At 69.1% G+C, this 113,775-nt stretch carries 99 protein-coding genes and 1 pseudogene (2 of these 100 only partly in view); 52 read left to right on the top strand and 48 right to left on the bottom strand.

Going from position 1 to position 113,775, the window contains the following annotated elements; all coding sequences use genetic code 11:
- The 3 genes from uvrA to FS845_RS14835 form a co-directional block, all read left to right on the top strand.
- Positions 1–1,751, top strand: partial view of an excinuclease ABC subunit UvrA gene (uvrA, locus tag FS845_RS14845; RefSeq protein WP_144636614.1) — the final stretch only. 4,051 nt of this gene lie to the left of the window's left edge; only the last 1,751 of its 5,802 coding nucleotides appear in the window; its start codon lies off the left edge, out of view; its stop codon occupies positions 1,749–1,751.
- Positions 1,752–1,859: 108 nt separating this feature from the next.
- The gene (locus tag FS845_RS14840) at positions 1,860–3,071 is read left to right on the top strand and encodes an aminodeoxychorismate synthase component I (protein ID WP_144636612.1); all 1,212 of its coding nucleotides are present in this window, start codon (positions 1,860–1,862) and stop codon (positions 3,069–3,071) included.
- Positions 3,072–3,198: 127 nt separating this feature from the next.
- Entirely contained in the window at positions 3,199–3,858 is a 660-nt protein-coding gene (locus FS845_RS14835) for an aminotransferase class IV family protein (RefSeq protein WP_144636611.1), read from the top strand.
- Positions 3,859–4,101: 243 nt separating this feature from the next.
- Here FS845_RS14835 and FS845_RS14830 read toward each other — a convergent pair whose 3' ends face one another.
- The 4 genes from FS845_RS14830 to FS845_RS14815 all read right to left on the bottom strand — a co-directional run bounded on the left by FS845_RS14830 (position 4,102) and on the right by FS845_RS14815 (position 9,768).
- Positions 4,102–4,956 (bottom strand): ThiF family adenylyltransferase, encoded by an 855-nt coding sequence (locus tag FS845_RS14830; protein ID WP_144636609.1) that lies wholly within the window; start codon positions 4,954–4,956, stop codon positions 4,102–4,104.
- A gap of 105 nt (positions 4,957–5,061) precedes the next feature.
- Complete coding sequence (locus FS845_RS14825) at positions 5,062–6,459, bottom strand: efflux transporter outer membrane subunit (RefSeq protein ID WP_144636607.1); 1,398 nt, start codon at positions 6,457–6,459, stop codon at positions 5,062–5,064.
- Between the two features lie 140 nt (positions 6,460–6,599).
- Complete coding sequence (locus FS845_RS14820; protein ID WP_144636605.1) at positions 6,600–8,579, bottom strand: MacB family efflux pump subunit; 1,980 nt, start codon at positions 8,577–8,579, stop codon at positions 6,600–6,602.
- A 1-nt stretch (position 8,580) separates the two neighbouring features.
- A complete protein-coding gene (locus FS845_RS14815; RefSeq protein ID WP_144636603.1) occupies positions 8,581–9,768 on the bottom strand; it encodes an efflux RND transporter periplasmic adaptor subunit in 1,188 nt (395 codons plus the stop codon).
- A gap of 254 nt (positions 9,769–10,022) precedes the next feature.
- Here FS845_RS14815 and FS845_RS14810 point away from each other — a divergent pair, with 254 nt between their 5' ends.
- The 6 genes from FS845_RS14810 to purU all read left to right on the top strand — a co-directional run bounded on the left by FS845_RS14810 (position 10,023) and on the right by purU (position 15,230).
- On the top strand, positions 10,023–11,264 hold the full coding sequence (locus tag FS845_RS14810; protein ID WP_144636601.1) for an MFS transporter: 1,242 nt from the start codon (positions 10,023–10,025) through the stop codon (positions 11,262–11,264).
- Positions 11,261–11,929, top strand: coding sequence for a gamma-glutamylcyclotransferase (locus tag FS845_RS14805; RefSeq protein WP_144636599.1), 669 nt, complete (start codon positions 11,261–11,263; stop codon positions 11,927–11,929). The genes FS845_RS14810 and FS845_RS14805 overlap by 4 nt, the downstream gene beginning before the upstream one ends.
- Before the next feature lie 80 nt (positions 11,930–12,009).
- Positions 12,010–12,642, top strand: a complete 633-nt coding sequence (pdxH, locus tag FS845_RS14800; protein WP_144636597.1) for a pyridoxamine 5'-phosphate oxidase — start codon at positions 12,010–12,012, stop codon at positions 12,640–12,642.
- Positions 12,643–12,670: 28 nt separating this feature from the next.
- On the top strand, positions 12,671–13,183 hold the full coding sequence (locus tag FS845_RS14795) for a flavin reductase family protein (protein ID WP_144636595.1): 513 nt from the start codon (positions 12,671–12,673) through the stop codon (positions 13,181–13,183).
- A gap of 60 nt (positions 13,184–13,243) precedes the next feature.
- Positions 13,244–14,359, top strand: coding sequence for an NAD(P)/FAD-dependent oxidoreductase (locus FS845_RS14790; RefSeq protein WP_144636593.1), 1,116 nt, complete (start codon positions 13,244–13,246; stop codon positions 14,357–14,359).
- Between the two features lie 16 nt (positions 14,360–14,375).
- Positions 14,376–15,230, top strand: coding sequence for a formyltetrahydrofolate deformylase (gene purU / locus FS845_RS14785; protein WP_144636591.1), 855 nt, complete (start codon positions 14,376–14,378; stop codon positions 15,228–15,230).
- An 81-nt stretch (positions 15,231–15,311) separates the two neighbouring features.
- On the opposite strand, the gene FS845_RS14780 is transcribed toward purU, so the two are convergent.
- Together FS845_RS14780 and FS845_RS14775 are read right to left on the bottom strand one after the other, a co-directional pair.
- Complete coding sequence (locus FS845_RS14780; RefSeq protein WP_144636589.1) at positions 15,312–17,132, bottom strand: glycoside hydrolase family 15 protein; 1,821 nt, start codon at positions 17,130–17,132, stop codon at positions 15,312–15,314.
- 174 nt (positions 17,133–17,306) lie between these two features.
- Positions 17,307–18,128 carry a glucose 1-dehydrogenase gene (locus FS845_RS14775; protein WP_144636587.1) on the bottom strand — a complete coding sequence of 274 codons (822 nt, stop codon included), beginning with the start codon at positions 18,126–18,128 and terminating at the stop codon, positions 17,307–17,309.
- A 241-nt stretch (positions 18,129–18,369) separates the two neighbouring features.
- Here FS845_RS14775 and FS845_RS14770 point away from each other — a divergent pair, with 241 nt between their 5' ends.
- The 6 genes from FS845_RS14770 (at position 18,370) to FS845_RS14745 (ending at position 24,889) form a co-directional block, all read left to right on the top strand.
- A complete protein-coding gene (locus FS845_RS14770) occupies positions 18,370–19,470 on the top strand; it encodes an alpha/beta hydrolase family esterase (RefSeq protein ID WP_260986288.1) in 1,101 nt (366 codons plus the stop codon).
- Between the two features lie 135 nt (positions 19,471–19,605).
- Entirely contained in the window at positions 19,606–21,123 is a 1,518-nt protein-coding gene (locus FS845_RS14765) for an amidohydrolase family protein (protein ID WP_144636585.1), read from the top strand.
- Between the two features lie 32 nt (positions 21,124–21,155).
- The gene (locus tag FS845_RS14760) at positions 21,156–22,253 is read left to right on the top strand and encodes an ABC transporter substrate-binding protein (RefSeq protein ID WP_144636583.1); all 1,098 of its coding nucleotides are present in this window, start codon (positions 21,156–21,158) and stop codon (positions 22,251–22,253) included.
- Between the two features lie 133 nt (positions 22,254–22,386).
- The gene (locus FS845_RS14755; RefSeq protein WP_144636769.1) at positions 22,387–23,169 is read left to right on the top strand and encodes an ABC transporter permease; all 783 of its coding nucleotides are present in this window, start codon (positions 22,387–22,389) and stop codon (positions 23,167–23,169) included.
- A gap of 53 nt (positions 23,170–23,222) precedes the next feature.
- Positions 23,223–24,002, top strand: a complete 780-nt coding sequence (locus FS845_RS14750; RefSeq protein WP_144636767.1) for an ABC transporter permease — start codon at positions 23,223–23,225, stop codon at positions 24,000–24,002.
- Between the two features lie 80 nt (positions 24,003–24,082).
- On the top strand, positions 24,083–24,889 hold the full coding sequence (locus tag FS845_RS14745; RefSeq protein ID WP_144636581.1) for an ABC transporter ATP-binding protein: 807 nt from the start codon (positions 24,083–24,085) through the stop codon (positions 24,887–24,889).
- 687 nt (positions 24,890–25,576) lie between these two features.
- Here FS845_RS14745 and FS845_RS26835 read toward each other — a convergent pair.
- A pseudogene (locus FS845_RS26835) lies at positions 25,577–25,828 on the bottom strand (gamma-glutamyltransferase); the annotation flags it as partial.
- Positions 25,829–25,957: 129 nt separating this feature from the next.
- Between FS845_RS26835 and FS845_RS14735 the strand changes: the two are divergent.
- Both FS845_RS14735 and FS845_RS14730 read left to right on the top strand, forming a co-directional pair.
- A complete protein-coding gene (locus FS845_RS14735) occupies positions 25,958–26,659 on the top strand; it encodes a DUF1963 domain-containing protein (protein WP_144636579.1) in 702 nt (233 codons plus the stop codon).
- An 89-nt stretch (positions 26,660–26,748) separates the two neighbouring features.
- A complete protein-coding gene (locus FS845_RS14730) occupies positions 26,749–28,308 on the top strand; it encodes a hypothetical protein (protein WP_144636577.1) in 1,560 nt (519 codons plus the stop codon).
- A gap of 15 nt (positions 28,309–28,323) precedes the next feature.
- Here the strand turns inward: FS845_RS14730 and FS845_RS14725 are convergent, their stop codons facing one another.
- The 3 genes from FS845_RS14725 to FS845_RS14715 form a co-directional block, all read right to left on the bottom strand.
- Entirely contained in the window at positions 28,324–29,475 is a 1,152-nt protein-coding gene (locus tag FS845_RS14725; protein ID WP_144636575.1) for a GGDEF domain-containing protein, read from the bottom strand.
- Between the two features lie 161 nt (positions 29,476–29,636).
- Positions 29,637–31,022, bottom strand: a complete 1,386-nt coding sequence (locus tag FS845_RS14720) for a 3-deoxy-D-arabino-heptulosonate 7-phosphate synthase (protein WP_144636763.1) — start codon at positions 31,020–31,022, stop codon at positions 29,637–29,639.
- Between the two features lie 100 nt (positions 31,023–31,122).
- Positions 31,123–31,704 (bottom strand): hypothetical protein, encoded by a 582-nt coding sequence (locus FS845_RS14715; RefSeq protein WP_144636573.1) that lies wholly within the window; start codon positions 31,702–31,704, stop codon positions 31,123–31,125.
- 68 nt (positions 31,705–31,772) lie between these two features.
- Between FS845_RS14715 and FS845_RS14710 the strand changes: the two genes are divergently transcribed.
- Entirely contained in the window at positions 31,773–32,561 is a 789-nt protein-coding gene (locus FS845_RS14710; protein ID WP_144636571.1) for an SDR family NAD(P)-dependent oxidoreductase, read from the top strand.
- A gap of 53 nt (positions 32,562–32,614) precedes the next feature.
- On the opposite strand, the gene FS845_RS14705 is transcribed toward FS845_RS14710, so the two are convergent.
- Positions 32,615–33,490 carry a LysR family transcriptional regulator gene (locus FS845_RS14705; RefSeq protein ID WP_144636569.1) on the bottom strand — a complete coding sequence of 292 codons (876 nt, stop codon included), beginning with the start codon at positions 33,488–33,490 and terminating at the stop codon, positions 32,615–32,617.
- 156 nt (positions 33,491–33,646) lie between these two features.
- Here FS845_RS14705 and FS845_RS14700 point away from each other — a divergent pair, with 156 nt between their 5' ends.
- Together FS845_RS14700 and FS845_RS14695 are read left to right on the top strand one after the other, a co-directional pair.
- Positions 33,647–34,639 carry a Bug family tripartite tricarboxylate transporter substrate binding protein gene (locus FS845_RS14700; RefSeq protein WP_144636567.1) on the top strand — a complete coding sequence of 331 codons (993 nt, stop codon included), beginning with the start codon at positions 33,647–33,649 and terminating at the stop codon, positions 34,637–34,639.
- 22 nt (positions 34,640–34,661) lie between these two features.
- Positions 34,662–35,906, top strand: coding sequence for an alpha-hydroxy acid oxidase (locus tag FS845_RS14695; protein ID WP_144636565.1), 1,245 nt, complete (start codon positions 34,662–34,664; stop codon positions 35,904–35,906).
- 113 nt (positions 35,907–36,019) lie between these two features.
- On the opposite strand, the gene FS845_RS14690 is transcribed toward FS845_RS14695, so the two are convergent.
- A complete protein-coding gene (locus tag FS845_RS14690) occupies positions 36,020–37,009 on the bottom strand; it encodes a tripartite tricarboxylate transporter substrate binding protein BugE (protein ID WP_144636563.1) in 990 nt (329 codons plus the stop codon).
- 186 nt (positions 37,010–37,195) lie between these two features.
- Here FS845_RS14690 and FS845_RS14685 point away from each other — a divergent pair, with 186 nt between their 5' ends.
- A complete protein-coding gene (locus FS845_RS14685) occupies positions 37,196–38,089 on the top strand; it encodes an AEC family transporter (RefSeq protein ID WP_144636561.1) in 894 nt (297 codons plus the stop codon).
- A gap of 134 nt (positions 38,090–38,223) precedes the next feature.
- On the opposite strand, the gene fumC is transcribed toward FS845_RS14685, so the two are convergent.
- Entirely contained in the window at positions 38,224–39,615 is a 1,392-nt protein-coding gene (gene fumC / locus FS845_RS14680) for a class II fumarate hydratase (RefSeq protein ID WP_144636559.1), read from the bottom strand.
- 141 nt (positions 39,616–39,756) lie between these two features.
- Here fumC and tsaE point away from each other — a divergent pair, with 141 nt between their 5' ends.
- On the top strand, positions 39,757–40,287 hold the full coding sequence (tsaE, locus tag FS845_RS14675) for a tRNA (adenosine(37)-N6)-threonylcarbamoyltransferase complex ATPase subunit type 1 TsaE (protein WP_144636556.1): 531 nt from the start codon (positions 39,757–39,759) through the stop codon (positions 40,285–40,287).
- Positions 40,227–41,639, top strand: a complete 1,413-nt coding sequence (locus tag FS845_RS14670) for an N-acetylmuramoyl-L-alanine amidase (protein WP_144636555.1) — start codon at positions 40,227–40,229, stop codon at positions 41,637–41,639. The genes tsaE and FS845_RS14670 overlap by 61 nt, the downstream gene beginning before the upstream one ends.
- A gap of 60 nt (positions 41,640–41,699) precedes the next feature.
- Here FS845_RS14670 and FS845_RS14665 read toward each other — a convergent pair whose 3' ends face one another.
- Genes FS845_RS14665 through FS845_RS14650 form a run of 4 tightly spaced genes read right to left on the bottom strand, consistent with a single transcriptional unit; the run spans position 41,700 to position 46,205 of the window.
- Positions 41,700–43,415: a GMC family oxidoreductase gene (locus FS845_RS14665; protein ID WP_144636553.1), complete on the bottom strand. Its 1,716-nt coding sequence runs from the start codon at positions 43,413–43,415 to the stop codon at positions 41,700–41,702.
- A gap of 10 nt (positions 43,416–43,425) precedes the next feature.
- Positions 43,426–44,349: a shikimate dehydrogenase family protein gene (locus tag FS845_RS14660; RefSeq protein WP_144636551.1), complete on the bottom strand. Its 924-nt coding sequence runs from the start codon at positions 44,347–44,349 to the stop codon at positions 43,426–43,428.
- Between the two features lie 7 nt (positions 44,350–44,356).
- Positions 44,357–45,346, bottom strand: coding sequence for a transketolase family protein (locus FS845_RS14655; RefSeq protein ID WP_144636549.1), 990 nt, complete (start codon positions 45,344–45,346; stop codon positions 44,357–44,359).
- Between the two features lies 1 nt (position 45,347).
- On the bottom strand, positions 45,348–46,205 hold the full coding sequence (locus FS845_RS14650; protein WP_144636547.1) for a transketolase: 858 nt from the start codon (positions 46,203–46,205) through the stop codon (positions 45,348–45,350).
- 122 nt (positions 46,206–46,327) lie between these two features.
- Between FS845_RS14650 and FS845_RS14645 the strand changes: the two genes are divergently transcribed.
- On the top strand, positions 46,328–47,053 hold the full coding sequence (locus FS845_RS14645; RefSeq protein WP_144636545.1) for a GntR family transcriptional regulator: 726 nt from the start codon (positions 46,328–46,330) through the stop codon (positions 47,051–47,053).
- A gap of 12 nt (positions 47,054–47,065) precedes the next feature.
- A complete protein-coding gene (locus FS845_RS14640) occupies positions 47,066–48,136 on the top strand; it encodes a glycerol dehydrogenase (protein WP_144636543.1) in 1,071 nt (356 codons plus the stop codon).
- A 78-nt stretch (positions 48,137–48,214) separates the two neighbouring features.
- On the opposite strand, the gene FS845_RS14635 is transcribed toward FS845_RS14640, so the two are convergent.
- The 13 genes from FS845_RS14635 to FS845_RS14575 all read right to left on the bottom strand — a co-directional run bounded on the left by FS845_RS14635 (position 48,215) and on the right by FS845_RS14575 (position 63,712).
- On the bottom strand, positions 48,215–49,150 hold the full coding sequence (locus FS845_RS14635; RefSeq protein WP_144636541.1) for a 3-keto-5-aminohexanoate cleavage protein: 936 nt from the start codon (positions 49,148–49,150) through the stop codon (positions 48,215–48,217).
- Positions 49,150–50,079: a 3-hydroxyacyl-CoA dehydrogenase gene (locus tag FS845_RS14630; protein WP_144636539.1), complete on the bottom strand. Its 930-nt coding sequence runs from the start codon at positions 50,077–50,079 to the stop codon at positions 49,150–49,152. The genes FS845_RS14635 and FS845_RS14630 overlap by 1 nt, the downstream gene beginning before the upstream one ends.
- A gap of 11 nt (positions 50,080–50,090) precedes the next feature.
- A complete protein-coding gene (locus tag FS845_RS14625; RefSeq protein WP_144636537.1) occupies positions 50,091–50,873 on the bottom strand; it encodes an SDR family oxidoreductase in 783 nt (260 codons plus the stop codon).
- 130 nt (positions 50,874–51,003) lie between these two features.
- A complete protein-coding gene (locus FS845_RS14620) occupies positions 51,004–51,786 on the bottom strand; it encodes an SDR family oxidoreductase (protein WP_144636535.1) in 783 nt (260 codons plus the stop codon).
- A 22-nt stretch (positions 51,787–51,808) separates the two neighbouring features.
- The gene (locus FS845_RS14615; protein ID WP_144636533.1) at positions 51,809–52,804 is read right to left on the bottom strand and encodes an NAD(P)H-quinone oxidoreductase; all 996 of its coding nucleotides are present in this window, start codon (positions 52,802–52,804) and stop codon (positions 51,809–51,811) included.
- A 27-nt stretch (positions 52,805–52,831) separates the two neighbouring features.
- Positions 52,832–53,536 (bottom strand): ABC transporter ATP-binding protein, encoded by a 705-nt coding sequence (locus tag FS845_RS14610; RefSeq protein WP_144636531.1) that lies wholly within the window; start codon positions 53,534–53,536, stop codon positions 52,832–52,834.
- The gene (locus tag FS845_RS14605) at positions 53,529–55,310 is read right to left on the bottom strand and encodes an ABC transporter permease subunit (RefSeq protein WP_144636529.1); all 1,782 of its coding nucleotides are present in this window, start codon (positions 55,308–55,310) and stop codon (positions 53,529–53,531) included. Before FS845_RS14605 ends, FS845_RS14610 begins: the two co-directional genes overlap by 8 nt.
- Before the next feature lie 10 nt (positions 55,311–55,320).
- Positions 55,321–56,187, bottom strand: a complete 867-nt coding sequence (locus FS845_RS14600; RefSeq protein ID WP_144636527.1) for a branched-chain amino acid ABC transporter permease — start codon at positions 56,185–56,187, stop codon at positions 55,321–55,323.
- A gap of 71 nt (positions 56,188–56,258) precedes the next feature.
- Entirely contained in the window at positions 56,259–57,458 is a 1,200-nt protein-coding gene (locus FS845_RS14595) for an ABC transporter substrate-binding protein (protein WP_144636525.1), read from the bottom strand.
- Positions 57,459–57,636: 178 nt separating this feature from the next.
- A complete protein-coding gene (locus FS845_RS14590; RefSeq protein ID WP_144636523.1) occupies positions 57,637–59,133 on the bottom strand; it encodes a dihydrolipoyl dehydrogenase in 1,497 nt (498 codons plus the stop codon).
- Entirely contained in the window at positions 59,130–60,662 is a 1,533-nt protein-coding gene (locus tag FS845_RS14585; protein ID WP_144636521.1) for a 2-oxo acid dehydrogenase subunit E2, read from the bottom strand. The genes FS845_RS14590 and FS845_RS14585 overlap by 4 nt, the downstream gene beginning before the upstream one ends.
- Entirely contained in the window at positions 60,655–62,868 is a 2,214-nt protein-coding gene (locus FS845_RS14580; RefSeq protein WP_144636519.1) for a thiamine pyrophosphate-dependent enzyme, read from the bottom strand. Before FS845_RS14580 ends, FS845_RS14585 begins: the two co-directional genes overlap by 8 nt.
- 58 nt (positions 62,869–62,926) lie before the next feature.
- A complete protein-coding gene (locus tag FS845_RS14575) occupies positions 62,927–63,712 on the bottom strand; it encodes an SDR family NAD(P)-dependent oxidoreductase (RefSeq protein ID WP_144636517.1) in 786 nt (261 codons plus the stop codon).
- Between the two features lie 171 nt (positions 63,713–63,883).
- Between FS845_RS14575 and FS845_RS14570 the strand changes: the two genes are divergently transcribed.
- Complete coding sequence (locus FS845_RS14570; protein ID WP_144636515.1) at positions 63,884–64,621, top strand: SDR family NAD(P)-dependent oxidoreductase; 738 nt, start codon at positions 63,884–63,886, stop codon at positions 64,619–64,621.
- A 17-nt stretch (positions 64,622–64,638) separates the two neighbouring features.
- Positions 64,639–65,379, top strand: coding sequence for a FadR/GntR family transcriptional regulator (locus FS845_RS14565; protein ID WP_144636513.1), 741 nt, complete (start codon positions 64,639–64,641; stop codon positions 65,377–65,379).
- 102 nt (positions 65,380–65,481) lie between these two features.
- Here the strand turns inward: FS845_RS14565 and FS845_RS14560 are convergent, their stop codons facing one another.
- Positions 65,482–66,126, bottom strand: coding sequence for a VTT domain-containing protein (locus tag FS845_RS14560; protein WP_260986287.1), 645 nt, complete (start codon positions 66,124–66,126; stop codon positions 65,482–65,484).
- 296 nt (positions 66,127–66,422) lie between these two features.
- On the opposite strand from FS845_RS14560, the gene mutL reads away from it, so the two are divergent.
- Together mutL and miaA are read left to right on the top strand one after the other, a co-directional pair.
- Positions 66,423–68,696: a DNA mismatch repair endonuclease MutL gene (gene mutL, locus FS845_RS14555; protein ID WP_144636511.1), complete on the top strand. Its 2,274-nt coding sequence runs from the start codon at positions 66,423–66,425 to the stop codon at positions 68,694–68,696.
- Positions 68,697–68,793: 97 nt separating this feature from the next.
- Positions 68,794–69,747: a tRNA (adenosine(37)-N6)-dimethylallyltransferase MiaA gene (miaA, locus tag FS845_RS14550; RefSeq protein WP_144636509.1), complete on the top strand. Its 954-nt coding sequence runs from the start codon at positions 68,794–68,796 to the stop codon at positions 69,745–69,747.
- Between the two features lie 206 nt (positions 69,748–69,953).
- Here miaA and purM read toward each other — a convergent pair whose 3' ends face one another.
- Positions 69,954–71,003: a phosphoribosylformylglycinamidine cyclo-ligase gene (gene purM / locus FS845_RS14545; RefSeq protein WP_144636507.1), complete on the bottom strand. Its 1,050-nt coding sequence runs from the start codon at positions 71,001–71,003 to the stop codon at positions 69,954–69,956.
- A 172-nt stretch (positions 71,004–71,175) separates the two neighbouring features.
- Between purM and hda the strand changes: the two genes are divergently transcribed.
- The 4 genes from hda (at position 71,176) to FS845_RS14525 (ending at position 74,765) form a co-directional block, all read left to right on the top strand.
- Complete coding sequence (gene hda / locus FS845_RS14540) at positions 71,176–71,868, top strand: DnaA regulatory inactivator Hda (protein WP_144636505.1); 693 nt, start codon at positions 71,176–71,178, stop codon at positions 71,866–71,868.
- Positions 71,865–72,566, top strand: coding sequence for an HAD family hydrolase (locus tag FS845_RS14535; protein WP_144636503.1), 702 nt, complete (start codon positions 71,865–71,867; stop codon positions 72,564–72,566). The genes hda and FS845_RS14535 overlap by 4 nt, the downstream gene beginning before the upstream one ends.
- Positions 72,567–72,570: 4 nt before the next feature.
- Complete coding sequence (gene pcnB / locus FS845_RS14530; RefSeq protein WP_144636501.1) at positions 72,571–74,037, top strand: polynucleotide adenylyltransferase PcnB; 1,467 nt, start codon at positions 72,571–72,573, stop codon at positions 74,035–74,037.
- A 236-nt stretch (positions 74,038–74,273) separates the two neighbouring features.
- Positions 74,274–74,765, top strand: coding sequence for a 2-amino-4-hydroxy-6-hydroxymethyldihydropteridine diphosphokinase (locus tag FS845_RS14525; protein WP_144636499.1), 492 nt, complete (start codon positions 74,274–74,276; stop codon positions 74,763–74,765).
- Between the two features lie 212 nt (positions 74,766–74,977).
- Here FS845_RS14525 and FS845_RS14520 read toward each other — a convergent pair whose 3' ends face one another.
- From FS845_RS14520 to FS845_RS14495, 6 genes are all read right to left on the bottom strand, one after another.
- Positions 74,978–75,811: an HpcH/HpaI aldolase/citrate lyase family protein gene (locus tag FS845_RS14520; protein WP_144636497.1), complete on the bottom strand. Its 834-nt coding sequence runs from the start codon at positions 75,809–75,811 to the stop codon at positions 74,978–74,980.
- On the bottom strand, positions 75,811–77,007 hold the full coding sequence (locus tag FS845_RS14515) for a CaiB/BaiF CoA transferase family protein (RefSeq protein ID WP_144636495.1): 1,197 nt from the start codon (positions 77,005–77,007) through the stop codon (positions 75,811–75,813). The genes FS845_RS14520 and FS845_RS14515 overlap by 1 nt, the downstream gene beginning before the upstream one ends.
- On the bottom strand, positions 77,004–77,834 hold the full coding sequence (locus FS845_RS14510; protein ID WP_144636493.1) for a MaoC family dehydratase N-terminal domain-containing protein: 831 nt from the start codon (positions 77,832–77,834) through the stop codon (positions 77,004–77,006). Before FS845_RS14510 ends, FS845_RS14515 begins: the two co-directional genes overlap by 4 nt.
- A gap of 198 nt (positions 77,835–78,032) precedes the next feature.
- Positions 78,033–78,845: an enoyl-CoA hydratase-related protein gene (locus FS845_RS14505; RefSeq protein ID WP_144636491.1), complete on the bottom strand. Its 813-nt coding sequence runs from the start codon at positions 78,843–78,845 to the stop codon at positions 78,033–78,035.
- Between the two features lie 64 nt (positions 78,846–78,909).
- A complete protein-coding gene (locus tag FS845_RS14500; protein WP_144636489.1) occupies positions 78,910–80,022 on the bottom strand; it encodes an acyl-CoA dehydrogenase family protein in 1,113 nt (370 codons plus the stop codon).
- Positions 80,023–80,033: 11 nt separating this feature from the next.
- A complete protein-coding gene (locus tag FS845_RS14495) occupies positions 80,034–81,224 on the bottom strand; it encodes an acyl-CoA dehydrogenase family protein (protein WP_144636487.1) in 1,191 nt (396 codons plus the stop codon).
- Positions 81,225–81,441: 217 nt separating this feature from the next.
- Between FS845_RS14495 and FS845_RS14490 the strand changes: the two genes are divergently transcribed.
- The 3 genes from FS845_RS14490 to FS845_RS14480 are packed head-to-tail and all read left to right on the top strand — an operon-like array spanning position 81,442 to position 85,040.
- Positions 81,442–83,019, top strand: coding sequence for a class I adenylate-forming enzyme family protein (locus FS845_RS14490; protein WP_144636485.1), 1,578 nt, complete (start codon positions 81,442–81,444; stop codon positions 83,017–83,019).
- A 50-nt stretch (positions 83,020–83,069) separates the two neighbouring features.
- Positions 83,070–84,053: a tripartite tricarboxylate transporter substrate binding protein gene (locus tag FS845_RS14485; RefSeq protein ID WP_186332289.1), complete on the top strand. Its 984-nt coding sequence runs from the start codon at positions 83,070–83,072 to the stop codon at positions 84,051–84,053.
- Between the two features lie 18 nt (positions 84,054–84,071).
- On the top strand, positions 84,072–85,040 hold the full coding sequence (locus FS845_RS14480; RefSeq protein ID WP_144636481.1) for an NAD(P)H-dependent flavin oxidoreductase: 969 nt from the start codon (positions 84,072–84,074) through the stop codon (positions 85,038–85,040).
- Between the two features lie 124 nt (positions 85,041–85,164).
- On the opposite strand, the gene FS845_RS14475 is transcribed toward FS845_RS14480, so the two are convergent.
- Complete coding sequence (locus FS845_RS14475) at positions 85,165–86,151, bottom strand: Bug family tripartite tricarboxylate transporter substrate binding protein (RefSeq protein WP_144636479.1); 987 nt, start codon at positions 86,149–86,151, stop codon at positions 85,165–85,167.
- 137 nt (positions 86,152–86,288) lie between these two features.
- The gene (locus FS845_RS14470) at positions 86,289–87,185 is read right to left on the bottom strand and encodes a LysR family transcriptional regulator (protein ID WP_144636477.1); all 897 of its coding nucleotides are present in this window, start codon (positions 87,183–87,185) and stop codon (positions 86,289–86,291) included.
- Between the two features lie 158 nt (positions 87,186–87,343).
- On the opposite strand from FS845_RS14470, the gene FS845_RS14465 reads away from it, so the two are divergent.
- The 10 genes from FS845_RS14465 (at position 87,344) to FS845_RS14420 (ending at position 97,197) form a co-directional block, all read left to right on the top strand.
- Entirely contained in the window at positions 87,344–88,258 is a 915-nt protein-coding gene (locus tag FS845_RS14465) for an SDR family NAD(P)-dependent oxidoreductase (protein ID WP_144636475.1), read from the top strand.
- A 13-nt stretch (positions 88,259–88,271) separates the two neighbouring features.
- Entirely contained in the window at positions 88,272–89,129 is an 858-nt protein-coding gene (locus tag FS845_RS14460) for a MaoC/PaaZ C-terminal domain-containing protein (protein WP_144636473.1), read from the top strand.
- A complete protein-coding gene (locus FS845_RS14455) occupies positions 89,126–90,343 on the top strand; it encodes a CaiB/BaiF CoA transferase family protein (protein WP_144636471.1) in 1,218 nt (405 codons plus the stop codon). The genes FS845_RS14460 and FS845_RS14455 overlap by 4 nt, the downstream gene beginning before the upstream one ends.
- Before the next feature lie 88 nt (positions 90,344–90,431).
- Positions 90,432–91,556 (top strand): ABC transporter substrate-binding protein, encoded by a 1,125-nt coding sequence (locus tag FS845_RS14450; RefSeq protein ID WP_144636469.1) that lies wholly within the window; start codon positions 90,432–90,434, stop codon positions 91,554–91,556.
- A 13-nt stretch (positions 91,557–91,569) separates the two neighbouring features.
- A complete protein-coding gene (locus FS845_RS14445; RefSeq protein WP_144636467.1) occupies positions 91,570–92,442 on the top strand; it encodes a branched-chain amino acid ABC transporter permease in 873 nt (290 codons plus the stop codon).
- A gap of 30 nt (positions 92,443–92,472) precedes the next feature.
- Positions 92,473–93,357: a branched-chain amino acid ABC transporter permease gene (locus tag FS845_RS14440; protein ID WP_144636465.1), complete on the top strand. Its 885-nt coding sequence runs from the start codon at positions 92,473–92,475 to the stop codon at positions 93,355–93,357.
- Between the two features lie 20 nt (positions 93,358–93,377).
- The gene (locus FS845_RS14435; RefSeq protein ID WP_186332288.1) at positions 93,378–94,154 is read left to right on the top strand and encodes an ABC transporter ATP-binding protein; all 777 of its coding nucleotides are present in this window, start codon (positions 93,378–93,380) and stop codon (positions 94,152–94,154) included.
- Positions 94,151–95,041, top strand: coding sequence for an ABC transporter ATP-binding protein (locus FS845_RS14430; protein ID WP_144636461.1), 891 nt, complete (start codon positions 94,151–94,153; stop codon positions 95,039–95,041). Before FS845_RS14435 ends, FS845_RS14430 begins: the two co-directional genes overlap by 4 nt.
- Complete coding sequence (locus FS845_RS14425) at positions 95,041–96,684, top strand: AMP-binding protein (RefSeq protein ID WP_144636459.1); 1,644 nt, start codon at positions 95,041–95,043, stop codon at positions 96,682–96,684. The genes FS845_RS14430 and FS845_RS14425 overlap by 1 nt, the downstream gene beginning before the upstream one ends.
- 9 nt (positions 96,685–96,693) lie before the next feature.
- Positions 96,694–97,197 (top strand): MaoC/PaaZ C-terminal domain-containing protein, encoded by a 504-nt coding sequence (locus FS845_RS14420; protein ID WP_313960321.1) that lies wholly within the window; start codon positions 96,694–96,696, stop codon positions 97,195–97,197.
- Between the two features lie 78 nt (positions 97,198–97,275).
- Here the strand turns inward: FS845_RS14420 and FS845_RS14415 are convergent, their stop codons facing one another.
- The 5 genes from FS845_RS14415 to FS845_RS14395 all read right to left on the bottom strand — a co-directional run bounded on the left by FS845_RS14415 (position 97,276) and on the right by FS845_RS14395 (position 101,717).
- Positions 97,276–98,265: a tripartite tricarboxylate transporter substrate binding protein gene (locus FS845_RS14415; RefSeq protein ID WP_144636457.1), complete on the bottom strand. Its 990-nt coding sequence runs from the start codon at positions 98,263–98,265 to the stop codon at positions 97,276–97,278.
- Positions 98,266–98,361: 96 nt separating this feature from the next.
- Complete coding sequence (locus FS845_RS14410; RefSeq protein WP_144636455.1) at positions 98,362–99,063, bottom strand: 3-oxoacid CoA-transferase subunit B; 702 nt, start codon at positions 99,061–99,063, stop codon at positions 98,362–98,364.
- 1 nt (position 99,064) lies between these two features.
- Entirely contained in the window at positions 99,065–99,730 is a 666-nt protein-coding gene (locus FS845_RS14405; protein WP_144636453.1) for a 3-oxoacid CoA-transferase subunit A, read from the bottom strand.
- On the bottom strand, positions 99,727–100,695 hold the full coding sequence (locus tag FS845_RS14400; RefSeq protein ID WP_144636451.1) for a Bug family tripartite tricarboxylate transporter substrate binding protein: 969 nt from the start codon (positions 100,693–100,695) through the stop codon (positions 99,727–99,729). The genes FS845_RS14405 and FS845_RS14400 overlap by 4 nt, the downstream gene beginning before the upstream one ends.
- Before the next feature lie 134 nt (positions 100,696–100,829).
- Entirely contained in the window at positions 100,830–101,717 is an 888-nt protein-coding gene (locus FS845_RS14395; protein WP_186332287.1) for a LysR family transcriptional regulator, read from the bottom strand.
- A gap of 99 nt (positions 101,718–101,816) precedes the next feature.
- Here FS845_RS14395 and FS845_RS14390 point away from each other — a divergent pair, with 99 nt between their 5' ends.
- A complete protein-coding gene (locus FS845_RS14390) occupies positions 101,817–102,839 on the top strand; it encodes a Bug family tripartite tricarboxylate transporter substrate binding protein (RefSeq protein WP_144636447.1) in 1,023 nt (340 codons plus the stop codon).
- Positions 102,836–104,065, top strand: a complete 1,230-nt coding sequence (locus FS845_RS14385) for an amidase (protein ID WP_144636445.1) — start codon at positions 102,836–102,838, stop codon at positions 104,063–104,065. Before FS845_RS14390 ends, FS845_RS14385 begins: the two co-directional genes overlap by 4 nt.
- 7 nt (positions 104,066–104,072) lie before the next feature.
- On the opposite strand, the gene FS845_RS14380 is transcribed toward FS845_RS14385, so the two are convergent.
- From FS845_RS14380 to FS845_RS14370, 3 genes are all read right to left on the bottom strand, one after another.
- Positions 104,073–105,218, bottom strand: a complete 1,146-nt coding sequence (locus tag FS845_RS14380) for a sensor domain-containing diguanylate cyclase (protein WP_144636443.1) — start codon at positions 105,216–105,218, stop codon at positions 104,073–104,075.
- Between the two features lie 75 nt (positions 105,219–105,293).
- On the bottom strand, positions 105,294–106,817 hold the full coding sequence (locus tag FS845_RS14375) for a fumarate hydratase (RefSeq protein WP_144636441.1): 1,524 nt from the start codon (positions 106,815–106,817) through the stop codon (positions 105,294–105,296).
- Positions 106,818–107,034: 217 nt separating this feature from the next.
- Positions 107,035–107,802, bottom strand: coding sequence for a crotonase/enoyl-CoA hydratase family protein (locus FS845_RS14370; RefSeq protein ID WP_144636439.1), 768 nt, complete (start codon positions 107,800–107,802; stop codon positions 107,035–107,037).
- 500 nt (positions 107,803–108,302) lie between these two features.
- Here FS845_RS14370 and cas3 point away from each other — a divergent pair, with 500 nt between their 5' ends.
- The 4 genes in view from cas3 to cas7e are tightly spaced (at most 34 nt apart) and all read left to right on the top strand, a layout consistent with a single transcriptional unit that may run on beyond the window.
- Positions 108,303–110,960, top strand: coding sequence for a CRISPR-associated helicase Cas3' (gene cas3 / locus FS845_RS14365; RefSeq protein WP_144636437.1), 2,658 nt, complete (start codon positions 108,303–108,305; stop codon positions 110,958–110,960).
- On the top strand, positions 110,957–112,564 hold the full coding sequence (locus tag FS845_RS14360; protein WP_144636435.1) for a type I-E CRISPR-associated protein Cse1/CasA: 1,608 nt from the start codon (positions 110,957–110,959) through the stop codon (positions 112,562–112,564). The genes cas3 and FS845_RS14360 overlap by 4 nt, the downstream gene beginning before the upstream one ends.
- The gene (locus FS845_RS14355) at positions 112,561–113,145 is read left to right on the top strand and encodes a type I-E CRISPR-associated protein Cse2/CasB (RefSeq protein WP_144636433.1); all 585 of its coding nucleotides are present in this window, start codon (positions 112,561–112,563) and stop codon (positions 113,143–113,145) included. The genes FS845_RS14360 and FS845_RS14355 overlap by 4 nt, the downstream gene beginning before the upstream one ends.
- Positions 113,146–113,179: 34 nt before the next feature.
- Positions 113,180–113,775, top strand: the 5' portion of a protein-coding gene (gene cas7e, locus FS845_RS14350) for a type I-E CRISPR-associated protein Cas7/Cse4/CasC (RefSeq protein ID WP_144636431.1). Its footprint extends 586 nt past the window's final position; 596 of the gene's 1,182 nt are visible here — the first part of the coding sequence; the start codon lies at positions 113,180–113,182; the stop codon falls past the right edge of the window.

Here is a 113,775-nt window from a genome sequence, read left to right as displayed (position 1 = left end):
GCCTGCAACTGCAGGGCTTCGACGAAGAGCAGACGGGCGAGGAAACCGCCTGGAACGCCTGGTTCGAAGGCGAGGCCAAGCCCTGCAACGTGTGCCACGGACAGCGCCTGAATCGCGTGGCGCTGGCCGTGCAGTGGCGCGACCGCTCCATCGCGGAACTGGCTTCGCTGCCGGTCAGCGATGCGCACACCTTCTTCACGGGCCTGGTGGCGCGCGGCCGCGAGGGAGAGATCGCGCGCGACATCCTGGCCGAGATCCGCGGCCGCCTGACCTTCATGCAAGAGGTGGGCCTGGGCTACCTGGCGCTGGACCGCGCCGCGCCCACGCTGTCGGGCGGCGAGGCGCAGCGCATCCGCCTGGCGGCGCAGCTGGGCTCGAACCTGCAGGGCGTGTGCTACGTGCTGGACGAGCCCACCATCGGCCTGCATCCGCGCGACAACCGCATCCTGCTGGACGCGCTGGCGCGCCTGGAGGGCAACGGCAACACGCTGGTGGTGGTCGAGCACGACGACGACACCATCCGCCGCGCCTCGCACATCATCGACATCGGTCCCGGCGCGGGCATCCGCGGCGGCCGCGTGGTGGCGCAGGGCACGGCCGAGGACCTGGTGGCCTCGTCCGAATCCATCACGGGCCGCTACCTGGCCCGCCCGCTGGCCCACCCGCTGAACGGCCGCCGCGCCATCGAGGCCGACACGCCGATGATCCAGATCCAGGGCGCGCGGCTGCACAACCTGCGCGGCGTGGACGCGCGCATTCCGGTGGGCCGCCTGACCGTGGTCACCGGCGTGTCCGGCTCGGGCAAGTCCACGCTGGCGCGCGAGGTGCTGCTGGACAACCTGACGCAGGCCGTGTCGCAGCGCAAGGCGCCCGCGTGGGGCGGCTGCGAGCGCATCACCGGCTGGGAAGTGCTGGACCGCGTGCTGGAAGTGGACCAGACGCCCATCGGCAAGACGCCGCGCTCGTGCCCGGCCACGTACGTGGGCTTCTGGGACGACGTGCGCAAGCTGTTCGCCGACATGCGCGAATCGCGCGTGCGCGGCTGGACGGGCGCGCGCTTCTCGTTCAACACCGGCGACGGCCGCTGCCCGGTCTGCGAGGGCCAGGGCATGCGCACCATCGAGATGAGCTTCCTGCCCGACGTGAAGGTGCCCTGCGATGCGTGCAACGGCGCGCGCTTCAACAGCGACACGCTCAGCGTGAAGATGCGCGACAAGAACGCCGGCGAAGTGCTGTCCATGGAAGTGGACGACGCCATCGGCTACTTCGCGTCGCATCCGAAGATCCTGCGGCCCCTGCAGCTGATGCAGGACGTGGGCCTGGGCTACCTGACGCTGGGCCAGCCCTCTCCCACCCTGTCGGGCGGCGAGGCGCAACGCATCAAGCTGGTGACCGAGCTGTCCAAGGCGCGCCTGACCGAGGGCGTGTTCAAGACGGGGCGCGCCTCGCGCGCGCCGCACACGCTGTATGTGCTGGACGAGCCCACGGTGGGCCTGTCCATGGCCGACGTCGAAAAGCTGGTGCACGTGCTGCACCGGCTGGTCGAGGCCGGCAACACGGTGGTGGTGATCGAGCACAACCTGGACGTGATCGCGGAAGCCGACTGGCTGCTGGACCTGGGCCCCGAAGGCGGTACGGGCGGCGGCCAGCTGGTGGCCGAGGGCTCGCCCGAGGACGTGATGGCGGCAAAGGATGCCTCGCATACGGGCCGCATCCTGCGCGAGTTCATGGCGCAGACGCAGCAGGCCTGAGTGCGCTACGCTCACGCCCGCGGCGTTCCGGCGGGATGCGGTGCAGCTGCCGCATCCCCGCCTGGACCCGCCTGTATCCAACCCTGATGGCAGCCCGGCAAGACTGACATGAAGTGCCGTTTCGAAGACCGCCTGGCCGGCCGGGCGCTGGAGCTGCTCGATCCCCGCGAGCGCATCGTCGCGCGCAGCCGGGACGAAATGTCCGGCGCACTGCGGGCCATCGAGGCCGCGCGCGCAGCGGGCCGCTGGGTGGCCCTGCTGCTGGACTACGAGCTGGGCGAATGGCTGCTGCCGGAAGCCACGCTGCCGCCGCCCGACGAGCCGGGCGGCGCGCCCGTGCCTGGCTTGCGGGCCGAGGACCGCAGTCCGCGGCTGACCGCGCTGGTGTTCGACCGGGTGCGGACCGAGGCGCCATGGCCGGCGCCCGCGTCGGATGCGTCCGGGAGCGCGGCGCCGGGCGATGCGGCAGATGACGACGCGGCGCCCGTCGATGCGGCGCATATCCGCGCCGTCGTCCCCCGCATGGCGCGCGAGGATTACGTCCAGCGCATCGCCCGCATACGCGACCTGATCGCGCAGGGCGAGCTGTACCAGGTCAACTACACCCTGCCGCTGGACGTGGCCGTCGAGGGCGACCCGCAGGCGCTGTATCGGCGGATCGCCGCGCGCCATCCGGTGGCCCATGCGGCCTATGTGGACGACGGCCTGCGCACCGTGCTGTCCTTCTCGCCCGAACTGTTCGTGGCCCGCCAGGGCACGCGGCTGGTGACGCGGCCCATGAAGGGCACGGCGCCGCGCCATGCCGATCCGGCCGAGGACCAGCGGCTGGGCCAGGCCCTGCGGGCCAGCCCGAAGGATCGCGCCGAGAACCTGATGATCGTCGACCTGCTGCGCAACGACCTGGGCCGCCTGGCCCGGCCAGGCTCGGTGCGGGTGGACGCGCTGTTCTCGCTGGAGAAGTACCCCAGCGTCTGGACGCTGACCTCGACCATCTCGGCCGAGGCGCCCGACGCCACGCTGGCGCAGGTGCTGGCCGCGCTGTTTCCGTGCGGCTCCATCACCGGCGCCCCCAAGGTCACCGCCATGCGCCGCATCCGCCGCATGGAGGTCGCGCCGCGCGGCCTGTATTGCGGCAGCATCGGCTGGCTGGCGCCCAATGGCGACTTCTCGCTGAACGTGGCGATCCGCACCCTGGTGCTGCCCTCCGGCGACGCTCCGGCGCGGCACGGCGTGTACCATGTGGGCGGCGGCATCGTGCACGACTCCGACTCGGAACGGGAATGGCAGGAATGCCATTGGAAGGCGCGCATCCTGGGCTGACGCCCGCGGCGGCCCGGCGCCATCGGCCGCTTTTGCGCCCCGGCGCCGGACCGCTTCCGGAACAGCGCCGCACGCCGCGAGCGGCACCGCGGCACAAGGCCATGTCGAAATCCACACAGGAGCATGCATGCGGCCCGAACTGATTGAAACCATGCTGGTCACGTCGGGCCGACGCATTCCCCTGCTGCATCGCCACCTGACACGGCTGCGCACCTCGGCGCAGGCGCTGCAATACCCGTGCGAGCCCGAGGCCATCGAGGCCGACGTGCGCGCCGCCGCCAGCATGGCCCTGGCCCCCGGGCCGCACCGCCTGCGCCTGCTGCTGAACAGCGCCGGCGACCGCACCGTGCAGGCCTCGCCGCTGCCCGAGCTCGGGTCGGCCCAGGCCGTCATGCTGTCGTCCGATCCGCTGGACCCCGCCGAACCCCTGCTGCGCCACAAGACCACCCACCGTCCCTGGTACGAGGCCTCGACGGCGTGGTTGGCGCGGCATCCGGACGTGTTCGACGTGCTTTACCTGAACACGCGCGGCGAGCTGTGCGAAGGCACGCGTAGCAACGTCTACCTGAAGCTGGGCGGCCAATGGTTCACGCCAGCGGCCGGCAGCGGCTGCCTGCCTGGCGTGCAGCGCGCGGAACTGCTCGACCAGGGCACGGTCCAGGAACGCACCCTGACCGCCGCCATGCTACGCCAGGCCGAAGCCATCCGCGTCTCGAACGCGCTGCGCGGCTGGTTCGACGTGACCTTGCTGGACACCGTCACCCAGCCCGAGACCGCTTCCACGTAGACCAGGCCGCGCACGCGCCACACTGCAGGGCACCCTCTCCACCCACGGCTTGAATCGCGCCTCGCCGGGCCGACTCCGATGTAGCCGCTGCGCGGGGCCACCGGCCGGGCTGGCCAATTGGAGGAGGGGAAGCCGCGTAGCGGCCGAGGGCGCCTGGGGGCGCGCCCGAGCCCGACGACTTGGCCGGCCCGGCCGGTGGCCCCGCGCAGCGGCGGCCTCAAGAACCCACCGTCCAGGAAAGAATCAAGCCAGCGCCAGCCGCAGGGCCTCGTTGGCGGCTGCCAGGCCCATCGCGGCGGTCACGGTCACCACCGACCCGTAGCCCGCGCAGGACAGCCCCTGCGGCGCGGCCGCGGCCTCGGCCTGCGCCCCCATGTCGTCTTCCATCTCGGCTGCCTGCGCCCATGCCTGCGGCAGGATCGCGGGCTGGTCGAACCACAGCGCCCGCACGCCCATGCGCGGCACGCGCTTGAGCGCCCGCCCCTGGGCATCCGACGCGCGCGGAAAGCCGTGCTCGCGGCGCAGCTTGTTGCGCAGCTTCGACAACAGCGCATCGTTCGCGGCCTCGGACAGGTCGCCCGCGCGCAAGGACAGCGGATCGGTCTTGCCGCCCGCCCCGCCGCACAGCAGCAGGGGCACGGCGCGGGCCCGCGCGTGCAGGATCATCGCGATCTTGGCCGCGGCCTGGTCCGTGCAATCGACGATGGCCGCGTAATGGCCCGCCAGCAGCTGGCCCACGTTGTCGGGGTCGACGAACTCGTCCACCCGCGTCACCACGCAGCCGGGATTGATGTCGCGGATGCGCGCGGCCATGGCCTCGATCTTGGCCTGCCCCAGCGTGGGCGTCAGCGCGTGGATCTGCCGGTTGACGTTGGATTCGGCGATGTGGTCCAGGTCGATCAGCGTCAGCGCGCCCACGCCGCAGCGCGCCAGCGCCTCGGCCGTCCAGGAGCCCACGCCACCCAGGCCCACCACCGCCACGTGCGCGCCGTACAGGCGCGCGGGCGCGCCCGGGCCGTACAACCGGGCCAGGCCGCCGAAACGGCGTTCGGCATCGATGTCGCAGGAGGGAGTGAGGTCGGGCGGGGCGATCGTCATGATGGGCGCTATTTTCCCACGTTCCCGGCGCGGCCCGCCGCCGCGGCGCCGCCGCAACGGCCGGAACCGCGGACGGGCGGCCTCTCGTGCGGCGGGCCCGCCGCGCTACGGCGCCAGCATCGGCTGGACCGTCGGCGCATCGCCGCCGCCCAGCGCCTGGTACAGCGACACCTGGTTCACCAGCCGGTTCAGGCCGTTCTCGGCCACCGCGATCTCGGCATTGCGGCGCTGCTGCTGCGCGTCCAGCCAGAAGCGCAGCGACACCGCGCCCGAGCGGTAGCGCACCTCGTACAGCCGCTCGGCGCGCCGCGCCGATTCCAGCGACTGCGCCAGCAGCCGCGCGCGCTCATTCAATTGCGTGCGCGCCGACAGCGCGTTCTCGACGTCGGCCATGGCCTGGTACAGGGCCTGCCGGAAACCGATCACGCGCTCTTCGAAGTCCGTGCGCGAGATGTCGATGTTCAGCTGCATCTGGTTGACCTGCAGGAACGGCAGGCTCAGCCCCGCGCCCAGCGTGGCCACGGGGTTCTGCAGCAGGTTGCCCAGCGCCGTGCTGGCCGAGCCCAGCGCGCCGGTCAGCGTGATGGGTGGGTAGTAGCTGTAGCGCGTGGCGTCCACGTTGGCCAGCGCGCCGCGCAGGCGCAGCTCGGCCGCGCGCAGGTCGGGACGGCGGCCCAGCAGGTCGGCCGGCAGGCCGGCGCGCACCGGCGGCGGTTCGGTCCGCGGCAGCGTCTGCGGATCGGTCACGATGCGGCCGGGCGGACCGTCGAACAGGATGGCCAGCGCATTGCGGTACTCCACGCGCTGCTGCAGCAGGTCGGTATGCGCGGCCTGCTGGTTGGCCAGGTTCTGCTCGGCCTCGGCCACTTCCAGCGCCGAGGCGCCGCCGGCCGCGTACTGCGCGCGCACCAGGTCCAGCGTGCGCTGCGCATACGTGATGCTTTCCGTGCTGGTGGCCAGGCGCTGGTTGATGAAGCCGATCTGCCAGTACAGCTGCGCGGTGGTGCCGGTCAGGCTCAGCGCGGTGCTCTGGCGGTCCTCTTCGGTGGCCTCGGCTTCCCACTGCGCCGCGTCGTGGGCGCGCGACAGACGGCCCCACAGGTCCAGCTCGTAGCTGACGCTCAGTTGCGCCTGGTTGCTGCGCGTGATGAACCGGTCGCCGTACAGGTTGCGCGTGCGGCTCACGTCCACGTTGCCGCCGAACAGTGGAAACTGGTCGGCGCGCGCCAGGCCGGCGGTCAGCTGCGCGCGGCGCACCCGCACGCCCGCAGCGGCCAGGTCGTTGTTGCGGGCCAGGGCCTGCTCGATCAACTGGTTCAGTGCGGCGTCTTCGAACGCCTGCCACCATGGTCCCGACAAGGCGGTGGCGTCGGCCGGCTGGCCCTGCGTCCACTGCAGCGGCACCTGCACGGCGGGCCGCTCGTAGCGGCTGTCCAGCAGGCCGCAGCCGCCCAGCAGCACGGCCGTCGCCAGCGCGGCGCTGGAGGGGCGCAGGGCACGCATCCACGCTCCGGGCGATCGTTGCGGGCAGCCGGGGAACGCCCACGCTGCGCCGTCGGCTTGCTGCCCCCCGAGGGGGCGATTTCTGCCCTGGGAGCGGCCCGGCGGCAAAAATGGGCGCGACAACCGTGATGGCATTTTCTTCATTCCCGGGCCAAGGATTCGATGGGGTCCAGCCGCGCCGCGTTGCGCGCCGGCAGATAGCCGAAGGCCACCCCGATCAGCGTTGAACATACGAAGGCGGCCACCATCGAGTTGGCCGAATACACCATCTGGAACGAGCCGCCGGTGGCCTTGGACACCAGCACGCCCAGCCCCAGCGACAGCGCGATGCCGGCCACGCCGCCGATCAGGCAGACCAGCACCGCCTCGATCAGGAACTGCTGCATGATGTCCGCGCGGCGCGCGCCCACGGCCATGCGCACGCCGATCTCGCGAGTGCGCTCGGTCACGGACACCAGCATGATGTTCATCACGCCGATGCCGCCCACCACCAGCGAGATCAACGCGATCATCGACACCAGCAGCGTCATGGTGGCCGTGGTGCGCTCGATGGTCTGGCGCACCGAGTCGGTGTTGAAGACGAAGAAATCCTTGGTGCCGTGGCGCTGCGTCAACAGCTTCACGATGGCCGCCTCGGCCGACTTGGTCGGCGTGTCGTCCGCCACCCGCACCGTGATGCTGCGCAGGTGCTGCTGGCCCAGCACGCGGCTCAGCGCCGTGGTGTACGGGATGTAGACGTTGAGCGTATCGGCGGCGCCGAACAGCGCCTCCTGCTTCTGCGTCACGCCCACCACGCGGCTGGGCACGCTGCCCAGCAGGATCACCTGGCCGATGGGATCGACGCCGGCGCCGAACAGGCGGTTGCGCGTGTTCTCGTCGATCACCACGTCCTGGCTGCGGCGCGTCACGGCGGTGGCGTCGAAGAACTGGCCCTGCGCCAGCTTCAGCCCGCGCACGCGGAAGAACTGCTCGCCCACGCCCTGCACGCTGCCGTTCACCGACACGTTGCGATAGCGCAGCGACACGCTGGTCGACACCTGCGGCGTGACGCTGTCGGCGTAGTGCTGGCGCGCCAGCGCATCGGCATCGGCGGGCACCAGCGTGCGGATGCGCGCGGCCTTCTCGTCGCCGAAGTTCTCGCCGGGATACACGTCCACCGTGTTGGTGCCCATCTGGCTGATGTCGTTCAGGATCTTCCGCCGCGAGCCCTCGCCCAGCGCCACCACCGACACCACGGCGGCGATGCCGATCACGATGCCCAGCATGGTCAGCGCGGTGCGCAGGCGGTGCGCGTTCATGGCCACCAGCGCCATGCGCAGCGCCTCGCCGGTGCGTTCGACGGCGCCCTGCCAGCGGGGCCGGCGGCGCGCCTGCTCGGGTTCGACCTCGGCCGGCGCGGCCGCGGCGGCTGCGGCGCTCGCGGCGGGCAGCTCGGTATTGAGGCGGTCAGCCACGATCTCGCCGTCGCGGATCTCGATGATGCGGCGCGCGTGCCGCGCCACTTCCATGTCATGGGTGACGATGACGATGGTGTGGCCGGCGGCGTTCAATTCTTCGAGGATGCGCAGCACCTCCTGGCCGGTGTGCGTGTCCAGCGCGCCGGTGGGTTCGTCGGCCAGGATCACCTCGCCGCCGTTCATCAGGGCACGCGCGATGCTGACGCGCTGCTGCTGCCCGCCCGACAGCTGGCTGGGCCGGTGATCGACGCGCTCGCCCAGGCCCAGGCGCCGCAGCAGCGCCTCGGCGCGCTCGCGTCGCGGCCCGCTGGCGCGGCCGGCATACACGGCAGGCATCTCGACGTTGCCGCGCGCCGTCAGGTCGCCCATCAGGTGGTAGCGCTGGAAGATGAAGCCGAAGTGCTCGCGCCGCAGTTCGGCCAGTTCGTCGGGCGACAGCTCTCCCGTGGCGCGTCCGCCGATGCGGTAGGCGCCGCGCGACGGGCGATCCAGGCAGCCCAGGATGTTCATCAGCGTGGACTTGCCGGAACCGGACGCGCCCACGATGGCCACCATCTCGCCGGCGGCGATCTCCAGGTTCACGTCCTTGAGCACCGCGATGGTCTGCTCGCCGGACACGAACTCGCGCCGCACGCCCTCCAGCCGGATCAATGCCTCGGCCACGTCAGCCCCTGGCAGCGGCGGCGGCCGGCGCCGCACCGGGCGCGTCGCCCGTGATGACCTTGTCGCCCTCCTGCAGGCCTTCCAGGATCTGCGCGTCGACGTTGTTGTTCAGGCCGACCTTGACCTGGCGCTCGACGGCGCGGCCGTCGGCGCCCAGCACGCGCACCGTGCGGGTGCCGTCCGGATGAGTCTTGCCCAGCGCCGCGGACGGCGCCACCAACGCCCCCTTGGCCTCGCCCAGCACGATGAACACCTGCGCCGTCATCGAGATGCGCAGCTTGCCATCCGGATTCGGCACATCGAACAGGCCGTTGTAGTACACCGCCGACGAGGTGCTGCTGGAGGAAGAGGAACTGCTCAGCAGCGAACTGGAATCGTCCTTCTGGATGGAGTCCGGCGCCGGTTCGATGGCCCGCAGCGTGCCGTAGTGGCGCGCGTCGGGCTCGCCCAGGATGATGAAGTAGGCCTTCTGGCCCGGCTTGACGCGCGTGACGTCGGCCTCGGAAATCTGCGCCTTCACCGTCATCGTCTCGACCTGCGCCACCTTGATGACGGTGGGCGCCGACTGGAACGAATTGATGGTCTGGCCTTCCTTGGTCACCACCGCGACGACGGTGCCGTCGATGGGCGACACGATGCGCGTGTAGCCCAGGTTGACCTTGGCCGTGTCCACTTCCACCTCGGCCTGCACGATCTGGGCCTGTAGCGAGGCGATCTCGGCGCGGGTCACGTTCAGGGTGGCCTCGGCGGTCTCGTAGTCCTCGCGCGAACTGGCGTCGGCGGCCAGCATCTCGCGCTGGCGGCGGAAGGCCAGCTCGGCCTGCCGCAGGCTGGCCTGCTTGGCGCTGAGGTCCGCGCGGCGGGCGTTGAGGGTGGCCTGCGCCGTGCGCAGGTCGTTCTGCTGGGTCAGGTCGTCGATCTCGGCCACCAACTGGCCGCGCTTGACGCGGTCGCCCAACTGCACCTTCAGCGACTTCAGCTGGCCGGTCGCCTGGGCGCCCACGCTGACCTGCCGCACGGCTTCCAGCGTGCCGCTGGCCAGCACGCTGTCTTCCAGGTCGGCGCGGCGCACCTCGGCCGTCGGGTAGGCGGGCGCGGGCGGCGTGGAGAAGAATGCCCATCTAACGGCGATCGCCGCCAGCAGCAGCACCACGGCAATCCAGAGCAAGCGCTTGGTCTTGGGTTTCATGGGGTACGAGTGGAAAGCAATAACGTTGCATTCTACGTGGGGCACGAGGCGGGCGTTCGGGAGGCCCGCGTTGCGTGGATGCCACAACGGTTGTCGATGAAATCGTTGATGCAGCAAATGACGGTTGCCGCGATCTGTCGCGAACCGGCGGCAAATGCGTCGACAGCTGGCCAGCATCATGCCTGCATCTTTCAACCGGCTGTCACGGGGTGCGCGCCGCCACAGCCTCGACTTGGGAGCACGTTAGGCACAGAATGAGCGCAGAAGACCACGCCGTGCCCGACACCCCCCGCCCACCTCCCTCGCGTTCCTCCCATGGCCCCGAATTCTCGGGGACGGCATGCCTGTGCCTGCTGACCACGTTGAACCACGTGGCGCTGACCGGGGGACGCATCACCGTGTCGCTGACCGCACTGAAGCTGGGTTTGTCCACCTTGCAGGTCGGCATGCTGGTCGCGGTGTTCGCCGTGCTGCCCATGCTGGCCTCGGTGCACGCGGGCCGCTGGGTGGACAAGGTCGGCGTGGCGCGGCCGCTGGCCATCGGCACCGGCCTGACCTGTATCGGCTCTTTCCTGCCCTTTGCGTGGCAGAACCAGACCTCGCTGCTGGTGGCCGCCTGCTGCATCGGCATCGGCTTCATGCTGCACCAGGTCACCACGCAGGACATCCTGGGCCATGCCGCCCCGGAGCGCCGGCTGCGCAATTTCTCCGTGCTGGCCCTGACCTTGGCCGTCTCGGGCTTCAGCGGCCCGCTGATCGCGGGGCTGGCCATCGACCACCTGGGTTCGCGCATGGCTTTCGGCATCCTGGCGCTGTGCCCGCTGGTGTCGGCGGTGGGACTCTACCTGATGCGGCGCCCCGTGCGCGAATTCAGCGGCGCCCTGCTGGCCAGCCACCGCCCGCCGGAAACCCGCCCGCGCCTGGGCGAGATCCTGGCGGTGCCGGCGCTGCGGCGCGTCATGCTGGTCAACACCATCCTGTCGGGCGCCTGGGACACGCACCTGTTCGTCGTTCCCATCTACGGCACCCGCATCGGCCTGTCGGCCACTACCATCGGGTTGGTGCTGGCGGCGTTCTCGGCGGCAACCTTCGTCATCCGCATCTTTCTGCCCCTCATCCAGCGGCGCGTGCGCGCCTGGACGATGGCGCGCGCCGCCATGGCCACGGCGGCCGCGGATTTCATGATTTACCCGCTGTTCGAAGACGTAGGCGTGCTGGTCGGCCTGTCTTTCGTACTGGGACTGGCGCTGGGCGCCTGCCAGCCCAGCATGCTGGCGCTGATGCACCAGCACAGCCCGCCGGGCCGCGCGGCCGAGGCCATGGGCCTGCGCATGGCGCTGATCAACGGATCGCAGGTCTCCCTGCCGTTGACCTTCGGCGCGCTCGGTGCCTTAATTGGGGTGGCGCCGCTTTTCTGGGCCTATGCCGCCGCGCTGGCGCTCGGGGGCTGGTTCAATCGCCATCCTCCGCAAGAATCCGCAGATCCCCCGCCGTGAAACCCGCAGCCTCTCCTCCCGCCTCGGACATCAGCAACCCCGCCGCCCTGCCGTTCCGCCTCTGGACGGCTGACGAGAAACAGGCCTCCATCCGGGACTCCCTGAAAGACTGGCAGCCCGGCCAGGACGTCTGGATCTATGGCTACGGCTCGCTGATCTGGCGCCCCGAGTTCGCCTATCAAGAGCGCCGCCTGGCCACGCTGCGCGGCCACCACCGGGCCCTGTGCCTGTGGTCGCGGGTCAACCGCGGCACGCCGGAATGCCCCGGCCTGGTGTTCGGCCTGGACCGCGGCGGCTCCTGCCGCGGCGTGGTCTACCGCCTGGCCGGCAGCGCAGTGCCCGATTTCTTTCCCGCCCTGTGGGACCGCGAGATGTCCACGGGAGCCTACCTGCCCCGCTGGCTGAACTGCAGTACCGACCAGGGCGACGTCAAAGCGCTGGTATTCGTCATGAACCGCGCCAATCCCGCCTACATCAGCGCGCTTCCCGAGGAAGAGCTGATCGCCATCGTGCGGCGCGCCTCGGGCCGCTACGGTCCCTGCACCGACTACGTCCTGGAAACCGTGCGCGCGCTGCGCGACTCGGGCATCCGCGACGCGCGCCTGGAAAGCGTGGCCGCGCGGCTGGAAGCCGCCATGCAGGCCGACGCGCCGACCGCAAAGTAGTCCCGCGTCCATGGGCATCGCCGGGCCCGCGGGGCCGAGGCGGTACACTCGAACATTCCCGTCCACCCGGTATTTCCCTCATGTCCGTCTCCGATCTACGCCAGAGCTACGACAAAGGCGTGCTGCTGGAGGACGAGGCCGCCGCCTCGCCGTTCGACCAATTCAGCCACTGGTTCGACCAGGCGCTGGACGCCCGCGTCCCCGAGCCCAATGCCATGACGCTGGCCACGGTCGACGCCGACGGGCAGCCCTCCGCGCGCACCGTGCTGATCAAGGGCTACGACGCGCGCGGCTTCGTGTTCTTCACCAACTACGACTCTCGCAAGGGGCATGACATCGCCGCCAACCCGCGCGCCGCGCTGCTGTTCTTCTGGCAGCCGCTGGAGCGCCAGGTGCGCATCGAGGGACGCATGGAATTCACCTCGCCGGAAGAGTCGGACGCCTATTACGCCAGCCGTCCGGTCGGATCGCGCCTGGGCGCCTGGGCGTCCGAGCAAAGCCGTCCGGTGACGCGCGAGGTGCTGGAAGCGCGCGAGCGCGAATACCGCGAACGCTATGGCGACCAGCCGCCGCGCCCGCCGCACTGGGGCGGCTACCGGCTGGTGCCGACCGCCTTCGAATTCTGGCAGGGCCGCCCGTCGCGGCTGCACGACCGCCTGCGCTACCTGCCCGACGGCAAGGCCGGCTGGCGCATCGACCGACTCGCCCCCTGAGCCCGCCACGACGCCGCCCGCCGCACCGATGTCCTCCGCTTCCCTATCCGGCTTCGACGCCCGCTATTTCCGCAACGCCCTGGGCCGCTTCGCCACGGGCGTTACCGTGGTCAGCGCCGCGCTGCCCGACGGCACGCCCGTCGGCCTGACGGTCAGCTCGTTCAATTCGGTCTCGCTCGATCCGCCGCTGGTGCTCTGGAGCCTGTCGCAGGGCTCGTCGTCGCTGGCGCTGTTCCGCGAATGCGAGCGCTACGTCGTCAACGTGCTGTCTTCCGAGCAGATCGCGCTGGCGCGGCGCTTCGCCACCGGCAAGAGCACCGAACGCTTCCAGGGCCTGCCCATGATGCGCGCGCCCGGCGGCACCCCCATGCTGACCGGTTGCGCCGCCTGGTTCGAATGCGGCAACCGCAGCCAGTATCCCGAGGGCGACCACCTCATCATGGTGGGCAGCGTGCTGCATTGCGGTCACACCGACGCGGCGCCGCTGGTGTTCCATGCGGGCGGCTTCGACCTGACCCCCGTCGCGCAGCGCCAGGAATGAAACGGCCGCCAAACATACCGCGCCCGTCCAGGGCGCCTGGGCCCGTCCCGCGGAATTGACATGGACAAAGACATCGACTGCATCGTCATCGGCGCCGGCGTCGTGGGCCTGGCGGTGGCCCGCGCCCTGGCCCTGCAGGGCCGCGAAGTGCTGCTGGCCGAGGCTGCCGAAGGCATCGGCACCGGCACCAGCTCGCGCAATTCCGAAGTGATCCACGCCGGCATCTATTACGCCGCCGACAGCCTGAAGGCGCGGCTGTGCGTGCGCGGCAAGCACCTGCTGTACGACTACTGCGAAGCGCGCGGCGTGCCGCACAAGCGCCTGGGCAAACTGATCGTGGCCACCACCGACGACGAGGCGAGCCAGTTGGACGGCATCGCGGCGCGCGCCCTGGCCAATGGCGTGGACGACATGCGCCGGATCGATGCCGCAGAAGCGTGCAGGCTCGAGCCCGCGCTGCGCTGCACGGCGGCGCTGTTGTCGCCGTCCACCGGCATCGTCGACAGCCACGCGTTGATGCTGGCCTACCAGGGCGACGCCGAGAATGCCGGCGCGCAGTGCGTGTTCCATACGCCCATGCAATCGGCCCGCGCGCTGTCCGGCGGCGGCTTCGAGGTTCGGTTCGGCGGCGCCGAGGCGATGACGCTCACCTGCAACGTGCTGGTCAACGCGGCCGGCCTGCAGGCGCCCGCGCTGGCGCGCCGCATCGAGGGCCTGCCGGCCGGCTCCGTGCCGCGCGAGTACCTGTGCAAGGGCAGCTATTTCACGCTGGCGGGCCGCGCGCCGTTCTCGCGCCTGATCTATCCCGCCCCCGCGCCCAACCACGCCGGCCTGGGCGTGCATCTGACGCTGGACATGGGCGGCCAGGCCAAGTTCGGCCCCGACACCGAATGGATCGAGGCCGAGGACTACACGCTGGACCCGCGGCGCGCCGACGTGTTCTACGATGCGGTACGCCGCTATTGGCCCGGCCTGCCAGACGGCGCGCTGGCGCCGGGCTACACGGGCATCCGGCCCAAGATCTCGGGCCCGCACGATCCCGCCGCCGATTTCGTCATCGCCGGCCCCGGCGCGCACGGCGTGCCCGGCCTGGTCAATCTGTACGGCATCGAATCCCCCGGCCTGACCGCCAGCCTGGCGGTGGCCGAAGAAACCCTGCAACGTCTCAATCCCTGAACCACGTCCTTTCGCCATGCAGCACAACGACTACATCCTGACCCTGTCCTGCCCCGACCGCACGGGCATCGTCTATCGCGTCAGCGGCCTGCTGTTCGAACTGGGCTGCAACATCCTGGATTCGCAGCAGTTCGGCGACGACGAGACGGGCCGCTTCTTCCTGCGCGTGCACTTCGACCTGCCGCAGGCCGTGTCGCACGACGCGCTGCGCGAGCGCTTCGCCGCCGTGGCCGATGGCTACTCGATGGACTGGCAGATCCACGACGCGCGCCACAAGCCGCGCCTGCTCATCATGGTCAGCAAGCAGGGCCACTGCCTGAACGACCTGCTGTTCCGCGTCCAGAGCGGACAGCTGCACGCCGAGATCGCGGCCATCGTGTCGAACCACAACGACTACGCCGCGCTGGCCGCGTCGTACGGCATCCCGTTCCATCACCTGCCGGTCACGGCCGACACGAAGGACGAGCAAGAGCGCCAGGTGCTGGCGCTGGTCGAGCGCGAGCGCATCGACCTGGTGGTGCTGGCGCGCTACATGCAGATCCTGTCGGCCGACCTGTGCCGCGCCCTGGAAGGCCGCGCCATCAACATCCACCACAGCTTCCTGCCCAGCTTCAAGGGCGCGCGGCCCTACCACCAGGCCCACGCGCGCGGCGTGAAGATCATCGGCGCCACCGCCCACTACGTCACGTCCGACCTGGACGAAGGCCCGATCATCGAACAGGACATCGAGCGCGTGGACCACGGCATGACGGCGCAGCAGCTCACCCAGGTGGGCAGCGACGTCGAGTCGCTGGTGCTGTCGCGCGCCGTGCGCAGCCACGTCGAGCATCGCATTTTGTTGAATCGGAACAAGACTGTGGTGTTTCGCTAGGCTGGCGCGACGCGGCGACCGGGGCCGCGGCAGGCGCGGGGTACGAGGCCCCGGGGCGCCTTTCATGTCATGGCTGGTTTCTTACTGCTTCGGCGCGTTGCGCGAGGACCGCTGCTTCGCGGGCCCGTTCGCGCGGCTCAGGTTGTACGCGGTGTTCACCAGCCCGATGTGCGAGAAGCCCTGCGGGAAGTTGCCGACCAGGCGGCGCCGCGCCACGTCGTATTCCTCGGCCAGCAGGCCCAGGTCGTTGCGCATGCCCAGCAGGCGCTCGAACAGGCGGTCGGCATCGTCCAGGCGGCCCTGCAGCACGTAGGTATCGGCCAGCCAGAAGCTGCACGCCAGGAACACGCCCTCCTCGCCTGGCAGTCCATCGTCCGTGTGCTCGGTCGAATAGCGCAGCAGCAGCCCGTCGCGCAGCAACTCCTGCTCGACCGCGCGTATGGTGCCCTGCACGCGCGGATCGTCGGCCGGCAGGAAGCCCACCTGAGGGATCAGCAGCAGGCTGGCGTCCAGCGCCTGGCCGCCGTAGTACTGAACGAAAGTGTTGCGCCGCGCGTCGTAGCCGTTGGCGCAGATGTCGTCGCGGATCTCGTCGCGTACGCGCGTCCATCGTTCCACCGGCCCCTGCAGGCCGAACTGCTCGCACGACTTGATGGCGCGGTCGAAGGCCACCCAGCACATCAGGCGCGAATGCGTGAAGGCGCGCTTGGGGCCGCGCACTTCCCAGATGCCGTGGTCCAGGCTCTTCCACAGCGTTTCCAGCGGCTGGATCAGCACGTTCTGCAGGCGCCAGGCTTCGGCCAGCGGCGCGAGATCGGCGGCGCGCGCCGCATGCAGCGTCTCGACCAGCTCGCCGTACACGTCCAGCTGCAGTTGTCCGGCCGCGCCATTACCCACGCGCACCGGCTTGCTGCCTTCGTAGCCGGGCAGCCATTCGACGTCGTGCTCGGGCAGCCAGCGGTCGCCCGCGATACCGTACATGATCTGCATCTGGTTGGGATGGCCCGCCACCGCGCGCAGCAGCCACTGGCGCCATGCCTCGGCCTCTTCGCGGTACCCGGCGTTCAGCAGCGCATACAGCGTCAGCGCCGAGTCGCGCAGCCAGCAATAGCGGTAGTCCCAGTTGCGGCTGCCGCCCAGTTCCTCGGGCAGGCCCATGGTAGGCGCGGCGATGATGCCGCCGGTGGGCTCGAAGGTCAGCAGCTTCAGCGTGATCAGCGAACGCACCACGGCCTCGCGGCGTTCTTCCGAACCCTCCCAGTGACAGCGCCGCGACCACTGCTGCCACCACGCAACGGTGCGGTCCTTGCTCTCCAGCCGGTCCGGCACGAAGTGCGGCGTCTTGTGCGACTTGTGGTACGACAGCGTGAACGGCACCGTCTGGCCTACGTGCACGGTGAAATGCGCCACGCTGCGCATGTCCTCGCCCTTCAGGTCCACCGACGTGTGCAGCTCGACCGCGTCGGGGCCTGAAATGGCGCTCAGGCCGTAGTCGCGGCGACGCACCCACGGCACCGCCTGGCCATAGTTGAAGCGCAGCACCAGTTCCATGTCCATGTCGACCTTGCCCTGTACGCCGCACACGATGCGCACCACGTCCACGCGCGACTCGTCGTCGCTGATCGGCATGAAGTCGCACACCGTGGCCGTGCCGGTGGCCGTTTCGTAGCGCGTCTCCAGCACCGCGGTGTCGGGAAGGTAGCGGCGGGTGATGCGGCACTCGCCGCAGCGGGCCGGCGCCAGCTGCCAGCGCCCGTGGCGCTCGTCGCCCAGCAGCGCGGCGAAGCAGGCCGGCGAATCGAAATGCGGCAGGCACAGCCAGTCGATGGAGCCATCGCGCGACACCAGCGCCGCGGACAGCATGTTGCCGATCAGGCCGTAGTCTTCCAGGGGTTTGGACATGGACGGTCGGCCCTCCTCTGGCCGTAATCGGGAATAGCGGGATGTGATGGGCAGCGGCGCGGCGGGCAGGCGGCGGCGGCTCGCCGGCCTTCGGGCAAGCTCATCCGCGCGGTTGCGGCCACGCGGGCGCATGCGCGCTGCGGCGGCGGCATGCGCCGGGATGTCCGGCGGCCATCAACCCGCGCCGCGGAACTCCGGATACAGCGTCATGCCGCCGTCCACGAACAGCGTGGCGCCCGTCACGTAATCCGAGGCGTCGGAGGCCAGCCACACCGCCGCGCGGCCGATGTCCTCGGGCTCGCCGATGCGGCCGTACGGAATCAGCTTCAGCAGGCCCGCCATGGCCTCGTCCGTGCCCCAGGCCTCGTGATTGATGGGCGTGCGGATGGCGCCCGGGGCGATGCTGTTCACGCGGATCTTGCGCGGCGCCAGCTCTTGCGCCAGCGAGCGCATCAGCAGGTTCACGCCGCCCTTGGACGCCGCGTAGTTGGCCTGGAAGGCCCACGGGATGACCTCGTGCACCGAACTGATGAACAGGATCTTGCCCGCCGACGCGCCCTTGGGCGGCGGCTCGGGCCAACGCGCCAGGTAGGCGCGCGCCGCGGCGCGCGCGCACAGGAACTGGCCGGTGAGATTGACGTCGATGACGCCCTGCCATTGCGCCAGCGTCATGTCCTGGATGGGCGCGGGCTGCTCGATGCCGGCGTTGTTGACCAGGATGTCGAGCTCGCCCAATCCGGCCCGCACGTCGGCGAACATCCGGTCGACCTCGTCCTCGCGGCTGACGTCGCCCAGTACGGGCCGCGCCTTGCCGCCCGCCTTGGCGATCTCGGCCACGACCTCGTCGGCGCGCTGCCGGCCGTCCTTGGAATCGCGATAATTGACGGCCACGTGCGCGCCCGCGCCAGCCAGCGCGATGGCCACCGCGCGGCCGATGCCGGACGTGGCGCCGGTGACCAGGGCCACGCGGCCCGCAAGTTCCTGCGTCTGGGACATGCTGTCTCCTTTGCGTGCCATACCTGCACGACATGCCGCTGGCCGCGAAGCGGGTGGCGCGGCATGCCGTCCCTAGATGAGACCATGGCCGCGCATTAAGTTTCCCATCGGTTGTTTGCCGTGTGATTCGATTGTTTTCCGTTGGCGTATTCCGGGCCGGTTTGCTGCACTGCAGCGTACACTGGTCCTGTACAGGCTCCCTGGAAGCACCATCGATGCGGCACAGCAACGCTTTCGTTCATTGCCTTTCCCGCGCATGGCGGTGAAGCGCGGGTTTGCCAGCCTGTTCTTCAAGGCCGCGCGCAACCTCTCGCGGCTGCAGGGCACCCTGGTGCGCGCCGGCACGCGCACGCTGGCGGCGCAGGCCAGGGCCGGCGCCAAGCGCGCCAAGGCCCCGGCGCGCAAGAGCGCGGCGCGGCCGGCCTCGGCGCGGCAGGCCTCGTCCCATCCTTCCATCGTGCCCGGCCTGGGCACGTGGCAGCCCTCCCTGCAATACGCAGCGCCCGGCGGACGCCGGCTGGCCTACGCGCGCTACCTGCCCGCCGGGCGGCCGAAAGGCCTGCCGCTGCTGGTCATGCTGCATGGCTGCCGCCAGACCGCCGCCGACTTCGCGCGCGGCACGCGCATGAACCTGCAGGCCGACCGCGCGGGCTTCGCCGTGCTGTATCCGCAGCAGGCGCAGGCCCGCCAGTCGCAGCGCTGCTGGCGCTGGTTCGAGCCCGACCGCGGCGGCCGGGACGATGCCGACGCCATCGCCGCGCTGATCCGCGCCGAGATCGCGCGCCACGACCTCGACACACGCCACGTGTACGTCGCGGGCCTGTCGGCCGGCGCGGGCATGGCCGCGCTGGTCGCGCTGCGCCATCCCGACCTGATCGCCGCGGTGGCGCTGCATTCCGGCGTGGTGGTGGGCAGCGCGCGCAACGCCGTGGACGGCCTGAGCGTGATGCGGCGTGGCACCCTGCGCAATCCGGACGCCGCCGTGGACGGCATCGCGCATCCCGACGCGGCCCGGCTGGGCATGCCCGCGCTGATCCTGCACGGCCTGCGCGACAACGCGGTCTCGGCGCGCAATGCGCAGCAACTGGCCGACCAGTTCCTCCACGTCAACCGCCTGCCGCGGGACGCCGCCGTGTCGCGCGTGCTGGCCGAGGGCACGCGGCGCGAGTACCGCCGCGTCGACGTGCTGCGCGGCCGCACGCCGGTGGTGCGGCTGTGCGAGGTCCCGCGGCTGGCGCATGCCTGGAGCGGCGGCGACGGCACGGTCGAATACCACGCCGACACGGGGCCCGATGCCTCGGTGCTGCTGTGGCAGTTCTTCCGGCGGCATGCGCGGCTGTAGGCGGGCGGCCTTTCCTGCTTCCAGTCATACGCTAATGGCGCATTAAAAAATGCCCAAGTAAGTAATACCGAATCGTTCGTTTGCGGCGCGCCGGCCCTGCCGTAGCGTATCCGGACCCCCTACCGGAGAACCGCCATGAATGATCGCCTCGGCCGTGTGCAAGCGTCCCGATCGGCCGCCGTAAAGGCCACGCTGGACTATCCCGTGATCGACACCGACGTGCACGTCAACGATTACGCCCCCGTGCTGGAAGACTATGTGCAGCACTACGGCGGATCGGCGCTCGTGGACGCGCTGCGCCGCGCACTGGGCTCGCGCTTCGCCGCGCGCGGCGCCGGCAAGGACTGGTACCAGCAGACGCCCGAGGAACGCCAGCATCACCGCACGCTGCGCTCGCCGTGGTGGGCGCGCGTCACGCGCAACACGCTGGACCTGGCCACCTACACGCTGCCCGAGCTGCTGTACGAGCGCCTGGCCGAACAGGGCGCCGACTATTCCATCCTGTTCCCCAACGACGTGCTGGCCCCGCTGGCCGCGCGCGACGGCGAACGCCAGGCGCTGCACCGCGCCATCAACCATTTCCATGCCGACCAGTACCGCAAGTACAGCGAGCGCCTGACGCCCGTGGCCGGCATCCCGATGAATACGCCGCAGGAGGCCATCGAGGAGCTGGAGTTCGCGGTGAAGACGCTGGGGCTGAAGGTCATCAACATCCCAGGCGGCGTGCGCCGGCCCATCAAGGCCATCGCGCAGAAGTATCCCGCCGAGCAATTCCCCGAGATCGCCAAGTACGCCTCGTACGTCGATTTCTACGGCATCGACAGCGAGTACGACTACGACCCGTTCTGGGCCAGGGTGGTCGAACTGGGCGTGCCCGTCACCACCCACTACGGCAGCCAGGGCTGGACCGGCCGCCAGTCCATCAGCAACTACATGTACAACCACATCGGCCACTTCGCCGATGGCTCGCAGGCCTTCGCCAAGGCGCTGTTCTTCGGCGGCGTGACGCGCCGCTTTCCCAACCTGCGCGTGGCCCTGCTGGAAGGCGGCGCCGACTGGGGAGCGCACGTCTATGCCCACCTGGTGGACCGCTGGGAGAAGCGCAACCGCCACGCGGTGCAGAACTACAACCCCGAACTGGCCGACACGGCCCTGCTGCAGGACCTGTTCCAGCGCTACGCGCCCGAGTTCCTGAAGGCGCCCGGCGCCGATCCGGCGCGCCTGGTGCAGGACAGCCTGGGCATCTCGGCGCTGCCGCACAGCCGCGATCCGCGGGGCGACGAACTGGACGACTTCGCCGCGGCCGGCATCGAGAACGTCGAGGACATCCGCAAGCGCTGGGTCGACAGCTTCTACTTCGGCGCGGAAGCCGACGACCGCACGGTCTCGGCCGCCTTCAACACCCGCGTCAATCCGCTGGGCACGCCCATCAACGCCATCTGGTCGTCGGACATCGGCCACTGGGACGTGCCCGACCTGACCGAACCCCTGGCCGAGAGCTGGGACCTGGTCGAACAGGGCGTGCTGAGCGAGGCCGAGTTCAAGGCTCTGGTGTTCGGCAACCCCTTCCGCCTGTACACCGAGGCGAATCCCGACTTCTTCAAGGGCACGGCCATCGAGCACAAGCTGGCCGACCGCCGAGCCGCCGCCTGAGCCCCGCGTACGCAACGACAAGGAACCGCATCATGACGCTACTGAACGCCGCCCGCCGCCTGCTGGCGCTGCCGGCCATCGCCCTGGCGCTGGGCGCCCTCGGCACGAACGCCGCGGCCGCGCCGCCCGAGGTCATACGCATCGGGGTGGCCACGGCCGGCGGCGGCGATCCCATCACCTGGGGCGGTTCGCCCGGCAGCGTGGCGCGCGCCAACAACTGGCTGGAAGAGGCCTTCAAGCCGGCCGGCGTGCGCGTCGAATGGCTGTTCTTCAAGGGCGCGGGCCCCGCCGTCAACGAGGCGCTGTCCAACAAGCAGATCGACTTCGCCTACCAGGGCGACCTGCCCTCGGTGGTGGGCCGCGCCAACGGGCTGAAGACGCGGCTGCTGCTGACCAGCGGCGCGCGCAACAACCTGTACGTGGTCACGCCGGCCGACTCCACGCTGACGTCCATCGATGCGCTGAAGGACCAGCGCGTGTCGCTGTTCCGCGGCACCAACGGCCATCTGGTGGCGATCAACGTGCTGGCCTCGCGAGGGCTGGCCGAGCGCGACATCAAGGGCGTGAACCTCGACACCGGCAGCGCGCAGGCCGCGCTGGTCTCGCACGGCGTCGACGCGGCGTTCGGCGGCTACGAATGGTTCAAGGTGCGAGACCAGGGGCTGGCCAAGGTCATCTACTCGACGCAGGGGCAGGATCCGTCCTTCACGCGCCAGGCCTCGCTGCTGGTGCGGGACGACTTCGCGAAGGACCATCCCGCCGAGGTGCAGCAGGTGGTGGACGTGTTCGTGCGCGCCGCGCACTGGTCCTCGGACGAGAAGAACCGCGAGGCACTGTTCCGCATCTGGGAAAAGAGCGGCACGCCGTACGCTTCCTGGCAGGCCGAGTTCCAGGGCCAGGACCTGCGCACGCGCAATTCGCCGCTGGCCGACGCCTTCATCGTGGGACGCTACCAGGCCGTGGCGTCCGACGCCCTGAAGGCCAAACTGGTGCGCCGCGAGGTGAGCACGGACGGCTGGTTCGACACCAGTTTCCTGCAGGCCGCGCTGAAGAAGCAGGGCCTGGAGCACTACTGGACCGCCTACGACGCCAATGGCCGCGAGGCGCCCGCCGCGCACGCGGCGCGATGAGGGAGCGGACATGACTCCTCCCTCGGCACTCGCTCCCGTCCTGCCCGCCACCGGTGCGCGTACACCCGTCGCCGCGCCTGCTGCCAAAGCGGCCGCCGCCCCCATCGGCGCGCAATCCGCCGCGCATTCGGCAATGGCCGCCGCGCTGCGCCGCGCCGGCCTGCGCCTGCTGCCCTGGCTGTTGCCGCTGGCCCTGCTGGCCCTGTGGCAGGCCGGCGCCGACGGCGGCTGGATCTCGCCGCAGGTGCTGCCGCCGCCCGCCTTCGTCTGGCAGACCCTGACGGACCTGGCCGCCAGCGGCGAACTATGGATGAACCTGCAGGCCAGTCTGCTGCGGGTGGTCACGGGCTTCGCCATCGGCAGCCTGCTGGGCCTGGCGCTGGGCTCGGCCATGGGCCTGTCGCCGCGCCTGCAGGCCTACGTGCTGCCCACCTTCAACGCGCTGGTGCAGATTCCCGTGCTGGCCTGGCTGCCCTTCGTGCTGCTGCTGGTGGGCATCGGCGAACCGCTGAAGTACATCCTGATCGCCAAGGCGGCGCTGGTGCCCGTCACGCTGAACACGCTGCAAGGCTTTCGCCAGACGCCCGAGACGCTGCGCGAGGTCGGCCGCGTCTACGGCTACACGCGCCGGCAGGAGGTGCTGGAAATCGTGCTGCCGCACGCCGTGCCCACGCTGTTCACGGGCCTGCGGCTGGGCTTCACCAAGGCCTGGCTGTCGCTGGTGGTGGTCGAGCTGGTGGCGTCCAGCGAGGGCATAGGCTACCTGATCGTATATGGCCGCCAACTGTTCCAGCTGGACCTGGTGATGGCCGCCGTCATCGTGGTCGGCGCCATCGGCTACCTGATCGACCGCGTGCTGGACATGTCCGAGCGGCGCCTGCTGCGGGATCGGCCTGCACAAGGAGCGCGGCCGTGAGCGCACAGACATCCGCAAGCGCCGTGCAGAGTGGGCCAAGTCCGGACGCGACAGTGCCGGCGCGCGCGGTATCACCCTCGCCGCGCCGCTGGCGCGGCCTGGCGCTGCCCGCGGCGGCCATCGCCGTGTGGTGGCTGCTGGCCACGCTGGAGGCCGCCAATCCCGCGCTGCTGGTGTCGCCGGGCAAGGTGCTGGCCACCGCCGCCGAGTACGTCGCCGGCGGCAAACTGTGGCGGGCGCTGTCGTCCAGCCTGGCGCGCGAGCTGGCGGGCTTCGCCATCGGCACGGCGCTGGGCCTGGCGCTGGGCGCGCTGCTGGGCCTGTCCAGGCTGTTCGACCGCATCGTCGGCCCCAGCTTCAACACCTTCAAGCAGATCTCGCTGTTCGCGTGGATCCCGCTGATCTCGGTGTGGTTCGGCCTGGGCGACACCGCCAAGGTGGTGTTCCTGTCGCTGGCCGCGCTGGTGCCGGTGGTGGTGAACACCTGCGACGGCATCCGCAATGTGCCCACCAGCCTGCTGGAGGTCGCGCGCGTCTACCGCTACACGCGCTGGCAGACGATCCGGCTGGTGGTGCTGCCCTCGGCCATTCCCTCCATCTTCACGGGCGTGTACCTGGCGCTGATCTACTCGTGGCTGGCCACCATCGGCGCCGAATACCTGCTGGTTTCCGGCCTGGGCATGGGCAACCTGCTGATCGAGGGCAGCGAGCATTTCCAGATGGACCTGGTGATCTTCGCCATGTTCGTGGTCGGCCTGGTGGGCTGGGCCATGAACGCCTCGGCGCGCGCGCTGGAACGCCGCCTGGGCCGCTGGCGCGGTACGCAGGCCTGACCTTCCGCACGGCCCTCGCCTGGCGCAGAGCCCTGCGAGAGTCCCATCGACACCGCACCACATCGAAAGGAACGACCTCCATGACCCAGACGCTTACCGAAACCCCGGCGCACACGGCCCAGCGGCACCGCCTGCAGATCCAGGGCCTGGGCAAGCGCTACGCCAGCACGCAGGCGCAGGGCGGCACGCTGCAGGTGCTGCAGGACATCGACCTCGACGTGCCCGCCGGCCAGTTCGTCAGCATCGTCGGGGCCAGCGGCTGCGGCAAGTCCACGCTGCTGCGCCTGATCCTCGGCCTGGACACCGAGTACGACGGCCGCATCCAGTTCGACGGCGCCCCCATCCGCGGCACCGGCCTGGACCGCGGCATCGTGTTCCAGGACCATCGGCTGTTTCCGTGGCTGAACGTCGAGCAGAACATCGAGGTGGGCCTGCGCAACGCCGGCCTCTCCCAGGCCGAGAAGCGCGAGCTGGTGGCCGACCACGTGGCGCTGGTCGGCCTGCAGGGCTTCGAGCATTCCCATCCGCACCAGATCTCGGGCGGCATGGCGCAACGCGTGGCCATCGCGCGCGGCCTGGTCAACCGGCCACGCGTGCTGCTGCTGGACGAGCCCTTCGGCGCACTGGACGCCCTGACGCGCTCGCGCCTGCAGAACGAGCTGCAGCGCATCTGGCAGAAGGAGCGCATCACCATGCTGCTGGTCACGCACGACGTGGACGAGGCCGTGTTCCTGGGCGACCGCGTGGTGGTCATGCAGCCGCACCCGGGCCGCATCCGCCGCACGCTGGAGGTGGACCTGCCGCGTCCGCGCAGCCGCAGCGATCCGGCGTTCATCAGGCTGCGCGACGACGTGCTGCGGGATTTCAGCGAACCCGGCGGGCACTGAGCGCCACGCCTGCGAGGCGCGCGCCCCCGGCGACGCGGGCCGCCCTTGCGCGGCGGCCACGCCACGCGCAGCAAGCCGCTTCACCCTGGCTTCACAAACTTCGTCCGATCCTCACGGCGCGCCCGCAGACTGCGGGCATCACTACAGGAGGATCGGACCATGAAAAAGCGCTTCAAGACCTTCGTCATCGCCAGCGGCTCACGGCCCGGGTACGGCCTCTGCTGATGCCTGCCCATCCAGCCTGTCCAGCCACGCTGCCACGCGTCCCCACTTGCGCCCGGACGCGTGGCAAGAATCGAGACGACATCTCATGCACACGACGCATCGGCCCCTGTCTTCATCCCATCCTCATAAGTCCTTGGCAGACTACGCCGGCACGCACTTTGAGGAGCGGACCATGATGAAACGCGCCCTGGCGATGATGCCCTGGGGCCTGGTGGCCGGCCTGGCCGCGGCGGCGTTGATGTGGATGGCGGCCGCGGCCACCGGCGCCGGCTCGCCCGCCGCCGGCTTGACGGGGCAGGACGCCCAGCCGCAGGCCGGCGCCTACGCCGCGCCCTCGGCCATCGTCGCCGCCGCCCGCCAGGCCGCGGGGCTCGACCCCGTCACGCCACTGCTGGGCGACGGCCCGCGCCGCACCCGCCCCATGCTGGCGCTGGCGGACCCGGCAGCGGGGCCGGACGGCGTTCAGTCGCCCAGCGCCACGCCTTCCCTGCGCGGGTACGCGCCGCCGGCCAATCCCGATGGCCCGATCACGATTCCGTGCAATCCGCTGGGAAATTCCTCTTCGCTGACCTCGTGCCCCAGCTTCTTCAGCGCGGGCGCCAGCTTCGCCACCGACGTGCCGCGTTCCAGCTCGGTGGCCCGGTTGCGGCTGCCCATGTCGGGCAGCGCGATGGCCTCCTGAATGTCCAGGCTCCAGTCCAGCACGCCCACCACCCCGCAGATGCAGCGTGCCGGCCAGCAGCACGGCCAGGCCGATGAAAGCGCGCATGGGGTCCGCCTTATGGAAATCTCGATCACCGGGTAGCATGAACGCCGCCGATCCACGCCACGCAGGGAACCCGCATGACGCCCGAGATTGAAGCCATCCGCCGCAAGCTGAACCGCCCTCTCACCAGGCTGACCGCGGGCGGTTTCCGCCCTACCCACCAGGACGACGAGAGCTGGCTGGGCAAGGTCTTCCTGTTCCGCCCCGACGAGGACATCCCGCGCAACGCCAGCGGCCAGCCGCTGCTGCCCTATGCGCAGTTCCACATCCCCAGCCTGCCGGTACGCAGCTCCCTGCTGGATGGCGTGAGGATCCTTACACTGTTCCTGCACGAGCCCTTGCCCGAGCAGCTCGAGCCCATGGGCGACAACTGGGTCATCCGCGAGTACGGTTTCGACGACGTGCTGGTGCGCAAGGATTTGGCGCCGCCGGACCACTTCCTCAGGCCCTTTCCGCTGAAGATGGAGGCGGTGCCGGACGACCACCCGCTGTGGGACGGCGGCGGCGTACCGTACGAGCTGGAAGAGGAAATCCTGCAGCTGGAGCGACTGGGCGTGATCGACAGCTACTACGACATCGTCACCCACACCTACGACCACAAGTTCGGCGGCTGGCCCTCGTACTGCCAGTCGGGCGTCCACCCGGGCGGGGACTACGAGTTCATCTTCCAGATCTCCACCGACGACAAGATCAACCTGAACGTCATCGACAACGGCAGCCTGATGTTCTGGAAAAGCCGGACCGACGGGCGGTGGGCGATCTACTACGATTTCCACTGAGCACGATTTCCGCTGGAAGCTTTACTGCGCGGGTAAGACAGGCCGGGCTATGCTGCCGCCCCGATACCGACAGGAAAAGCGAGACAGGCATGGCGGTCACCGATACGGCCCTGGATTTGTGGGACAGGCTTTGCGTGGAAGCCGGCCTGGAACCGAGGTCGACCCGCGGCAGGCCGGGCCGCGACGCCGACCTGGAAGACGCCCTGCTGGCGCTGTTCCAGGCCGACGCGGCGGCCCCGCCCAAGGCCTGTCGGCGGCTACGCGACCTGCTGCAATGGGATGGCCGCTCGGCAACGCCGCGCATCGCGGCCGCGCATTTCCTGCGCACCGTCCTGGCGTCCCAGCGCGACTTCGCCGTGATGATGGAAGACATCCTGGACGCGCTGGATCGGGGGCACGCCGGGCGCGACCCGCGCATCGCGTTCCGGTTCGGGCCCGGCGATGCCCCCATGAACCTCAGCCTGGCACAGCTACGCGCCCAGGTGCGGGAGATCCGGCAGGTGCTGGAAATACGCGCCATGCCGCCATGGCAGGCGGCGGACACGCCAGACCCGGAAGTCGCCGACACCTACGCCGGCCTGCTCGGCATCCTGATCCTGCCGATCTGGCGGAAACGCCACGCGATGTACTCGGTCTGGGCCGGCGCGATGCTGCTGCGCACGGCGCAACGGCACGCCGACTCCTTTCACTTCCATGCCACGGCGGGCACGTTGACGTTCGCCGCCGGCGGCTACCGCCTGGCCACCTACGAATATGGCCAGGACCAGTTCGACATCTGGGCCGAGTTGCGGTCCGCCGCCGCCGGGGGCCGGCGAAAGCGCGGCATCCAGCCCGATTTTCGCGTGGTGCGCGCGCGGCTGGACGGCAGGGACGAGGCCGCCACGCGCCTGGCGCTGGAATGCCGGCATCACCTGACGGGCAATGCCTCGAACGTCGCGCACGCGGCCGAGGGCTACGCGCGCAGTTGCCCGGATGCCGACACCTTCCTGGTGGACCGGGAACCGGCCGACCGTGTCTGTCCCATCACCAAGGCGGCGGCCACGACGGCGGCGCGCATCCGCTTCATCGGCCATGCGACGCCCAGCCGGGAACGCCAGCATCCCATGCTGCAGGCCGCCCTGCGCGACGCGCTGTTCGAGGGCGCGGCGCATGAGGCCGTACCCCTGCGGGCCGCCCGGTCGCGGGCCGCTAGGTCCGCCGCCGCGGACCTTCAGGACGCCCCACGCAGCGGCATCGCCGCCACCGTGGTGCTGGAGTGGACCGAGGCCCTGCAGGACGTCGACCTGCGGCTGGCGCTGATCCATGGCGACCGCAACGAGCACACCGTCGCCTTCGACCACACCGGCAGCCTGGCCGAGGCGCCGTACGCGCAGCTCGTGCAGGACGTGGTCACCGGCCCGGGCCGGGAAGTGATCGAGATCTCGCGCTGGGGCAACGCCAGCTACCTGATCAGCGTGCGCAATTTCTCGCAGACCGGCGCGCTGGCCCCGGACAACGTGGCCTGCCGCGTGCAGATCCACGGCGGCCCCACGTGGCTGCTCAAGCCCAGCCACGCGCGCGACTACGAATGGACCGTCGGCACCATCACGGTCGTCGGCGCCGACATCCACATGGTGCCGTACGCCGGCGAGACCGTGCTCAGTTCCTGACGGCGTCCGGGCGCGTCAGGGCGCCTCTTCCAGGCGATTGCCGCCCGCGGCCTTCGCGCGATACAGCGCCTGGTCGGCCGCCGACAGGCCTTCCGGCAAGGTGGGCAGCGCGCCCTCGTACAGCGCCAGCCCGATGCTGACCGTGGTCGTGACGTCGATGCCGTCGATGCGCTGCGCGATGGTTTCGGGCAGGCGCCTGGCGATCGTCTCGCCCAGCTCCCGGGCGCGCCGCGCGTCGTCGCCCGCCAGCAGCGCGGCGAACTCCTCGCCGCCGATGCGGGCCAGGATCGCCCGCGGGCCCAGCACGTCGCGCGCCACCTCGGCGAACGCCTTGAGCACGCTGTCGCCCATCGGATGGCCGTACACGTCGTTGATGGCCTTGAACTGGTCCAGGTCGAAGGCCAGCAGGGCCACGGGCCCGCGCCCGCCGCGCGCATGGATGACGCGTGGCCCCTCTTCGAAGAACCAGCGGCGGTTGCCAAGGCGGGTCAGGTAGTCGGTCAGGGATTCGCGCAGCAGCTGGCCATGGGTCTCGTCCCGGATCAGCTTCAACAGCGCCATCGGCAGCACCACCGAGTACAGCACGCCCTCGTACACGGTGATCTTGCTGACCAGCGCCTGCATGGCCGGCCCGTGCTGCGCGACGAGGATCGGCAGCAACGTCGGCCGGGCCGCATAGATCAGCGCGTGCAGCGCGGCCACGGCCACGACGATGTGGCGCGACGGCACGGTTTTCATCGCAGGGTACTGGTACATCGACCACGCCGTCATTGCCGCGATCGCGGCAATGGAGATGGAGCTGAGGTAGTTCCATCCCAGCGCCTCGCCCTCGGCCCCCACCAACGCCCACATGATGGCGGTGCAGACCAGCACGGCCACGCAGAACATCCGGTAGCGCCGCCCGCTGAACGAGCCCACGCCGACCAGCACCAGCAGGTAGCCCGACAGGATGACGAGGTTGCTGATGGCCGACCCAAGCGGACTGGGCAAAGCGCCGCGATACAGCACGGCCACACAGCCCAGCGCCAGCGTGCCGAAGCCGGCGGCCAGCGTCTTCAGCGTCGTGGCGCGCTTGGGATTGGCCCGCTGCTCCCAGAAAAGCAGGCCCGCGCTGACGGCCAGCGTTCCAGTGGCAAGGAGGTAGAGGGTCAGAAGGTCCAAGAACATCCCTGACGTGGTGGTGTTGCGGCGGAGCCTGGCAGCGGCAGCAAAATTCTACGTTGAAAGCTTGTCAACAAAATAAAGCGAATTATTACAGTGAAACCGACGTCACGCCCATGCCGGATCCATACTTTTGCTGCGTTTTTTGCGCGGCCTATTGTGACAGCTTAATGACCTGTAGAGCGCGCAGACACGGCTGCCAGGGCGCCCTGCAGGTCATCGGGACGCACCATCAAGTTTCGTACCTGACGCTGCGCGGGATACTGATGCAGCACGGCGCCCCACCGGGCGGATTGCGCCAGTTGATCCCATACCGCCCCCAATGGTGCGGGGTCGGCCTGGCCGCGTGCCAGGGCGGCCGCATAGTCCAGGCTGGGCGGCGCGCAGAGCAGCTGCATGCGGCTGGCGGCGCCGAGCAGGCGCGGCGCCGCTTCGGCCGGCGCCTCGCAACAATAAAGCACCGAGCGGACCAGCGCCGCTTCGTCCGTACGAAGCGCGGCCAGCGACGCGCCGCGCAGGCGCACCGGGCCCTCGCGGGTCTCGAAGGCATAGGCCGCGCCAGCCTCGGCATGGGCCAGCAGCCGCAGGCCGCGCAGCAGGCGCGGCAGGTCGGTGGTGGCGGCATCCGCCGACGCCTTGGCCTCGGCCAGCAGGCAGATGTCCCACAACGCCGTGCCGCCTTCCCCGCCGACATGCCGCAGCAGCACCGCGTCCCATTCGGTCTTGGCGCGGTCGTGGCTGGCGGGAATGGCGGCGGGCACACGCATCGAGGTCACGACGCGGTACCGGGCCCGCGCGCGCTCCTCGTGGTTCAAGCATTGCGCCACGGCCCGCAGCGCCCGCGCGGTGGATGCCTCGACGGCCTCGCCACGCTGGCGGGAAGCCTGGCCCTGCACGGCCGCGGCGGCGCTGCCCGGCGCCGGACCGCGGCGCGCGGCCAACGCCAGATAATCCCGCACTGCGGCGTCCGCCGCCAGCGCATCGAGGCGCTCCAGGCGGTCCAGCGCGGCCGACCGCAGCAGCCGGTCCACGCCGCGCGCGGCCTCATCCGGCAGGGCCGGCAGCGCGCTCAGGCGCCGCGCGGCGTCCCGTCCCCGCGGCCAGTGCCCCGCCGCCGTGGCTGCCTGCAGGGCATGCAGCCCGCCCCGCACCGGCCCGGACGGCAGGCGCTCCAGCTTGGCCGGATGCGCCACCGCATTGACCGCCGCGCGCACGGTCCGGCGATCCGATTCTGCGTGCGCGGCCAGCGAGGCATACTCGCGCACCGCGTCGGTCCGGTGCCGCAGCACCATGGCCTGGAACGCGGGATCCCCCTGCCGCGCGCGCATCGCCTCCTGGATCAGGGCGGCCAGCGCATCGATGAAGACCGGCCGCAGCCCGTCGTCCGGCGCCAGGCCCCGCTCGACGGCCTGGCGGGCCTGCTCGATCGCCACCGCGACGCGGGTCGCGGGCTGGGCGTGCGGCGCGTGCGCCAGGGCGGCGTCGATCGCCGGCAGGCGATAGCGGCGTTCGACACGGCCGAGGATCTGGTCGAGCAAGGGCGATACGGGCATCACGCCTGGCAGTCCATGCGACGGGAAGCCCAGATTGTCGCCCAGGCGCCATCGGGGGCGCGCCGCCCGGTACACCTGCTTGCATCTCCTGGCCGAAAGCTCAATCCTGCCAGTGGAACAACGCGTCGAACCGCGTACATGCGCCGTTCTCCAGCATGGTGGGCACCTGCGCGCCGGACGGCAAGGGCACGTCCAGCTCGGCGCGCGACAGCCGCGTGAGCCCTTCCGCCCGCAGCACGGCCTGCACCTGCGCGGCCAATGCCTGCACGGCCTCCGTCTTCAACCCGTCCACGCCGCCGCCGCTGGGCAGGTAACCGCTGCCGCCCCGCCCGTGCCAGGACTTCTCGCCTTCCAGGAACACGTACACCGGCGCCAGCCGGCACAGCAGCACGGCCAGGCCCGTGTAGCGGGCCTCCTTGCGCATGGAAAACCGCTTGAACGGCGGCAGGCGAAAGCCCGGCTCGTCGCGGTAGAACCAGGCATCGACGAACGAGGCGTAGCCCGACCCGTAGTGGTCCCACTCGATGCGCGACAGCGCGCCGGTCTCGCGCTCGATGCGGGGGCAGAGGCGCCGATAGTACGCATCGACGGCATCGTCGTCGCGCGCCGCCCAGGGGTGCCGGTCGCTGGCCGGTCCACCGCGCAGCAGGGCTTCGATCTGGTCGTTGGAAGGCATCGTCATGGGCGTATCCTAACCCTTGTCCGCGCGCACGAGGCGCGGGTCCCCTTCCCGTTTCCTGGAGCACTCCCATGGACATGCACCTGAAAGACAAGCTCGCCCTGGTCACCGGTTCGACCAAGGGCATCGGCCACGCCATCGCGGTGGGCCTGGCGCGCGAAGGCGCGCGCGTCATCGTCAACGGCCGTTCGCAGCAATCGGTCGACGCCGCGCTGCAGTCGCTGGCCAAGGCGGTTCCGGGCGCGCAGGCCGAAGGCCATGCGGGCGACCTGTCCGATCCCAGCCAGGTCGCGGCCCTGGTCGGCAGATTCCCGGACGTCGACGTGCTGGTCAACAACCTTGGCATCTTCGATCCCAAGCCGTTCGAGGACATCCCCGACGAGGACTGGCAGCACTTCTTCGACACCAACGTGATGTCGGGCGTGCGCCTGACGCGCGCCTACCTGCCGAAGATGAAGGCGAAGGACTGGGGCCGCGTCGTGTTCATCAGCAGCGAGAGCGGCGTGCAAATACCCGTCGAGATGATCCACTACGGCGTCACCAAGAGCGCGCAGATCAGCCTGGCCCGCGGCCTGGCCGAGAGCTGCGCGGGCACGCGAGTCACCGTGAATTCGGTGCTGCCCGGCCCCACGCAGTCGGAAGGCGTGGTGGATTTCGTGAACAAGCTGTCGGGCGGCAAGTCGTTCGAGGCCTTCCAGCGGGAGTTCTTCGAGACCGCGCGCCCATCGTCGCTGCTCAAGCGCTTCATCACGCCGGAAGAGATCGCCAGCCTGGTGGTGTACGTGTGCTCGGAGGCCGCGTCGGCCACCAACGGCGCGGCGTTGCGCGTGGACGGCGGCGTGATCCGCTCGGCGTTCTGACTCGGCGCGAAGCCTGAGCGCGTCGGGCGCCGCCGGCCGCGCGGCACCGCTCGTCACGTCCGCGCCGCGGCCGCCCCGATCATCTCGCGGAACAGCCGCGCATACGGCGACTGCGCCGGCCAAAGCATGCCCAGCTTGCGCTCCAGCTTGTTGCGCTGCAGGGGCATCACGACGACGTTCTTCGGCACGGATTCAGGCCGGAAGCAGTTGGGCACCAGGGACACGCCCAGGCCCTGCCCCACCAGCATCAGGATGCCGTCGGGCGCGTCCATCTCGAAGCGCTCCTGCGGCCGCAGACCGCGCTGCTGCAGGTACTGGTCGGCCAGCGAGCCGCCCCAGGTGCGGCGGTCGTAGCGGATGAAGGGCTGCATGGCCAGCAGGCGGTCGACGTCTGTCTGGCGCCCGCGCACCAGCAGCGCGGGCGCCAGCAGCACCAGCGGCTCGACCCGCAGGGTCTGCCAGGCATACGACTTGGGCAACCGGAACGGCGGCTCGACCACCAGCGCCGCGTCGACCTTGCCCGCGGTGACTTCGTGGTACAGCTCGTGCGACACGCCGATCTCCAGCACGGCGTCCAGCCGCGGATAGGTCTGGGCCACGTACTTCAGCAGGTCGGGCATGACGTTGGTGAGCGCGGTGCGGATGGTGCCGATGCGCAGGCCGCCCGGGAAGCCCTCGGTGGACACCGCGGACTTCAGTTCGTGCAGCTCGCGCTGGAAGCGGCGCGCGCGCTCCAGCAGGCGCGCGCCGCCCTCGGTGATGCGCACGAAGCGCCCCGAGCGCGTGAACAGCGGCACGCCGAACTCGCGCTCCAGCGCGCGCAGGCGCTGCGCCAGCGCGGTGGGCGTGACGTTGCTGCGCCGTGCGGCCTCGGCCATCGAGCCGCATTCGGCCACCATCACGAAAGTATCGAGAAAACGCGTATCCATGAAGCAATAAAAAATTCAGTCTGAACGCTTAAAAACGAAATTGTGCTTCAGTCAGCGGGAATCCACAATTCAGTCAGCCCGCGGCATGCACAACAACAGGCGGACGATGCGATCCGCCCCGGCAGGCACACACCCATCCCAACAGGAGACACCGCAATGACCACGATCGATCCCCTACGCCGCCGCACCCTGTCCGCCCTGCTGGCGGCGGGCCTGGTCACCCTGGCCGGCAACGCTTGGGCGCAGGACGACTATCCGAACCGCTCGACCACCATCATGGTGGGCTTCTCCGCCGGCGGCGCGGTCGATCTGGTGGCGCGACAGCTGGGCCAGGCGCTGGGCAAGCAGTTCAACCAGCCCTACGTGGTCGAGAACCGCCCGGGCGCGACGGGCACCATCGCGGCCGAAACCACTGCGCGCGCCAAGCCGGACGGCTACACGCTGCTGCTGGGCACGCAATCCACGATGGTGGTGGCGCCCAGCATGTACCCGAACCTGCGCTTCGATCCGATCAAGGACTTCGTGCCCGTGTCGCTGGTGGCCTCGGTGCCGCTGGTACTGGTGGTGCACCCCTCGCTGCCGCTGCACACCGTGCAGGACGTCATCAAGTACGCCCGCGACAAGAAAGGCGAGCTGAGCTATGCCTCATCCGGCCTGGGGGGCCCGCAGCACGTGTCCATGGAGCTGTTCAATGCCATGGCCGGCACGCAGATGGTGCACATCCCCTACAAGGGCGAGGCCAACGCCATCACGGACGTGCTGGGCAATCAGGTGCCCCTGATGTTCAGCAACCTGCCCACGCTGCTGCCGCACATCCGCAGCGGCAAGCTGCGCGCCATCGCCGTGTCCAGCCTGCAGCGCGCGGCCAGCGCGCCCGAGATCCCCACCGTCAGCGAGTCGGGCCTGCAGGGCTTCGAGGCCCTGACGTGGTTCGGGCTGTATGCGCCGGCCGGCACGCCGCAGGCCGCCGTGTCCAGGCTGGAGACAGGCGTCAAGCAGGCCCTGAACGATCCCGAGCTGCGCGCCCGCATGGCCGAACAGGGCGCCACCCTGGAAGGCCGCGACAGCGCCGCGTTCCGCCAGTACATGCAATCCGAGAGCGTCAAGTGGGGCGATCTCATCAAGAAGTCCGGCATCAAGCCGGAATAAGTCCGTAGAAGGAAGTCCTCGTATGCCCTCCAGCACAGCCATGCCCGACCTGTCCGCCGCCCCCAGGCCCGTCGCCGCGCCCGCGGCGCGGCCGCCCCGGCGTCTGCGCGGCGTGCTGTCGCTGGAGGACTTCGAGAGGCTGGCGCGCCGCCACCTGCCCCGTCCCGTGTACGGCTACATGCGCGCGGTGGCGGAAACGGGCGCCTCGTTCGACGACAACCGCGCGGCCTATGCCGACTACGGCTTCCGCCCCAGCGTGATGGTGGACGTCTCGAAACGCAGCACCGCCACCACGCTGTTCGGAGAGACCTACGCGGCGCCCTTCGGCTTCTCGCCGTTGGGGCTGACCGCGCTGTCCAGCTACCGCGGCGACGTGGTCATCGCGCAGGCCGCTCGCGCGGCGCGGCTGCCCATGATCATGAGCGGCTCGTCGCTGATCCGCCTGGAGGAGGTGGCCCAGCAGCATCCGGGCGCGTGGTTCCAGGCCTACCTGCCCGGCGACCGCGCCGCGCTGGAAGCGCTGATCGACCGCGTGTCGCGCACCGCCTTCAAGACCCTGGTGGTGACGGTGGACACGCCCGTGCCGCCCAACAGCGAGAACACCGTGCGCATGGGTTTCTCGGCGCCGTTGCGGCCCAGCCTGGGCCTGGCGTGGCAGGGTCTGACGCATCCGCGCTGGCTGTGCGGCACCTTCCTGCGTACGCTGCTGCGCCACGGCATGCCGCACTTCGAGAACAACTACGCCACGCGCGGCGCGCCCATCCTGTCGCCGTCGGTGCTGCGCGACTTCTCGGAACGCGGCCACCTGAACTGGGACGACCTGCGCAACATCCGCGGCCAGTGGCAGGGCCGGCTGGTGGTCAAGGGGATCCTGCGCGGCGACGATGCGCGCCGCGCGCAGGACTGCGGCGCCGACGGCATCATCGTGTCGAACCACGGCGGCCGGCAATTGGATGGCGCCGTGGCGCCGCTGCGCGCGCTGCCCGAGGTGGTACGCGCCTGCCCCGACATACCCGTGATGATAGACAGCGGCATCAGGCGCGGCACCGACGTGCTGAAGGCGCTCGCCCTGGGCGCGCGCATGGCCTTCGTGGGCCGTCCCTTCGGATACGCCGCCGCGGTGGGCGGACTGCCGGCTCTGGAGCACGGCATCCGCCTGCTGACGCAGGAAGTGTCGCGCGACATGGCGATGCTGGGCGTGACGGCGGTGGACCAAGTCAACGCGGCGGAGCACCTGGTACGGCGGCGCCCGCGGATCGAGGGTTGACGGCGGCCAGTTGCCGCACCCGACAAGCAACCCATAAAAAACGCCCCTTCCGGTCATTCCGGAAAGGGCGCTTCATCGGCGGCGGATTGCGTCGCCGCCTGAGCATCAAACCATCAGTCCAGCTTGATGTTCTGCTTCTTCACGACGTCCTTGGCCCAGTCGTACTGAGCCTGGATCTCCTTGGCGAACTCTTCGGGCGTGTTGCCCGACGGCGCCGAGCCCTGCTCGTCCAGCATCTTGATGACCTTCGGGTCCTTCAGGGCCACCACGGCGGCGTCGCGCAGCTTGTTCACGACGTCCATCGGCGTGCCCTTGGGGGCCAGCAGGCCATACCAGACGGGCTGGTTCAGCACCGGCAGGCCGACGTCGGCGAAGGTGGGCACGTCCTTGATGGCGGCGATGCGCTCGGGCCATGCGATGGCCATGGCGTGCAGCTTGCCGGCCTGGATCTGCGGCATCGACGACGGCAGGTTGTCGAAGATCAGTTCGATCTGGCCGCCCACGGCGTCGGCGATGGCCGGGCCCGAGCCCTTGTACGGCACGTGCACGATGTCGGTGCCGGTGGCCATGCGGAAGGATTCGCCCATCAGGTGCAGCACGCCGCAGGTGCCCGAACTGCCGTACGAGTACTTGTTGGGGTTCTTCTTCAGGACTTCGAGGAATTCCTTGAAGTCCTTGGCCGGGAACTTCGGATTGACCGCCACGACGTTGGCCGTGTTGGCGAAGTTGGTGACCGGCTGGAAGTCCTTGATCGGATCGTAGGGCAGGTCGTTGGGACGGCACGCCGGGTTGACGGCCATGGTGGACACCGTGGCGATCGACAGCGTGTAGCCGTCGGCGGCGGCCTTGGCGGCCTCGGCCGCGCCGATGGCGCCGCCCGCGCCGCCCTTGTTCTCGACCACCATGGGCTGGCCCAGTTCCTGGCTCATGCGCGTGGTGACCAGGCGGGCGATGATGTCGGTGGAACCGCCAGGTGCGAACGGCACGATCACGCGGATCGGGCGCTCAGGATAGCCGGCAGCGTTGGCGACGGACGCGGCTGCGACGGCGGCGACGCCGCTTGCCAGCGCGATGGCGCGTACCAGGGTGCGGACTTCAAGCATGGGGTGTTTCCTCCTAGAATGCGGCTGCAGACGAAAAGCCGCCTGTGCTGAGATATGCCGTGCGATCTTATGGGCTTCGTGCCGCGGATACGTGGTCCGCGGCTGTGCCTGGATCACGGAGAATAGCAGCAAAAATAAACATCGCACATCGCGGTTATCCCGAAAATCAATCAATTTGGCCCCCACATGTCGGTCGCTTTGCTGGTCTTGCCCGATTTTCTTCTCGTTGCACTGGGCTGGGCCTTGCGCCACAGGTTGGGGTACTCGCGCGACTTCTTCGCGGGCGTCGAACGCCTGGTGTATTTCGTGCTGTTCCCCGCGCTGCTGTTCCAGTCGGTGCTGCGCACGCCCATCTCTGCGGGCAGCGCCCTGCTGCTGCTGCAGGCCACGGCGCTGGTGATCGCCGTCGGCGTACTGCTGGCCTGGCTGGCCCTGCCCGCGCTGCGCTGCCCGCCCATGGCCCATGCGTCGGCCGCGCAGTGCGGATACCGCTTCAACACCTACATCGGCCTGGCGCTGGCGGCCAGCCTGGGCGGCCCGCAGGGCCAGTCGGCGATGGCGCTGATCGTGGGCTTCGCGGTGCCCATGGCCAACGTGGCCGCGGTGTATGCGCTGGCGCGCCACGGCGGCGGCAACGTCTTCAAGGAACTGCTGCGCAACCCGCTGCTGCTGGCCACGCTGCTGGGGCTGGCCTGCAACCTGGCCGGGCTGTCGCTGCCGGGCCCTGTCGACACGGTGTTCAGCCGCCTGGGCGCCGCCGCGCTGGCGCTGGGCATCGTCTGCGTGGGCGCCAGCCTGTCGTGGGATGGCGGGCGGGGGCAAGGCAGGCTGATCGCCTGGATGCTCGTGGTCAAGCTGGCGCTGCTGCCGCTGGTGGCGCTGTTCACTGCCTCGCTGATCGGCCTGGCGCCGCTGGAATCCCGCATGCTGCTGCTGTTCGCGGCCCTGCCGACGGCCTCGGCCGCCTACGTGCTGGCCGTGCGCATGGGCGGCGACGGCCGCATGGTGGCCGTGGTGATCTCGCTGGGCACGCTGCTGTCGGCGGTGACCATTCCGCTGTGGCTGATGGCGGCGGGCTGAAGCGACGTACGCAGCCCTGAACTGGCGCGCCCGCAAGCCGCACGGCCCAACGAAAACGGCGCACCGCAAGGCAAGCCTCCGGATACGCCGCTCATCCGCGGGCAGCCGCCATCACGCGGCCGCCCTTCACGCGATCAACGCTTCACGTTGGTCATGTCCGCCGGCACGACCCACTGCGCGAACTGGTCTTCCGTCACGTAGCCCAGCGCCAATGCGGATTCCTTCAGCGACAGGTTTTCCTTGTGCGCCTTCTTGGCGATCTGCGCGGCCTTGTCGTAGCCGATGTGCGGGTTCAGCGCGGTCACCAGCATCAGCGAGCGGTCGACCAGCTCGGCGATGCGCTCGCGGTTGGGCTCGATGCCCGCGGCGCAGTGCAGGTCGAAGCTGGCCATGCCGTCGGCCAGCAGGCGCACCGACTGCAGGAAGTTGTGGATCACCAGCGGCTTGTAGACGTTCAGCTCGAAATTGCCGCTGGCGCCGCCGATGTTGATGGCCACGTCGTTGCCCATGACCTGCGCGGCCAGCATGGTGATGGCCTCGCACTGCGTGGGGTTGACCTTGCCCGGCATGATCGAGCTGCCCGGCTCGTTCTCGGGGATGCTGATCTCGCCCAGGCCCGAACGCGGGCCGCTGGACAGCCAGCGCACGTCGTTGGCCAGCTTCATCAGGCCGGCGGCCAGCGTCTTCAGCGCGCCGTGCGAGAACAGCAGCGCCTCGTGCGAGGCCAGCGCCTGGAACTTGTTGGGCGCCGACACAAAGGCGCTGCCGGTGTCGCGGGCCAGCTCGGCCGACACGCGGGCGCTGAACTCGGGATGGGCGTTCAGGCCCGTGCCCACGGCGGTGCCGCCGATGGCCAGCTGGTGCAGGCCCGGCAGCGTGGCGCGGATCTGCTGTTCGGCCAGGTCCAGCTGGGCCACGTGGCCCGAGAGCTCCTGGCCCAGCGTCAGCGGCGTGGCGTCCTGCAGGTGCGTGCGGCCGATTTTGACGATGTCGTAGAAATCCGCGCTCTTCTTGGCCAGCGTGGCGCGCAGCGCCTTCAGGGCCGGCAGCAGGGTCTGCTCGACCTCGACGGCGGCGGCCACGTGCATGGCGGTCGGGAAGGTGTCGTTGGACGACTGGCCGCGGTTCACGTGGTCGTTCGGGTGGACCTTGCGGCCTTCGCCGCGCTCGCCGCCCAGCAGCTCCGAGGCGCGGTTGGCCAGCACCTCGTTCATGTTCATGTTGCTCTGCGTGCCCGAGCCGGTCTGCCACACGGACAGCGGAAACTCGTCGGGCCACTTGCCGGAGATGACTTCATCGGCGGCCTGCGCGATGGCCTCGGCGATCTTGCCGTCCAGCTCGCCCAGGCCGGCGTTGGCCTGCGCGGCCGCGCGCTTCAGGCGCGCCATGGCCGTCACCAGCGGCACCGGCATCTTCTCGGTGGAGATGGCGAAGAAATGCAGCGAACGCTGCGTCTGCGCGCCCCACAGGTGGTCGTCGGGGACTTCGATGGGGCCGAAGGTGTCTTTCTCGGTACGGGTTTTCATGGCAGTGCAGCTCCGTTGCGGCGATCCCGGCCCTGCCGGGAAAAATAAACGAGAATCGATATCAATGGAAGCGTAGCAGAAAGCGCGCTTCCTATAATCGCGGGCACTCTCCCGGTTTTACCACCGCGCCCGGATTCCGCCATGACACAGCCCCCGCCCGCTCCGCACCCGCTGCACCTGCCCGACGAGGGCGCCACCGAGGCCCTGGCCCAGCGGCTGGCCCCCCTGCTGGATGGCCGCGCCGGCACGCCGGCCGGGGGACGCATCCACCTGCAAGGCGACCTGGGCGCGGGCAAGACGGCCTTCACCCGGGCGCTGTTGCGCGCATGCGGCGTCCAGGGGCGGATCAAGAGTCCGAGCTATGCACTGCTTGAATCTTATAAAATTTCTAGCTTATACTTCTATCACTTTGATTTTTATAGATTTAGCGATCCGCGCGAATGGCTGGACGCCGGGTTCAGGGATTTATTGAGGGACGATGCGGTCGTCCTCGTCGAATGGCCCGAGCGTGCCGGGGACCTGTTACCGCCCCCGGATTTGCTGATCGCCCTGGAGTACGCCGACCAGGGGCGTGATGCTGCCCTGACCGCTTACACCGCTCGAGGACAAACATGGTTGAACGCGATCATCTCCCCGCCCTCGACGCAGGCTCCGCCAAGCGGCGGCGCCTGATCAGTGTCGCCGCCACGCTGTTGGTGCTGCCCGTGCTGCCCAGGCTGGCCAGCGCGGCCACCATCCTGGCGGTGCGTACCTGGCCGGCCGAGGAATACACCCGGGTCACGCTGGAGCTGGACCACGAACTGAAGGCCGAGCATTTCACGCTCGAGAATCCCCATCGCCTGGTGGTGGACATCGAAGGCCTCACTGTCAGTGCCGCGCTCAACGACCTGGTGCGCAAGGTCCGCCCCGACGATCCGTACATCAGCGGGCTGCGCGTGGCGCAGAACCGTCCCAACGTCGTGCGCATCGTGTTCGACCTGAAGCAGGGCGTGGCGCCGCAGGTGTTCACGCTCAAGCCCGTGGCCGATTACCAGTACCGCCTGGTGCTCGACCTCTATCCCAAGATCGCGCAGGACCCGCTGGTCGCCATCCTGAACAAGCAGGGCGGCCCCGACGTGGACGATCCGCTGGCGCGCGTGCTGGACGAGATCGCGCGCAACGGCTCGGCGCAGGGTGCCGGCAGCGCCGACGGCGGCGTGCCGCTGGCCAAGGGCCAGGAACCCTCGCCGGTGCTGCCCGCGCCCGCGCCGCGACCTCCGGTCGCCTCCATTCCCTCGCCCGCCTCGCCGCCGCGCGCCAGTGCCGGCCGCAAGCGCATGCTGACCGTCGCGCTGGATCCCGGCCATGGCGGCGAAGATCCGGGCGCCATCGGCGGCTCGGGCCTGCGCGAGAAAGACGTGGTGCTGCGCATCGCGCGGCGCCTGAAGACGCTGATCGACGCGCAGCCCTACATGCGCGCCTACCTGACGCGCGACGACGACTACTTCGTGCCGCTGCACGTGCGCGTGCAGAAGGCGCGCCGCGTGCGCGCCGACCTGTTCGTGTCGATCCATGCCGACGCCTTCATCAAGCCCACCGCCAGCGGCACCTCGGTATTCGCGCTGTCCGAGCGCGGCGCCAGCAGCACGCAGGCGCGCTGGCTGGCCAACAAGGAAAACGCGGCCGACCTGATCGGCGGCGTCAACCTCGGCTCGCACGACCGCCAGGTGCAGAAGGTGCTGCTCGACCTCTCGACCACCGCGCAGATCAACGACTCGCTGAAGGTCGGCACCGCGCTGCTGGACGAGCTGCGCAAGATCAACCGCCTGCACAAGAACGAAGTCGAACAGGCCGGCTTCGCGGTGCTGAAGGCGCCGGACATCCCGTCTGTGCTGGTCGAGACCGCCTTCATCAGCAATCCGCGCGAAGAGCAGTTGTTGCGGTCGGAAGCGCACCAGGAGAAGCTGGCGCAAGCCATCATGACGGGCATCGGACGATATTTCACGGCCAACCCGCCGCTGGCGCGGGTGGGGGATGTGACGTAGTCCGCCTGGCATCCGGCCCGCGAAAAGGCCTGAGCCCTCCACCGGAGGCTCAGGCTTTTTTCATGGCTGGCGCGCATCCTCCAGAATCATCCGCGCGCCCTTCTCCGCCACCATCATCACCGCGCCCTGCGTGTTGCCCGACACCATCGACGGCATCACCGAGGCGTCCACCACGCGCAGTCCCGCGATGCCGCGGACGCGCAGGCGCGGATCGGTCACGGCATCGGCGTCCGACCCCATGCGGCACGTGCCGACGGGATGGTAGATGGTCTGGCCGTTGGCGCGCGCGAAGTCCAGCCATTCGTCGTCGCTATGCACGTTGTCGCCGGGGCTCATCTCGTGCGCCACGTACTGCCGCAGGGCCGGCTGGGACACGATGCGGCGCGCCAGCTTCATGCCCTCGACCAGGCTGCGCCGGTCTTCCTCCGCCGCCAGGAAATTGGGACGTATGGAGGGTCCGGAAAACGGATCGGGCGACTTGATGTGAATGCTGCCGATGGACTCGGGCCGCAACTGCGCCACGCCGATGGTCATGCCGGGCTCGCGGTCCAGGATGCGCTCGGCCGCGTTGGCGTAGCTGGCATGCACGAAGAAGTACTGCACGTCGGGCGTGGCCAGGTCGTCGCGCGTGCGCACGAAGCCGTGCACCAGGCCCGTGCCCAGCGTCAGGATGCCGCGGCGCATCGCGTAATAGCTGGCCACCTGCCGCGCCAGCCGCATGCCGCGCGACATCTCGTTCAGGGTCACGGTGTTGCGCACGCGCCAGTTCATGCGCGTGGCGTAATGGTCGATGTAGTGCTCGCCCACGCCGTGGCGCGCCAGCACGACGCCGATGCCGTGGCGGCGCAGCAGCTCGGGATTGCCCACGCCCGACAGCTCCAGCAGTTGCGGCGTCTGCACCGCGCCCAGGCACAGCAGCGTCTCGCGGCCGGCGCGTGCCTGCAGCGTCCTGCCATGCTGGCGGTATTCCACGCCCACGCAGCGCGTGCCCTCGAACAGCAGCCGCGTGACGTGCGCGCCGCATTCGACGGACAGGTTCGGCCGCTTCAGGGCGGGTTTCAGATAGCCGTCGACCACGCTCCAGCGCTGCCCGCGATGCTGCAGCACCTGGTAGTAGCCGAAGCCCTCCTGGCTGGCGCCGTTGTAGTCGGGGTTCAGCGGCTGGCCGTCCTGTTGCGCGGCCTGCAGGAAGGCGTCGGACAGGGGGAAGCGTTCGGCGACCTGCTCCAGGTGCATGGGCCCTTCGTGGCCGCGCAGGGCGCCGACCGGCGCGTCGGCGCGTTGCGATGCATCCCGCAACGAGGCGACGCCCGACGAGGCGTAGCGCGGCGATGCATCGCCCTGCGCAGCGTTGCCCCGTGACGCGCCGCCCGGCGCGTAATTCTCGATCTGCCGGAACACGTCCATCACCTCGCCCGCGCCCCAGCCGGTCGCCCCCGCGCGCGCCCAGGCGTCGTAGTCGCCAGGCTGGCCGCGCACGTAGATCATGCCGTTGATCAGGGTCGAGCCGCCCAGCCCCTTGCCACGCGGCACCGAGATCACGCGGCCGCGCGTGTTGTCCTCGGGCTCGGTGGCGAAGCGCCAGTTGAAGCGCGGATCGGTCAGCAGCTTGCTGAAGCCCGCCGGAATCGAGATCCAGCGGCTGGACGCGTTCTCGCCCGCCTCCAGCACCAGGACGCGATGGCGGCCGTCCGCGGTCAGGCGGTTGGCCAGGATGCAGCCGGCCGTGCCCCCGCCGACGATGATGTAGTCGAACCTGCTGGCTTGCTGGTCCATGTTCGCTCCGTTACGCAGCCGGATCGCTGGTGGATGCCGCGCGGGCCGGCACGGCGGCGGCCGATGCCGCGACGGCCGATGCCGCGGCGGCCGATGCCGCGCCGGCAGCCGGACCGTCGCCGGCGCCGCCATTCCCCGACCCCTCGACACCCAGGAAGCGCGCCATCAGTTCGATCTGGCAGGCCAGCATCGGCGCGCCCGGCTGCACCTTGCAGCCGCGCGCTCGGGCCTCGGCCATCAACGGCGTCTCGGCAGGCTGCATGATGACCTCGCACACCCATTGCGTCGGGTCCAGGCGCTCGACATCCACCGGCAGCGCATCGCCCGGCCTCATGCCCAGCGGCGTGGCGTTCACCACCACGTCGAAACCGGACGGGTCGCGCGTGCCGATGCGCACGTCGGCCTGCGGATACAGCGACAGCACGCGCGCCTTCAGGTCGTCGGCGCGCGACGCGGTGCGGTTGTAGACGGTCAGGCTGGCGACGCCCGCCTGCACCAGCGAGAAGGCGATGGCGTTGGCCGCGCCGCCCGCGCCCGCCATATAGGCGCGCTTGCCCCGCAGGTCCAGGCCCGCCTGGACCAGGCCCGTGACGAAGCCTTCGCCGTCGAGCATGTGCGCCACCAGGCGGCCCGAGGCCTCGCGGCGGATGACGTTGGCCGCGCCGATCTCCCGCGCCACCGGCGTGACCTCGTCGCACAGGTCCAGGATGGCGCTCTTGTGCGGCATGGTGACGATGCTGCCCGCCAGGTTCTCCATGCCGCGCATGGCCTGCAGCGCGGCCGCCAGGTTCTGTGGCCGCACGTGCAGCGGCACCAGCACGCCGTCGTAGCCCAGGCGCGCCAGGTGCTCGTTCATGCGCTGCGGCGTCTTCACGTGTTCGATGGGATCGGCCAGGATGGCCATCACCTTGGTATAGCCCGTGATCTCTTTCATGGAAGCCTCAGGAGGATTGCTTCAATTGGCGCAGCGCGACGGCACGGATGCCCTCGCCGTCCAGCTGGTAATGCCTGTACAGCGTGGTGGGCGGCGCGATCAGGCTGTATTCGTCGTGGATGCCGTGGCGGTGCAGGCGCGTGCCCGTGCCGGCATCGGCCAGCACCTCGGCCACGGCCGAGCCCAGGCCGCCCAGCACGTTGTGCTCTTCCACTGTCATCAGCAGGCGGGACCGCCCCGCCGCGGCGAGCACGGCCTCGCGGTCCAGCGGCTTGATGGTCGGCATGTCGATCACGCCCACCGAATAGCCCTCCTCGTTCAGCGCGGCCGCGGCTTCCAGCGCGGCGTGCAGCGTGATGCCGCAGGCCATGAGGTTCAGGTCGCTGCCCTGCGAGTGCACGATGGCGCGGCCGAACACGAAGGGCGTGTCGTCGGCGTACACCTGCGGATCGCGGCCGCGGCCGATGCGGAAATAGATGGGCTCGGGCCAGTCGGCCGAGGCCTTGATGGCGGCGGTCAGCTGCGGGCCGTCGGCCGGCGACACCACGGTCAACCCGGCGATGGCGCGCATGGTCGAGATGTCTTCGGTGGCATGGTGCGAGGTGCCGTAGAAGCCCAGGCTGATGCCGGTGTGATGGCCGATCAGGCGCACCGGCAGCCTGGTATACGCCACGTCCATGCGGATCTGCTCGCAGCACAACAGGCCCAGGAACGAGGCGAACGTGGCCACGAAGGGCATGTGGCCGCACGTGGCCAGCCCGGCGGCCGCCGACACCATGTTCTGTTCGGAGATGCCGAACTGCACGTAGCGATCCGGATAGGCCTGCGCATAGCGGTTCAGCCCGTTGGAGTACTGCAGGTCGGCCGAGCCCGCCACCACGGGATGACCGGCCTCGGTCAGCGCGATCAGGCCCTTGGACAGGTAGTCCAGGCCCGGGTTGATGGCGTTCAGCGCGCGGTACTGCCACGAATCGGTCGAAAGAAGGGTGTGGGTCATTTCAGATTTCCCGCGACATGATTTCTGCGATGGCGACCTCGGCATCGGCCGGCGCCAGGTAGCCCAGATGCCAGCCCGGCTCGGTCTCCATGAACGAGACGCCCTTGCCCTTCAGCGTGCGCGCGATGACGCAGGCCGGCCGCTGGCGCGCATCGTCGGCGCGCAGGCGGCGCAGCAGCGCGGTCAGTTCGCGCAGGTCGTGGCCGTCGACCTCGTGGACTTCCCAGCCGAAGGCGCGCCACTTGTCGCCCAGCGACTCCACGCCCATCACGTCGTCGACCTTGCCGTCCAGCTGATAACCGTTGCGGTCGACGATGGCCACCAGGCGATTGAGCCTGTTGTGCGCGGCGAACAGCGCGGCCTCCCACACCTGGCCTTCCTGCATCTCGCCGTCGCCCAGCATGACGAAGGTGTGATAGTCGAGCCTGTTCAGGCGCCCGCCCACCGCCATGCCCACGCCGTTGGACAGCGCGTGCCCGATGGAACCCGAGCTGAAGTCCACGCCGGGCACCTTGCTCATGTCGGGGTGGTCGCCCAGCGGGCTGCCCAGGCGGGTGTAGCCGTCCAGCAGTTCGCGGTCGATGAAGCCCAGGTCGGCCAGGATGGGGAACAGGCCCACCGCCGCATGGCCCTTGCCCATGAGGAAACGGTCGCGGCCGGCCCAGGCGGGTTCGCCGTGCCGAAGGCGCATCACGTCGTAGTACAGCGCGGCGAAGATTTCCGCGCACGAAAACACCGAGCTGTAGTGGCCCACCTTGGCGATCTCGATAAGCCGGATCGTCTCCAGGCGGACGAAGCGGGCGCGGTCCCGTAGCCTCTCGATCTCCTCCGGGGTGGGATATGCCGGTACATGCGTCATGGCGCTGTTCCTTGTGGTTGAAGATATATCATATATAATATACCCAACAAATCGGAATTGGAGCGCGCCGAGCTAGAATCGTTACCCCCGCCGCACCTTTTCCTTCCCCGCCCGCCGCCCCCATGACCACTCTGAAGCCCGTTAAGAAAGAGAACCTGTCCGTCAAGGTCTACAACGAGCTGCGCAATGCCCTGATCGATGGGCAATACGAGCCCGGCGAGCGCCTCATCATCGGCGAACTGGCCACCGAACTGGGCGTGTCCATCACACCCGTGCGCGAGGCCATTTTCCGCCTCATCAGCGAACAGGGTCTGGAAATGCAGGCCGCCACGGCGGTGTACGTGCCTTTCGTCAACTCGGAAAGGCTGTGGGAGATCTACCAGATCCGCCTGCAGCTCGAGGGCCTGGGCGCGGCCGAGGCCGCCAAGAAGATCACGCCCCGCCAGCTCGACAACCTGGTGGCGCTGCAGCGCGACTTCCTGGCCAACACGGCCAGCGATCCCAAGCGCGCCAGCTACCTGAACCGCAGGTTCCATTTCTCCATCCTGGAAGCCGCGCGCATGCCCACGCTGCGCAACACGGTGGAGTCGTTCTGGGTCATCACCGGCCCCCTGCTGAAGGTCTTCCACGTGAAGACCGCGGGCCTGGACTATTCCGAAGACCGCCACCGCCACGAAGCGGTGATCGACGCCCTGCGCGCGCGCGACCCGCAGGCGGCCTCGCAGGCCCTGCAGGACGACCTGCGCTGGGGCGGCAAGATGATGATCGATTGGCTGATCGAACGCGAAAAAGAACAGGCCGACGGCGAGGCCGGATCCGAGCCCCCCGCGCGTCCGGCCCGCAAATGAGGAGACTGCACGATGTTGAAGGCGTTTGGCGCGCCCAGCCGGTATTACCAGGGACCGGGCGCGATCGATGAGCTCGGCCGCTGGGCCGCGGTGTTCGGCCGCAAGGCGGCGCTGGTCATAGACGGTTATGTGCACGGCGTGCTGGGTGAGCGGCTGGCCGCGCTGTGCAAGGCGCATGGCGTGGCGCTGCATGCGCTGGTGCTGCAGGACGACCTGACGCCCGACGTGGTGGCGCGCCTGCGCGGCCAGGCCGATGCGCTGGGCGCGGACCTGGTCATCGCGGTGGGCGGCGGCAAGTCGCTGGACGCGGGCAAGGCCGTGGCCAGGCACCTGCATCGGCACCTGATCACCGTGCCCACGGTGGCGTCCAACGACGCGCCCACCAGCAAGAACTACGTGCTGTACGACGAGCACCACAACCTGCTGGCGGTGGAGCACATGCTGTTCAACCCCACATTGGTGCTGGTGGATACCGCGCTGGTGGCCACGGCTCCGCCGCTGTTCTTCCGCGCCGGGCTGGGCGACGCCATCTCGAAGAAATTCGAGGCCGCGCAATGCGCCGCGAACGGCGGCCTCAACATGTATGATGCCGCGCCCACCGGCACGGCGCAGCTGATCGCGGACGGCTGCGCGGCGGTGCTGCTGGCGGACGGCGAAGCCGCGCTGGCCGCGGCCGGCACGGGCCGCACCAGCCCGGCCTTCGAGCGCGCCGTCGAGGCCATGATCCTGATGAGCGGCCTGGGCTTCGAAAGCGGCGGCCTGTCCATCGCGCACGCGCTGACGCGCGGCCTGTCGAAGATATCGGGCGTGGGCAAAGCCTTGCATGGCATGCAGGTGGCGTTGGGACTGCTGGTTCAGCTGGACCTGGAGGCGCGGGGCGACGGCGTCCGCGACACGCTGCTGGCCTGGTATGGCCGCGTGGGCCTGCCGCGCACGCTGCGCGAACTCGGCGCCACGCGCATCGACGACGCCGAGATCACGCTATGTGCTGACCTGACCCTGAAGGCGCGCCATGCCGCCAACTTCCCGCGCAGGCTCGGCGTCGATGAACTGGCCGGCGCGCTGCGGCGCCACGCGGGATAGCCCGGACGGGGCCTGGCCTGGCGCGGCCCGGCCTGGCGAGGCCCGATCTTCCCCACGGATCCCTGTGGCGGCCAGCCGCTAGAAATTGACCTTGTCGCCGCCCTTCAGCCCCAGCTTCTCGCGGGCCTCGTCGGGGGTCGCCACCTCCAGGCTCAGCGCCTCGATCACGGTGCGGATCTTCTCGACCTGCTGGCGGTTGGACGCGGCCAACTGGCCCGGGCCGATCCACAGCGAATCCTCCAGCCCCACGCGCACGTTCGACCCCATGGCCGCGCCGATCGTGGCCAGCGGGATCTGGTTGCGGCCCGCGCCCAGGATCGACCACTCGTAGTCGTGGCCGAACAGGCGATCAGCCGTGCGGCGCATGTGCATCAGGTCTTCGGGATGCGGGCCGATGCCGCCCATCAGGCCGAACACCGACTGGATGAAGGGCGGCGACTTGACCAGGCCGCGATCCACGAAGTGCTTCAGGTTGTACAGGTGGCTGATGTCGTAGCACTCGAACTCGAAGCGCGTGCCGTTGGCGTTGCCCAGGTTCAGGATGGTCTCGATGTCCTGGTAGGTGTTGCGGAACACCAGCGAACGGCTGTTCTCCAGGTGGGCGCGCTCCCAGTCGTGCTGGAACTCCTTGAAGCGGTCCAGCATGGGATACAGGCCGAAGTTCATCGACCCCATGTTCAGCGAGCACACCTCGGGCGCGAAAGTGGTGGCGGGCTTCATGCGCTCTTCCACCGTCATGTGCGGACTGCCGCCGGTGGTGATGTTGATCACCGCGTCGGTCTCGGCCTTGATGCGCTTCAGGAAGGGCTCGAAGAACGCCGGGTCCTGCGTGGGCTTGCCGGTGACCGGGTCGCGCGCATGCAGGTGCAGCACCGCCGCGCCGGCCTGCGCCGCGCCGATGGCGGCGTCGGCGATCTCGTCGGCCGTCACCGGCAGGTGCGGCGACATGCTGGGGGTGTGGATGGCGCCCGTCACGGCGCAGGTGATGATGACCTTGTTCTTGGCCTTGGCCATTAGTCTCTCCGCTCTCGTTTATGCCGCAACAACCGCATCAGCGCGTCGTCGCGCCAGAATCGCCGCGCCGGCAATTCCGACGCGTCCAGTTGCTGGCGCCGCTGCCGTTGCAGATCGTCGACCAGCTCGCCCTCCCAGGGCACGCAATCCCGCTGCGTGGCGCCGATGGAGGCATACAGGGGGCCGTAGCGCGCGCAGTAATCCGCGATGCCGCCCGGCGCATTCAAGTCTATGGTCTCGAAGGGACCCATGAAGGACCAACGCAGTCCCAGCCCGTCCTTGACCGTCACGTCGATGTCCTCGGCGCTGGCAATGCCGGCCTGCACCAGGCGGAAGGCCTCCTGCAGCAACGCGCCCTGCAGGCGGTTCAGCACGAAGCCCTCGATTTCCTTGCGCACGGTCACGGGCCTCTGTCCGACCGCGCGCATGATCTCGCCCGCGCGTTCGATCGTGGCCGCGTCCGTCCACGGCGCGCCGCTCAGTTCCACCACCGGCACCAGGTACGGCGGATTCACCGGATGCGCCACCAGGCAGCGGCCGCGTCCGGGCAGCGACTCGGTGAAGGCGCTGGTGGGAATGCTGGAAGTGGAACTGCCGATGATGGCCGCCGGCGGGGCCAGCCGGTCCAGCTCGGCGAACAGGGCCAGCTTCACGTCCAGGCGCTCGGGAGAGTTCTCCTGCACGTAGTCTACGCCCGCCAGGGCCTCGGCCAGCGTATCGGCCACGCGCACACGCTCGGCGATCCCCGCCGCGTGCTGCACCAGGCCATGCTGCTCCAGGGCGTGCAATTGCCGACGCACCAGGCGCGGGGCCTCGGCGCGCGCATTCGAATCGGGATCGTGCAGCCGCACCTGCCAGCCTGCACGCGCGAACACGATGGCCCAACCTTGCCCGATCAGGCCGCAGCCGATGATGGCGACGGTGGACATGGCGCCTCCGGTCAGTAGAGTTTCTGCGTGAAGCCGTCGATGACGATGGCCTGGCCCGACACGCTGCGCGCCGCGTCGCTGGCGTTGAACAGCACCATGTTGGCGATGTCGCGCGCCGTGACCATGCGGCCCAGCGCGGCCTGGTTCTCGTAGCGCGCGGCCACGTCCGCCACGGGCTCGCCCAGCGTCTCGGCCTTGGCGGCGATCACCGCGCGGATGCGCGGGCCTTCCACGGCGCCCGGCAGGATGGCGTTGACGCGCACGCCGAACGGACCCAGCTCGATGGCCAGCGTCTTGGTGAAGCCGATCACGGCCCACTTCGACGCGGAGTACGCCGAACGGCCGGCGAAGCCCAGGTGTCCCGCCGCCGACGACAGGTTGATCATCACGCCGGCCGGCGACGCCTTCAGCAGCGGCACCGCCAGGCGGGCGCACAGGAACTGGCCCGTCACGTTGACGGCCAGCGTGCGATCCCAGTCGGCCTTGTCCAGCGTCTCGACCGCACCCGTGGGCCCGGCGATGCCCGCGTTGTTGACCAGCACGTCCAGCCCGCCCAGGCGTTGCCGCACCTGCTCGAACAACGCCGCCACACTGGCCTCGTCCGACACGTCGGCGACCTGGCTGTGGATATCCGGAAACGCCTGCTTCAGGTCCGCCAGGCGGGCCTCGTTCACGTCGCACACGAACACCGAGGCCCCGGCGGCATGGAACACACGCGCCATCTCCAGGCCCAGGCCGTCGGCGCCGGCGGTGATCAGGACCCTGCGGCCCGCGAACTTCACGTCTTCGAACATCTGTCTCGTCTCCTTTGTCGTTCTTTCAGGCTGCCGCGCGCGCTCTGCCCCGGGGGCCGCGGCGATGGCCGCCACACCGGCCGCGCCGCTGGCGCGCCCGACCCCTGCCGCGACGCCAGCCGCCATCCCGTCAGGTCATCAGCCAGCCGCCCGCCACGTCCAGCACCTGCCCCGTCACGAAGCGCGCCTGGTCCGACGCGAAGAACAGGCAGGCGTCGGCCACCTCGTCGGGCGTGCCCAGCCGGCGCAGCGCGGTCACCCGCGCCACGGCGTCGTTGATCTCCTGCGGCACCGACTTCAACAGCGGCGTGCTGATGCGTCCTGGCGCCAGGCCGTTGACGGTGATGTCGAACTCGCCCAGCTCGGCCGCCCAATGCCGCGTCAGGCCCAGCAGGGCCGACTTGGTGGCCGCATAGTGCGCCGCGACGATGTCGCAGTACGCCTTGCCGGCCACCGACGACATGTTGACGATGCGGCCGCCGCGCTGCTTCACCATGTGCGGCGTGCACAGCCGGGCCATGTAGAACGCGCTGTTCAGGTTGACGGCGACCACGCCGTCCCACTCGGCGGGCGGCATCTCCCAGACGCGCAGCGCGCGCCCGTTGGTCTTGGGCGAGATGCCCACGTTGTTGACCAGGATGTCGATGCCGCCCAGCTCGGCGGTAAGTTCGGCATGGGCGCGTTCGCAGGCCGCGTAGGTGGACACGTCGGCCTGCGCGAAATGCGCAATGGCGCCCGCGGCGCCCAGCTCGTCGCGCAGCGCGTGGCCGCGGTCCGCATCGAAGTCCACCAGGCCCAGGCGCGCGCCTTCGCGGGCGAAGCCGTGGGCGATGGCCGAACCGATGCCGCCGGCCGCGCCGGTCAGCAGCACGGTCTTGCCGGACAGGCCGACGTGCCGATCTCCGGCGCTCATGGCCGTGCTCCTGGAAGCGCGCTCATTGCGCCACCTTCAACACGATCTTGCCGATGTGCGAGCTGCTTTCCATCAGCGCGTGCGCCTCGCTGGCGCGTTCCAGCGGGAACTCGGCATGAATGACCGGCAGGCAGCGGCCCTGCGCCAGCAGCGGCCAGACGTGCTGCACCAGCGCCTGCCCCATCCTGCCCTTGTCCTCGTCGGAACGCGGACGCAGCGTCGAGCCCGTGAAGGTCAGCCGCTTGGTCATGATGGGCATGGCATCGATCTTCGCCTTGCTGCCTTCCAGGAAGGCGATCTGCACCAGGCGGCCATCGACGGCCAGGCTGCGCACGTTGCGGTCGATGTACTCGCCGCCCACCATGTCCAGGATGACGTTCACGCCCTTGCCGTCCGTCAGCGTGCGCACCTCGTCGGCGAAGTCGGTTTCCTTGTACAGGATGGCGCGCTCGGCGCCGGCGGCGCGGCAGGCCTCGGCCTTGGCCGCGTTGCCCACCGTGGTCCAGACGCGCGCGCCGAACGCCGCGCCCAGCTGGATCGCCGTCAGGCCGATGCCGCTGGAGCCGCCGTGCACCAGCAGCGTCTCGCCGGCCTTCAGGGCGCCGCGCTCGAACACGTTGGTCCACACGGTGAAGTAGTTCTCGGGCAAGCAGGCGGCCGATCGCAGGTCCATGCCCTGCGGCACCGGCAGGCAATGGCGCTCGTCGGCCAGGCAGAACTGCGCATAACCGCCGCCCGGCGTCAGCGCGCAGACCTGCTCGCCCACGCGGCGATCCTTCACATCGGGACCGACGGCGGCGATGACGCCCGACACTTCCAGGCCCAGGTACGGCGACGCGCCCGGCGGCGGCGGATACGCCCCCGCGCGCTGCAGCACCTCCGGCCGGTTCACGCCGGCATAGGCCACCTGGATCTCGACCTGGCGGCCGGTGGGCGCGACGCGTTCGCGCTGCGCCACTTTCAGGCACTCGGGCCCGCCGCCCTTGCCGTGATCGATGAAACTGAACGTCTGCGACATGCCGATCTACCTCCGGGGCGTCCGGCCTCAATGGCCGAGATAGGCCCGCTTCACGTGGGGATCATTGAGCAGCTCCTGGCCGGTGCCGCTCAACACGATGGAACCATTCTCCAGCACATAGCCGCGATCGGCCAGCCGCAGCGTGCGGAACACGTTCTGCTCGACCAGCAGCACGGTCACGCCTTGCTCGGTGACGCGCCGGATCACGTCGAACATCTGTTGTACCAGCAGCGGCGACAGGCCCAGCGAGGGCTCGTCGAACACCAGCAGGCGCGGGTTGGCCATCATGCCGCGCGCGATGGCCACCATCTGCTGCTCGCCGCCCGACAGCGAGCCCGCGCGCTGCGCCAGCCGCTCGCGCACCCGCGGGAATATCTCCAGCACTTCTTCCATGCGCCGGGCCGCGTCGGCGCGCGCCGCGCCCTTGTACGACCCCATCACCAGGTTGTCGCGCACGGTGAAGCTGGGAAACAGCTGGCGGCCCTCGGGCACCATGGTGATGCCGGCGTCAACGATCTGCCCGGGCGCGCGGTTGGTCAGGTCCTGGCCGTGGAATTCCACCTTGCCCTGCGTGGCGGGGATCACGCCGCAGAGGGTCTTCAGCGTGGTGGTCTTGCCGGCGCCGTTGGCGCCGATCAGCGTGACGATCTCGCCGGGCCGGACCTCGAAATCCAGGTCGTACAGCACCTGGGTCTTGCCGTAACCGGAACTCAGTGCGGAAACCTTAAGCATCCTGGTACTCCTTGCCCAGATAGGCCTCGATGACCTTGGGGTTCTCCACCACCTCCTTCGGATGGCCGCTGACCAGCACGGCGCCCTCGTTGATGACGATGATGCGGTCCGACAGCGCCATGGTGGCCTGCATCATGTGCTCGATCAGCAGGATCGACACGCCCGAATCGCGGATGCGCCGGATCATCTGGATGGCGCGGTCGATGTCGGCGGGATTCAGGCCCGCCATCACCTCGTCCAGCAGCAGGATGCGCGGCCTGGTGGCCAGCGCGCGCGCCACCTCCAGCCGCTTCATGCCGCCCACCGTCAGGTTGCGCGCCTCGGTGTGCAGCGAGCGCGTCAGGTCGGTCTGCTCGGCCACCTGCAAGGCGATCTGCTCGGCTTCGTCGCGGTTGGACGTCTTGATGAAGGCGCCCAGCATGATGTTCTCGAGCACCGTCAGGCCGGTGAACGGGCGCGCGATCTGGAACGTGCGGCCCATGCCCTTGTGCGCCAGTTCGTCGGGCGTCCTGCAGCTGACCCACTGGCCGTCGCGGTCCAGCATGGTCACCGTGCCCTTGTCCTGCGGGATGAAGCCCGAGATCAGGTTGAACACGGTGGTCTTGCCGGCGCCGTTGGGCCCGATCATGCCCAGGATCTCGTTCTGGTAGAGCGTGAGCGAGACGTCGTTGGTGGCGCGCAGGCCGCCGAAGTTCTTGAACAGGTTCTTCGCCTGCAGCACGGGCTTCTGCACATCGATGGCGTGCGTGCCCACGGGCAGGGGCGGCACGGGCGGCCTGGCCTTGCGCGTGCCCAGGTAGGGCAGGCCCGACACCCAGCGCTCGATGGTGGGCCCGAAGGCGCCCGCCAGGCCGCGCGGAATGGTCAGCACCACGATCACCAGGATGGCGCCGTACACCACGCCGTGCATGCCGTTGCCCACGCTGCTGAGCCAGCCGCGCGCCAGCTCGGCGATGGGCAGCACCAGGAAGGTGCCGGCGATCGGGCCCGCCACCGTGCCCAGCCCGCCGATCAGCGCGAACATGGCAAGCTGGATCGACAGCTCCAGCGAGAAGGCCGAGGCAGGATCGACGAAGGTGAGGTACGTGATGTGGAAGGTGCCGACGACGCTGGTCAGCATCGCCGAGGCCACCGCCGCCATGATCTTCATCCTGACGGTATGCACGCCCACCGCGCGGGCGGCCTCCTCGCGTTCGCGGATCGCGATCAGGTAGTGGCCCGCGCGCGACTTGCGGATCAGCCACGACACCCACAGCACCACCAGGAACAGGCCGAACGCGATGATCAGGTAGTTGACCTTGTCGCGGAACACGATCCACTTCCAGCCGATGTTCAGCGGCAGGCTGATGCCGCTGGAGCCGCCCGTCCAGCGCTCTTCGTGGATGACCAAGAGGCGCACCACTTCCAGGATCGCGATGGTGGACAACGCAAAGAACGGGCCTTTCAGGCGCAGCGTCGGATAGCTGATCACCACGGCCACCAGGCCCGAGATGACGGCGCCCGCCAGCATGCCGATCCATGGCGTGATGGCGAAGTTCTGCGTCAGCAGCACGGCGGTGTAGCCGCCGATGCCGTAGAACACGGCATGGCCCAGCGACAGCTGGCCGGCATAGCCGCCCACGATGTTCCAGGCGGTCGACAGCGCCGCGAACACGAACAGCAGCACGAAGAGGTTGAGCCAGAAGGCCGAGCCCATGGCGATGGGCACGCAGAACATCACGGCCAGCAGGATCAGGCTGACGTAGGTCTTGGGATGGCGGAAATCGGGTAGCACGTCGGTCTCCTTATTCCGTGACGGTGCCGAACAGCCCGGTCGGCCGCAGGGTGAGGATCAGCAGGAAGATGCCGAAGTACACGACTTCCTTCAGGTCGGGCGCGATGTAGTAGCCGGCCAGCGTGTCGACCACGCCGATGATCAGCGAGCCGGCCACCGCGCCGTACAGGCTGCCCAGGCCGCCCAGCACCACGATCACGAAGGCGGTCAGCACGAAGTACGTGCCCACGGTGGGGAACACCGGATACTGCGGCGCCAGCAGCCCCGCGGCCACGCCGACGAAGGCGGTGCCCAGGCCGAACGCGATGACGTAGACCGCGTTCACGTTCACGCCCATCAACAGCGCGGCGTAGCGGTGCTGCGCCACGGCGCGCAGCGCGCGGCCCAGGTAGGTGTGGTGCATGAACAGGTGCAGGAGCACCGTCAGCACGATGGCCACGAGGAACGTGATGACCTGCCCGCTGACCAGGGTGAAGCCGCCGGCCGAGATCACCGAGGTGCCCAGCTGCGCCGGGGCACGCACCACGTTGGCGCCGAACACCACCAGCGCCAGGTTGAACAGGATGGTCGACAGGCCGACCGTCGCGAAGATCTGGATGTGCTCGTCGGAATTGAGCAGGGGCTGGATGATGACGCGCTGGGTCAGCGCGCCCAGCGCGAACAGGATGATCACCACCGGCACCAGGCCGAGGTAGGGGTGCACGCCCATGTGCGTGGCGATCAGGTAGACGAGATACATGCCGACCATCAGGAACTCGCCGTGCGCGAAATTGACCACGCGCACCACGCCGAAGATCAGCGTCAGGCCCAGGCTGATGATGATGTAGGCACCGCCCAGCAACAGCCCGTTGATGAGCAATTGAACGAATATATCCATTGTGCTGCCTCGCAAGCATGGGATGCCGGGCGCCGCCCGCGGCGGCGCCCGGCACACCTGTCTGTCGTTTCTTATTTCTTGAAGACGGGCGTGCCCTGGGCAAGCCCCTTCGGCGCAATGGTGACCAGCTTGCCGTCCTGCCATTGCATGACGTAGAAGGTCGAGGCCTTGTTCTGGCCGTCTTCGCCGAACTCGAAGCCCCAGCCGTTGGCGGTCTGGCCGCCGGGCTTCTTGTAGGCCAGCACGGCCGCGCGGATCTTGTCCGGATCGGTCGACTTGGCGTTGCCGATGGCCTCGAAGATCGCCTTGGCGCCCACGTAGTTGGTCAGGCTGTGGCCCGACTGCGGATCGCTCTTGTAGGTGGCCTTGTAGGCCTCGAGGAACTTGTCCAGGCCGGGCGCGCCGGCCGGATTGATCGAGGACTGCGGGAAGTCGAGGTCGAACACGCCGTTCATGCCCTCGCCCACGGCCTTGGCGGTATCGGCCAGCGAATAGCCGCCGCCCGCGCCGATCACGACCTTGGGCGTGAAGCCCGCGGACTTGGCCTGGTTGAAGTACAGGATGGCGTCGTTCTGGTAGGCCGTCTGCAGCACCACGTTCACGCCGGCGCCCTTCAGGCGCAGGATGAGCGAAGACAGGTCCACCGTCTTGGCCGAGTACGGCAGCACCTCGGCCACGGTGTAGCCCAGCTCGGCGGCGCGCTTCTTCTCGGTGGCGGCCACGTCGGTGCCGTACGGGCCGTCCTCGTGGATGATGCCGATCTTGATGCTCTTGGCGTCCATGCCCATGCCGGGCGCGATGATCTCGTGCAGCGCGTCGACCACCGCCACGCCGTAGAGGGCGGTGTTGGGGTTGGTGCGGAACAGATACTTGTAGCCGCGCGTGGTGATCTTGTGGGCCGTGGCGCCCAGCTCGAAGTACGGGATGCCGGCCAGCTCGGTCACGGGCGACGCGGCGTACGACACGCCCGAGGCATAGCTGCCGAACACGGCCGCCACGCCCGAGGACGTCAGCCGCTTGGTTTCGGACACGGCCTGGTTGGGGTCCACCGCGTCGGCCTTCAGGATCTGGATCTTCTCGCCGTTGACGCCGCCCGCGGCGTTGATCTCGTTGACCGCCAGTTCCAGGCCGCGATAGCTCTCCTGGCCCAGCAGGGCCAGGCCGCCGCTGAACGGGAACAGCGCCCCGATCTTGATGTCCGCCAGCGCAACGCCGCTGGCCAGCATGCTGCAGGCACCCATCGCCAGTGCCAGTTTCTTGAGTTTGATCATGTCTCGCTCCTGTCTCGTTTGGAAAACGGCAACACCCCTCGTGCGGCGGGTCTTCTTAGAATATATGATATATGATGTATTGAACCGGACCCTAGCCGCCCAAGTCTAAATTACGTATCCGCATCCCGAATTGGGAATTTCCCTAAAGGGACGAGGATCTCCATGGCGGGTGCGGGTGCTAGACATGCAGCGCCGCTCCCTGCGCCGCCAGCACCGCTTCGTGCAGGGCCTCGCCCAGCGTGGGGTGGGCCGAGACGGCTTCCATCAGGTCGGCCTCGGTGGCTTCCAGCCCCATCGCCACCGCATGCGGCGCGATCAGCTCGGACGCCTCCGCATGCACGACGTGGCTGCCCAGCAGTTCGCCGGACACCGCGTCGAAGATGGTCTTCACCAGGCCGCTGCCCTCGCCCGCGGCCAGCGCGCGGCCGTTCGCCGCGAACGGGAAGCGGCCGATGCGCAGCTCGCGGCCGTGCTCGCGCGCCCAATCGCGGGCGCGCGCCTCGGTCAGGCCCAGGCTGGCCACCTGCGGGAAGGTGTAGGTGCAGGCCGGTATGCGGCGCGCATCCAGCGGATGCGCGGGCAGGCCCGCGATGGCCTCCATGCAGCGCACCGCCTCGTGGCTGGCCTTGTGCGCCAGCCACGGCGCGCCGGCCACATCGCCGATGGCATACACGCCCGGCTGCGCCGTGCGGCCCAGGCCGTCCGTCACGATGTGCGTGCCGCGCACTTCGACGCACGTGTGCTCCAGGCCCAGGTCTTCGACGTTGCCGACGATGCCGGCCGCGCTGATGGCGCGTTCGACGAAGAGCTCGGATAACGGTTCGGCCGATAGCGCGGCGGATGGATCCGCGACACGCGGCGCGACGGCGGGTTCGGCGGATCGTTGCGCGGAATGCCTGGCCGACGCCGCGACCGGCTCGTCCCGCTTGCCCAAGCGCACGCGCAGACCGCGTTCGTCGGCGCTCGCGGACACGACCTTGCAGCCCGTGCGGATGCGGATGCCCTGCGCCTCGAAGGCCTTGCGCGCCAGCGCCGCGATCTCGGCGTCTTCCTGGGGCAGGATCCGCGGCGCGGCCTCGACCACGGTCACCTCGCTGCCCAGCGCACGGTAGAAGCAGGCGAACTCCATGCCGATCGCGCCCGCGCCCACCACCAGCAGGCTGGCGGGCACCGATGTGGGCGCCAGGGCCTCGCGGTAGGTCCAGACGCGCTCGCCGGGCGGCAGCTCGGGCAGCACGCGGGCGCGCGCGCCGGTGGCCAGCACGATGTGCGCGGCGCGCACGGTGGGACCGCCCTGGATGCGCACCCGGCCTTCGCCCAGCAGCCGGGCATGGCCAGGGATGACCGTGACGCCATGCTTCTTCAGCAGATGCGCCACGCCTCGGCCCAACTGCCCCGAGATGGCGCGTGAACGCGCCACCATGGCGTCGATCCGCGGTTCGATGGCGCCCTGGATGGACACCCCCGCCTCGTGCGCGGCGCGGCAGGTGCGCAGCACGGCGGCGCTGTGCAGCAGGGCCTTGGTCGGAATGCAGCCCCAGTTCAGGCAGACGCCGCCCAGGTCCGCGCGCTCGACCAGCGCGGTGCGCAGGCCCAGCTGCGCCGCGCGGATCGCGCCCACGTAGCCGCCTGGCCCCCCGCCGATCACCAATACGTCGTAGGGGTCGTGGCTCATAGCAGGATGCGCAAGGGATTCTCGACCAGGCCGCGGAACGCCGCCAGCCAGCGGGCGCCGACCGCGCCGTCCACGGCGCGGTGGTCGGCGGACAGCGTCACCGTCATCACGCGCGCGGCGACCAGCGCGCCCTGGGCGTCGACGATGGCGCGGCGCTCGGCCGCGCCCACGGCCAGGATGGCGGCCTGCGGCGGATTGATGATGGCCGCGAACTCGCGCACGCCGTACATGCCCAGGTTGCTGATCGTCATCGACCCGCCCGTGTAGTCCTCGGGGCGCAGCCGGTGTTCACGCGCGCGCGCGGCCAGCATGGCGATCTCGTCCGCGATCTGGCCCAGCGGCTTGTGCCCGGCGCCGCGCACGATGGGCGTGGTCAGTCCGCCGTCGGTGGCGACCGCCACGCTGATGTCTGCCGATGCGTGGCGCACCAGCACGTCCGGCTCCCAGGACACGTTCACCTCGGGCACTTCCACCAGGGCCAGCGCGGCGGCCTTGACGATGAAGTCGTTGACCGAGAGCCTGCGGGCGCCCTGCGCATTGGCCTGCTCGCGCAGGTCCAGCAACGCGTCCATGCGGCAGTCCACCGTCAGGTAGAAGTGCGGCACGGATCGCTTGCTGTCGCCGAGCCTGCGCGCGATGGTGCGGCGCATGTTGCTGTGAGGAGTGCGGACGGATGGCGCGGGGGACGCGGAAGCGTCCGGCGCGGCGGCGGAGGACGCGGAACCCCGCGATGCGGTTTCGCCCGCTGCATTTCCACTCGATGCCGCAGCGCCCGATGCGACGGCATCCGATGCGGCGACGCCCGATCCGAGGGCGTCCGATCCGACGGCGTCCGATGCGGCGACGCCCCGCATGGACGTGGACGCGGTGCCGGCCTGCGCCGCCCGCTCCACGTCCCGCTTCACAATGCGGCCCCGCGGCCCGCTGCCGGCCAGCCCCTCGAGCGCGATGCCGCGCTCCAGCGCCACGCGGCGCGCCAGCGGGCTGGCAGGGACGCGCTGGCCTGCGCATTCGCCACCGGGCGCGATGGCGCCATCCTTCGCGGCGTTGCCACGATCGGATTCCGGCGCCGGGGCGCACGCCATTGCCCCGGCACCCGACTCGATGGCGGCTGCCTCCGTGGCGCGGCCACGCCCGGACGATGCCGCCGCGAATGCGGCGGGACTTTCCAAGGCGGGCGACTCCGACGCCGAGTCGGACGCAGCCGCGCGCCCCCCGGCATCGCCCGGCCCCGCCTCTCCCACACCCGCCTGCGCAAGCGCCCGCGCGACCTCCGCGTCCTGTTCGCCATCCTCGCGGATCACGCCCAGCACCGTGTTCACGCTTAACTGCGCGGGGCCCGCATCCACGATGACGCGTGCCAGCACGCCGCCGCCTTCCGCCGCGATCTCCACGACGGCCTTGTCGGTCTCGATCTCGGCCAGCACGTCGCCCGCGCGCACCGCGTCGCCTTCCTGCTTCAGCCAGCGCGACAGCGATCCGCCCGCGCTGTCGGCCGCCACCGCGGGCAGCTTGATGAGTTCAGCCACAGTCGGCTCCTTCGTTGCGGCCCGCCTCGGCCTCGCCCAGGTCCGCCAGCACGTCACGCAGACCGGCGATCACCTCTTCCTCGCCGGCGTAGGCCGCACGCTCCAGCACCTTCGAGATGCTGGGCGAGGCCTCGCCCCCCGTCACCCGCTTGACCGGCTGGTCCAGCCAATCGAACAAACGACGCTGGATCTCGTCGGCCAGCATGGCGCCGTATGACGTGCCGCGCGCGCCCTGTTCCACGATCAACACGTTGTTGGTCTTGCGCACGCTGGCGCCGATGGTGTCCCAATCCAGGCTGGCGCGGTCCAGCGTGCGCAGGTCTATCACCTCCGCATCGACGCCGCTGGCCTCGACGGCCGCCAGTGTCCTGGCCACCATCGAGAGATAGGTCAGGATGGTGACCTTGCCGCCCGCGCGGCGCACCGCGGCGCGGCCGAACGGGATGTGGAAATCCAGGTCGTCGGCGGGGATGTCGCCGACCGTACCGTACAGGTCCACGTGCTCGATCACCAGGACGGGATCGCGCGATCGCAGCGCCGTGTTCATCAGGCCGATGTAGTCGTGCGCGGTGGACGGCGCCACGATGCGCCAGCCCGGCGACGTGGCCACGATGCCGGCAGGATCCATCGAATGCTGCGAGCCGTAGCCCGTGCCCATGGCCACCTTGGTGCGCAGCACCAGGGGCACGTCGATGTCGCCGCCGAACATGTGGCGCGCCTTGCCGATCTGGTTGAATATCTGGTCCGCCGCCACCCACATGAAGTCGGGATACATGAACTCGACCACGGGCCTGTAGCGCCCGTCCATGGCCAGCCCGCCGCCCAGGCCCGCGAAGGCGTTCTCGGAAATCGGCGTGCCCAGCACCCGGTCGGGAAAGCGGTCCGCGAGCCCGCGCGTGGCGCCGTTGGTGCCGCCCTTCAGGCGATGCACGTCCTCGCCCAGCACCACCACGCCGGGATCGGTCTCCATGCGGCGGCCCAGCACGTCGGCCACGGCGTCGACCAGCTTGCGCGGCACGGTTGGCCCGGCGTGGTCGGCGGCTTCCAGCACGCGCATGCCATCGAATTCGGACATGTCGCTGCGCAGGCCCACGTCGCGGAAGTCGGGGCTGGGCCACAGCTCGGGCCGGATGCGGCGCTTGCCGTCGGCCACGGGCTCGGTCAGCCGCCGCGCGATGTCTTCCATCACCGCCTTGCATTGCGAGCGCAGCGCCTCGATGCGCGGCGCGTCGACCAGTCCGCGCTCGATCATGCGCGCGGCCAGCATGTCCAGCGGATCGCGCGCGCGCCACGCCGTCTCCTCGTCCTTGGCGCGATAGCCGAACGCGCTGCCCGGGAACGGGCCGTTCTGGTGGAAGTAGCGGTAGACGTCGGCCTCGACCAGCGTGGGCCCGCGCCCGGCGCGCATGTGCGCCACGGCCTCGGCCATGGCCAGGTGCACGGCCAGCGGGTCCATGCCGTCGACGTGCCAGGACGGGATGTTGAAGGCCAGCCCGCGCGCGGACAGCCGCGGCTCGGCGGTGGCTTCGTCCACCGTGGTGGACACGGCGTAGCGGTTGTTCTCGACGAAGAAGCACAGCGGCAGCTTCCACGCGGCGGCCAGGTTCATCGACTCGAGCACGGAGCCGATGTTGATGGCGCCGTCGCCGAAGTACGTGACCGCCACGCGATCCGTGCCCGCATGGCGATGCGCCCACGCCGCGCCCGCGGCCAGCGGCACGCCGCCGCCCACGATGGCGTTGGTGCCCAGCGCGCCGGCCTCAAGCCAGCGCAGGTGCATCGAGCCGCCCCGACCCCTGCAATAGCCCTGCGACAGTCCCATGATCTCGGCCAGCGTGCGCTGCAGCACGGTGTCCACCTCGGGTGTCAGCGGCGCGGCCGGGTCCAGGCCCGCCGGCGCCACGTGCTGCAGGGCCTTGGCCAGGAACTGGTGATGGCCGCGGTGCGAGCCGTTCACCTGGTCGCCCGCGCCCAGCGCCAGCACCGAGGCCACCGCGCCGCCCTCCTGGCCGATGGACGAGTGGGCGGGCCCGTGCACCAGCCCGGCCGCGGCCAGGTCCAGCACGGTTTCCTCGAAGGCGCGGATCCAGTGCAATTGCGTGAGCATCGCGCCCAGCAGGGCGGGATCGGCCGCCTGCCAATCGCGCGGCTCCGCGATCAGGGTACGCCAGGGCGCCGCGGGCGCCAGGGCTTCATATCGGGGCATACGTGTCGGACTCCGAAAGATTCAGGACGAGGGGTTCAGGACGAAGGGCCCCACGGCCCTACAGGTAGGCATTGCGACTCCAGCCGCCGTCGGCCACCAGCGTGTGGCCCGTGAGATACGCGGCCTGACGCGAGGCCAGGAAGACGGCCAGGTCCGCCATCTCGGGCGCGCTGCCCAGCCGCCGCAGCGGCGTGCGCGCCTTTAGCCGCTCGATGTCCACGCGGCCGCGCGCGTGCAGGTCGCGCAGCAGGTCGGTGTCCACGTAGCCCGGCGCCAGCGCGTTGACGCGGATGCCCAGCGGGCCCCATTCCAGGGCCAGCGACTCGGTCAGCAGCACCACGCCGCCCTTGGTGGCGCAGTAAGCGGCGCGGTCGGGCGCGGCCACCACGCCGTACATCGACGCCATGTTGATGACCGTGCCGCCTCCCTGGTCGCACATGCGCCGGCCCGCGGCCTGCGCGCAATAGAAGACGCCGTTGAGATTGATGTCGACCGCGTGGCGCCACTCGTCCGCGGTCACGTCCAGCGTGGGCTTGTTGGCCGATACGCCGGCATTGTTCAGCAGCACGTGGACGGCGCCGTAGGCGGCATCGACCTGGTCGAAGGCGGCGGCCACGGCGGCCGGATCGGTGACGGACGCCGCCAGCGGCAACGCCCGCGCGCCCTGGACCCGCAAGCCTTCGCAGGCCGTCTCCAGTGCATCGGCATCCTGGTCCAGCAAGGCCAGCCGCGCCCCCTCGGCCGCGAACGCCTGCGCGCACGCCAGGCCGATGCCGCGCGCCGCGCCGGTGATGACCACGACCTGGTCCTGCAAGCCCGTGTCGACCGCCCGGGGTGTCCGCATGGTGTCTCCGTCTCGTCCGTGCCGACGCTGCCCGAAGGCGCGCTGGTCTGTCTGCGGCAAGCTTTTCCAGCTTGTCGGACCAATTATTTAGGTTGTCAGACAAATTATGGAAGCGTACGCTGGCGGTTGTCAATGGCCAATCCGCATGGCCAGGAAAGCAGGAGACACGACGTGATTTCGTTCCAGAACCAGACCGTGCTGGTCACCGGCGGCGCCATGGGCATCGGCCTGGCCACCGCGCACCTGATGGCGCGCCACGGCGCGCGCGTGGCGTTGATGGATGTGGACGCCACGGGCCTGCGGGCCGCCGCCGATGCCGTGGGCGCGCATGGCCACGACGTGCTGGCGGTGGTCGCCGACGTGTCCTCGCCGGCCGACTGCGACCGCGCGGTGCGGGAATGCCAGGCGCGCTTCGGCGGCCTCGACCACCTGGTGCATTGCGCCGGCATCTATCCCGAGGCGCTGGTGAAGGACACTGGCGACGCCCAGTGGCGCCGCCTGATGGCCATCAACCTCGATGGCACGTTCTACCTGTGCCGGGCCGCGCAGGCCGCGCTGCGCGACGGCGGGTCGGTGGTGCTGCTGGCCTCGCTGGCCGCGCATCGCGGCAGCCACGCGCACGCCGCCTATGCCGCCACCAAGGGCGCCATCCTGTCGTTCTCGCGCAGCCTGGCGCTGGAACTGGCGCCGCGCGTGCGGGTCAACGCGGTGTCGCCCGGTATAATCGCCACGGCCATGACGCGCGATCTGCTGGGCCAGAAAGGCGCGCAATTGCTGGCCAGCACCCCGCTGGGCCGGCATGGCAGCGCCGAGGACATCGCCGGCGCCATCGCCTTCCTGTGCTCGCCCCTGGCCGCCTTCGTCACCGGCGAAACGCTGCAGGTCAACGGCGGCATCTACCTTTCCTGAACAGGCCGCCCTGCTTCATGACCGCAGCCCCGCAATCGCCCGATACGGCGCCGGAATCCGCGCGTCCTTCCCTGCCCGCCGACCTGGCCGCGCTGCTGGCCGGCCAGATCCACCAGGGCCTGCTGGCGCCCGGCGACCGCCTGCCCACCGAACGCGAGCTGGTCGAGGCCCACGGCGTCAGCCGCGCCGTGGTGCGCGAGGCCATCGCGCGCCTGAAGTCCGAAGGCCTGGTGACCTCGCAACAGGGCCGCGGCGTGTTCGTCGATCCGGGCGCGCGCAAGAACGCGTTCCGCATCGCCGCCATTTCGCCCACGGACAACCAGGAGCTGGAACACATCCTGGAACTGATGCTGGCCATCGAAAGCACGGCCGCGCGCTATGCGGCGCAGCGCCGCACCGCCGATGACCTCAAGCGCATCCGCCAGGGCCTGGTCGGCATGGAATATGCGGTGCTGAACGACAGGCTGGGCGACGACGAAGACTATGCCTTCCACCAGGCCATCGTGCAGGCCACGCACAACCCGCACCTGATCGCGCTGAACGACTACCTGGAATCGAGCGTGCGCCACGTCATCCGCAGCGCGCGCCGCAATACCGCGCGCCTGTACGCGCAGCGCATGGCCGAGGTGCAGACCGAGCACCAGGCCATTTTCCAGGCGATTTCGGAAGGAGACGCGCAGGCCGCCGGCGATGCCGCCGAACGCCACCTGCGCAACGCGGCCCAGCGGCTGCGGCTGTACCGCGCCGACGAATCGTAAGGCGCTGCGCGTCAGCGACGGCGACATGCCGGCACGGCCGCGGGCCTGCGGAACACGGCGACGGCGGCCTGCGCCGTCCGCCGCCAGCACATGCTCGCGCGGTCAGCGGTTGCGCTGTCCGCCCCGGCTGCGCCACAGCCGCACGGCGGCGGCCAGCACCACCGGCACCACGGCCGCGGCCAGGCCGACCAGCACGATGGTGTTCAGGTGGTCCTTCACGATGGGGATGTTGCCGAAGAAATAGCCCAGCGTGATCAGCCCCACCACCCACAGCAGCGCGCCGGCGATGTTGAAGAACTGGAAACGGCCCATCGGCATCTGCGCCACACCCGCCACGAAGGGCGCGAAGGTGCGCACCACCGGGATGAAGCGCGACATGACGATGGTCTTGCCGCCGTGCTTTTCATAGAACATGTGCGTGCGCATCAGCGCGGCGCGATCCAGGAACCGCACGTTCATGGTGAACACCCTGGGCCCCAGCGCGCGCCCGATGGCGTAGTTCAGGCTGTTGCCGGTCACGGCGGCCACCACCAGCGCAACCGCCATCCAGACCGGATCGATGGCGCCCGTGGCGCCGAACGCGCCGGCGATGAACAGCAGCGAATCGCCCGGCAGGAAGGGCAGCACCACCAGCCCGGTTTCCGCGAACACGATCAGGAACAGCGCCAGGTACACCCACGAGCCGTAATGCTCGATCCAGACGCCGAAGGTCTGGTCGATGTGGAGCACCATGTTCAGAAAATCCATTTTTCCTCTCGTCTAGGCATGTCGCGGCAGGGCCGACGCATGCGGCCAGCGGCACCGGGCGGTGGTCCGCAAGCCATGCGGACCGCCGTCCTGCTGGCCCGCGGGACGGCATTCGGCCGCCGCCCGCGCGCCATGCGATGCCCGCGGTCTCCACGCCGGCTTGCGTGGCCAAGCCCTCACGCACCGCGGTTCGGGCCCCACTATAGCCGACGCAATCGGCCCGTCGCGGCGGCGGTAAAATCCGCATATCTTCCGTCTTCGTCGGCGCGTCGCACGCGCCGCGCCTGGTCCCGCCCATGTCCGAACGCCGTTCCATCGCCCCGCTTCCCGACCTGCTGATCAGCCAGATTGCCGCTGGCGAGGTCATCGAACGGCCGGCCTCGGTGCTGAAGGAGCTGCTGGAGAACGCCATCGACGCGGGCGGCCGCGCCATCGAGGTGCGGCTGGAAGGCGGCGGCATCCGCCGCATCGCGGTCACCGACGACGGCAGCGGGATCCCGCCCGACGAACTGCCGCTGGCGCTGATGCGCCACGCCACCAGCAAGATCCGCGACCTGCGCGAACTGGAATCCGTGGCCTCGATGGGCTTTCGCGGCGAGGCGCTGGCCTCCATCGCCTCGGTGGCGCGGCTGACCATCATTTCCCGCACGCGCGATGGCGAGCACGCCTGGCAGGTGGACGGCAGCAGCGGCGAGGTTTCGCCCGCCTCGGGACCCATCGGCACCACCGTGGACGTGCGCCAGCTGTTCGACGCGGTGCCGGCGCGCCGCAAGTTCCTGCGCGCCGAGGCCACCGAGTTCGGACACTGCCTGGACGTGCTCGAGCGCATCGCGCTGGCCAACCCGCGCATCGCCTTCCGGCTGTTCCACCAGGACCGCGCACAGCGCCAATGGCTGCCGGCCGACCCGCCGCAGCGCATCCGCGACGTGCTGGGCGGCGAATTCGCCGCGCAGGCGATCCCGCTGCAGAACGCTATCGGCGCCATCGCGCTGGCCGGCATGGTCACGCGGCCCACCGCCGCGCGCGCCCGCGCGGACCGTCAGTACCTATACGTCAACGGGCGCTTCGTACGCGACCGCACCGTCAGCCACGCCCTGCGTTCCGCCTACGCCGACGTGCTGCACGGCGACCGCCAGCCGGCCTACGTGCTGTACCTGGACGTCGATCCCGCCGCGGTGGACGTCAACGTGCATCCGGCCAAGTCCGAGGTGCGCTTCCGCGACAGCGGCGCGGTGCACCGCTACGTCAGCCAGGTGGTGGGACAGGCGCTGGCGCAGACGGGCGGCGCACAGGCCGCGGGAGCCGCGCAATCGGGACAGCCGGGCGCGATGGGGCAGCCGGGACAGGCTGCCGGCTCGGCCGGCGATGCAGGGTCGGGAGCGGGTTCGGGCCAAGGCCTGGATTCGGGTTCGGGTTCGGGTTCGGGTTCGGGTTCGGGTTCGGGCATGCCTGCGAGCGCCGCAGGCGGCAACGGCTTTGGCGTCATCCGCTCGCAGGATTCCAGCGGCCGTCATGGCGGCTCGTCCTGGGGCAACGGCCAGGCCCCCGACGGCAACGCCTCCCCGGCCATCGGCCGGGATACCGATTCGGCCTCCCGACAGGCCGCGGCAACATCCTATTCCGGCCGCCCCACGACGCTCCCGTCCGCCCCGCGCGCCCATACGCAGGTGCCGTTTCGCCTGCACAACGAGGCCAACGCGGTGCCGGTGGCGGACTGGCAGTCGCTGTACCGCCCCTTAGGCGAATCGGCCCAGCCCGGCTCCGCAGGCGCGCGCGATGCGGACGGAGTCACCGGAGATTCCAGCGCCAACGCATCCGCCGCTGCGCACGCCGCCGATCCGTATTCCTCACCGGTCTCCGACGGCGCCTCCACCGTGCAGCCCTCCTGGCCCGACGCCCTCGATGGCGCCGGAGCTTACGCCCTGCCCTCCCGCGCGTCCGCGCCTGCGCTGCGCGAACCCGCCCCGCGCCCGCTGCCCGACGGCGAGCACCCGCTGGGGATGGCGCTGGCCCAGGTGCACGGCATCTACATCCTGGCGCAGAACGCGCGCGGCATGGTGCTGGTGGACATGCACGCCGCGCACGAGCGCGTGGTGTACGAACAGCTCAAGCAGGCGCTGGATTCGCGCAGCCTGCCGCGCCAGGACCTGCTGGTGCCGGTCGTGTTCCATGCCGCCGAAAAGGACGTGGCGCTGATCGAGGAATACGGGGAACAGCTGTCCGACCTGGGCTTCGAGATGCGGCCCGCCGGACCCACGTCGATCGCGGTGCGCTGCGTCCCCGCCATCCTGGCGCGCGGCGACATCGAGACGCTGGCGCGCTCGGTGCTGCGCGACCTGGACAACGTGGGCGTGTCGCAGCTGCTGACCGAACAACGCAACGAACTGCTGTCCACCATGGCCTGCCATGGCTCGGTGCGCGCCAACCGCAAGCTGACGATCGAAGAGATGAACGCGCTGCTGCGCCAGATGGAGGCCACCGAGCGCGCCGACCAGTGCAACCACGGCCGTCCCACCTGGGTGCAGTGGTCCGTGTCCGATCTGGACAAGCTGTTCCTGCGCGGGCAATAGGAATGACGTCCCTGCCTTCATGCCGCGCCGGCCGCGCGCCGTGCCGCCCGTCGCGCCGCCATCGCGCGCGCGCGCCTCGCAAGGCCGGCGGCACGCCATGACCGCGTCCGGCGACCTCGTCATCTGCCTGGCCGGCCCCACCGCCGCCGGCAAGAGCGCCGCCTGCCTGGCGCTGGCGCGGCGCTGGCCGCTTGAGATCGTCAACGTCGATTCGGCCACCCTCTATCGCGGCATGGACGTGGGCACCGCCAAGCCTTCCCTGCAGGAGCAGGCCCAGGTGCCGCAGCACCTGCTGGACATCCGCGACCCCACGCAGTCGTATTCGGCGGCCGAGTTCCGCACGGACGCGCTGCGGCTGATCGACGAGATCCGCGCGCGCGGCCGCGTGCCGCTGCTGGCGGGCGGCACCATGCTGTACTACAAGGCGCTGCGCGACGGGCTGGACGACCTGCCGCAGGCCGATCCCGCCCTGCGGGCCGAACTGGAAGCGCAGGCCGCCGCGCGCGGCTGGCCCGCGCTGCACGCCGACCTGGCGCGACTGGACCCATGCACCGCCGCGCGGCTGTCGCCCAACGACAGCCAGCGCATCCAGCGGGCGCTCGAAATCTGCAGGCTCAGCGGCCGGCCCATGTCCGAACTGCTGAGCGGCTTGGACAAGACGCCTGGCGCGGATGCCTCGCGCTATCGCACCATCAGCCTGGAACCCGCGGACCGCGCCGGCCTGCACGCGCGCATCGCCATGCGTTTCGACGCGATGCTGGAAAACGGCTTTCTGGACGAGGTGCGCGGCCTGCACGCGCGGCCGGATCTGCATCCCGAGCTGCCGTCCATGCGCTGCGTGGGGTATCGCCAGCTGTGGGGCCACCTGGATGGCGACGTGGACCTGCCCACCGCGCGCGAGCAGGGCATCGCGGCGACGCGCCAGCTGGCCAAGCGGCAGATCACCTGGCTGCGCGCGCAGCCGGACCGCATCATGGTCGACTGCATGGCGGCGGACGCCGCGATACAGGTAGTGGACGCGGTAGCGAAACTGCTGCCACCGGCCGCGTGAACCGCGCCGCGCCGTAGCCGCGGGAAACGGCGTTCCGCGCGCGGCAGGCGCCGGAATCGCGCCGCGGGTATCGGGGAATGGCCGCAGCGATCAATGCCCGGCGCCTGCGCCATCGAATCCGGGAGCATGGCTTCAAGCCCCCGGGAAATGGCCGCGCTGGCACCCGCGTCGCCGCCCCCGGCAACGACTCGGCCAACGCGACTGTCCTACACCACCACCGTCTGCGCCATGCCGTCCCGCTGCTCGACGATCTCGCCCAGCACGCTGACGGTCTCGCCCTGCTCGCGCAGCGTGGCGGCCACGGCGTCGGCCTGGTCGGCCGGCACCACCACCACCATGCCGATGCCGCAGTTGAAGACGCGGTGCATCTCGGTGTCGGCCACGCCGCCCTGCTGCTGCAGCCACTGGAACAGCTGCGGCATCTGCCAGGCGTCGCGGTGCAGCTGCGCCGTCAGGCCCTTTTGCAGGATGCGCGGCACGTTGTCCAGCAGGCCGCCGCCGGTGATGTGGGCCATGCCCTTGATGGCGGCGCCATGCTTGGCGATGGCGGCCAGCATCTGCTTGACGTAGATGCGGGTCGGGGCCATGACGGCGTCGACCAGCGGCTTGCCGTGGAAGTCCTGGTCGGGCTTGGCGCCGGCGCGGTCGATGATCTTGCGCACCAGAGAATAGCCGTTGGAGTGCGCGCCGCTGGACGCCAGGCCCAGCACCACGTCGCCCGGCTGGATCGACTTGCCGTCGATGATGGCCGACTTCTCGACCGCGCCGACGGCGAAGCCGGCCAGGTCGTATTCGCCGTCGGGATACATGCCGGGCATCTCGGCGGTCTCGCCGCCGATCAGCGCGCAGCCGGCCAGCTCGCAGCCGTGGGCCACGCCGCCGACCACAGCGGCCGCCGTGTCCACCGCCAGCTTGCCGCAGGCGAAGTAGTCCAGGAAGAACAGCGGCTCGGCGCCCTGCACCAGGATGTCGTTGACGCTCATGGCGACCAGGTCGACGCCCACGGTGTCGTGGCGGTTCCATTCGAACGCCAGGCGCAGCTTGGTGCCCACGCCGTCGGTGCCCGACACCAGCACGGGCTCGCGGTACTTCTTGGGCACCTCGAACAGGGCGCCGAAACCGCCGATGCCGGCCAGCACGCCGGGGCGCATGGTGCGCGCCGCCAGGGGCTTGATGCGATCGACCAACGCGTCGCCCGCATCGATGTCGACCCCGGCATCGCGGTAGGTAAGGGGAGCGGAGGAAGGATTCGTCATGAGAAAAACCGTGGGCTATGTAAAAATTGCGGGATTTAGGTGGAATCTTTCCGATTTTACGACGCCAGCGGACCGGGGCAACGCAAACCCGGCGCAAACCCAGCCCAAACCTGGGCCAAACCGCCGTTCCCGGCGCCGAATTCCCCCGGAAAGCCTGTTTCTATCGCTGCCCATGACTCGCCAGTTGTTGCTTGACGTCCTTACCGCGCCGGCCCCCACGCTGGCCAACTACATCGCCGGTCCCAACGGGGCGGCGGTGGCGGCCGCGCGCGCGTTGTCCCCAGGCCGGGCCATGTATCTCTGGGGTCCTTCCGGCTGCGGCAGCAGCCACCTGCTGCGCGCCCTGTCCTCCGAGCCCGGCAGCATCTTCCTGAACGCCGACAGCGACGTCGCGCTGATCCGCGCCCTGGCCGAGATCGATTCGCCCGTCCTGCCGCGCGTGGCGGCCATCGACGACGTGCACCGCATGGACGAGCCCCGGCAGGCCGCCCTGTTCGCCCTGTACAATCGCTGGCGCGAATCCGCGGCCACCAGCCGGGCCTTCGCCCTGGCCGTGTCGGGCGACCGCGCGCCGATGTCCATGCCCCTGCGCGAGGATCTGCGCACCCGCCTCGGCTGGGACCTGGTCTTCCGGCTCGAGCCGCTGTCCGACGCCGACAAGCTGTCCGCCCTCACCGCCCGTGCGGCCGATCGCGGCCTGTACCTGAACCCGGAAGTCGTCAACTGGATGTTCACCCACTACGAGCGCGACATCCGCAAGCTGACCACCCTGGTGGACATGCTGGACCGCTACTCGCTGGCCACGGGCCGGCCCATCACCATTCCGCTGCTGCGCACCATGCTGGCAGACCCTCACTTGCCATGACCGCTTCCCGCCGCCTCGCCCTGTTCGACCTGGACCACACGCTGCTGCCGCTGGACAGCGACTATCAGTGGGCCGATTTCCTGGCCCGCACGGGCCGCGCCGGCGACCCCGACGAAGCGCGCCGCCGCAACGACGACCTGATGGATCGCTACAACCGCGGCGAGCTGACCGCCGAACAGGCCGCCGAATTCATGCTGGGCCTGCTGGCCGCGCACACGCCGTACGACCTTGCCCTGTGGCACGAGGAATTCATGGCCCAGGTCATCCGCCCCGCCTTCACGGCACGCGCGGTGGACCTGGTGGCCGAGCACCTGCAGGCCGGCGACCTGTGCGCCGTGGTCACCGCCACCAACAGCTTCGTCACCGCCCCCATCGCGCGCGCCTTCGGCGTGCCGCACCTGGTGGCCACCGACCCCGAATACGCGGCGGGCCGCTACACCGGCCGCATCCACGGCACGCCCAGCTTCCGCGAAGGCAAGGTGGTGCGCGTGCACCAATGGCTGGCCGGCCTGGAGCTGACGCTTGCGGATTTCGCGGAAACGTTCTTTTATAGCGATTCGGTCAACGACGTGCCCCTGCTGGAGCAGGTCACCCGCCCGATCGCCACCAACCCCAGCCCCGCGCTGCGGGCCATCGCCGAGCGCCAGAACTGGACCGTGCTCGACCTGTTCGATCACACCCTGGATGCCAAGTCGTAGATAAATGATCACAACCACCATAAAAAAATTCGTCGGCCGGCTGTTCGGCCCGACCGTCGCCGGGGGGCCCCTGCGCATCGAGCGCGAACGCCATGGCATCGACCGCCGCAACGTCTCGCGCCACGCCATCAAGGTCTGTGAAGTGCTGCGCCAGCACGGCTACGAGGCCTACATCGTCGGCGGCGCGGTACGCGACCTGATCGTCGGCCTCGAGCCCAAGGACTTCGACGTCGCCACCAATGCCACGCCCGAGCAGATCCGCCCGCTGTTCCGCCGCGCCCGCATCATCGGCCGCCGCTTCCAGCTGGTGCACGTGGTGTTCGGCCAGGAGATCATCGAGACGTCGACCTTCCGGGCCCCCGCCAACGAGACCCAGGAAACCGACGAGCACGGCCGCATCCTGCGCGACAACGTGTTCGGGTCGCAGGAGCAGGACGCCGCGCGGCGCGACTTCACCATGAACGCGCTGTACTACGATCCGCACACCGAGGAAGTGATCGACTACCACAACGGTGTGCAGGACCTGAAGAAGCGCCAGATCACCATGATCGGCGATCCGATCAAGCGCTATCGCGAAGACCCGGTACGCATGCTGCGCGCCGTGCGTTTCGCGGCCAAGCTCAACGGCACCATCGAGACGTCCACGCGACAGCCGATCCGCACCATGGCGGGCCTGATCGAGAACGTGCCCGCCTCGCGGCTGTTCGACGAGATGCTGAAGCTGCTGACCTGCGGCCATGCCATGGACTGCCTGCGCCAGCTGCGCAACGAAGGGCTGCACCATGGGCTGCTGCCGCTGCTGGACGTGGTGCTGGAACAACCTGGCGGCGAGAACTTCGTCGAACAGGCGCTGGAGCGCACCGACGCGCGCGTGCGGGCCGGCAAGGGCATCAGCCCCAGCTTCCTGTTCGCCGCGCTGCTGTGGCGCCTGGTGGACGCGCGCTGGAAGCAGCTGCGCGCCCAGGGCGAGCACACCATGCCGGCGCTGGTGCAGGCCGCCGACTCGGTGCTGGACGAGCAGACCGAGAAGCTGGCCATCCAGCGCCGCTTCTCGTCCGACATGCGCGAGATCTGGTTCATGCAGCCGCGCTTCGAACGCCGCCAGGGCAAGACCGCCTACCGCATGATCGAGCAGCCGCGCTTCCGCGCCGCCTGCGATTTCCTGCAGCTGCGGGCCGCCGCCGGCGAGTTCGACAGCGTGCTGGCGCAATGGTGGATGGATCTGGCCAATGCCGACGACGCCACGCGCGCCGAGATGATCGAGGACACCGCCCGCCTGCCGCGCGAGTCGGGCTCGGGCTCGGGTTCCGCGTCGGGTTCCGGCTCGGATTCCGGCTTCGCTTCGGAATCGGGTGAACGCCCCGCGCGCAAGCGCCGTCCGCGCCGCCGCCGTTCGGGTGGCGGCGGTGGCGGCGGCCGTGGCGGCGACAACAGCGGCAACGCGGGTCCCACGCCGGCCGACGGCGCATGAGCCTGCCGGGCCGCCCCAAAGGCGAATACCGGAGTGCGGAGCACGAAGGTATCCCACTGAGCCTGCCGAGCCGCCCCAAAGGCGAATACCGGAGTGCGGAGCACGAAGGTATCCCACTGAGCCTGCCGGGCGGCGGCAAGGAGGCCTCCCGGCATGCCGCGCAAGACCAGGTCCAGGCGGGTCCGGTGGACCAGGCCGGTGGCGGGCACGGGGCCGCGCCGGGGCAGGGTCGGGCCATGAATGCGGCAAGGTCAGCCCCGGTGCGGGCCTACGTCGGCCTGGGATCCAACCTGGGCGACAGCGCCGCCACGCTCACCGCGGCGCTGGACGAACTGGCCGCCACGCCCGGCATCCTGTCCTGCCGGGTGTCGCCGTGGTATCGCAGCGCGCCGGTGGACGCCGCCGGGCCCGATTTCGTCAACGCCGTCGCGGCGCTGGACACCACGTTGTCGCCTGTCGCGCTGCTGGACGTGCTGCAGGCCATCGAGCAGCGCCATGGCCGCCTGCGGCCCTATCGCCACGCCCCCCGCACGCTGGATCTGGACCTGCTGCTGCACGGCGATGCGCGGATGGCCACGGAGCGTTTGATCCTGCCTCACCCACGCATGCACGAGCGCGCGTTCGTGCTGCTGCCGCTGCGCGACCTGGCCCCCGGGCTGGCGCTGGCGCAGGGTGGCCTGGATGCGCTGATCGCGGCGTTGCCGGACCAGGCGATAACGCCGCTATAGCCGGGCCGTCGGGAAGGCTGAGCGAGCGCGGCGGCCGGACAGCCGATAAGGCTAGCCAATGCGGGAAGCAGAACGCCGACAAGGCTGAGAGTGAGGGAATCCGGACCGCGAAAAGGCTGCGCGACGGCTTGCGGCGGGGCCAGCGATGCCAAGCGGATGGCCTGGGCTGGGACACGGCCAACGGGCACGTGCCGCAACCCGAACCTGGGCGCTCAGCTGCTGAGTTCGCCCGCTCGTTCCAATACCTGGCGCGCCCGCGCCACCACGGGCGCATCGACCATCTTGCCGTCCAGGCGGAAAGCGCCCGCATTGTTGTCGCGATAGGCCTGCACCACGCGGCGCGCCCAGTCGACGTCGTCCTGCGGAGGCTGGTAGGCGTCGTGCACCACGCCGATCTGGCTGGGATGGATGCACATCATGCCGGCAAAGCCCATGTCGCGGGCACGCGTGGCCGCCACGCGCAGGCCGACGATGTCCTGGATGTCGGGGTAGACGCCGTCCAGCGGCGCCGCCAGGCCCGCCGCGCGGCTGTGCAGCAGCACCTGCGCGCGCGCGTGGTTCAGCAGCACCGCCTCGCCCGGGCTGTCGGGCACCAGGTTCAGGTCGGCGCCCAGGTCCAGCCCGCCGAAGGACAGGCGCGCGATACCCGGCGTGGCCGCGATCTCGCCCACGTGCAGTACGCCGCGGGCGGTCTCGATGATAGGCACGATGGGAATGCCGCTCTGCGACGCATGGCGCACCTGCGCCATGCTCTCGGTCTTGGGCAGCATGATGGCCGCCACGTTCGAGCGGCCACGGCAGGCCCGCAGATCGTCCTCGTGCCAGGGCGTGGACGCATCGTTGACGCGTACCCAGACGCGGGCCTGAGGCTGCGTGCCCAGGAAGTCGCACAGTGCCTCGCGCGCCGCATCCTTGGCCAGATGCTCGACGGCGTCCTCGAGGTCGACGATGACGGTGTCGGCCCCGCTGGCCAGGGCCTTGGGAATGCGCTCGGGACGCGAGGCGGGAACGAACAGCGCGGTGCGCAGCAGGAGCGACGATGGCATCAGACGACCTCGGTGGCGTGAAGTTTCGCGACCTCGTCGGGCGCGTATCCCAACGATGCTAGCACCGCATCCGTGTGTTCGCCGACCGCCGGCACGGGGTCCATGCGCGGCTCGAAGGCCGTGCTGGACGCTGGCGGCAGCAAGGCCGGCAAGGTGCCCGCGGGGCTGCCGATCTCTCGCCAGCGACCGCGCGCCTGCAGCTGAGGATGCGCCCAGACGCCCGCCATGTCGTTGACGCGCGCATTGGCGATCTGCGCGGCGTCCAGGCGATCGGCCACCTCCTGCACGTCCAGCGCCGAGAACGCGTCGACGATCAAGGCACGCAGCGCATCGCGGTTGGCGGCGCGGCGCGAGTTGGACGAGAACCGCTCGTCCTGCGCCAGGCCAGGCTGGCCCAGGACCTTGTCACAGAAGACGACCCATTCGCGCTCGTTCTGCAGGCCCAGCATGATGGTGGCCCCGTCGCCCACGGGAAACGGGCCGTACGGATAGATGGTGGCGTGCGCCGCGCCCGCGCGCACGGGCGGCGGTGCGCCCTCGAAGGCGTAGTACATGGGAAAGCCCATCCACTCGACCATGCTTTCCAGCATGGAGACGTCGATGCGGCTGCCTTCGCCGGTGCGCTGGCGCAGCAGCAGCGCGTTCAGGATGGAGGAATAGGCGTACATGCCGGCGGCGATGTCGGAGATCGAGCAGCCCGCCTTGGCCGTGTCCTGCTGCGTGCCCGTGACCGACACGAAGCCGCTTTCGCTCTGGATGAGCAGATCGTAGGCCTTCTTGTCCTGGTACGGACCGCCTTCGCCGTAGCCCGAGATGTCGCAGACGATCAGGCGTGGATACTTGGCGTGCAGCGTCTCGAACGACAGGCCCAGGCGCTCGGCCGCGCCGGGCGCCAGGTTCTGCACCAGCACGTCGGCCGAGGCCAGCAGGCGCTCCATCACGTCGCCCGCCTCGGGGTGCTTGAGGTTCAGCGACAGGCTCTGCTTGGAACGGTTGGTCCACACGAAATGCGAGGACAGGCCGCGCACGCGCTCGTCGTAGCCGCGCGCGAAGTCGCCCGAGCCGGGCCGTTCGATCTTGATGACCTGGGCGCCCATGTCGGCCAGCTGGCGCGTGCAGAACGGCGCGGCGATGGCATGTTCCAGGCTGATGACGGTGATGCCGTCCAGCGGACGGGCGGTAGCGGCTTGGGTCATTCCGAGAACCTCAGTTCGGCTTGGTGGGCCAGGGTGCCGTCCTGCTCGGCCCACAGCTGGGCGACGCCGGCTTCGGTGACGCGGCCGGCCGCGTGAAAACGGGTGGGAGAGATCAGCGGACGCAGGCCGCGGTAGGCCAGGTGTTCCAGCCTGGCATTGGGATGGGCCCGCGCGAACGCGGCCACCATTTCGGTGGCGATGAGCGGGCCGTGCACCACCAGGCCGGGATAGCCCTCGGTCTCGGTGACGTAGGGGTGGTCGTAGTGGATGCGGTGGCCGTTGAACGTGACGGCTGAGTAGCGGAACAGCAGCACCGGGGTGGGATCCACCGGATCGCGCCATTGCGCCTCGGGCGCCGGCCCGGTGCCCGCGAGCTTGGGCGGCGAAGGCTGCCGATAGACGATGTCCTGCTCTTCGTGGAAGGCGACGCGGCCTTCCTGGTGGTATTCGTGGCGCACGGTGACGAACAGCAGCGAGCCGGTGCGGCCGGTCTTTTCCTTGACGTCCTGCACGGTGGACACTCGCTCGGCCGGCACGCCGACCTTCAGGGGCTGGCCGAACGTGACGCGGCCGCCGGCCCACATGCGGTTGCGGTCGTTGGCGGGGGGCAGGAAGCCGCCGCGCGCCGGATGGCCGTCCGTGCCCAGCCCCTGGCCCTCGACCGCACTGATGAAGAACGCCCACTGCCACAGCGGCGGCAGGGGTTCGCCCTGTGCGGGGGCGGGGCGGCCCAGGGTGGCAGCCACGCGCTGCACATGGCCGGGATCCAGGGCGTCCGGCTTGCGCTCGCTGCTGCCGATCCAGTCGGCGGGATTGGAGTTGCTCATGTCGATCATCCTATTCTTGACGCCGGCCGTGCCCGAGCGTCCCAGAAGCGCAGGATGCAGCACCCTGCGGGCGTTGGGAATTCGTTTTTGCTCAAGGTGGGGTTTTAGAGGCCGAAATCTCGGGGCCGCAGCAAGGCGCCGCGCCCCTTCCCCAGCCAGCAGAGCCGGTGGGAAACGGCTCCCCCATGACCGTCGGCGTCACCGTCCCTTGAATTCGGGTGGGCGTTTCTGCGCGAAGGCATGCATGCCTTCCAGGTAGTCGTCCGTATGGCCCAACTCGCGTTGCAGGCGGGCCTCGAGCTCGAAGTGTTGCTCCAGCGTGTTGGCGCCGGCGGCGTGCAGCGCCTGCTTGGCCGCGCCATAGGCCCGCGTGGGACCGGCCGCCAGCGTGGCATGGATCTCGGCCAGGGTGTCCTCGCGCGCATCGTCGGGCACCACCTTCCAGATCAGGCCCCAGGCCTGCGCCTGGCGCGCGGACAGCGGCTCGCCGAACAGCGTCATTCCCAGCGCGCGTCCCGTGCCCACCAGGCGCGGCAGGAACCAGGTGCCCCCTGCGTCGGGTATCAGGCCGATCTTGCTGAAGGCCTGCACGAAGCGCGCGGACTCGATGGCATAGACCACGTCGCAGGCCAGCACCAGGCTGGCGCCCGCACCGGCGGCCACGCCGTTCATCAGGCAGACCACCGGCACGGGCAAGGCGCGCAGGCGCATGACCAGCGGCCGGTAGTACTTCAGCAGCGCCAGGCTGAGATCGCGGCGCGTGCCGTCCTCGGCAGGCTTGCGCTCTCCCAGGTCCTGCCCGGCGCAGAAGCCTCGCCCCGCCCCGGTCAGGATCAGGCCGCGCAGGCCGTCATGGCCTTCGAGCACGTCCAGCGCGCGCGCCAGTTCCTGGTGCATCACTTCGGTGAAGCTGTTCATCCTGTCGGGCCGGTTCAGCACGATCCTGCCCACTCCCTGCTCCAGCGTGAATTCGATCTGCGTGTAGGCCGCCGCCTGTGTGGCTTCGCTCATTGCTGTCCCTTGGTACTGCCTCGTTTGATCACTTGGACTTGGGTGCCGGGGCGGCCCGGCGGGCTCATGGCAACTCCGCCAGCACCGCCAGTTGCTCGGCGCTGTCGCCCAGCAGCAGGTCGACCATGGTCAGGCGCTTGAAGTAGTCGCCGACTTCGAGCTCGTCGGTCATGCCCATGCCCCCGTGCAACTGGACGGCGAGCTGGCTGACGAGTCGGGCGGTACGCGCGGCCTCGAGCTTGGCGCTGGCCAGCATGCGGCGCCGCTGCACGGCATCGGGTTCGCTGAGCGCCGCCACGGCCACGTAGGCCATGGAAAGCGCCAGTTCGCGCGCCACCAGCATTTCAGCCGTGCGGTGCTGCAGCGCCTGGAAGGAAACCAGCGGCTGGCCGAACTGCTTGCGTGTCTTGAGATACTCGACGGTGATTTCCAACAGGCGTTCCATCGCGCCGGCCGCATGCGCGCACAATGCCGCCGAACCCCAATCGATGGCATTGGCCAGCGCCGCGGTGGCGGCCTCGCCCTGCACCAGCAGGGCATCGTGAGGCAGGCGCGCGTGGTCCAGGTCCAGGCGCGCGCAGCGCGCGCCATCCAGTGTGGGCGTGTCCGCGACGCGCACGCCTTCGGTATGGGCGGGCATGGCGAACAAGGCCGGCTGGCCGGACTGGTCGCGCGCGCTGACCAGCCAATGCGTGGCCGCGGCGCCATGCCAGACCAGGTGCTTGGCGCCGTCCAGCCGCCAACCCTCCGCGCCGCGCGTGGCACGGCAGTCGCGGGGATCGGCGTCATAGCGCCGGCCGGGCTCCTGCCAGGCCACGCTGACGATGCGTTCGCCACTGGCAATGCCCGGCAGCCAGCGCGCCCGCACCGCGTCGCGGCAGGCGTCGATCAGGGCGGCGGCCATGACGGCGCTGGGGATGACGGGTTCGGATACCAGCCCACGGCCCAGTTCGAGATGGACCGGCAGCAGGCTGGCCGGCACTTCGCCGAAGCCACCGTGCTCCTGCGCGATGGTCAACCCCAGCACGCCCAGTTCGGCCAGAGCGTTCCAGGCTTGCGGATCGAGCGTGCTCGCGTCCTGCCGCGCGCGGCGGGCCGGAAAAGTCCAGGCCTGTCCGACCAGGCGGCGCAGGCTGTCGGCCAGCATGCGTTGTTCTTCGGTATAGAGAAAATCCATCGCGTTCCCCCTTACAGCCCCAACACCATGCGGGCGATGATGCCCTTCTGCACCTCGGTCGTGCCGCCATAGATGGAGGTCTTGCGCATGTCGGCGTACCCCGCCCCGGCGGCGGCGGCCATGTCGGGCCCCGGCCCGTGGTAGTCCGCCTCGGCCAGCATCCATTCGGGGTCGTAGGGCCATGCATCGGGGCCCGCCACTTCCATCTGCAGCATGGCCAGGTCCTGCTGGATCTCGGATCCACGGATCTTCAGCACCGAGGCCTCGGGACCGGGCACACCGCCCGTGTCCGACGCCACCCGCAGCAGCAGCATCTCCAGCGCCATGATGTCCACCTCGATACGCGTGATGCGGTCGCGGAAACGGGTGTCCTGCAGCAGCGGCCGCCCGTGCACCTGCGTGCGCGCGGCCATGTCCTTCAGGATGCCCAGCTCGCGATGACAATGCCCCAGGCCCGCGATGCCGGTGCGTTCGTGCCCCAGCAGGTATTTGGCGTAGGTCCAGCCCTGGTTCTCTGCGCCGACCAGGTTGGCCACGGGCACGCGCACGTTCTCCAGCCAGACCTCGTTCACGTCGTGGCCGCCGTCCAGCGTGCGAATGGGCCGCACGGTGACGCCGGGCGCATGCATGTCCAGCAGCAGCATCGAGATGCCGCGCTGCGCACGCGCCTCGGGGTCGGTGCGCACCAGGCAGAACATGCGGTCGGCGTACTGCGCCAGCGTGGTCCAGGTCTTCTGGCCGTTGACCACGTAGCAGTCGCCGTCGCGTTCGGCGCGCGTGCTCAGCGAGGCCAGGTCGGAGCCCGATCCCGGCTCGGAATAGCCCTGGCACCACCAGTCCTGCACGCGGATGATGCGCGGCAGCAGTTCCGCCTGTTGCGCGGCGCTGCCGTACTTCATCAGCACGGGGCCGATCATGCCGAGACCGAAGGGCAGCAGTCGTGGCGCGCCGGCCTTGAAGCATTCGACCTCGAAGATGAGCCGCTGCATGGGGCTCCAGCCCGTGCCGCCATGCTCGACCGGCCAGTTGGGCGCGCCCCACCCCTGGTCGGCCAGCACGTTGTGCCAGCGCACGTAGTCGTCCCGCTCCAGCCGCCGATGCTTCAGCACCTTGTTGCGGATGTCGGCGGGCAGCTTGTCGGCGGCGAAGGCGCGCACCGCTTCGCGGAAGCGACGCTCTTGCGGCGTCCAGTTCAGATCCATGGTCACCTCCTTTACCAGTATCTAGCCACGACCCCCGCATGGCGGGCAATCTGCCTGTGCCGAGGTCGGCCTTCCACGTAGATAAAGGGCGGGCCGGCCTCTACAGGCCCGCAGAAGCCCTGCTTCAGCAATGAAGAATGGCCGAACCGAGGATGCTTTCGCCACACTGGACACACTCCGAATCCCGGCCGTGCAGCCACCACTCGACATCCCGTCCATGCAGCAAGCGCAAGACACCCGCATCCACGACGTGCTGGCCCGACAGGCTGGCCGGCAGCCCGACGCCGCCTGCCTGCACGAGGAAGGCGGCGGCATCGTCACCTACGGCCAGCTGTGGCGGCAGGTGCAGCGGGCGGCGCAGTGGCTGGCCGCCCAGGGCGTGCAGCCGGGCCATCGCGTACTCGTGGTGGGCGAGAATTGCCTGCCCATGATCATGTCGCTGTTCGCGTGCGGCATCGTCGGGGCCTGGCCGGTGGGCGTCAACGCTCGGCTGTCCGCGCGCGAGATCGGCGTCATCCGCGCGCACGCGCGGCCCGCGCTGTCGCTCTACACCAGCGGCATCTCCGGCCCGGCGCAGGGCCACGCGGACGACGCCGGCGCCAGCGGCGCCGACCCCGAGGTCTGGGGGCCGGGGGTGCGCGTAGCCCTGGCCGATGGCCCCACCGAACCCGAAACAGGCGCGCTGGCCGCCGAGGTGGCCACCGTCATCTACACCTCGGGCACCACCGGCGCCCCCAAGGGCGTGATGGTGCCGCATCGCGGGCTGCTGCATTTCGCGGGCGTCTCGGCCGCATCGCGCAGGCTGCAGCCCGGCGACATCGGGTACGCCGCGCTGCCCATGTCGCACATCTTCGGCATCGCCACGGTGCTGATGGCATCGCTGCATGCCGGCGCCAGCCTGGTGCTGCGCAGCCGCTTCGATCCGGCCGACGCGTTCCGGGCCCTGGCCGAGCCGGGCGTCAGCATCCTCCAGGGCGTGCCCACCATGTTCAGCCGCATGCTGGCCACCGCCCCGCCGCGCGGCGTCCTGCGTGCGCCCGCGCTGCGCTACGTCTACACCGGCGGCGCCGCGCTGGATCCCACGCTCAAGCGCGATGCCGAACGCTACTTCGGCCTGCCCATGCACCACGGCTACGGCATCACCGAGTATGCAGGCTCAATGTTCATCACCGACATCGACCATCCGCGCACGGACGTGGGTGTGGGGCAGGCCGTCGAGGGCGTCCAGATGCGCCTGGGGCGCCCCGATACGCTCCCACCCGCGCAGGATGACCGCGGCGCCATCCAGCGCGGCGCTATCCAGCGCGTCGCTATCCAGCGCGTCGCTATCCAGCGCGGCACCATCTTCATCCGCGGCCCTGGTGTCATGCTGGGCTACTACCGCGATCCCGAACAGACCGCGCGTGCGCTCCTGCCCGGGGGCTGGCTCGACACCGGCGACATCGGCTACATCGATGCAGACGGCGCGCTGTTCATCGCGGGCCGCTCGAAAGACCTCATCATCCGCTCCGGCTTCAACGTATATCCCATCGAAGTTGAATCCGTCATCAATGCCTTCCCGGGCGTACGCCTGTCCGCCGTGGTCGGCCGGCCCGAAGCGGACGGCAACGAAGAGGTCGTCGCCTTCGTCGAGCCCCTGGCCAGCGCACGGGTCGACATCACGCGGCTGATGGAACACCTGCGCACCCAGCTGGCGCCCTACAAGCGGCCGGCACGCATCGTCCTCATCGAATCGATTCCCACCACCGTCAGCGGCAAGATCCTCAAGCAGCCGCTGAAAGAAAGGCTGGCGTAGGCCCGTGGCCCTGCGGGGTTCGTTCCGCGACCGGCTCGACAACAGGAGACATGAGCGTGAACATCAAGACCTTCATCACCGCCGCGCTGGCCGCGTCGACGTTGGCGGCCGCCTGGGGCGCCAGTGCGCAACCGGCCTATCCCGATCGACCGATCCGCCTGCTGGTCGGCTATGCCCCAGGGGGCCCCGTCGACACCACCGCGCGCGTCTTCGCCAAGTACCTGGGCGACAAGCTGGGCCAGACCGTGGTGGTGGAGAACCGCGCTGGCGCCAGCGGCATGATCGCGTCCGATGCCACCGCCAAGGCCACGCCTGACGGCTATCTGCTGGGCTTCGCGGCCAGCCCCACGTTGACCATGTCGCCGCTGGTCCAGCGCAGCACGCTGTTCGACCCGCGCAAGGACTTCTCGCTGGTCGGGCTGGTGGTCGACTACACCAACGTGCTGGTGCTGGGGCCGCAGGTGCCCGCCAGGTCGGTAAACGAGCTGGTCGACTACGCGCGCAAGCATCCGGACGGCGTATCGTTCGGGTCCGCCGGCGTGGGCGCGTCGAACCACCTGTCCGCGGAGCTGCTCAAGAAGCAGGCCGGCGTGCCCATGCTGCACGTGCCCTATCGGGGCAATTCGCCGGCCATGATGGACGTGGTCAGCGGCAAGATCACTTTCATGTTCGACATCACCAGCACGGCCATCCCGTTCATCAAGAGCGGCAAGGCACGCGCGCTGGCCGTCACGTCCAGGACCCGCAATCCGGAACTGCCCGACGTGCCCACCATGATCGAGGCGGGCCTGAAAGACTACGAGGTCGTAGGCTGGTATGCGCTGGTGGGGCCGCGCGCCCTGCCGAAGGATGTGCAATCCCGGCTGACCCGGGCTTTGAAGGAGGTGTCGCGCGACCCGGCCTTCCGCAAGGCCATGACCGAAGGCGGCTACACCATCAACGATGGCGACTCGAAGGCGCTGCAAGCCCGCATCGACAAGGAATATGCGCTGTGGGCCGACGTCGTCACCAGCGCCAACATCCAGGCGAACTGACCCTGCACGGAGACAGCCATGCGCGCGCCGACTACTCTGCTTGCCCCGACACGGCTGCCGGTCATCGGCGCGCCGATGTTCCTGGTTTCCGGACCCGACCTGGTCGTGGCCCAATGCGCGGCCGGCGTCGTCGGCACGTTTCCATCGCTGAACGCGCGCCCGCAAGAGCAACTGCACCAGTGGCTCGGCCGCATCGAGGACGGACTGGCGGCCGCCCGCCAGGCACGGCCCGGCGTGCCGGTCGCGCCGTATGGCGTCAACCTGGTCGTGCATCCCACCAACCCGCGCTGGCAGGGCGATCTGGCCATCTGCGCGGAACGCCGGGTGCCGTTGATCGTGACCTCGCTGCATGCCCCCGACGAGGTCGTGAAACGCATGAAGGACCACGGCGGCGTCGTCTTCCATGACGTCACCAACGTGAAGCATGCCAAGCGCGCGCTGGCCGCGGGAGTCGACGGATTGGTCCTGGTGGCCGCGGGCGCGGGAGGTCACGCGGGGCAGTTGAACCCCATCGCACTGGTCAACGAGATACGCGCGTTCTACGACGGGCCGCTGGCCCTGTCGGGCTGTATCAGCCACGGCAAGGACATCCTGGCCGCGCAGGCCCTGGGCTGCGACTATGCCTACATGGGCACGCGCTTCATCGCCACGGAAGAATCACTGGCCAGCGACGGCTATCGCGAGATGGTGCTGCAGTCGCAGGCGGCCGACGTGGTGTATACGCCCTACTTCTCAGGCGTGCCCGCGAATTACCTGTCGAACAGCGTGCGCGCGGCCGGACTCGATCCGGCATTGCTGCCCGCCGGCGGGCGCGCCGCGTCTCCCAACCTGGACAGCACATCGCGCGCCAAGGCGTGGAAAGACATCTGGAGCGCCGGCCAGGGCGTGGGGGCTGCGCAAGAGCTGCTGTCCGTCGACATGCTGGTGGAACAGCTGGAGCAGGAGTATCGCCAGGCACGGGATGCATTGCTGGCACGCGCCGCTTGACCGAGGCACTACCACCGATCGCGCGGCTACGACGATTGCGCTGCCATCGCCACCATCGAGCGCGAAGACACCAGGCAGGCCACGGCGATTACGCGCCACGCGCAATCATCGCCGCGCCGTTTCGTCAGTCGAGCTTGATGTTGGCCTTGCGGATGACAGCCCGCCACTTGGCGATTTCGTTGTTCACGAACTCGCCGAACTCGGCGGGCGTGCCGGGCTTGGGTTCGGCGCCCGCCGCCAGCATGCTCTTGGCCGTATCGGGGTTGGACAGCACCTTCACCATATCCTGGTTCAGCCTGGCGATGACGTCTTTCGGCACGCCCTTGGGCGCCATGACGCCGCTCCAGGAATAGGCCTCGTAGCCCGGCAGGCCCGATTCCGAAATGGTCGGCACGTCTGGAACCAGGGCGGAGCGCTCGGGATTGCCCACGCCCAATGCGCGCACCTTGCCCGTCTTCAGATGGGGCACGGCGGACGGGCCGTCGGCGAACATCACCTGCACCTGTCCGCCCAGCAAGTCCTGCATGGCCGGCGCGCTGCCGCGATACGGAATGTGCTGGATCTTCACCCCCGCCATGCTGTTGAACAGTTCGCCGGCCAGGTGGGTGCCGCCGCCGGTTCCGGACGAGCCGAACGACAGCGCACCTGGATTCGCCTTGGCGTATGCGATGAGTTCGCCGACGCTGTTGACCGGCAGCTTGGGATGCACCACCAGCACGATGGGGAACACGGCAGCCATGCCGACGGGCTCGAAGTCCTTGACGATGTCATAGCTGAGGTTATCGCGCAGGCTGGGCAGCACTGCGTGGTGGATGGACGCGAACAGGAAGCTGTAGCCGTCGGGCTCGGCCTTGGCCACGTACTGTGCGCCCACGATGCCGCCGGCGCCCGAGCGGTTGTCGACCACCGTGGGTTGCGACCAGATCTGACCCAGCGGCTGCGTGGTGAAACGTGCCGTGGTGTCCACCGGCCCGCCCGGCGGAAAGGGCACGATGAAGTTGACCGCGTGCGTGGGCCAGGCGCCTGCGGCGCGTGCCCATGCGGGAACCAGGGCGGCGGCGCATGCTGCGCCCAGCACCGCGGTTGCGCGGCGGCGTTGCAGGTCTATCACGGCATGTCTCCTGTGCTTGTCGTGCTTTTTTTATTATTTGCCCGAGCGTCGCAACTTGCCGATACACATTTGCGAAAGCCCCCCTTCCGCGCGGAACGCGAGCGGCGCGCTCGCCTCGCGATGGGGCCGTGGCGGGATCAGCCCGCCGCGGCGCGCTGCACGTGCTCGATGAAGCACTCGGCGAAACGCGGCAGGTCGCGACCGCGCTGGCGGCACAGCAGGCGGTCGCGCATCGCCCATGAATCCTCGAGGCGGATCACGCGAAGCTGGTCGGAGCGGCTGTAGCGCGCGGCGCAGGCGCGAGGCACCACGGCGATGCCGGCGCCCGCCTCCACCATGCGGCACACGGCCTCGAAGCTGCCCACGTGCACGCGCTGGCAGATACGCTTGCCCAGGCCGCTGGCGATGTCTTCCAGGAAGGTCTGGATGGCGCTGTTGGGATGGATGCCGACGAACTGGTAGGTGTCCAGCAGGTCGAGGAACTGCACGGTGTCCTGGCCGGCAAGCGGATGGTCCAGCGCCGTGACCACGGTGAGCTCGTCGCGGAACAGCGGCGTCACGTCCAGGCCGCTGACGTCGATGTTGCCCGCCACCAGGCCCAGGTCGGCTGCGCCCGCACGCACCGCGATCACGATGTCGCCCGAGATCTTTTCCTCCAGTTCCACGTCCACGTCAGGGTTTTCCGCAAGGAACGTCGACAGCGCATCGGCCAGGAAGGAATTGGTGGCCGTGGTGTTGGCCAGCAGGCGCAGCTTGCCCTTCAGGCCCGAGGCATACGGCTGCAGGTCGGCGTTCAGGCACTCCAGTTGGCGAAAGACGGCATTGGCGTGCTTGAGCAGCACCTCGCCCACCGGCGTGAGCGCCACGCCCGTGGCCATGCGCACCAGCAACCGGGCCTTGAAGGCCTCTTCCATGTGCTTGATGCGTGCGCTGGCCGCGGGCAGAGAAAGGAAGGTGCGCTCGGCGGCGCGGGTCAGGTTCAGCGTCTCCCCCACATTCAGGAAAAGACGCAGATCAGTTAAATCATGTCTCATGTTCCACCACGCAGAAGGGGGGCATTTCTAATTTTGAATACTGCTCTAGGGCCCTTGAAATCTACCATGGTGGTCATTCGCAGGCCATACGGCCCTGCGACCGATCCATCACTCTGCGCGCATGCAGCCCTGTGTGCGACGCAGCATAGGAGACACGAATGAGCGGCATGGTTGCGGGCAAGGTAGTGGTGGTCACGGGCGCGGGCGGCGGCATCGGCCGCGGCGTAGCGCTGGCCATGGCCCAGGCGGGTGCGAAGGTGGTGGTCAACGACATCGGCGTCTCGCTCACGGGCGAAGGCGGCGCGAGCGGCCCCGCGCAAGCCGTGGTGCAGGAGATCATCGCCGCGGGCGGCCAGGCCGTCGCCAGCACCGACAGCGTCGCCTCGTACGAAAGCGCCAACGCCGTCATCCGCACCGCGGTGGACGCGTTCGGCCGCATCGACGCCGTGGTCAACAACGCCGGCAACCTGCGCGACCGCGTCTTCCACAAGATGAGCGAGGAAGAATGGCGCCAGGTGCTGGACGTGCACCTGAACGGCACGTTCTACATGAGCCGCGCGGCCGCCTCGCATTTCCGCGAACAGGAGTCCGGCGCGCTGGTGCACATGACGTCCACGTCGGGCCTCATCGGCAATTTCGGCCAGGCCAATTACTCTGCCGCCAAGCTCGGCATCGTCGCGCTCTCCAAGTCCATCGCGCTGGACATGGCCCGCTACAACGTGCGCTCCAACTGCATCGCGCCCTTCGCCTGGAGCCGCATGACCAGCTCCATCCCTGCCGAGACCGACGCCGAGAAGGCCCGCGTCGAGAAGCTGAAGAAAATGGAAGCCAACAAGGTCGCGCCCCTGGCCGTGTACCTGGTCAGCGACCAGGCCAATGCCGTCACCGCGCAGATCTTCGCGGTGCGCGCCAACGAGATCATGCTGATGAGCCAACCCCGTCCGCTGCGCACGGTGCACTACAGCGAAGGCTGGACGCCCGAGCTCATCGGAGAGATCGCCATCCCCGCCATGCGCAAGCATTTCTACGCGCTGGAGCGATCGCCCGACGTCATCGACTGGGATCCCATCTGATGAGGAGCCGCGCATGACGCTCGACTACCAGACCGTGAAATCGTGGCACTTCGACGACGTCGTCCAGCGCTACGACGCCAAGGACACCATGCTGTACGCGCTGGGTATCGGCCTGGGGTACGACCCCATGGACGAACGCCAGTTGCGCTACGTGTACGAAGATCGGCTCCAGGCCTTTCCCACGATGAGCGTGGTACTGGGCTATCCCGGGTTCTGGATGCGCGACCCGCGCGTCGGCATAGACTGGGTGCGCCTGGTGCACGGAGAGCAGCGCCTGGCCATGCATGCGCCGCTGCCGCCATCCGGCACGGTGGTGGGCAAGACACGCGTCACGCACGTGGTCGACAAAGGCGCCGACCGCGGCGCCATCGTCGTCTCCGAGCGCACGCTGCACGACGAACGCGGCAAGCTGCTGGCCACGCTGCAGCAAAGCACCTTCTGCCGCGGCGACGGCGGTTTCGGCCAAGGCGATGCCCCGCCCGAGGCGCTGCCTGCCACGCCCGAGGGCAAGCCCGACCGCAGCTGCACGCTGCAGGTGGCGCCCAACGCGGCGCTGCTGTATCGCCTGAACGCCGATCCCAATCCCCTGCACGTCGACCCCCAGGTCGCGTGCAAGGCGGGCTTTCCACGCCCCATCCTGCACGGCCTGTGTACTTATGGCGTGGCGGCCCATGCCATCGTGCGCGCCTGGTGCGACTATGACGCCAACCGCCTGACGGGCTTGAACGCGCGTTTCTCGTCGCCGGTATTCCCCGGCGAGACGCTGCAATGCGACATGTGGGACTCGGGCGGGCGCATCCAATACCTGGTGCGCGCCGTCGAACGCAACATCGTGGTCATCAGCCACGGCATCGCCACGGTCTCGGCATGACGCGCCCCGCCCCGCTGGACGGCATCCGCGTGCTGGACTTGTCGCGCATCCTGGCAGGCCCGTGGTGCACGCAGAACCTGGCCGACCTGGGCGCCGACGTCATCAAGATCGAGCGGCCCGGCGTGGGCGACGACACGCGCGGCTGGGGCCCGCCCTACCTGAAGGACGGCCAGGGCCAGGACACGCACGAGGCGGCCTATTACCTCAGCGCCAACCGCAACAAGCGGTCGGTCGAGGCCGACATGGCCACGTCCGACGGCGCCGCGCTGATCCGCGAGTTGGCGACCGTCAGCGACATCCTGGTCGAGAACTTCAAGGTGGGCGGCCTGGCCAGGTACGGCCTGGACTACGCCAGCCTGCGCGAGATCAACCCGCGCCTGATCTACTGCTCCATCACCGGCTTCGGGCAGGACGGCCCGTGGGCCAGCCGTCCGGGCTACGACTTCATGATCCAGGGCATGGGCGGCCTGATGAGCATCACCGGCGAGCGCGACGACCTGCCCGGCGGCGGTCCGCAGAAGGCCGGCGTGGCCGTCACCGACATCGTCACCGGCATGTACGCCACGGTGGCCATCCTGGCCGCGCTGCAGGAGCGCCATCGCAGCGGCCTGGGACAGCAGCTGGACATCGCGCTGCTGGACTGCCACGTGGCGATGCTGGCCAACCAGAATTCCAACTATTTCACCTCGGGCGTCGCACCCGTACGCGCGGGCAACGCCCACCAGAACGTGGTGCCCTACCAGGTATTCGCCGCGGCCGACGGCCATCTCATCGTGGCCACCGGCAACGACGCGCAATACCGCGCCTACTGCACCGCCATCGGCGCGCCGGAGCTGGGCAACGATCCCCGCTACGCCAGCAACCGCCTGCGCGTCACGAACCGCGAGGAACTGGTCGCGCAGCTGTCGGACATCATGCGGTCGGGCAAGCGCGACGACTGGATCGCCAGGCTCGAGGCCGTGGGCGTGCCGTGCGGCCCCATCAACGACATCGCCCAGGCCTTCGCGCATCCGCAGGCGCAGGCGCGCCAGCTGCGCCGCGACATGCCGCATCCGCAGGGCGGCATGGCGCCGGTCACGGCCAGCCCTCTGCGCTTCTCGGCCTCGCCCGTCGCCTACCGCATGCCGCCGCCCCTCCTGGGCCAGCACACCGAGGAAGTGCTGCGCGAAGTGCTGGGCAAGACCCTGCCGGCCAGTGCACCGGCCACGGGCTGAGGAAAGTTTTCCCCGCAGCATCCACCGACGCCGCCCGGAAGGCGGCACGCGCAGCAAGAACGACACCATAAAAGGACGGAGACAAACCATGAAGCGACTGCTTGCCCTGCTGGCCGCATGCCAGGGGATCGCCATGAGCCTGCCGGCCACGGCGGCCGACATCGCCATCGGGGGCCTGTTCCCCATGAGCGGCTCCAACGCCGAGTACGGCCAGACCTTCAGTTCGGGCGCCGACCTGGCCGTGCGCCACATCAACGAGGACAAGATGCTTTCCGGCAAGCTGTCCATCGTCTACGAAGACAGCCAGGCCCTGCCGATGCAGGGCGTGATCGGCATGAACAAGCTGGCCAACGTCACCAAGGTGCCGTTCGTGCTCAGCGCCTTCACAGGGGTCTCCAAGGCCATCGCGCCGGTCGGCACCCGCGCCAGGATCGTCATGGTCAACGGCGGCGGCGTGGGCCCCGACCTGGCCGAACTGGGCGACTACTTCTGGAACACCATCGCGCTGGCCAACGACGAGGTGCGCGCCGCCATTCCCTATCTGGCGCAGAAGCGCAACCTGAAGCGCTACGCACTGATCTACGTCGACGACCCCCTGGGCCAGTCGATCCTGAAGGAACTGGGCGGCGCGCTGAAGGGCGTGGGCGGCGAACTGGCCGGCAGCTTCTCGGTGCCGGCCACCGCGCAGCAGTTCTCGGGCATCGCCGCGCGCGTGCGCGACCTGAAGCCCGAGGCGGTCTACATCGCCTCGTACGGCAGCCAACAAGGGCAGATCATCAAGCAGCTGCGCGACAACGGCGTGTCGCAACAGGTCGTCAGTTACTCGGCCTTCGCCATCCCGTCCACGCAGGCCCTGCCCGAAGCCCGCGGCGCGATCTTCTCCAGCCAGAAGGTGGACTGGGACAAGCAGGACCCCATCACACACCGCATGCGCGACGACTACAAGAAGCTCAACGGCGGCAAGGAGCCCAACTCCTACGTCGTCAACTACTACAACGCCGTGCGCACCTTCGGCATCCTGGCTTCGGCCCTGGAGAAGGCCGGCAAGCCCGTCACCGGCGAGAACCTGCTGGCCCAGCGCAAGGCCACGCCCTCGTTCGAATTCGTCGGCGCCACGGTGTCCTTCGCCGCCAACGGCACGGTGAAGGCGCCCATGCAACTGAACGAGATCGTCGAGAACGGGGCCAAGCCCATCGCCGATATCGAGAACTGAGTCCCGGGCCATCATGCTGTTCGCGCAACTGCTCGCCAACGGCATACAGACCGGCGCCCTGTATGCCCTGATCGCCGCCGGGTTCTCGCTGATCTTCGGCACGACCCGCGTCTTCCACGTGGCGCACGGCGCCACCTTCACCCTGGCCGGCTTCGTGTTCTACGAACTCAACGCCGTGCTGGGCTGGCCGTGGCCGGCCGCGGCGGCCCTGGCCGCCATGGCGGCGGCGCTGTTCGGCGTGCTGGTCGACCGCTGCGTGTATGCCGTCATCCAGCGCCACGAAGGCGCGTTCTTCACCATGTTCGTCGCATCGTTCGGACTGGCCATCGTGGTGCAGAACCTGATCGCGATCGGCTTCGGCCGGGGACTGGTCACCGTGCCGTCGCCGCTGAGCAAGAGCGTCGAAGTGGCCGGCGGGCTGTACATCGCGCCCATGGCCGCGGTGGCGGTGGGCTGCGCGCTGCTGGCCTTCGGCGTGGTGCACTGGCTGCTGACGCACACCAACCTGGGCCTGGCGATGCGCGCGCTGGGCGAGAATGCGGCGCTGGTGCGAGCCTACGGCCTGACGCCGCGGCGGCTGTCCCAATACGTCTTCCTGATCGGCTCGCTGCTTGCCGTGCCGGCCGCCATCCTCACGGCCGCCACGTCGGGGCTCAGCCCCGCCATGGGACACCACGTCATGCTGATCAGCATCGCGGCCACCATCGTGGGCGGCGTGGGCAGCCTGCGCGGCGCGGCGCTGGCCGGGCTGCTGCTGGGCCTGGCCGAGAACCTGTCGCTGGCCTGGATCGATCCGCAATGGAGCGAGGCCGTCACCTTCGTGCTGCTGTTCCTGTTCATCCTGTTCCGTCCCAGCGGCCTGTTCGGCCGCACGGTGGCCTCGTAGGCCCGCCGGCCGCAACACTGGAAAACCGACATGCTGGCCTACCTGCAAAACATCGCCATCCTCTTCTGCGTGAACGCCATGCTGGCCGTCACGCTTAACTTCATCATGGGCTACGCGGGCATCTTCTCGCTGGCCCATGCCATCTTCTTCGGCGTCGGCGCCTACACGGCCGCCAACGTCGCCATGCACTTCACGGATTCGCTGTGGATCTGCGTGGCCGTGGCCATCCTGGTGTCGGCGCTGCTGTCCATGGCGCTGGCATTGCCCGCGCTGCGCGTGCGCGGCGAGTACTTCGTCGCGGCTTCGCTGGGCCTGCAGGTCATCGGCGTCACCATCTTCTCCGAATGGAAAGGCGTAACCGGCGGCCTGGGCGGACTGGTCGGCATTCCGCCACCCACGGTCTTCGGCCACGCGCTGGCCACGCCGGCCGAATTTCTCGCGCTGGCCGTGGGCGGACTGATCCTGGTGCTGCTGGTCACCACCGCGCTGTTGCGCGGCAGCTTCGGACGCAGCCTGATGGCCATCCGCGACAGCGAGTCCGCCGCGCAGGCGGCCGGCAAGTGGGTCGCGGCCATCAAGGCGCTGTCGGTAGCGGTGTCGGCGGGGCTGGCCGCGGTGGCGGGCAGCATCTATGCGTTCTACATGAGCTTCGTCAACATCGAGGGCTTCATGCTGGAGACCTCGATCCTGTTGATGGCCATGGTGATCATCGGCGGCACGGGTACGGTGCTCGGTCCCATCCTGGGTGCGGCGCTGCTGATGGCGCTGCCGGCCGCGCTGACCTACCTGCCCTTCCTGCCGCCGCAGGAGCTGGGCACGCTGCAGCAGATCATCTATGGCGCCGTCATGGTGCTGCTGATGATGTACCGGCCCGGCGGGCTGGTGGGCGGCCGCAAGCTGGGGGCCGCCAAATGAACGCGGGAACGAACGCTGCAATGGACGCGTCCGCCGTCCTGCAACGGCCCGTACAGGCCCCCGCGCACGATGGCGAGGTGCTGCTGCGCATCAGCCATCTCAGCAAGAACTTCGGCGGCCTGCAAGCCATCAGCGACGTCTCGCTGGACCTGCCCGCCGGCCAGATCACCACGCTGGTCGGCCCCAACGGCGCCGGCAAGACCACGTTGTTCAACATGGTGACGGGCCACCTCACGCCCAGCAGCGGCGACATCCTGTGGCAGGGCAAGCCGCTGGCCGGCCAGGCGCCCTGGCAGATCGCCCGGCGCGGCGTGGGCCGCACCTTCCAGGACCTGCGACTGTTCAGCCAGATGAGCGTGCTGGAGAACGTCACCACCGTGATCGAGCGCGGCAGCTGGCTGTGGCAGCGGCGCGCCGACCGTGCCCGCATCGAGGCCGTGCTGAACGAGGCCGGCCTGTGGGACAAGCGCCACGAACGCGCCGCCGACCTGGCCTATGCCGAGCGCAAGTTCCTCAGCCTGGCGCGCGTCATGGCGGGCGACGCCACACTATGGCTGCTGGACGAACCCGCCTCGGGCCTGGACCCGCGCTCATTCGCGCGCTTCATCGCGCTGCTGCGCGACTACGCGCAGCGCGGCGTCACCATCTGCGTCATCGAGCACAACCTCGACCTGGTGAACCAGCTGTCCGACCGCCTGGCTTTCCTGGACCAGGGCCGCCTGCTGGCCTGCGGCGATCCGCAGCAGATCCTGCGGGACCCCAAGCTGGCCGCCATCTATTTCGGAGAGCGCTCATGAACCCGCCCGGCATCGACACGTCACGCGCGTCCCAGGCAATCGGCGCCTCGTCCAGCGCAACCATCTCGCAAGATCGGCCCGCGCAAGGCGCAGACGCGCGTGGTCGGCCCCTTCCTGGCGGCGACGCGCTGGAACAGCCCACGCCGCACTGGCCGGACGGTCATCTTGCATCCAGCGCCATTCCCATCCTGGAAGCGCGCCAGCTCCAGGTCGGCTATGGCGGCCGGCCCGTGCTGGACGGCCTGGACGTGCGGCTGCTGCCCAACGAAGTGCTGTGCCTCATCGGCCACAACGGCGCGGGCAAGTCCACCTTGCTGAAGGCGCTGTTCGGCCTGGTCGCCCCTTCGGGGGGCAGCGTGCTGCTGGACGGCCAGCCGCAGCAGCGCTGCGAGCCGCGCCGTCTGACCGCCGCCGGCATCTCGCTGGTGCCCGAGGGCCGGGGCATCTTTCCCGGGCTGACCGTCGCCGAGACCATGCGGCTGGGCCTGTGGTCGGCCGGCGTGCCCAAGGCCGACCATGCACAACGGCTGGAATGGGTGATGCAGGTGCTGCCCGCGCTGCGCAAGTTCTATGGCCAGCGCGCCGGCACGCTGTCGGGCGGACAGCAGCAGATGGTGTCGCTGGGCCGGGCGTTGCTCAGCCAGCCGCGCTGCCTGCTGCTGGACGAGCCGTCGATCGGTCTGGCGCCCAAGCTGTTCCAGGACCTGATGGCGCCCATCCGCGACCTGCAGCAATCGCGCGGCATGTCGATCCTGATCGTCGAACAGAACGTGCGCGAGGCGCTGAAGATCGCCGACCGCGTCATCGTCATGAAGTCCGGCGCGATCATCAAGAGCGGCCTGCCCGACGAGTTCTCCAGCAACGCGAGCCTGATGGAGCTGTACTGATGTCCTCGCAGCCGATACGCCTGGCGCAGCTGTATGCGCCTGCCCTGCAACGCCATCCCGATGCCATGGCCCTGTCCGACGAGGCTGGACCGCTGAGCTGGCGCGAATTCGACCGCCTGTGCCGGCGCACCGCCGGCTGGCTGGCGGCGCAGGGCGTGAAGCGCGGCGACAGGGTGGCGGTGTGGCTGCCCAATCGCCGCGAATGGCTGGCCCTGCTGTTCGGCCTGGCGCGTCTGGGCGCCACGCTGGTGTCCATCAACGTGCGGTATCGCAGCGCCGAACTGCAATACATCCTGGGCCGCTCGGAAGCGCGCATGCTGATCATGCAGCCCTCGTTTCGCAAGCTCGACTTTCCCGCGGTGCTGTCGGACATCGACCCTGCGTCGCTGCCCGCCCTGCAGACCATCGTGCTGGTCGATGGCGACGACACGGCGCCCTCCCTGATGCCGAGCCGCGCCACGTTGGCCTACGCACCCGAAACCGCGCAGGAACATGTCGACGACGCCGCCGAAGACCCGAACCTTCCCGTCATCCTGTTCACCACCTCGGGCACCACCAAGGGGCCGAAGCTGGTGATGCACAGCGCGACCACCCTGTCGGCGCACACGCGCCAGGTGGCGCCGGGCTTCGGCCTGACCGGGCCCGACGCGCGCCTGCTGGCCGCCCTGCCCCTGTGCGGTGTGTTCGGCCTGAACAGCGTGCTGGGCGCGCTGCACGCCGGCGCGCCCATCGTGATGATGGACCTGTTCGATGCCGGCCGCGCCGCGCGGCTGTTGCGCGACGAACGCATCACGCACATGTACGGCAGCGACGAGATGCTGCGGCGCATCGCCGCCGAGGTCGACGGCGAGGACGTGCGCCCCTTCCCGCACATACGCGTGTTCGGCTTCGCCGCCTTCCATCCCGGCTCGGTCGAACTGGCCGCGCGGCTGGAAAAGCGGGGCTTTCCCATGTCGGGTCTGTATGGGTCCAGCGAGGTGCAGGCGCTGTTCGCCATCCAGGACTCCACCCTGCCCGTGGCCCAGCGCGCGCTGGGCGGCGGCCAGCCCGCCGCCGGCACGCAGGCGCACGTTCGCGTCCGCGACCAGCAGACCGGCGTGCTGTGCGAACCGGGCGGCCACGGCGAGATCGAGATCCGCGCGCCTGGCAACTTCATCGGCTACCTGGACAACCCCGAGGCCACGGCCGACGCGCTGACCACCGACGGCTACTTCCGCACGGGCGACATGGGCTACGTGCGCGGCGACGGCAGCTTCGTCTACCTGGCGCGCATCGGCGACGCCCTGCGGCTCGGCGGCTTCCTGGTCGACCCCGCGGAAATCGAATACGCGCTGACCTCGCAGCCTGGCGTGCATGACGCGCAGGTGGTCGGCATCACGCTGGATGGCCAGCCGCGCGCGGTCGCCTTCGTCATCGTAGAGACCGATGCAAAGACCGATTCCAGCGCCGATGCACGGCCCGACCGACAGGCCAACGCCCTGCTGGACACGCTGAAAGCCACGCTCGCCCCGTTCAAGGTGCCCGCGCGGCTATGGATCGTCGACGCCTTCCCGGTCACCTCCAGCGCCAACGGCGAGAAGATCCAGCGCAACCGCCTGCGCCAGATGGCCGAGGAACGCCTGCAACAGGAAACGCCGGCCTGACGCCCGGCGATGGACCACCTACCTACCGCGATGACTTCCCTGTACTACGAAGATTTCCAGATCGGCCAGACCTTCGAAAGCAGCGGCCGCACGCTGACCGAAGCCGACCTGACGATGTTCTCGATGATCTCCGGCGACTGGAATCCCATCCATGCCGACAGCGTGTATGCCGCCGACACGCGCTATGGCCAACGGCTGCTGCACGGCACGCTGGGCATCGCCCTGGCCACCGGCATGATGCACGAGCTCGGCATCTTCCATAAATCGGTGGTGGCCATGCTGTCGCTGAAGGAATGGAAGTTCGAAAAACCTATCTTCATCGGCGACACCTTGCATCTGGTGCTGGACATCATGGGCACCTCGCCCGGCAGCAGCCAGCGCGTCGGCGCCATCGACCGCCGCATGCGGATGGTGAACCAGAATGGCGAGGTGGTGCAGGACGGCCGCAGCGAAGTGCTGGTGCTGAAGAAGGCCGCATTGAAGGCCGCATCGCCGCCGGCGGCCTCGACCTGAACGGCGCACTCGCGGCTGCCGCAGGGATTGCCACATTGCCGGGCAGTTCTCGACGGAACTGCCCGGATACCCGCGCCATCAGTTGATCTGCGCGCCCGACGACTTCACCGCCTCGCTCCAGACCTTCAGCTCGCGGTCGATGTGCGCGCCGAACGCTTGCGGCGTCGAGCCCACGACCTCGTAGCCATAGCTGGCCAGCTGGTCCTTGATGTCGGGCTTCTTCGCGGCCGCGGCGATGTCGGCGCTGAGCTTCTGGATGATGTCCGGCGGGGTGCCGGCCGGCGCCAGCACGCCATACCAGCCGTTGACGACGAAGCCCGGCACCGTCTCGGCCACCGTGGGCGTGTCGGGCAACAGCGGCGAGCGCTTCTCGCCCGTCACCGCCAGGGCCTTCAGCTTGCCCGACTTCACTTGCGGCAGAGAGGTGGAGATGCTGTCGAACATCAGCGAGACCTCGCCGCCCAGCAGCGCCACCACGGCCGGTCCGCTGCCCTTGTAGGGCACGTGCATCATGTTGGTACCGGTGGTCTTCTTGAACATCTCGACGGCCAGGTGGCTGGTGTTGCCGTTGCCGGCCGAGGCGTAGCTGAGCTTGCCGGGGTTGGCGCGGGCGTACTCGATGAGTTCCTTCATGTTGTTGGCCGGCGTGGACAAAGGCGCCGCCACCAGCAGGGGCAGCGTGGCCACCAGCGACACCGGCTCGAAGTCCTTGCGCGTGTCGTAGGGCAATTGCTTGTACAGGCTGTCGTTGATGGCGTGCGCGGCCAGCACCATCAGCAACGTATAGCCGTCGGGCTTGGCGCGCGCCGTGTAGGCCGAGGCGATGGTGCCGCCCGCGCCCGCCTTGTATTCCACCACCACCGGCTGGCCCCACTTCTCTTGCAGGGCGGCCGACAATGGCCGCGCCAGGATGTCCGCGCTGCCGCCCGGCGGATAGGGTATGACCAGCGTGACAGGCTTGTCGGGAAACCCCGCCGCCCAGGCGGCCACGCCCGGAATGACCGTGGCCACCGCGCATACCGCGGCACGCGCCGCTGCGCGCGCCATCCTGCTCGTCGTCCTGTTCATCCTTGTCTCCAGTCCGTGCCGATGCCGGCATCTTGTGTAGGAAAAAACCGTGCGCAGACCTCATCAGGCATCGCGGCGATGCCTATTGCGCGCTGCCTATTCCAGATAAGCCACCCCATCCGTCCCGACGCACATCGTGCGCACCGACTCGGCGAACGCCAGCGGCGCGCCGGTGACCGACGCCAGGAAGTCGCGCGTGACGCCCTCGGCCATGGCCCGCGCCACCAGCCGGCCCTGCGGCAGCACGTCGATGATGGCCAGGTCGGTGTAGACGCAGGTGACCACGCCGGCCCCGGTGATGGGATAGGTGCAGCGGGGCAGGATCTTGGGCGCGCCGTTGCGGTCGCGGTGCTCCATCATCACCAGCACCCTCTTGGCGCCGACGGCCAGGTCCATGGCGCCGCCGACCGCGGGGATGGCATCCGCGGCATCCGTCTTCCAGTTGGCCAGGTCGCCGTTGGCGCCGACCTGGAACCCGCCCAGGATGGCGTAATCGAGGTGGCCGCCGCGCATCATGGCGAACGACACGGTGTGCTCGGTGATGGACGCACCCGACAGCAACGTGATGGGCTGGCGGCTGGCGTTGATGAGCATGGGATCGGCGTCTTCGGGGGCCGGCGCGGGGCCCATGCCCAGGATGCCGTTCTCGCTGTGCAGCACGATGTCCAGGTCGGCGGGAAGGTAGTCGCCCACCAGCGTGGGCATGCCGATGCCGAGGTTCACGTATGCACCGTCGGGAATCTCGCTGGCGACCACCTGCGCGATCTGCTGGCGGTTCAGGGGTTTGATGTCGGGCATGTCAGGCCTCCACGCGGACGACGGATTGCACGAAGATGCCTTGCGTCATGATGTGCTGCGGCTCCAGGCTGCCCAGCGGCACGATCTCTCGCACCTGCGCGATGGCATGCCGCGACGCCATGCACATCACCGGATTGAAGTTGCGGCCCGCCAGGTGGTACATGAGATTGCCCCAGCGGTCGCCCACGTCGGCGCGGATCAGCGCGAAGTCACCGCGCAGGGGCTGTTCGAGCACGTAGCCCACGCCGTCGATGACCTTCTGTTCCTTGCCCTCGGCCAGTTCCGTGCCGTAGCCGGTGGGCGTGTAGAACGGCCCCAGGCCCGCGCCGCCGGCGCGCAGGCGCTCGGCCAGCGTGCCCTGCGGCACGCATTCCAGCTGGACCTCGCCGGCGCGGAACGCGCGGGCGAAGGCCTCGGCGTTGGGCGGGCGCGGGTGCGAGCACACGATCTTGCGCACCAACTGCCTGTTCAGCAGTGCGGCGATGCCGCGGTCGAAGGTGCCGGCATTGTTGGACACGATGGTGAGGTCGCGCCGGCCCAGGTCGGCCAGCCCGTGCACCAGTTCGTACGGCACGCCGGCATCGCCGAAGCCGCCGATCAACACCGTGGCGCCATCCGGGATGACGGCCAGGGCCTCTTGAATGGAATGTTGGATCTTGTCGATCATTGCTGCGGTTCCACGCCTGACTTGGCCACGATGTCTTTCCAGCGGGCGCGCTCGCTGTCGACGAAGGCCGTGAATTCGGCGGACGACTCGCCGCCCGCCTGGCCGCCCAGCGCGCGGAAGCGCGTGATGACGTCCTGGCTTTTGAGTACCTCGCTGGCGGCGCGTTGCACGCGGTCGATCACGTCCTTGGGCGTGCCGGCGGGCGCCATCAGGCCGAACCATGCGGTGACCACCATGTCGGGCACGCCGGCCTCGGCCATGGTGGGTACATCGGGTAGCTCGGGCACGCGCTTGTCGCTGGTGACCGCCAGCGCGCGGAACTTGCCGCCCTGGATGGACGCCATGGAGCTGGGCAGGTTGTCGATCATGAAGGTGAACTGCTGGGCCATGAGCCCCGCCACCGCCGGGCCGGCGCCCTTGTACGGCACGTGCGTGGCCTGGATGCCGGCCCGCTGCTTGAACAGTTCGGCCGACATGTGCGGCGACTGGCCCGTGCCCGAGCTGCCGAAGGTGGCCGCCTTGGGATCCTTCTTCACGTAGGCGGTGAGTTCGGCCACGGTCTTGACGGGCGTGGCCTCGTGCACCACCAGGATGTTGGGCACCGAGATGACCGTGGTGATGGGCGCGAAGTCCTCGGGCTTGTACGGCAGCGACTTGTACAGCGAATAGTTGATGGCATTGGGCCCGATGTTGCCCATGATGAGGGTGTAGCCGTCGGGCCTGGACCGCGCCAGCGCCTGCGAGCCGATGATGCCGCCCGCCCCTGCCTTGTTCTCGACGATGACCTGCTGCCCCAGCTTCTGCGACAGCTTCTCGGAGATGATGCGCGCGGAGATGTCGGTGGTGCCGCCCGGTGCCGCGGGCACGATCAGGGTGATGGGTTTGTCGGGCCATGCGGCCCAGGCGGCCTGCGAGCCGGCCAGTGACAGCGCGCCGGCACACAGCCAGCGACGGAATTGCGCCATGGTATGTCTCCTTCGGCTTTCTAGTGATTGTGTGAAGGAGTGTAGGAAAGGCGGGCGAACCGGCCTATTCCTGAATCGTTAAGAGGGCGTTCGACTCAGGTGATCAGACCCGCCAACCCGGCCGACGGGTCGACTCAAACCTGTCCCCGCAGGATCTCCAGGAACGCCTCGATGGCCGGGTTGCGGTTGGCGGGATGCCGCGCGGCCAGCAGCTCGGCCTGCATCACGCCTGGGCCGCGTATGGCTACGTACGCCAGCGCGTCGTTGCGCATGCGCGCCAGCGAGGCCGGCACGACGGCCGCGCCGAAGCCCGCCTCGACCAGCGCCAGGATGGTGGGAATCATGCTTTCCTGCACGATGCGCGGCGGCTTGCCGGTGGACGCCAGCATGCGGTGCAGCACCTGGCTGAAATAGCGGGAGTGCACCCGCGAATAGCCGATCAGCTCCTGCTCGGCGACCTGCGCCAGCGTGACCGAGCGGCGCCGCGCCAGCGCATGGCCGTGGCGCACCGCCAGCACCATGGGTTCCTGGTGGATGGGCTCGGGCGCAAGATCGGCGTCCGCGAAGGGCGGGCGCAGCAGGGCCAGGTCCAGGCTGCGCCGATGCAGCGCGTCGGGCATCTCGCTGGAGTTCATCTCCTGCAGCGCCAGCGCGATGCCGGGATAGCGCCGGCTGAACGCAAACATGGCCTGCGGCACGCTGGTGTACGCGGCGCTGGGCGTCAGCCCGATGCTCAGCCGTCCCACCTCGCCCTTGCCCGCCTGTCGCACGGCCCGCACCGTGGCATCCGAGTCGGCCTGCATGCGTTGCACGCGCCGATACAGCTCGGCGCCGGCCGGCGTCAGGCGCACGGAACGCGTGGTCCGCTCCAGCAATTTCACTTCGAGCAGGGCCTCGAGCCGGCGCACGCTCTGGCTCAGCGGCGGCTGGCTCATGTGCAGGCGCAGCGCCGCGCGGCCGAAGTGCAGTTCTTCGGCCACCACCGCGAACACGTCGAGCAGCTTGCTGTCCAGTGACACCATTGTTTTCTTCAGCAAATCAATAGAGAAAGAATAATGTATTGGACAACATAATCGGCGGATTCCTAACATCCCCCCATTCGACAACAACCGGGGAACCTCATGACTCTGCCGCACACCGGGCGCAAAGCCCTTTCCTGCACGGCGTTGGCCGCCGTGGCGCTGGCCGCGATCGCCGCGATCGCCGCGATCGCCGCGCCCGCCGCCGCCGCCGCGCAATCCGCCTATCCCAGCCAGCCCATCAAGTTCATCGTGCCGTACGCCGCCGGTGGCAGCTCGGACACGCGCTCGCGCCAGCTGGCGCAGCATCTATCCACGACCCTGGGCGTACCCGTGGTGGTGGAGAACAAGCCGGGCGCCAGCGGCAACATCGGCACCGGCCAGATCGCCATGTCCAAGCCCGACGGCTACACCATCGGCCTGGGCAACTTCGCGCCCATGTCGGTGAACAAGTCGCTCTACACGCTGAACTTCGATCCCATCAAGGACCTCGCGCCCGTCGCGCTGATCGAGCTGGGCCCGCTGGTGCTGGGCGTCAACGCCAAGTCGCCCTACACCAGCCTGGACGCGGTGAAGCAGGCCTCCAAGGCCAATCCCGACAAGTTCAACTACGCGTCGACCGGCGCGGGCAGCGCCTCGCACCTGGGCACCGAACTGTTCAAGACGCAGTCCGGCGTGCAGGCCACGCACGTGCCCTATCGCGGCGGCGCGCCCGCGTCCAACGACCTGATGGCCGGCAACGTGGACCTGTACCTGGAGCTGCCCAGCCTGCTGATGGCCTATGCCAGCGGCGACGCGCCGCGCCTGCGCCTGCTGGCGGTGAGTTCCGAGCAGCGCGTGCCCGCCCTCCCCGACGTGCCCACCTTCAAGGAACTGGGCATGCCCGGCATGGTGATGTCCAACTGGTTCGGCGTGGTCGCCCCGGCCGGCACGCCCGACGACATCGTGCAGAAGCTCAACGCCCACATCAACCAGGCGCTGCAGGACCCGGGCTACCGCAAGATCGTGGAATCCCAGGGTGGGGAAGTCGCGGGCGGCACGCCCGGGAAATTCCGCGACTTCATCGCCGGCGAAAGCGAACGCTGGGGCCAGTTGATCCGCAAGCAGAACATCACCGTCCAATGACGCAGGACCTCGCAGCACCCGGCCCGACATGGGCCCTGACCCCGCAAGACGCGCTGGCCGCGAGCCGGCGCGACGGCGACGTGCGCGCCTGGACGCACCTGGCCGCCGAGGCCGGCGCGGCGCTTGCCGGCCCGCTGGCCGGCGTGGCGTTCGGCGTGAAGGACGTGATCGACGTCGCGGGCATGCCGACCCGCTGCGGCTCCGAAGCCATCGGCGGCGACCCTCGCGACCTGGACGCCGCCTGCGTCGCGCAACTGCGCCAGGCGGGCGCCGTGCCGATCGGCAAGACCGTGACGGCCGAATTCGCCTACGTGACGCCCGGCCCGACCCGCAACCCCCACCACCTGGGCCACACGCCGGGCGGATCGTCCAGCGGCTCCGCCGCCGCCGTGGCCGCCGGCATGGTGGAACTGGCGCTGGGCACACAGACCGGCGGATCGATCATCCGACCGGCGGCCTTCTGCGGCGTGATCGGCTTCAAACCCACGTTCGGACGCGTGCATCGCCAAGGCATGCACGTGCTGTGCGATACGCTGGATACCATCGGCTGGTTCACGCGCACGCTGGAACAGGCGGCCGCCACGGCGCGCGTGTTCCTGGGCGCTACCGGCGAAGACACCTCCATCGACCGCGCGCCCCGCGTGGCGCTGCTACCCGCCCGCGCGCTGGGCACGTTGAGCCCCGCCGCCCAGGCGGCGCTGGACAATCATGCCGCCTTGCTGCGCGAACACGGTGCCCACATCATCGAACCCGACTGTGACGCGGACCTGATCGAATTGCTGCGCGTGCACGGCGACATCATGCTGGCCGAACTGGCGCGCGGCCTGCTGTCATTGCGGATGGCGCGCCCCGAGGGCCCGACGCCCGCCCTGCGCAACGCCATGGACCGCGGGCTGTCGATCACGCCCGTCGACTATGCCGACCTGCAGCAGGCGCGCACGCGGCTGGCGCAACGCTGGCAGGACCGGTTCGCCGACGTCGACGTCATCCTCACGCCCAGCGCGCCATCGGAAGCCCCCGCGGGCTTCGCGACCACGGGCTCGTCGGTATTCAACCGCGTGTGGTCGCTGCTGGGCTGGCCCTGCGTGCATGTGCCCACCGGCAAGACCCCGGCCGGCCTGCCCGTGGGCGTGCAATGCGTGGCCCTGCCGGATCGCGATCTTGAGCTGCTGGCATGGACGCAGTGGATGCAGCGGCTACCGATGCGGGCTCTCGCCGTGTCCTGAGACGAGGCTACCAGGCCACCCGGTCGCGTCCCGCCCGCTTGGCCTCGTACAACTTCTCGTCGGCCTGCTGATAGACGATGTCCCAGGATGTCCCCGGCGGGATCTCGACCACGCCCAGGCTGATGGTGACGGGCTCACCTTCCAGCATCGCGGGCCCGGACCCGGCGATCGCCGTGCGCAGGCGCTCGGCGCACTCCACGGCCTCGCGCAGCCCTGCACGAGGCATGAACACGGCGAACTCCTCTCCGCCCAGGCGGCCCAGGATGTCCTGCGCGCGCAGGTTCCCCGACAAGGCCTCGGACACCGCCGCCAGCACGCGGTCGCCGGCCGGATGGCCATGCCGGTCGTTGATGCGCTTGAAATGATCCACGTCCGCCAGGATGAGCGCGGACGGCGTAGCCGAGCCGGCCAGCCGCTTGCGCGTACGCAGGTCGAAACCCCGTCGCGTGTACGCGCCCGTCAACAGGTCCCGGTCGCGGTCGTCGATGGCCGCTTCCAGCACGTCGCTGGCCACGGCGAACAGCAGCACCAGTCCCAGCGCGATGCCGAACAGGGCAAGCGACAGCTGCAAGCCCTGCCAGAAGATCGAATCGGCGAAGGCGCGTGCGCCGACCGGCGCGGTGCCGCCCAGCGTCAGCAAGGTGCGCGGCAGGAACTGCAGTCCAAGCGCCAGCACGATCCAGAACAGCAGCCGATCCGGCATGCGCACGCGCGGCGCGGACCACAGCCGCAAGGCGGCCAGGCAGAATAGCAGGCCGTAGCTGGCGTTCAGCAGGTAGACTCGTGCCAGCAGGTTGCGGTCGACGTAGAAGAAATACCAGAGGCCCGCCATGACCAGCGCGACGAAGGCCGCGCAAACGGTCCAGGGGAATCGACGGCGCGCGCGCAGCAGGATGCCCTGCACCGCCAGGCACACGGCGCTGGAATAGAGCGCGCCCGACACCAGCGCATTGGCGCCCGTGTCGCGCGGCACGTACAGGATCTGCGACGTCGCGCCCGCGCCGAATGCGAAACAGGCGGCCGCCAGGCACAACAGGTGGCTGCGCCGCTGGTAGCCCGCCCAGATGGCGACGAACGCCGCCCCGAACAACGTGAGGATCGTCGGGGTGATGAGCGATAGCGACACGCGTACGAGCGAACCCTCCGTCTCCATGCCTCGTGCTTTCTTCCGCAGGCGACAGCGCCCGATTGGTGCGCCGGCCCGGTCGCACGGGCCGGCGGCGCTACATCAAGCCACCGCGACCGGAATCTTGCCGATCCTGGCCTGCCATTCCTTCGGACCGGTGTTGTGCACCGACACGCCCTGCGCATCCACCGCCACCGTCACCGGCATGTCCTTCACGTCGAACTCGTAGATGGCTTCCATGCCCAGGTCTTCGAACGCCAGCACCTTCGCCGTGCGGATCGCCTTGGACACCAGGTAGGCCGCGCCGCCCACCGCCATCAGGTACGCCGACTTGTGCTTGCGGATGGCGTCGATGGCCACCGGGCCGCGCTCGGACTTGCCGATCATCGAGATCAGGCCGGTCTGGGCCAGCATCATCTCGGTGAACTTGTCCATGCGGGTGGCGGTGGTGGGACCGGCCGGGCCGACCACTTCGTCGCGCACCGGATCGACCGGGCCCACGTAGTAGATGACGCGGTTGGTGAAGTCCACCGGCAGCGATTCGCCCTTGGCCAGCATGTCCTGGATGCGCTTGTGCGCGGCATCGCGGCCGGTCAGCATCTTGCCCGACAGCAGCAGGGTCTGGCCAGGCTGCCAGCTGGCGACTTCCTCGCGCGTCAGCGTGTCCAGGTTCACCTGCTTCGACTTGTTGTAGTCGGGGGCCCAATGCACTTCCGGCCACTCGGACAGCGAGGGCGGATCCAGGCGCGCCGGACCCGAGCCGTCCAGCTCGAAGTGGGCGTGGCGCGTGGCCGCGCAGTTGGGGATCATGGCCACGGGCTTGGAGGCCGCGTGCGTCGGGAAGGTGCTGATCTTCACGTCCAGCACGGTGGTCAGGCCGCCCAGGCCCTGCGCGCCGATGCCCAGCGCGTTGACCTTTTCATACAGCTCGATGCGCAGCTCTTCGAGCTTGTTCTGCGGGCCGCGGGCCAGCAGCTCGTACATGTCGATGTCTTCCATCAGCGACTGCTTGGCCATCAGCATGGCTTTCTCGGCCGTGCCGCCGACGCCGATGCCCAGCATGCCCGGCGGGCACCAGCCGGCGCCCATCGTGGGCACCGTCTTCAGCACCCAGTCGACCAGCGAGTCGCTGGGATTGAGCATGACGAACTTCGACTTGTTCTCGGAACCGCCGCCCTTGGATGCGATCTGCACGTCGACCTTGGCGCCAGGCACCAATTCGACGTGCAGGATACAGGGCGTGTTGTCGCGCGTGTTCTTGCGCGCGAACAGCGGATCGTCCAGCACCGAGGCGCGCAGCGGATTGTCCGGATTCAGGTAGCCGCGGCGCACGCCCTCGTCGCAGAGCTCCTGCAGGCTGCGTTTGGTGTCGAAGCGCACGTCCATGCCGACTTTCAGGAACACGTTGACGATGCCGGTGTCCTGGCACAGCGGACGCTTGCCCTCGGCGCACATGCGCGAGTTGGTCAGGATCTGCGCCATGGCATCGCGCGCCGCGGGGCTTTCCTCGCGCTCGTAGGCGCGCGCCAGGTGGCGGATGTAGTCGACGGGATGGTAGTAGCTGATGAACTGGATGCCGTCCGCGATGGACTGGATCAGGTCTTCTTCTTTGATGAGCGTGGTCATGATGTAGGAAGGACGGGGCCGAGGACCCGCCTGGTTCGCGGAAAGAAAAAGGGGAAAAACGAAACGCCGCAGAAAGCTGCCGGAGATCGTCGCGCGCCCGCGCGCGGCCGCATGGGACCGCGCGCATGCGTGAATCATAGAACGGGCGGATGCCGGGCGCAGGTTCCGGCCGGGGACGGAACGCGGGACGGACGGTATCCGCCCCGCGGGCAACGGCTTACTTGCCCTGCCAGACCGGCTTGCGCTTCTCGGCGAAAGCGGTGGCGCCTTCCTTGGCGTCGGCCGACTGGAAGATGTGCGCGATCAGGGGACGCTGGCGGTCGAACATGCCTTCCTGTTCCCAGTCGGTGGCCTGGGCCACGATGCTCTTGGCGGTCTGCACGGCCAGCGGGCCGTTCTCGACGATGACGCGCGCCAGTTCCAGGGCGGCTTCGAGAGCCTTGCCCGGCTCGGCCAGGCGGTTGACCAGGCCATAGCCGTGGGCACGCTGGGCATCCAGCATGTCGCCCGTCAGGATGATCTCCATGGCGATGTGGTACGGCAGGCGGCGCGGCAGGCGCAGCATGCCGCCCGAGCCGGCCACCAGGCCGCGCTTGACCTCGGGCAGGCCGAACTTGGCGTTGCTGGCCGCCACGATCAGGTCGGCGGACAGCGCCATCTCGCAGCCGCCGGCCAGCGCGTAGCCTTCGACGGCGGCGATCAGCGGCTTCTTGGGCGGGCGCTCGTTCAGGCCGGCGAAGCCGCGGCCCGGGATCAGCGGCCGCTGACCGCTCTGCGCGAAGGCCTTCAGGTCCATGCCGGACGAGAACGTGCCGCCCGCGCCGGTCAGGATGCCGATGCGCACGGCGTCGTCGGCGTCCATGGCGTCGAACGCGGCGGCCAGGGCCTGGGCGGTCTCCAGGTTGATGGCGTTCTTGGCCTCGGGCCGGTTCACGGTGATGATCTGCACGCCATCGGCGACTTCTACCTTGACCAGGTCGGACATGCTGCTGCTCCTCTGTGGGCGGACCGCGGTGTGGAGGGACGGCCCGCGGTTATGTATAAGACTGCGGCAAGGGGGAATGATACGACTGACGGCCGTATGGACCAGCGGGAGGCCGTTACCGGCATTTCGGAAAATACCCGCATTCCTGCAACGCTATTGACTAAATGGCCTCGTACCATACCGCGATTGACCAGACACGAGAACCTAAGAATGTCGGTTTTCTCGGAGAATCCCTATGAAGCGCGCGGAAAAGCCTGGGCAAGTCAGACCAGGTGATCAACACAGCGATCGCTTAGACCATTCGTTTGGCATAGAAGTAATTTTCTACCTTTTCGCCTATACACCGCCGGTCAGATACGCACTGGATACTTGCGCGAATCAGCCACTCAGCGATACAGAAATATTGTGGCTGGCCACATACGTATATCTGTATGATCGCGAAGCAACTGTAGCAAAATCTCACATAAGGGCAACTTCTTGATTAATACCTAGGAGTACCAATGGACCATATAGGGATCAGGGCCTGGGGCAAGCGCGACGACCAAGGTAACGAGCATCCGCTGGAAGACCACATGCTCGACGTCGCCATGGTTTTCTATGTGTTAATCCATATTCCCGCACTGCGCCGCGCACTGAATGCCTGCGCAGGCCGCTTGCTGAACGATACGGACATCCTCCGCCTGACAGTGCTCGCCTTTTTCCACGACGTGGGCAAGGCCTGTGCCGGCTTCATCGCCAAACGCTGGAAAACCGGAGAAATTCCCAAAGGTTGGCCCACGCATACTGGGCATTCCGGCGAAGCCTTTTTCATTTTCGAAAATGCGGACCTACTGAACCAGTTGCCCGCTGATGAGATGGATGAATGGGGCTCGGCAACATTCGACTTGCTGCTGGCTGCGATCAGCCACCACGGTCGGCCCATTACAAGATCGCCCCTCGGTAATGCGCTCAGAACGTGGGCTCCGGTCACCACACCCACGGGCATCGTCTACACCCCGTCAGCCACCTTGAACATGCTGGGCCAGCGCGCCCGCGCCTGGTTTCCCGGCGCATTCATCAAAGACGGCGATCCGCTGCCCACGGCGGCGCGATTCACGCACCTTTTCGCGGGGCTGGTCCAATTGGCGGATTGGCTAGGGTCGGACACGCGGTTTTTTCCCTATACGCAACCGGGCGAAGACCGCCGCCAGACCGCCGAAAAGAGGGCAAGGCAAGCCGTATCTGGCATCGGACTGGATATGGCGATATGGCGCGACGCGTTGCAGTCCATGCCGGCATTTGGCCAGGTCTTCCACGTTCCCAGCCCTCGCCCGATGCAGGAAAAAATGGCGCAGCAGGATTGGGATCCACTGCTCATCGTCGAATCGGAAACCGGCAGTGGAAAGACCGAGGCGGCATTATGGCGCTATGCCACCCTGTTTCGGGCAGGAATCGTGGACGCGCTCTACTTCGCGCTACCGACCCGGGTGGCCGCCAGCCAACTGTGCAGCCGCGCGGAAAACTTCGCCGAACGCCTCTGGATGGACTCGCCAGCGTGCGCGCCGACCGTCGTGCGCGCCCTGGCAGGCTACGAAAGCGCAGACGGCGCGCGCATGCATCGCCTGCCGGAATTCAAAGTCCTGTGGACAGACAACCCTGACGATCAAAAAGCCCATTTGCGCTGGGCGGCGGAATCCGCCAAGCGTTTCCTGGCGGCGCCGATCGCGGTCGGCACGATAGACCAGGCTTTGCTCGCGGCGCTGCAAGTACGCCATGCACATCTGAGGCACGGCCTGCTGGCCCGCAGCCTGTTGGTCGTCGACGAGGTCCACGCCTCGGATGCCTACATGTCCGCCGTGCTGGCACGCGTGATCGACGCACATCTGCGAGCGGGCGGCCATGTCCTGCTGCTCTCGGCAACGCTGGGCGCCAGTGCGCGCCACCGCTATCAAGCCATTGCGGCCAACGCGCTTGGACGCCGGCCCGCCGCGACGACGCCATCGCTGGAGCAGGCCAGCGCACTGGCCTATCCCGCCATCAGCGACGCCAGCGCCTTACATCCGATGCCCGCTCCTACGTCGCACAAGACCGTGAATTGGCGATTGCAGGACGACATCGACAAGCCCGACTCGGTCGCAGCGCTGGCCTTCCATGCCGCCGCCCAGGGCGCGAAGGTGCTGGTCATCCGCAACACCGTGCCCGCGGCCATTGCCACGCTGAGTGCCCTTGAAGCCCTGGTAAAGGCATCGAACCAGGAAGCGCTGCTCTTTCGCGTGGAAGGCGTCAGCACGGTCCACCACAGCAGATACAGCAAGGAGGATCGCCCACGGCTGGACGCGGCGGTCGAACGCCAATTAGGCAAGCAACGGCCCTCCAGCCAAGGCATCATCGTCGTCGGAAGCCAGACTTTGGAGCAAAGCCTAGACATCGATGCGGATTTTCTGGTCTGCGATTTGTGCCCGATGGACGTCTTGCTACAACGCCTGGGTCGCTTGCACCGACACACGCGGGACATCGACGAGCGCCCGGCGGCTTACCGGCAAGCCCAAGCCATCATTCTCACTCCCGAGGATGGCGACCTGACGCCACACCTCGTACAACCTAGGCATGGCTTGGGCCTGTTTCGAAATGGCGGGGGCATCTATACCGACCTGCGCATCATCGAAGCGACGCGCCGCTTGATCGCCAGCCACCCGTCCTGTGCCATCCCTCGAGACAACAGGCATCTGGTAGAACACGCCACGCATCCCGAGATGCTGAAAAGAATCGCGCTTGAGCTAGGTCCAGCGTGGGAGGAACTAGGCCAAAGAATCGAGGGCATTTTCCAGGCGGAAAGCAGCTTCGCGAAGTTGCAGGCCCTGCCGTTCGACAAAAACTTTTCGGACGAGGATTTCGGTTTTCCTGACGACGATCAAAGAATCTCGACCCGCCTGGGCACTGCCGACCGCCTGCAGACATTCGAACCCGCCTTACCCGGCCCATTCGGCATCGCGGTCGCGCAACTTCCGATCCGCTTCCACCTGCTGCCCGCCGATTTGAACCCGGACGCGGCCGCGCAAGACATCCAGGCCCTGCCGGAAGGCGGATTCACCTTCGTCCTCGGCGGCTACCACTACCGATACGCCCGCATGGGTCTGGAACGACTTTCCCAGCCTTCCGTTGAAAGGAGGACTCAATGATGCAACCCGCCCTGATGGGAAACCTGCTGGACGAACGCATCCTGACGTACCGCACTGTCGCGGCGGGCACGACCGTTGCCGCGACCCTGCCTGAACTGTTCGTGGCACTGGCACGCGATGAGGTGCGGGACTTCCCCGCGTTGCGCTTCCACCAGCGCCACCCGTGGCATGCGCTGCTAGTGCATATCGCAGCACTGGCCCTGTTACGCGCCGCGCAGGACGAACCCTTCAAGGACTCGGAAGCATGGCGGCACGCTTTGTTGGCATTGACGCCGAACGATCCCGACGGAGCCTCATGGTGCCTGGCTTCGCCGCCCGACCGTCCGGCCTTCCTGCAAGCCGCAGTTCCAGACGGCGACGTCTCGCGCTGGAAGAATGAACTCGTCGCGGCCGACGAACTGGATATGCTGGTCACGTCCAAGAATCACGACTTGAAGACAAGCAGTATGGTCCGCTGCACAGCACAGGATTGGTGCTATGCGCTGGTCAGCCTGCAGACCCAGGAGGGCTTCCTGGGGGCGGGTAACTACGGTATCTCTCGCATGAATGGCGGATTCGCCAGCCGTTGCGGCATCGGCATCCAGCCGTCGGGAGGACTGGGCAAACGCTGGCGCCGCGACATCTGTGCGCTACGGGAGCATCGCGGGGAGACCGCGGAAACGCTGGGCCTGGCGCAAGAAGACGGGATCGCCCTGATCTGGCTGCTGCCCTGGGATGGCGAAACCAGCTTGAGCGTGTCGCGGCTGGATCCCTGGTACATCGAAATCTGCCGGCGCGTGCGCCTGCAAGCGGACGCGCAGGGCCGTTGGCGTGCCAAAGCCACGGGCAGCAAAGTCGCCCGCATCGCAGCCAAAGAACTCAATGGCGTGACGGGCGACGCCTGGATGCCCATCGATATCAGCGGCGCGAAAGCTCTGACGATAACGAGTCGGGGATTCGACTACCGGTTGGCCTCCGAACTGTTGTTCGGCGGCAAGTACAGCAAGCCGCCCGCACAGAAGCTGCGCGCTGACGACGGCACGGAAGGCGTGACGCTCGTGGCGCAAGGCATTACTCGCGGGCAAGGCAAGACCGAGGGCTATCACGAACGGCACATCCCGATCTCGCCCACGATGCGGGCCAAGTTGCTCATCCAGCATACGGACCCGTTGGCGAAAGTTGCCAACGAGCGCATAGAAGCCATTTCCGACGTGCGAAGAATCCTGTGGTCCGCCTTGGTCGTCCTGTTCATGAATGCCGCCAAGGATGAAACCGGCAGGGACCGCGACGCTCCCGACTCCATCAAGGATCGTGCCACTCGCTACGCACGACTTCTGGAGGCGGACGAGGACGCGCGCTTTTTTGCCGATCTCATCGAGGAAATCGAATCCGACTCGCCTGCCGAGGAAAGATCGCGCTGGCTGCGCGGCTTGGCCCTGCGCGCGGAAACCCTGCTGCTTGCCGCATTCGACGCCGGGCCACGCAGCGGCATGCTGCGCTACCGCGCCCAGGCCAACGCGCTGGCCAAGCTGAACGGAATGCTGCGCAGCGAGAAAAACTTCGAACCCATGGCAACCGCCCTCAACCAGAAGAAAGACGATCTCCGAGAAGGAGTACCGCAATGAACCTGCCTGAGCCTCAGGCTGATCACCATACGATGGAACAGGCGCGCACGATGGGCGAAGAGCCCTTCGACCCCATCAGATCGCTGGCACGCCATGTCGCGCAAATGAAGGCGGGACCGCACAACCGTGGCGAGTACGCCGCATTGGCTCGCCTGGACCCTGACGCGCCCAGGCCGCACCAACTCGCCGCGCTGACGCGCGCGCTTATCGCAGCAGGCTTGAATCCCGGGGGGAACTGGCGGCCGGAGACCTGGCGTCGCTGGTCCTATATCGCGCACGGCATGGCGCTCGCGGGGCACAAGGAAGGGCGACTGGGTACGCAATTGGCCGAAGCCGAACTTGCCGAATCGCGCGTCACCCGCCTGCTGGTCGCCCGAGGCGAGGCGCTGTTCCAGTTGCTGCCGCGCGTGCTGCGGCTACTGGCCAGCAAGTCCGTGCAGCCCAACTGGCACGAACTCGGCCCCTTGATCGGCGCCAGCGATGCGGACAGCCAAGACAGTCGCATGACCCATGACTCCAGCCGGCGACGTATCGCCGGCGACTACTACAGCACCGTAGCAAGATCCGCAAAGCGCGCCTGACCCTTATCCCAAAAACTCGACTTCAGGAAAGACCATGTCCGCTCATCCTCGCTTCGTCCAGATCCACACGCTGCACAACTATCCCGCCGCCCTGCTCAACCGGGACGATGCCGGCCTGGCGAAGCGCCTGCCCTATGGCAATGCCGTGCGCACGCGCATTTCATCTCAATGCCAGAAGCGCCACTGGCGCACCGCGGAGGGCACGCATGCGCTATCAGGAATCGGCGTGCCGATGGCCATTCGTTCGCGCGAACTGCTGGGCGAGATCCGCAAGCGCCTGCTCGAGCAGGAGATCGCAGAGCCACTGGCCCAGGCTGCCATCGAGGCACTCAGAAATGCGGGCTTGCTCGACAAGGCGGGAAAAAACCAGAAAGGCAAGGAAGCCCTATCGACCGGACAGGCGGTGCTGCTGGGCAAGGCGGAGATGGACTACCTGGTCGCCAAGTGCACGGAATTGGCGCAACAGCATCCCGACGAGAAGGCATTGCGTACGGAAATCGCCGAAACGCTGAAAAAGGAAAAGAACAACATTCAAGCCATGAAACTGGGCAGCGGCCTGGAATCCGCATTGTTCGGCAGAATGGTCACGTCGGACGTGCTGGCCCGGCGAGACGCATCGATCTACGTGGC

It is taken from the genome of Bordetella genomosp. 13, assembly GCF_007679965.1.
Taxonomy (GTDB): Bacteria; Pseudomonadota; Gammaproteobacteria; order Burkholderiales; family Burkholderiaceae_B; genus Bordetella.
The sequence above is the reverse complement of the archived record's forward strand: the minus strand, read 5'-3'. Positions and strand labels throughout refer to the sequence as shown.

What these genes read in the sequence shown, in the direction of transcription:
- FS845_RS14840 (WP_144636612.1), top strand. Translation starts at nt 1,860, where the DNA reads ATGAAGTGCCGTTTCGAAGACCGCCTGGCCGGCCGGGCGCTGGAGCTG.
- FS845_RS14835 (WP_144636611.1), top strand. Translation starts at nt 3,199, where the DNA reads ATGCGGCCCGAACTGATTGAAACCATGCTGGTCACGTCGGGCCGACGC.
- FS845_RS14830 (WP_144636609.1), bottom strand. Translation starts at nt 4,956, where the DNA reads ATGACGATCGCCCCGCCCGACCTCACTCCCTCCTGCGACATCGATGCC.
- FS845_RS14825 (WP_144636607.1), bottom strand. Translation starts at nt 6,459, where the DNA reads ATGCGTGCCCTGCGCCCCTCCAGCGCCGCGCTGGCGACGGCCGTGCTG.
- FS845_RS14815 (WP_144636603.1), bottom strand. Translation starts at nt 9,768, where the DNA reads ATGAAACCCAAGACCAAGCGCTTGCTCTGGATTGCCGTGGTGCTGCTG.
- FS845_RS14810 (WP_144636601.1), top strand. Translation starts at nt 10,023, where the DNA reads ATGAGCGCAGAAGACCACGCCGTGCCCGACACCCCCCGCCCACCTCCC.
- pdxH (WP_144636597.1), top strand. Translation starts at nt 12,010, where the DNA reads ATGTCCGTCTCCGATCTACGCCAGAGCTACGACAAAGGCGTGCTGCTG.
- FS845_RS14795 (WP_144636595.1), top strand. Translation starts at nt 12,671, where the DNA reads ATGTCCTCCGCTTCCCTATCCGGCTTCGACGCCCGCTATTTCCGCAAC.
- FS845_RS14790 (WP_144636593.1), top strand. Translation starts at nt 13,244, where the DNA reads ATGGACAAAGACATCGACTGCATCGTCATCGGCGCCGGCGTCGTGGGC.
- purU (WP_144636591.1), top strand. Translation starts at nt 14,376, where the DNA reads ATGCAGCACAACGACTACATCCTGACCCTGTCCTGCCCCGACCGCACG.
- FS845_RS14780 (WP_144636589.1), bottom strand. Translation starts at nt 17,132, where the DNA reads ATGTCCAAACCCCTGGAAGACTACGGCCTGATCGGCAACATGCTGTCC.
- FS845_RS14775 (WP_144636587.1), bottom strand. Translation starts at nt 18,128, where the DNA reads ATGTCCCAGACGCAGGAACTTGCGGGCCGCGTGGCCCTGGTCACCGGC.
- FS845_RS14765 (WP_144636585.1), top strand. Translation starts at nt 19,606, where the DNA reads ATGAATGATCGCCTCGGCCGTGTGCAAGCGTCCCGATCGGCCGCCGTA.
- FS845_RS14760 (WP_144636583.1), top strand. Translation starts at nt 21,156, where the DNA reads ATGACGCTACTGAACGCCGCCCGCCGCCTGCTGGCGCTGCCGGCCATC.
- FS845_RS14755 (WP_144636769.1), top strand. Translation starts at nt 22,387, where the DNA reads ATGGCCGCCGCGCTGCGCCGCGCCGGCCTGCGCCTGCTGCCCTGGCTG.
- FS845_RS14745 (WP_144636581.1), top strand. Translation starts at nt 24,083, where the DNA reads ATGACCCAGACGCTTACCGAAACCCCGGCGCACACGGCCCAGCGGCAC.
- FS845_RS14735 (WP_144636579.1), top strand. Translation starts at nt 25,958, where the DNA reads ATGACGCCCGAGATTGAAGCCATCCGCCGCAAGCTGAACCGCCCTCTC.
- FS845_RS14730 (WP_144636577.1), top strand. Translation starts at nt 26,749, where the DNA reads ATGGCGGTCACCGATACGGCCCTGGATTTGTGGGACAGGCTTTGCGTG.
- FS845_RS14725 (WP_144636575.1), bottom strand. Translation starts at nt 29,475, where the DNA reads ATGTTCTTGGACCTTCTGACCCTCTACCTCCTTGCCACTGGAACGCTG.
- FS845_RS14720 (WP_144636763.1), bottom strand. Translation starts at nt 31,022, where the DNA reads ATGCCCGTATCGCCCTTGCTCGACCAGATCCTCGGCCGTGTCGAACGC.
- FS845_RS14715 (WP_144636573.1), bottom strand. Translation starts at nt 31,704, where the DNA reads ATGACGATGCCTTCCAACGACCAGATCGAAGCCCTGCTGCGCGGTGGA.
- FS845_RS14710 (WP_144636571.1), top strand. Translation starts at nt 31,773, where the DNA reads ATGGACATGCACCTGAAAGACAAGCTCGCCCTGGTCACCGGTTCGACC.
- FS845_RS14705 (WP_144636569.1), bottom strand. Translation starts at nt 33,490, where the DNA reads ATGGATACGCGTTTTCTCGATACTTTCGTGATGGTGGCCGAATGCGGC.
- FS845_RS14700 (WP_144636567.1), top strand. Translation starts at nt 33,647, where the DNA reads ATGACCACGATCGATCCCCTACGCCGCCGCACCCTGTCCGCCCTGCTG.
- FS845_RS14695 (WP_144636565.1), top strand. Translation starts at nt 34,662, where the DNA reads ATGCCCTCCAGCACAGCCATGCCCGACCTGTCCGCCGCCCCCAGGCCC.
- FS845_RS14690 (WP_144636563.1), bottom strand. Translation starts at nt 37,009, where the DNA reads ATGCTTGAAGTCCGCACCCTGGTACGCGCCATCGCGCTGGCAAGCGGC.
- FS845_RS14685 (WP_144636561.1), top strand. Translation starts at nt 37,196, where the DNA reads ATGTCGGTCGCTTTGCTGGTCTTGCCCGATTTTCTTCTCGTTGCACTG.
- fumC (WP_144636559.1), bottom strand. Translation starts at nt 39,615, where the DNA reads ATGAAAACCCGTACCGAGAAAGACACCTTCGGCCCCATCGAAGTCCCC.
- tsaE (WP_144636556.1), top strand. Translation starts at nt 39,757, where the DNA reads ATGACACAGCCCCCGCCCGCTCCGCACCCGCTGCACCTGCCCGACGAG.
- FS845_RS14670 (WP_144636555.1), top strand. Translation starts at nt 40,227, where the DNA reads ATGGTTGAACGCGATCATCTCCCCGCCCTCGACGCAGGCTCCGCCAAG.
- FS845_RS14665 (WP_144636553.1), bottom strand. Translation starts at nt 43,415, where the DNA reads ATGGACCAGCAAGCCAGCAGGTTCGACTACATCATCGTCGGCGGGGGC.
- FS845_RS14660 (WP_144636551.1), bottom strand. Translation starts at nt 44,349, where the DNA reads ATGAAAGAGATCACGGGCTATACCAAGGTGATGGCCATCCTGGCCGAT.
- FS845_RS14655 (WP_144636549.1), bottom strand. Translation starts at nt 45,346, where the DNA reads ATGACCCACACCCTTCTTTCGACCGATTCGTGGCAGTACCGCGCGCTG.
- FS845_RS14650 (WP_144636547.1), bottom strand. Translation starts at nt 46,205, where the DNA reads ATGACGCATGTACCGGCATATCCCACCCCGGAGGAGATCGAGAGGCTA.
- FS845_RS14645 (WP_144636545.1), top strand. Translation starts at nt 46,328, where the DNA reads ATGACCACTCTGAAGCCCGTTAAGAAAGAGAACCTGTCCGTCAAGGTC.
- FS845_RS14640 (WP_144636543.1), top strand. Translation starts at nt 47,066, where the DNA reads ATGTTGAAGGCGTTTGGCGCGCCCAGCCGGTATTACCAGGGACCGGGC.
- FS845_RS14635 (WP_144636541.1), bottom strand. Translation starts at nt 49,150, where the DNA reads ATGGCCAAGGCCAAGAACAAGGTCATCATCACCTGCGCCGTGACGGGC.
- FS845_RS14630 (WP_144636539.1), bottom strand. Translation starts at nt 50,079, where the DNA reads ATGTCCACCGTCGCCATCATCGGCTGCGGCCTGATCGGGCAAGGTTGG.
- FS845_RS14625 (WP_144636537.1), bottom strand. Translation starts at nt 50,873, where the DNA reads ATGTTCGAAGACGTGAAGTTCGCGGGCCGCAGGGTCCTGATCACCGCC.
- FS845_RS14620 (WP_144636535.1), bottom strand. Translation starts at nt 51,786, where the DNA reads ATGAGCGCCGGAGATCGGCACGTCGGCCTGTCCGGCAAGACCGTGCTG.
- FS845_RS14615 (WP_144636533.1), bottom strand. Translation starts at nt 52,804, where the DNA reads ATGTCGCAGACGTTCAGTTTCATCGATCACGGCAAGGGCGGCGGGCCC.
- FS845_RS14610 (WP_144636531.1), bottom strand. Translation starts at nt 53,536, where the DNA reads ATGCTTAAGGTTTCCGCACTGAGTTCCGGTTACGGCAAGACCCAGGTG.
- FS845_RS14600 (WP_144636527.1), bottom strand. Translation starts at nt 56,187, where the DNA reads ATGGATATATTCGTTCAATTGCTCATCAACGGGCTGTTGCTGGGCGGT.
- FS845_RS14595 (WP_144636525.1), bottom strand. Translation starts at nt 57,458, where the DNA reads ATGATCAAACTCAAGAAACTGGCACTGGCGATGGGTGCCTGCAGCATG.
- FS845_RS14590 (WP_144636523.1), bottom strand. Translation starts at nt 59,133, where the DNA reads ATGAGCCACGACCCCTACGACGTATTGGTGATCGGCGGGGGGCCAGGC.
- FS845_RS14580 (WP_144636519.1), bottom strand. Translation starts at nt 62,868, where the DNA reads ATGCCCCGATATGAAGCCCTGGCGCCCGCGGCGCCCTGGCGTACCCTG.
- FS845_RS14575 (WP_144636517.1), bottom strand. Translation starts at nt 63,712, where the DNA reads ATGCGGACACCCCGGGCGGTCGACACGGGCTTGCAGGACCAGGTCGTG.
- FS845_RS14565 (WP_144636513.1), top strand. Translation starts at nt 64,639, where the DNA reads ATGACCGCAGCCCCGCAATCGCCCGATACGGCGCCGGAATCCGCGCGT.
- FS845_RS14560 (WP_260986287.1), bottom strand. Translation starts at nt 66,126, where the DNA reads ATGGATTTTCTGAACATGGTGCTCCACATCGACCAGACCTTCGGCGTC.
- mutL (WP_144636511.1), top strand. Translation starts at nt 66,423, where the DNA reads ATGTCCGAACGCCGTTCCATCGCCCCGCTTCCCGACCTGCTGATCAGC.
- miaA (WP_144636509.1), top strand. Translation starts at nt 68,794, where the DNA reads ATGACCGCGTCCGGCGACCTCGTCATCTGCCTGGCCGGCCCCACCGCC.
- purM (WP_144636507.1), bottom strand. Translation starts at nt 71,003, where the DNA reads ATGACGAATCCTTCCTCCGCTCCCCTTACCTACCGCGATGCCGGGGTC.
- hda (WP_144636505.1), top strand. Translation starts at nt 71,176, where the DNA reads ATGACTCGCCAGTTGTTGCTTGACGTCCTTACCGCGCCGGCCCCCACG.
- FS845_RS14535 (WP_144636503.1), top strand. Translation starts at nt 71,865, where the DNA reads ATGACCGCTTCCCGCCGCCTCGCCCTGTTCGACCTGGACCACACGCTG.
- pcnB (WP_144636501.1), top strand. Translation starts at nt 72,571, where the DNA reads ATGATCACAACCACCATAAAAAAATTCGTCGGCCGGCTGTTCGGCCCG.
- FS845_RS14525 (WP_144636499.1), top strand. Translation starts at nt 74,274, where the DNA reads ATGAATGCGGCAAGGTCAGCCCCGGTGCGGGCCTACGTCGGCCTGGGA.
- FS845_RS14520 (WP_144636497.1), bottom strand. Translation starts at nt 75,811, where the DNA reads ATGCCATCGTCGCTCCTGCTGCGCACCGCGCTGTTCGTTCCCGCCTCG.
- FS845_RS14515 (WP_144636495.1), bottom strand. Translation starts at nt 77,007, where the DNA reads ATGACCCAAGCCGCTACCGCCCGTCCGCTGGACGGCATCACCGTCATC.
- FS845_RS14510 (WP_144636493.1), bottom strand. Translation starts at nt 77,834, where the DNA reads ATGAGCAACTCCAATCCCGCCGACTGGATCGGCAGCAGCGAGCGCAAG.
- FS845_RS14505 (WP_144636491.1), bottom strand. Translation starts at nt 78,845, where the DNA reads ATGAGCGAAGCCACACAGGCGGCGGCCTACACGCAGATCGAATTCACG.
- FS845_RS14500 (WP_144636489.1), bottom strand. Translation starts at nt 80,022, where the DNA reads ATGGATTTTCTCTATACCGAAGAACAACGCATGCTGGCCGACAGCCTG.
- FS845_RS14495 (WP_144636487.1), bottom strand. Translation starts at nt 81,224, where the DNA reads ATGGATCTGAACTGGACGCCGCAAGAGCGTCGCTTCCGCGAAGCGGTG.
- FS845_RS14490 (WP_144636485.1), top strand. Translation starts at nt 81,442, where the DNA reads ATGCAGCAAGCGCAAGACACCCGCATCCACGACGTGCTGGCCCGACAG.
- FS845_RS14485 (WP_186332289.1), top strand. Translation starts at nt 83,070, where the DNA reads ATGAGCGTGAACATCAAGACCTTCATCACCGCCGCGCTGGCCGCGTCG.
- FS845_RS14480 (WP_144636481.1), top strand. Translation starts at nt 84,072, where the DNA reads ATGCGCGCGCCGACTACTCTGCTTGCCCCGACACGGCTGCCGGTCATC.
- FS845_RS14470 (WP_144636477.1), bottom strand. Translation starts at nt 87,185, where the DNA reads ATGAGACATGATTTAACTGATCTGCGTCTTTTCCTGAATGTGGGGGAG.
- FS845_RS14465 (WP_144636475.1), top strand. Translation starts at nt 87,344, where the DNA reads ATGAGCGGCATGGTTGCGGGCAAGGTAGTGGTGGTCACGGGCGCGGGC.
- FS845_RS14460 (WP_144636473.1), top strand. Translation starts at nt 88,272, where the DNA reads ATGACGCTCGACTACCAGACCGTGAAATCGTGGCACTTCGACGACGTC.
- FS845_RS14455 (WP_144636471.1), top strand. Translation starts at nt 89,126, where the DNA reads ATGACGCGCCCCGCCCCGCTGGACGGCATCCGCGTGCTGGACTTGTCG.
- FS845_RS14450 (WP_144636469.1), top strand. Translation starts at nt 90,432, where the DNA reads ATGAAGCGACTGCTTGCCCTGCTGGCCGCATGCCAGGGGATCGCCATG.
- FS845_RS14445 (WP_144636467.1), top strand. Translation starts at nt 91,570, where the DNA reads ATGCTGTTCGCGCAACTGCTCGCCAACGGCATACAGACCGGCGCCCTG.
- FS845_RS14440 (WP_144636465.1), top strand. Translation starts at nt 92,473, where the DNA reads ATGCTGGCCTACCTGCAAAACATCGCCATCCTCTTCTGCGTGAACGCC.
- FS845_RS14435 (WP_186332288.1), top strand. Translation starts at nt 93,378, where the DNA reads ATGGACGCGTCCGCCGTCCTGCAACGGCCCGTACAGGCCCCCGCGCAC.
- FS845_RS14430 (WP_144636461.1), top strand. Translation starts at nt 94,151, where the DNA reads ATGAACCCGCCCGGCATCGACACGTCACGCGCGTCCCAGGCAATCGGC.
- FS845_RS14425 (WP_144636459.1), top strand. Translation starts at nt 95,041, where the DNA reads ATGTCCTCGCAGCCGATACGCCTGGCGCAGCTGTATGCGCCTGCCCTG.
- FS845_RS14420 (WP_313960321.1), top strand. Translation starts at nt 96,694, where the DNA reads ATGGACCACCTACCTACCGCGATGACTTCCCTGTACTACGAAGATTTC.
- FS845_RS14415 (WP_144636457.1), bottom strand. Translation starts at nt 98,265, where the DNA reads ATGAACAGGACGACGAGCAGGATGGCGCGCGCAGCGGCGCGTGCCGCG.
- FS845_RS14410 (WP_144636455.1), bottom strand. Translation starts at nt 99,063, where the DNA reads ATGCCCGACATCAAACCCCTGAACCGCCAGCAGATCGCGCAGGTGGTC.
- FS845_RS14405 (WP_144636453.1), bottom strand. Translation starts at nt 99,730, where the DNA reads ATGATCGACAAGATCCAACATTCCATTCAAGAGGCCCTGGCCGTCATC.
- FS845_RS14400 (WP_144636451.1), bottom strand. Translation starts at nt 100,695, where the DNA reads ATGGCGCAATTCCGTCGCTGGCTGTGTGCCGGCGCGCTGTCACTGGCC.
- FS845_RS14395 (WP_186332287.1), bottom strand. Translation starts at nt 101,717, where the DNA reads ATGGTGTCACTGGACAGCAAGCTGCTCGACGTGTTCGCGGTGGTGGCC.
- FS845_RS14390 (WP_144636447.1), top strand. Translation starts at nt 101,817, where the DNA reads ATGACTCTGCCGCACACCGGGCGCAAAGCCCTTTCCTGCACGGCGTTG.
- FS845_RS14385 (WP_144636445.1), top strand. Translation starts at nt 102,836, where the DNA reads ATGACGCAGGACCTCGCAGCACCCGGCCCGACATGGGCCCTGACCCCG.
- FS845_RS14380 (WP_144636443.1), bottom strand. Translation starts at nt 105,218, where the DNA reads ATGGAGACGGAGGGTTCGCTCGTACGCGTGTCGCTATCGCTCATCACC.
- FS845_RS14375 (WP_144636441.1), bottom strand. Translation starts at nt 106,817, where the DNA reads ATGACCACGCTCATCAAAGAAGAAGACCTGATCCAGTCCATCGCGGAC.
- FS845_RS14370 (WP_144636439.1), bottom strand. Translation starts at nt 107,802, where the DNA reads ATGTCCGACCTGGTCAAGGTAGAAGTCGCCGATGGCGTGCAGATCATC.
- cas3 (WP_144636437.1), top strand. Translation starts at nt 108,303, where the DNA reads ATGGACCATATAGGGATCAGGGCCTGGGGCAAGCGCGACGACCAAGGT.
- FS845_RS14360 (WP_144636435.1), top strand. Translation starts at nt 110,957, where the DNA reads ATGATGCAACCCGCCCTGATGGGAAACCTGCTGGACGAACGCATCCTG.
- FS845_RS14355 (WP_144636433.1), top strand. Translation starts at nt 112,561, where the DNA reads ATGAACCTGCCTGAGCCTCAGGCTGATCACCATACGATGGAACAGGCG.